The sequence below is a fragment of the Streptomyces sp. NPDC055099 genome (assembly GCF_053607685.1).
In genome coordinates this window covers 288,358-402,486 of the sequence record NZ_JBSGUA010000003.1, presented here as the reverse complement: position 1 = coordinate 402,486, position 114,129 = coordinate 288,358, and the positions used below count along the sequence as shown (strand labels likewise).

At 70.9% G+C, this 114,129-nt stretch carries 97 protein-coding genes and 2 pseudogenes (2 of these 99 cut by a window edge); 60 read left to right on the top strand and 39 right to left on the bottom strand.

Features of this window, described 5'->3' with window-relative positions; all coding sequences use genetic code 11:
- On the top strand, positions 1-2,947 hold the 3' portion of the coding sequence (locus tag ACWFRU_RS09710) for an alpha-mannosidase (RefSeq protein ID WP_453685570.1). 113 nt of this gene lie to the left of the window's left edge; only the last 2,947 of its 3,060 coding nucleotides appear in the window; the start codon falls outside the window, past its left edge; it ends in the stop codon at positions 2,945-2,947.
- Between the two features lie 7 nt (positions 2,948-2,954).
- Here ACWFRU_RS09710 and ACWFRU_RS09705 read toward each other — a convergent pair whose 3' ends face one another.
- Both ACWFRU_RS09705 and ACWFRU_RS09700 read right to left on the bottom strand, forming a co-directional pair.
- A complete protein-coding gene (locus tag ACWFRU_RS09705; RefSeq protein WP_453685569.1) occupies positions 2,955-4,697 on the bottom strand; it encodes a pyruvate dehydrogenase in 1,743 nt (580 codons plus the stop codon).
- Between the two features lie 62 nt (positions 4,698-4,759).
- Positions 4,760-6,292, bottom strand: coding sequence for a protein phosphatase 2C domain-containing protein (locus ACWFRU_RS09700; protein WP_453685568.1), 1,533 nt, complete (start codon positions 6,290-6,292; stop codon positions 4,760-4,762).
- Between the two features lie 594 nt (positions 6,293-6,886).
- On the opposite strand from ACWFRU_RS09700, the gene ACWFRU_RS09695 reads away from it, so the two are divergent.
- The 4 genes from ACWFRU_RS09695 (at position 6,887) to ACWFRU_RS09680 (ending at position 11,349) form a co-directional block, all read left to right on the top strand.
- Positions 6,887-7,870: a helix-turn-helix transcriptional regulator gene (locus tag ACWFRU_RS09695; protein WP_453685567.1), complete on the top strand. Its 984-nt coding sequence runs from the start codon at positions 6,887-6,889 to the stop codon at positions 7,868-7,870.
- Between the two features lie 90 nt (positions 7,871-7,960).
- Complete coding sequence (locus ACWFRU_RS09690; RefSeq protein ID WP_453685566.1) at positions 7,961-8,443, top strand: DUF456 domain-containing protein; 483 nt, start codon at positions 7,961-7,963, stop codon at positions 8,441-8,443.
- 176 nt (positions 8,444-8,619) lie between these two features.
- The gene (locus ACWFRU_RS09685; protein ID WP_453685565.1) at positions 8,620-10,971 is read left to right on the top strand and encodes a glycosyl hydrolase family 95 catalytic domain-containing protein; all 2,352 of its coding nucleotides are present in this window, start codon (positions 8,620-8,622) and stop codon (positions 10,969-10,971) included.
- A gap of 9 nt (positions 10,972-10,980) precedes the next feature.
- Complete coding sequence (locus ACWFRU_RS09680) at positions 10,981-11,349, top strand: PPOX class F420-dependent oxidoreductase (protein WP_397715501.1); 369 nt, start codon at positions 10,981-10,983, stop codon at positions 11,347-11,349.
- Positions 11,350-11,595: 246 nt separating this feature from the next.
- On the opposite strand, the gene ACWFRU_RS09675 is transcribed toward ACWFRU_RS09680, so the two are convergent.
- The 3 genes from ACWFRU_RS09675 to ACWFRU_RS09665 all read right to left on the bottom strand — a co-directional run bounded on the left by ACWFRU_RS09675 (position 11,596) and on the right by ACWFRU_RS09665 (position 16,009).
- Complete coding sequence (locus tag ACWFRU_RS09675; RefSeq protein ID WP_453685871.1) at positions 11,596-12,948, bottom strand: DNA-3-methyladenine glycosylase 2 family protein; 1,353 nt, start codon at positions 12,946-12,948, stop codon at positions 11,596-11,598.
- A gap of 101 nt (positions 12,949-13,049) precedes the next feature.
- Positions 13,050-14,189, bottom strand: coding sequence for a ribosome small subunit-dependent GTPase A (gene rsgA, locus ACWFRU_RS09670; RefSeq protein WP_453685564.1), 1,140 nt, complete (start codon positions 14,187-14,189; stop codon positions 13,050-13,052).
- 218 nt (positions 14,190-14,407) lie between these two features.
- Complete coding sequence (locus tag ACWFRU_RS09665; protein WP_453685563.1) at positions 14,408-16,009, bottom strand: flavin-containing monooxygenase; 1,602 nt, start codon at positions 16,007-16,009, stop codon at positions 14,408-14,410.
- A gap of 69 nt (positions 16,010-16,078) precedes the next feature.
- Between ACWFRU_RS09665 and ACWFRU_RS09660 the strand changes: the two genes are divergently transcribed.
- The 4 genes from ACWFRU_RS09660 (at position 16,079) to ACWFRU_RS09645 (ending at position 20,340) form a co-directional block, all read left to right on the top strand.
- A complete protein-coding gene (locus ACWFRU_RS09660) occupies positions 16,079-17,092 on the top strand; it encodes an AraC family transcriptional regulator (RefSeq protein WP_453685562.1) in 1,014 nt (337 codons plus the stop codon).
- Between the two features lie 32 nt (positions 17,093-17,124).
- Positions 17,125-17,694, top strand: a complete 570-nt coding sequence (locus ACWFRU_RS09655; protein WP_453685561.1) for a hypothetical protein — start codon at positions 17,125-17,127, stop codon at positions 17,692-17,694.
- 131 nt (positions 17,695-17,825) lie between these two features.
- Complete coding sequence (locus ACWFRU_RS09650; protein WP_453685560.1) at positions 17,826-18,596, top strand: S1 family peptidase; 771 nt, start codon at positions 17,826-17,828, stop codon at positions 18,594-18,596.
- Positions 18,597-18,639: 43 nt separating this feature from the next.
- Entirely contained in the window at positions 18,640-20,340 is a 1,701-nt protein-coding gene (locus ACWFRU_RS09645) for a hypothetical protein (RefSeq protein ID WP_453685559.1), read from the top strand.
- Here the strand turns inward: ACWFRU_RS09645 and ACWFRU_RS09640 are convergent.
- From ACWFRU_RS09640 to ACWFRU_RS09630, 3 genes are all read right to left on the bottom strand, one after another.
- On the bottom strand, positions 20,312-20,722 hold the full coding sequence (locus ACWFRU_RS09640; RefSeq protein WP_453685558.1) for a nucleotide triphosphate diphosphatase NUDT15: 411 nt from the start codon (positions 20,720-20,722) through the stop codon (positions 20,312-20,314). The two genes, ACWFRU_RS09645 and ACWFRU_RS09640, sit on opposite strands and share 29 nt — an antisense overlap.
- A gap of 10 nt (positions 20,723-20,732) precedes the next feature.
- A complete protein-coding gene (locus ACWFRU_RS09635; protein ID WP_453685870.1) occupies positions 20,733-21,578 on the bottom strand; it encodes a radical SAM protein in 846 nt (281 codons plus the stop codon).
- A gap of 157 nt (positions 21,579-21,735) precedes the next feature.
- The gene (locus ACWFRU_RS09630; protein ID WP_453685557.1) at positions 21,736-24,285 is read right to left on the bottom strand and encodes a polysaccharide lyase family 8 super-sandwich domain-containing protein; all 2,550 of its coding nucleotides are present in this window, start codon (positions 24,283-24,285) and stop codon (positions 21,736-21,738) included.
- Between the two features lie 143 nt (positions 24,286-24,428).
- On the opposite strand from ACWFRU_RS09630, the gene ACWFRU_RS09625 reads away from it, so the two are divergent.
- The 5 genes from ACWFRU_RS09625 to ACWFRU_RS09605 all read left to right on the top strand — a co-directional run bounded on the left by ACWFRU_RS09625 (position 24,429) and on the right by ACWFRU_RS09605 (position 30,573).
- Positions 24,429-25,028, top strand: a complete 600-nt coding sequence (locus ACWFRU_RS09625; protein WP_453685556.1) for a chemotaxis protein CheB — start codon at positions 24,429-24,431, stop codon at positions 25,026-25,028.
- Positions 25,028-27,046, top strand: coding sequence for a CheR family methyltransferase (locus ACWFRU_RS09620; protein WP_453685555.1), 2,019 nt, complete (start codon positions 25,028-25,030; stop codon positions 27,044-27,046). Before ACWFRU_RS09625 ends, ACWFRU_RS09620 begins: the two co-directional genes overlap by 1 nt.
- Before the next feature lie 25 nt (positions 27,047-27,071).
- Positions 27,072-27,956, top strand: coding sequence for a GAF domain-containing protein (locus ACWFRU_RS09615; protein WP_453685554.1), 885 nt, complete (start codon positions 27,072-27,074; stop codon positions 27,954-27,956).
- A gap of 86 nt (positions 27,957-28,042) precedes the next feature.
- Positions 28,043-29,275, top strand: coding sequence for a hypothetical protein (locus ACWFRU_RS09610; protein WP_453685553.1), 1,233 nt, complete (start codon positions 28,043-28,045; stop codon positions 29,273-29,275).
- Positions 29,263-30,573: a hypothetical protein gene (locus tag ACWFRU_RS09605; RefSeq protein WP_453685552.1), complete on the top strand. Its 1,311-nt coding sequence runs from the start codon at positions 29,263-29,265 to the stop codon at positions 30,571-30,573. The genes ACWFRU_RS09610 and ACWFRU_RS09605 overlap by 13 nt, the downstream gene beginning before the upstream one ends.
- A gap of 6 nt (positions 30,574-30,579) precedes the next feature.
- Here ACWFRU_RS09605 and ACWFRU_RS09600 read toward each other — a convergent pair.
- Positions 30,580-30,991: pseudogene (locus ACWFRU_RS09600) on the bottom strand (pyridoxamine 5'-phosphate oxidase family protein).
- A gap of 141 nt (positions 30,992-31,132) precedes the next feature.
- Between ACWFRU_RS09600 and ACWFRU_RS09595 the strand changes: the two are divergent.
- Positions 31,133-34,018, top strand: coding sequence for a glycoside hydrolase family 2 TIM barrel-domain containing protein (locus ACWFRU_RS09595; protein WP_453685551.1), 2,886 nt, complete (start codon positions 31,133-31,135; stop codon positions 34,016-34,018).
- A gap of 15 nt (positions 34,019-34,033) precedes the next feature.
- On the opposite strand, the gene ACWFRU_RS09590 is transcribed toward ACWFRU_RS09595, so the two are convergent.
- Complete coding sequence (locus ACWFRU_RS09590; protein ID WP_453685550.1) at positions 34,034-34,702, bottom strand: DUF4389 domain-containing protein; 669 nt, start codon at positions 34,700-34,702, stop codon at positions 34,034-34,036.
- 145 nt (positions 34,703-34,847) lie between these two features.
- Between ACWFRU_RS09590 and ACWFRU_RS09585 the strand changes: the two genes are divergently transcribed.
- Entirely contained in the window at positions 34,848-35,264 is a 417-nt protein-coding gene (locus ACWFRU_RS09585; RefSeq protein WP_453685869.1) for a VOC family protein, read from the top strand.
- Here the strand turns inward: ACWFRU_RS09585 and ACWFRU_RS09580 are convergent.
- Together ACWFRU_RS09580 and ACWFRU_RS09575 are read right to left on the bottom strand one after the other, a co-directional pair.
- Positions 35,236-35,964: a DUF6597 domain-containing transcriptional factor gene (locus ACWFRU_RS09580; protein WP_453685549.1), complete on the bottom strand. Its 729-nt coding sequence runs from the start codon at positions 35,962-35,964 to the stop codon at positions 35,236-35,238. The two genes, ACWFRU_RS09585 and ACWFRU_RS09580, sit on opposite strands and share 29 nt — an antisense overlap.
- 24 nt (positions 35,965-35,988) lie before the next feature.
- The gene (locus tag ACWFRU_RS09575; protein ID WP_453685548.1) at positions 35,989-36,924 is read right to left on the bottom strand and encodes an AraC family transcriptional regulator; all 936 of its coding nucleotides are present in this window, start codon (positions 36,922-36,924) and stop codon (positions 35,989-35,991) included.
- 80 nt (positions 36,925-37,004) lie between these two features.
- Here ACWFRU_RS09575 and ACWFRU_RS09570 point away from each other — a divergent pair, with 80 nt between their 5' ends.
- Positions 37,005-37,871 carry an NmrA family NAD(P)-binding protein gene (locus ACWFRU_RS09570; protein WP_453685547.1) on the top strand — a complete coding sequence of 289 codons (867 nt, stop codon included), beginning with the start codon at positions 37,005-37,007 and terminating at the stop codon, positions 37,869-37,871.
- A 117-nt stretch (positions 37,872-37,988) separates the two neighbouring features.
- Here ACWFRU_RS09570 and ACWFRU_RS09565 read toward each other — a convergent pair whose 3' ends face one another.
- Positions 37,989-39,131, bottom strand: a complete 1,143-nt coding sequence (locus ACWFRU_RS09565; protein ID WP_453685546.1) for a YihY/virulence factor BrkB family protein — start codon at positions 39,129-39,131, stop codon at positions 37,989-37,991.
- A gap of 17 nt (positions 39,132-39,148) precedes the next feature.
- Here ACWFRU_RS09565 and ACWFRU_RS09560 point away from each other — a divergent pair, with 17 nt between their 5' ends.
- Positions 39,149-40,786 carry an acyl-CoA dehydrogenase family protein gene (locus ACWFRU_RS09560; RefSeq protein ID WP_453685545.1) on the top strand — a complete coding sequence of 546 codons (1,638 nt, stop codon included), beginning with the start codon at positions 39,149-39,151 and terminating at the stop codon, positions 40,784-40,786.
- Positions 40,787-41,054: 268 nt separating this feature from the next.
- Positions 41,055-42,347, top strand: a complete 1,293-nt coding sequence (locus ACWFRU_RS09555; RefSeq protein WP_453685544.1) for a GAF domain-containing protein — start codon at positions 41,055-41,057, stop codon at positions 42,345-42,347.
- 66 nt (positions 42,348-42,413) lie between these two features.
- Here ACWFRU_RS09555 and ACWFRU_RS09550 read toward each other — a convergent pair whose 3' ends face one another.
- Positions 42,414-43,439: a M36 family metallopeptidase gene (locus ACWFRU_RS09550; RefSeq protein ID WP_453685543.1), complete on the bottom strand. Its 1,026-nt coding sequence runs from the start codon at positions 43,437-43,439 to the stop codon at positions 42,414-42,416.
- 109 nt (positions 43,440-43,548) lie between these two features.
- Between ACWFRU_RS09550 and ACWFRU_RS09545 the strand changes: the two genes are divergently transcribed.
- The 14 genes from ACWFRU_RS09545 to ACWFRU_RS09480 all read left to right on the top strand — a co-directional run bounded on the left by ACWFRU_RS09545 (position 43,549) and on the right by ACWFRU_RS09480 (position 55,178).
- Entirely contained in the window at positions 43,549-44,121 is a 573-nt protein-coding gene (locus tag ACWFRU_RS09545; protein WP_453685542.1) for a GNAT family N-acetyltransferase, read from the top strand.
- A gap of 113 nt (positions 44,122-44,234) precedes the next feature.
- Complete coding sequence (locus tag ACWFRU_RS09540; RefSeq protein WP_323178717.1) at positions 44,235-44,318, top strand: putative leader peptide; 84 nt, start codon at positions 44,235-44,237, stop codon at positions 44,316-44,318.
- Between the two features lie 116 nt (positions 44,319-44,434).
- Positions 44,435-46,132 (top strand): nitrite/sulfite reductase, encoded by a 1,698-nt coding sequence (locus ACWFRU_RS09535; protein WP_453685541.1) that lies wholly within the window; start codon positions 44,435-44,437, stop codon positions 46,130-46,132.
- Positions 46,129-46,308 (top strand): hypothetical protein, encoded by a 180-nt coding sequence (locus tag ACWFRU_RS09530; protein WP_453685540.1) that lies wholly within the window; start codon positions 46,129-46,131, stop codon positions 46,306-46,308. The genes ACWFRU_RS09535 and ACWFRU_RS09530 overlap by 4 nt, the downstream gene beginning before the upstream one ends.
- Entirely contained in the window at positions 46,305-47,018 is a 714-nt protein-coding gene (locus ACWFRU_RS09525) for a phosphoadenylyl-sulfate reductase (RefSeq protein ID WP_453685539.1), read from the top strand. The genes ACWFRU_RS09530 and ACWFRU_RS09525 overlap by 4 nt, the downstream gene beginning before the upstream one ends.
- Positions 47,018-47,587 (top strand): adenylyl-sulfate kinase, encoded by a 570-nt coding sequence (gene cysC / locus ACWFRU_RS09520; RefSeq protein ID WP_453451620.1) that lies wholly within the window; start codon positions 47,018-47,020, stop codon positions 47,585-47,587. Before ACWFRU_RS09525 ends, cysC begins: the two co-directional genes overlap by 1 nt.
- A complete protein-coding gene (gene cysD, locus ACWFRU_RS09515) occupies positions 47,584-48,522 on the top strand; it encodes a sulfate adenylyltransferase subunit CysD (protein WP_453685538.1) in 939 nt (312 codons plus the stop codon). The genes cysC and cysD overlap by 4 nt, the downstream gene beginning before the upstream one ends.
- Positions 48,523-48,524: 2 nt before the next feature.
- Complete coding sequence (locus ACWFRU_RS09510) at positions 48,525-49,898, top strand: sulfate adenylyltransferase subunit 1 (protein ID WP_453685537.1); 1,374 nt, start codon at positions 48,525-48,527, stop codon at positions 49,896-49,898.
- 230 nt (positions 49,899-50,128) lie between these two features.
- On the top strand, positions 50,129-51,259 hold the full coding sequence (locus ACWFRU_RS09505) for an aliphatic sulfonate ABC transporter substrate-binding protein (RefSeq protein ID WP_453685536.1): 1,131 nt from the start codon (positions 50,129-50,131) through the stop codon (positions 51,257-51,259).
- Between the two features lie 36 nt (positions 51,260-51,295).
- Positions 51,296-52,087: an ABC transporter ATP-binding protein gene (locus tag ACWFRU_RS09500; protein WP_453685535.1), complete on the top strand. Its 792-nt coding sequence runs from the start codon at positions 51,296-51,298 to the stop codon at positions 52,085-52,087.
- Positions 52,074-52,976, top strand: coding sequence for an ABC transporter permease (locus ACWFRU_RS09495; RefSeq protein WP_453685534.1), 903 nt, complete (start codon positions 52,074-52,076; stop codon positions 52,974-52,976). The genes ACWFRU_RS09500 and ACWFRU_RS09495 overlap by 14 nt, the downstream gene beginning before the upstream one ends.
- Before the next feature lie 6 nt (positions 52,977-52,982).
- A complete protein-coding gene (locus ACWFRU_RS09490) occupies positions 52,983-53,753 on the top strand; it encodes a sirohydrochlorin chelatase (RefSeq protein WP_453685533.1) in 771 nt (256 codons plus the stop codon).
- 11 nt (positions 53,754-53,764) lie between these two features.
- Positions 53,765-54,622, top strand: a complete 858-nt coding sequence (locus tag ACWFRU_RS09485) for an SCO6745 family protein (protein ID WP_453685532.1) — start codon at positions 53,765-53,767, stop codon at positions 54,620-54,622.
- Positions 54,623-54,668: 46 nt separating this feature from the next.
- Positions 54,669-55,178, top strand: a complete 510-nt coding sequence (locus ACWFRU_RS09480) for a GNAT family N-acetyltransferase (RefSeq protein WP_453685531.1) — start codon at positions 54,669-54,671, stop codon at positions 55,176-55,178.
- On the opposite strand, the gene ACWFRU_RS09475 is transcribed toward ACWFRU_RS09480, so the two are convergent.
- The 7 genes and pseudogenes from ACWFRU_RS09475 to ACWFRU_RS09445 all read right to left on the bottom strand — a co-directional run bounded on the left by ACWFRU_RS09475 (position 55,171) and on the right by ACWFRU_RS09445 (position 61,745).
- Positions 55,171-56,214, bottom strand: coding sequence for a ketopantoate reductase family protein (locus ACWFRU_RS09475; protein WP_453685530.1), 1,044 nt, complete (start codon positions 56,212-56,214; stop codon positions 55,171-55,173). The two genes, ACWFRU_RS09480 and ACWFRU_RS09475, sit on opposite strands and share 8 nt — an antisense overlap.
- Positions 56,215-56,263: 49 nt before the next feature.
- Entirely contained in the window at positions 56,264-56,647 is a 384-nt protein-coding gene (locus tag ACWFRU_RS09470; RefSeq protein ID WP_453685529.1) for a nuclear transport factor 2 family protein, read from the bottom strand.
- Positions 56,640-57,203, bottom strand: a complete 564-nt coding sequence (locus ACWFRU_RS09465) for a DUF1697 domain-containing protein (RefSeq protein WP_453685528.1) — start codon at positions 57,201-57,203, stop codon at positions 56,640-56,642. The genes ACWFRU_RS09470 and ACWFRU_RS09465 overlap by 8 nt, the downstream gene beginning before the upstream one ends.
- 82 nt (positions 57,204-57,285) lie before the next feature.
- Complete coding sequence (locus ACWFRU_RS09460; protein ID WP_453685527.1) at positions 57,286-58,494, bottom strand: S8 family serine peptidase; 1,209 nt, start codon at positions 58,492-58,494, stop codon at positions 57,286-57,288.
- Positions 58,495-58,862: 368 nt separating this feature from the next.
- Entirely contained in the window at positions 58,863-59,831 is a 969-nt protein-coding gene (locus ACWFRU_RS09455; RefSeq protein WP_453685526.1) for a CDP-alcohol phosphatidyltransferase family protein, read from the bottom strand.
- A 225-nt stretch (positions 59,832-60,056) separates the two neighbouring features.
- Positions 60,057-61,309 (bottom strand): annotated as a pseudogene (gene mgt / locus ACWFRU_RS09450) (macrolide-inactivating glycosyltransferase).
- A 31-nt stretch (positions 61,310-61,340) separates the two neighbouring features.
- Positions 61,341-61,745, bottom strand: coding sequence for a MarR family winged helix-turn-helix transcriptional regulator (locus ACWFRU_RS09445; RefSeq protein WP_453685868.1), 405 nt, complete (start codon positions 61,743-61,745; stop codon positions 61,341-61,343).
- Positions 61,746-61,883: 138 nt separating this feature from the next.
- On the opposite strand from ACWFRU_RS09445, the gene ACWFRU_RS09440 reads away from it, so the two are divergent.
- Positions 61,884-62,978 carry a hypothetical protein gene (locus tag ACWFRU_RS09440; protein WP_453685525.1) on the top strand — a complete coding sequence of 365 codons (1,095 nt, stop codon included), beginning with the start codon at positions 61,884-61,886 and terminating at the stop codon, positions 62,976-62,978.
- 35 nt (positions 62,979-63,013) lie between these two features.
- Here the strand turns inward: ACWFRU_RS09440 and ACWFRU_RS09435 are convergent, their stop codons facing one another.
- A complete protein-coding gene (locus ACWFRU_RS09435) occupies positions 63,014-65,293 on the bottom strand; it encodes an MMPL family transporter (RefSeq protein WP_453685524.1) in 2,280 nt (759 codons plus the stop codon).
- A 216-nt stretch (positions 65,294-65,509) separates the two neighbouring features.
- On the opposite strand from ACWFRU_RS09435, the gene ACWFRU_RS09430 reads away from it, so the two are divergent.
- Both ACWFRU_RS09430 and ACWFRU_RS09425 read left to right on the top strand, forming a co-directional pair.
- Positions 65,510-66,727: a sensor histidine kinase gene (locus ACWFRU_RS09430; RefSeq protein ID WP_453685523.1), complete on the top strand. Its 1,218-nt coding sequence runs from the start codon at positions 65,510-65,512 to the stop codon at positions 66,725-66,727.
- Entirely contained in the window at positions 66,711-67,451 is a 741-nt protein-coding gene (locus ACWFRU_RS09425) for a response regulator (RefSeq protein ID WP_453685522.1), read from the top strand. Before ACWFRU_RS09430 ends, ACWFRU_RS09425 begins: the two co-directional genes overlap by 17 nt.
- A 20-nt stretch (positions 67,452-67,471) precedes the next feature.
- Here ACWFRU_RS09425 and ACWFRU_RS09420 read toward each other — a convergent pair whose 3' ends face one another.
- The 3 genes from ACWFRU_RS09420 to ACWFRU_RS09410 are packed head-to-tail and all read right to left on the bottom strand — an operon-like array spanning position 67,472 to position 70,520.
- Positions 67,472-68,764: an ABC transporter substrate-binding protein gene (locus tag ACWFRU_RS09420; protein ID WP_453685521.1), complete on the bottom strand. Its 1,293-nt coding sequence runs from the start codon at positions 68,762-68,764 to the stop codon at positions 67,472-67,474.
- Positions 68,764-69,600 (bottom strand): carbohydrate ABC transporter permease, encoded by an 837-nt coding sequence (locus tag ACWFRU_RS09415; RefSeq protein ID WP_453685520.1) that lies wholly within the window; start codon positions 69,598-69,600, stop codon positions 68,764-68,766. The genes ACWFRU_RS09420 and ACWFRU_RS09415 overlap by 1 nt, the downstream gene beginning before the upstream one ends.
- Positions 69,597-70,520 (bottom strand): carbohydrate ABC transporter permease, encoded by a 924-nt coding sequence (locus tag ACWFRU_RS09410; protein ID WP_453685519.1) that lies wholly within the window; start codon positions 70,518-70,520, stop codon positions 69,597-69,599. The genes ACWFRU_RS09415 and ACWFRU_RS09410 overlap by 4 nt, the downstream gene beginning before the upstream one ends.
- Before the next feature lie 180 nt (positions 70,521-70,700).
- Here ACWFRU_RS09410 and ACWFRU_RS09405 point away from each other — a divergent pair, with 180 nt between their 5' ends.
- Positions 70,701-71,555 (top strand): phosphotransferase, encoded by an 855-nt coding sequence (locus ACWFRU_RS09405; RefSeq protein ID WP_453685518.1) that lies wholly within the window; start codon positions 70,701-70,703, stop codon positions 71,553-71,555.
- A 40-nt stretch (positions 71,556-71,595) separates the two neighbouring features.
- On the opposite strand, the gene ACWFRU_RS09400 is transcribed toward ACWFRU_RS09405, so the two are convergent.
- The 4 genes from ACWFRU_RS09400 to ACWFRU_RS09385 form a co-directional block, all read right to left on the bottom strand.
- Positions 71,596-72,321, bottom strand: a complete 726-nt coding sequence (locus ACWFRU_RS09400) for an exonuclease domain-containing protein (protein ID WP_453685867.1) — start codon at positions 72,319-72,321, stop codon at positions 71,596-71,598.
- 103 nt (positions 72,322-72,424) lie between these two features.
- Positions 72,425-73,696 (bottom strand): SAV2148 family HEPN domain-containing protein, encoded by a 1,272-nt coding sequence (locus ACWFRU_RS09395; protein ID WP_453685866.1) that lies wholly within the window; start codon positions 73,694-73,696, stop codon positions 72,425-72,427.
- 73 nt (positions 73,697-73,769) lie between these two features.
- Positions 73,770-75,086: a copper amine oxidase gene (locus tag ACWFRU_RS09390; RefSeq protein WP_453685517.1), complete on the bottom strand. Its 1,317-nt coding sequence runs from the start codon at positions 75,084-75,086 to the stop codon at positions 73,770-73,772.
- 68 nt (positions 75,087-75,154) lie between these two features.
- Positions 75,155-75,940 carry a Tat pathway signal sequence domain protein gene (locus ACWFRU_RS09385; RefSeq protein ID WP_453685516.1) on the bottom strand — a complete coding sequence of 262 codons (786 nt, stop codon included), beginning with the start codon at positions 75,938-75,940 and terminating at the stop codon, positions 75,155-75,157.
- 157 nt (positions 75,941-76,097) lie between these two features.
- Here ACWFRU_RS09385 and glgX point away from each other — a divergent pair, with 157 nt between their 5' ends.
- Positions 76,098-78,206, top strand: a complete 2,109-nt coding sequence (glgX, locus tag ACWFRU_RS09380; RefSeq protein ID WP_453685515.1) for a glycogen debranching protein GlgX — start codon at positions 76,098-76,100, stop codon at positions 78,204-78,206.
- On the opposite strand, the gene ACWFRU_RS09375 is transcribed toward glgX, so the two are convergent.
- Positions 78,181-79,476, bottom strand: a complete 1,296-nt coding sequence (locus ACWFRU_RS09375; protein ID WP_453685514.1) for an MFS transporter — start codon at positions 79,474-79,476, stop codon at positions 78,181-78,183. The genes glgX and ACWFRU_RS09375 overlap by 26 nt on opposite strands.
- Before the next feature lie 81 nt (positions 79,477-79,557).
- Between ACWFRU_RS09375 and treY the strand changes: the two genes are divergently transcribed.
- Positions 79,558-82,029, top strand: a complete 2,472-nt coding sequence (gene treY, locus ACWFRU_RS09370) for a malto-oligosyltrehalose synthase (RefSeq protein ID WP_453685513.1) — start codon at positions 79,558-79,560, stop codon at positions 82,027-82,029.
- Here treY and ACWFRU_RS09365 read toward each other — a convergent pair.
- Positions 82,009-83,142, bottom strand: coding sequence for a cytochrome P450 (locus ACWFRU_RS09365; RefSeq protein ID WP_453685512.1), 1,134 nt, complete (start codon positions 83,140-83,142; stop codon positions 82,009-82,011). The two genes, treY and ACWFRU_RS09365, sit on opposite strands and share 21 nt — an antisense overlap.
- A 216-nt stretch (positions 83,143-83,358) precedes the next feature.
- Here ACWFRU_RS09365 and ACWFRU_RS09360 point away from each other — a divergent pair, with 216 nt between their 5' ends.
- A complete protein-coding gene (locus ACWFRU_RS09360) occupies positions 83,359-84,609 on the top strand; it encodes a M14 family zinc carboxypeptidase (protein ID WP_453685511.1) in 1,251 nt (416 codons plus the stop codon).
- 36 nt (positions 84,610-84,645) lie between these two features.
- Here ACWFRU_RS09360 and ACWFRU_RS09355 read toward each other — a convergent pair whose 3' ends face one another.
- Positions 84,646-85,197: an FHA domain-containing protein gene (locus ACWFRU_RS09355; protein WP_453685510.1), complete on the bottom strand. Its 552-nt coding sequence runs from the start codon at positions 85,195-85,197 to the stop codon at positions 84,646-84,648.
- A gap of 167 nt (positions 85,198-85,364) precedes the next feature.
- Here ACWFRU_RS09355 and treZ point away from each other — a divergent pair, with 167 nt between their 5' ends.
- The gene (treZ, locus tag ACWFRU_RS09350) at positions 85,365-87,110 is read left to right on the top strand and encodes a malto-oligosyltrehalose trehalohydrolase (protein ID WP_453685865.1); all 1,746 of its coding nucleotides are present in this window, start codon (positions 85,365-85,367) and stop codon (positions 87,108-87,110) included.
- A gap of 33 nt (positions 87,111-87,143) precedes the next feature.
- Here the strand turns inward: treZ and ACWFRU_RS09345 are convergent, their stop codons facing one another.
- Together ACWFRU_RS09345 and ACWFRU_RS09340 are read right to left on the bottom strand one after the other, a co-directional pair.
- Positions 87,144-88,268, bottom strand: coding sequence for an aminopeptidase P family protein (locus tag ACWFRU_RS09345; protein WP_453685509.1), 1,125 nt, complete (start codon positions 88,266-88,268; stop codon positions 87,144-87,146).
- A 139-nt stretch (positions 88,269-88,407) separates the two neighbouring features.
- A complete protein-coding gene (locus tag ACWFRU_RS09340; RefSeq protein WP_453685508.1) occupies positions 88,408-89,217 on the bottom strand; it encodes a PDZ domain-containing protein in 810 nt (269 codons plus the stop codon).
- A 111-nt stretch (positions 89,218-89,328) separates the two neighbouring features.
- On the opposite strand from ACWFRU_RS09340, the gene ACWFRU_RS09335 reads away from it, so the two are divergent.
- Positions 89,329-89,682: a hypothetical protein gene (locus ACWFRU_RS09335; RefSeq protein ID WP_453685507.1), complete on the top strand. Its 354-nt coding sequence runs from the start codon at positions 89,329-89,331 to the stop codon at positions 89,680-89,682.
- Here ACWFRU_RS09335 and phsA read toward each other — a convergent pair.
- Entirely contained in the window at positions 89,670-91,616 is a 1,947-nt protein-coding gene (phsA, locus tag ACWFRU_RS09330) for an O-aminophenol oxidase PhsA (RefSeq protein ID WP_453685506.1), read from the bottom strand. The two genes, ACWFRU_RS09335 and phsA, sit on opposite strands and share 13 nt — an antisense overlap.
- Positions 91,617-91,850: 234 nt before the next feature.
- Between phsA and ACWFRU_RS09325 the strand changes: the two genes are divergently transcribed.
- The 9 genes from ACWFRU_RS09325 to rbsD all read left to right on the top strand — a co-directional run bounded on the left by ACWFRU_RS09325 (position 91,851) and on the right by rbsD (position 102,838).
- A complete protein-coding gene (locus tag ACWFRU_RS09325) occupies positions 91,851-93,071 on the top strand; it encodes a hypothetical protein (RefSeq protein WP_453685505.1) in 1,221 nt (406 codons plus the stop codon).
- 138 nt (positions 93,072-93,209) lie between these two features.
- Positions 93,210-94,022 (top strand): alpha/beta fold hydrolase, encoded by an 813-nt coding sequence (locus tag ACWFRU_RS09320; RefSeq protein WP_453685504.1) that lies wholly within the window; start codon positions 93,210-93,212, stop codon positions 94,020-94,022.
- A 17-nt stretch (positions 94,023-94,039) separates the two neighbouring features.
- Positions 94,040-95,389, top strand: coding sequence for a cytochrome P450 (locus ACWFRU_RS09315; RefSeq protein ID WP_453685503.1), 1,350 nt, complete (start codon positions 94,040-94,042; stop codon positions 95,387-95,389).
- A 75-nt stretch (positions 95,390-95,464) separates the two neighbouring features.
- A complete protein-coding gene (locus ACWFRU_RS09310) occupies positions 95,465-96,742 on the top strand; it encodes a DUF1266 domain-containing protein (protein WP_453685502.1) in 1,278 nt (425 codons plus the stop codon).
- A 168-nt stretch (positions 96,743-96,910) separates the two neighbouring features.
- A complete protein-coding gene (locus ACWFRU_RS09305) occupies positions 96,911-97,927 on the top strand; it encodes a LacI family DNA-binding transcriptional regulator (RefSeq protein WP_453685501.1) in 1,017 nt (338 codons plus the stop codon).
- The gene (locus tag ACWFRU_RS09300; protein ID WP_453685500.1) at positions 97,924-99,513 is read left to right on the top strand and encodes a sugar ABC transporter ATP-binding protein; all 1,590 of its coding nucleotides are present in this window, start codon (positions 97,924-97,926) and stop codon (positions 99,511-99,513) included. Before ACWFRU_RS09305 ends, ACWFRU_RS09300 begins: the two co-directional genes overlap by 4 nt.
- Positions 99,503-101,452, top strand: coding sequence for an ABC transporter permease/substrate-binding protein (locus ACWFRU_RS09295; protein ID WP_453685499.1), 1,950 nt, complete (start codon positions 99,503-99,505; stop codon positions 101,450-101,452). Before ACWFRU_RS09300 ends, ACWFRU_RS09295 begins: the two co-directional genes overlap by 11 nt.
- Positions 101,453-101,516: 64 nt before the next feature.
- Positions 101,517-102,452: a ribokinase gene (locus tag ACWFRU_RS09290; protein ID WP_453685498.1), complete on the top strand. Its 936-nt coding sequence runs from the start codon at positions 101,517-101,519 to the stop codon at positions 102,450-102,452.
- Positions 102,449-102,838 carry a D-ribose pyranase gene (gene rbsD, locus ACWFRU_RS09285; protein WP_453685497.1) on the top strand — a complete coding sequence of 130 codons (390 nt, stop codon included), beginning with the start codon at positions 102,449-102,451 and terminating at the stop codon, positions 102,836-102,838. The genes ACWFRU_RS09290 and rbsD overlap by 4 nt, the downstream gene beginning before the upstream one ends.
- Here the strand turns inward: rbsD and ACWFRU_RS09280 are convergent.
- Entirely contained in the window at positions 102,835-103,809 is a 975-nt protein-coding gene (locus ACWFRU_RS09280) for a GHMP family kinase ATP-binding protein (RefSeq protein ID WP_453685864.1), read from the bottom strand. The two genes, rbsD and ACWFRU_RS09280, sit on opposite strands and share 4 nt — an antisense overlap.
- A 185-nt stretch (positions 103,810-103,994) precedes the next feature.
- Between ACWFRU_RS09280 and ACWFRU_RS09275 the strand changes: the two genes are divergently transcribed.
- The 6 genes from ACWFRU_RS09275 (at position 103,995) to ACWFRU_RS09250 (ending at position 110,327) form a co-directional block, all read left to right on the top strand.
- Positions 103,995-104,984 carry a pyridoxal-phosphate dependent enzyme gene (locus tag ACWFRU_RS09275; RefSeq protein WP_453685496.1) on the top strand — a complete coding sequence of 330 codons (990 nt, stop codon included), beginning with the start codon at positions 103,995-103,997 and terminating at the stop codon, positions 104,982-104,984.
- Between the two features lie 104 nt (positions 104,985-105,088).
- The gene (locus ACWFRU_RS09270; RefSeq protein ID WP_453685495.1) at positions 105,089-105,916 is read left to right on the top strand and encodes a Rossmann-like domain-containing protein; all 828 of its coding nucleotides are present in this window, start codon (positions 105,089-105,091) and stop codon (positions 105,914-105,916) included.
- A 65-nt stretch (positions 105,917-105,981) separates the two neighbouring features.
- Positions 105,982-107,232, top strand: a complete 1,251-nt coding sequence (locus tag ACWFRU_RS09265) for an MFS transporter (protein ID WP_453685494.1) — start codon at positions 105,982-105,984, stop codon at positions 107,230-107,232.
- 101 nt (positions 107,233-107,333) lie between these two features.
- Positions 107,334-108,512 (top strand): FecCD family ABC transporter permease, encoded by a 1,179-nt coding sequence (locus ACWFRU_RS09260; protein WP_453685493.1) that lies wholly within the window; start codon positions 107,334-107,336, stop codon positions 108,510-108,512.
- Position 108,513: 1 nt separating this feature from the next.
- Entirely contained in the window at positions 108,514-109,293 is a 780-nt protein-coding gene (locus tag ACWFRU_RS09255) for an ABC transporter ATP-binding protein (RefSeq protein ID WP_453685492.1), read from the top strand.
- 23 nt (positions 109,294-109,316) lie between these two features.
- Complete coding sequence (locus tag ACWFRU_RS09250; protein WP_453685491.1) at positions 109,317-110,327, top strand: ABC transporter substrate-binding protein; 1,011 nt, start codon at positions 109,317-109,319, stop codon at positions 110,325-110,327.
- Between the two features lie 13 nt (positions 110,328-110,340).
- Here ACWFRU_RS09250 and ACWFRU_RS09245 read toward each other — a convergent pair whose 3' ends face one another.
- Entirely contained in the window at positions 110,341-110,841 is a 501-nt protein-coding gene (locus ACWFRU_RS09245) for a MarR family winged helix-turn-helix transcriptional regulator (protein WP_453685490.1), read from the bottom strand.
- 134 nt (positions 110,842-110,975) lie between these two features.
- Here ACWFRU_RS09245 and ACWFRU_RS09240 point away from each other — a divergent pair, with 134 nt between their 5' ends.
- The 3 genes from ACWFRU_RS09240 to ACWFRU_RS09230 all read left to right on the top strand — a co-directional run bounded on the left by ACWFRU_RS09240 (position 110,976) and on the right by ACWFRU_RS09230 (position 113,491).
- Positions 110,976-111,386: an organic hydroperoxide resistance protein gene (locus ACWFRU_RS09240; RefSeq protein ID WP_351158413.1), complete on the top strand. Its 411-nt coding sequence runs from the start codon at positions 110,976-110,978 to the stop codon at positions 111,384-111,386.
- A gap of 91 nt (positions 111,387-111,477) precedes the next feature.
- Positions 111,478-111,939 carry a hypothetical protein gene (locus tag ACWFRU_RS09235; protein ID WP_453685489.1) on the top strand — a complete coding sequence of 154 codons (462 nt, stop codon included), beginning with the start codon at positions 111,478-111,480 and terminating at the stop codon, positions 111,937-111,939.
- A 223-nt stretch (positions 111,940-112,162) separates the two neighbouring features.
- A complete protein-coding gene (locus ACWFRU_RS09230) occupies positions 112,163-113,491 on the top strand; it encodes a M28 family metallopeptidase (protein WP_453685488.1) in 1,329 nt (442 codons plus the stop codon).
- 89 nt (positions 113,492-113,580) lie between these two features.
- Here the strand turns inward: ACWFRU_RS09230 and msrB are convergent, their stop codons facing one another.
- Positions 113,581-113,988 (bottom strand): peptide-methionine (R)-S-oxide reductase MsrB, encoded by a 408-nt coding sequence (gene msrB / locus ACWFRU_RS09225; RefSeq protein ID WP_453685487.1) that lies wholly within the window; start codon positions 113,986-113,988, stop codon positions 113,581-113,583.
- Positions 113,989-114,001: 13 nt separating this feature from the next.
- On the bottom strand, positions 114,002-114,129 hold the 3' portion of the coding sequence (gene murC, locus ACWFRU_RS09220; RefSeq protein ID WP_453685486.1) for a UDP-N-acetylmuramate--L-alanine ligase. 1,267 nt of this gene lie beyond the right edge of the window; the window shows 128 of its 1,395 coding nt (coding positions 1,268-1,395); the start codon falls outside the window, past its right edge; the stop codon is at positions 114,002-114,004.

Genomic DNA, 114,129 nt, shown 5'->3' with positions numbered 1-114,129 from the left:
GCCGGGCGAACCCGTGCCCGTCGCCGAGGCCCTCGACGCCGCGTACGAGCCGTTCGAGACGGGCACGGCCTGGGGAAAACCCTGGTCAACCAGTTGGTTCCGGCTGCGCGGTCAGGTGCCCGACCACTGGCGCGGGCGTCACGTCGAGGTGGTCGTCGATCCCGGCTTCACCGGGGAGGGCCCCGGCTTCCAGGCGGAGGGTCTGGTGTACGACGCCTCGGGCGTCCCCATCAAAGGCATTCACCCGCGCAACCGGCACATTCCCGTGGCAGCTTCCGCTCGGGGCGGTGAGCCGGTGCACCTCCTCCTGGAGGCGGCGGCCAACCCCGCGATCCTGCACGACTTCGAACCGACACCCCTGGGCGACGTACTGACCGCGGGTGATGGCCTCATCTACCGATTCGCGTCTGCCGACCTCGCCGTACTGGACGAGGACGTATGGCGGTTGACGCTGGACATCGAGGTCCTCTCCGAGCTGATGTACGAACTGGACGCGGCCCGTCCGCGGCGTCACGAGATCCTGCGCGCCCTGGAGCGGGCGCTCGACGCACTCGATCTGCACGACGTGTCGGGCACGGCCGCGGCGGCACGGGCCGAGCTGACGGAGGTCCTCGCAAGCCCCGCCCACGCCAGCGCGCACCGAGTCTCGGCCACCGGGCACGCCCACATTGACTCGGCTTGGCTGTGGCCGCTGCGCGAGACGGTACGCAAGGCGTCGCGCACCTTTGCCAATGTGACGGCGCTCGCGAAGGACTATCCGGAGCTGGTCTTCGCCTGTTCACAGGCCCAGCAGTACGCCTGGGTCAAGGAGCACCAGCCGCACATCTGGGAGCGCATCAAGAAGGCCGTCGCGGACGGCAACTGGGCCCCGGTGGGCTCCATGTGGGTCGAGTCGGACGCCAACATGCCGGGCGGCGAGGCGCTGGCCCGGCAGATCACGCACGGGATGCGGTTCTTCCGCGAGGAACTGGGCGTGGAGACGGAGGAGATCTGGCTGCCGGACTCCTTCGGCTACACGGCGGCGTTCCCGCAGTTGGCGAAGCTCGCGGGCGTCCGCTGGTTCCTCACCCAGAAACTGAGCTGGAACCAGTCCAACAAGATGCCGCACCACACCTTCTGGTGGGAGGGCATCGACGGCACCCGCGTCTTCACGCACTTCCCGCCGGTCGACACCTACAACTCGCAGATCCATGGCGCCGAACTCGCGCACGCGGAGCGGAACTTCACCGAGAAGGGCCGCGCATCGCGCTCCCTGGTGCCGTTCGGCTGGGGTGACGGCGGCGGCGGCCCGACCCGCGAGATGCTGGAGAAGGCACGGCGGCTGCGCTCGCTGGAGGGGTCGCCGCGCGTCGAGATCGAGAAGCCGTCGACGTTCTTCGCCGCCGCCGAGGAGGAGTACGGGGCGGGGGCGCCGGTCTGGTCCGGCGAGCTCTATCTGGAGCTGCACCGCGCCACGTACACCACGCAGGCGGCCACCAAGCGCGGCAACCGCCGCGCCGAACACGCCCTGCGCGAGGCCGAGTTGTGGTGCACGGCCGCCGCGGTCCGCGACCCCGCGTACGTCTACCCCTACAGCACCCTCGACCGGCTGTGGAAGACGGTGCTCCTGCACCAGTTCCACGACATCCTGCCGGGCTCGTCGATCGCCTGGGTGCACCGGGAGGCGCGGGACACCTACGCGCGCGTGCTCGCCGAGCTGGACGAGATCACCGCGGCGGCGGTCCGCTCCCTCGGCGCCGGCGGACCCGTCGCGCTCAACGCGTCGCCGTACGCCCGCAGCGAGGTCGTCACGGCCGACGACGGCTCCCTGGTGCACGTGAACGTCCCGGCCCTGGGGAGCAAGAGCCTCGAAGAGGCAGCGTCCTACACGCGGGAGACCGGGGCGACCGCTCTGCTCGCCGACGGCGAGATCCAGTTGCTGAACGAGCACCTGCGCGTCGCCGTCGACGCGGACGGCCTGCTGACCTCCATGCACGACATCGACGCGCACCGCGAGGTGCTGTCCCCCGGCTCGCGCGGCAACCTCCTCCAGCTGCACCCCGACCACCCCACGCACTACGACGCCTGGGACCTGGACAAGCACTACCGCAACACGCACACCGACCTCACCGAGGCCGAGTCCGTGGAGCTGGTCGAGGACGGGCCGCTGCGGGTCGCCGTCCGCGTGGTGCGGTCCTTCGGGAAGTCGCGGATCACCCAGGAGATCCGCCTCGCGGCGGGCAGCCGACGCGTCGACGTCGTCACGGAGGTCGACTGGCAGGAGTCGGAGAAGGTGCTCAAGGCCGCCTTCCCGCTGGACGTGCACGCCGAACGGTCCGCCGCCGAGATCCAGTTCGGGCACGTGCACCGCTCCACGCACGCCAACACCGGCTGGGACGCGGCCCGTTTCGAGATCTGCGCGCACCGCTGGCTGCGGGTCGCCGAGGACGCGTACGGCGTGGCGGTGCTCAACGATTCGACGTACGGCCATGACGTGACGCGCACCCCGCACGGCGAAGGGCTCGGCACCACCGTGCGGCTCACCCTGCTGCGCGCCCCGCACAGCCCGGACCCGGAGACGGACCTGGGCGTGCACCGCTTCACGTACGCCCTGCTGCCCGGCGCGACGACGGGTGACGCGGTCGCGGAGGGGCTCGCGCTCAATCTGCCGCTGCGGGTGGCCGACGCGCCCGTGCTGCCCTCCCTGGTGAGCGTCGACAATCCGGCGGTGACCGTGGAGTCGGTGAAGCTCGCGGACGACGGGAGCGGCGATGTCGTGGTGCGGCTCTACGAGTCGCGGGGCGGACGCGCGGCGGCCACGCTCACCACGTCGTTCGCGGTGGGCGCGGCCGAGGTGACCGACCTCCTGGAGCATCCGCTCGAACCGGCCCACACCGATGACGCGGGGCTCGTGCTCGCGCTGCGTCCGTTCCAGATCGTGACGCTGCGGCTGCGGCCAGTTCGCTGACCGCCGGTCAGGGGCGGGGCACGTTCCGCAGGTTGGAGCGTGCCATCTGGACCATGCGGCCCACCCCGCCGTCCAGGACGATCTTGCTGGCGGAGAGCGCGAAGCCGGTCACCATCTCGGAGCTGATCTTGGGCGGGATGGAGAGGGCGTTGGGGTCCGTGACGATGTCGACGAGAGCGGGTCCCTTGTGCGCGAAGGCGTCCTTCAGGGCGCCCGCGAGCTGCTTGGGCTTCTCCACCCGTACGCCGTAGGCACCTGCGGCGCGGGCGACGGCAGCGAAGTCGGGGTTGTGGTTGGCCGTGCCGAACGAAGGGAGCCCGGCCACCAGCATCTCCAGCTCGACCATGCCGAGCGAGGAGTTGTTGAACAGGACGATCTTCACCGGCAGGTCGTACTGGACGAGGGTGAGGAAGTCGCCCATCAGCATGGAGAATCCGCCGTCGCCCGACAGGGAGACGACCTGCCGCTTGCGGTCGGTGAACTGGGCGCCGATCGCCTGCGGCAGGGCGTTGGCCATCGAGCCGTGACTGAAGGAGCCGATGATGCGGCGCTTGCCGTTCGGGGTGAGATAGCGGGCCGCCCAGACGTTGCACATGCCCGTGTCGACGGTGAACACCGCGTCGTCGGCGGCCAGTTCGTCGACGACGGACGCGACGTACTCGGGGTGGATCGGGATGTGCTTGTCGACCTTGCGCGTGTAGGCCTTGATGACGCCTTCCAGGGCGTCCGCGTGCTTCTTCAGCATCTTGTCGAGGAACTTGCGGTTGCTCTTGGGCGTGACGCGCGGGGTGAGACAGCGCAGGGTCTCGCGTACGTCGCCCCAGACGGCGAGGTCCAGCTTGGAGCGGCGGCCGAGCCGCTCGGGCCGTACGTCGACCTGGGCGATCTTGACGTCGTCGGGCAGGAAGGCGTTGTACGGGAAGTCGGTGCCGAGCAGGATCAGCAGGTCGCACTCGTGGGTGGCCTCGTACGCGGCGCCGTAGCCGAGCAGCCCGCTCATGCCCACGTCGAAGGGGTTGTCGTACTGAATGAATTCCTTGCCGCGCAGGGCGTGGCCCACCGGGGACTTGATCTTCTCGGCGAACTCCATGACCTCGGCGTGCGCGCCGGCCGTGCCGCTGCCGCAGAAGAGGGTGACCTTGTCCGCCTTGTCGATCATCGCGGCGAGCTTGTCGATCTCCGTGTCGCCGGGGCGCACGGTGGGGCGCGAGGTGACGAGGGCGCTCTCGGCGGACTTGTCCGGCGCGGGCTCGTCGGCGATGTCTCCGGGCAGGGTGACGACGCTGACGCCGGACTGCCCGATCGCGTGCTGGATGGCGGTCTGCAGCAGCCGCGGCATCTGCTTCGGGCTGGAGATCATCTCGCTGTAGTGGCTGCAGTCCTGGAAGAGCCGGTCGGGGTGGGTCTCCTGGAAGAAGGAGAGCCCGATCTCGCTGGAGGGGATGTGCGACGCGAGGGCGAGGACGGGCGCCATGGAGCGGTGGGCGTCGTAGAGGCCGTTGATCAGGTGGAGGTTGCCGGGGCCGCAGGAACCGGCGCAGACGGCGAGGTTCCCGGTGATCTGGGCCTCGGCGCCGGCCGCGAAGGCGGCGGTCTCCTCGTGCCTGACCTGCACCCACTCGATGCCCTTGGTGCGCCTGATCGCGTCCACGACCGGGTTGAGGCTGTCGCCCACGACGCCGTACATACGGCGCACACCGGCGCGGTGGAGGATGTCGACGAACTGTTCGGCGACGTTCTGCTTGGCCATGGCTTCACGAACCCTTCAGTCCCCTTGACTCTCTTGGGTCCATGAATTCACAGGGCGGGCGCTCACGCCTCCCAAACGGCGGCCGCCGTCCGGTCGTCCGCGTACCCCTTGACCCTGACCTGGATGTCCGTGAGGAAGGTCGCCAGGCCCGGGGGGCCGCCCTTCGCCCACCGCTGGGTGAGGTGGGCGGCCAGCTCGGGTTCGCCGCGCAAGGGCTCGGCGAGGCCGCCGCTGCAGAGCATCAGGGCGTCACCCGGGCGGGCTACGGAGGCCCGGAAGCGGAAGGGTTCGCGGGGTGGGGGCTCGGGCGCGGGCTCGTACGGACTCGGGGGCGTGACGATCCCCATGTCCATGGTGAGCCGGTCGCCGTCGGGGGTTTCCGGCGGCACCGACCCGAACCCGACCACGGGCGGACCCGGGTCCACGGCGGCATCGCTGACCTGGGGCTCGATGTCCTGCCACGCGCCGTCCCTGAGCCGGAAGAGCCCGCCGCCGCCGACGCCGAAGAAGACGCGCGTGCGGCATTCGGGGTCGGCCGTCAGAAGGAGGCAGCGCAGGGACGCCGCGTACTCCTCGGGTTCGATGCCGAGGTCGGCCGCGTGCGCGCGGAGCTTGCCGAGGCTGCGGTCCGTGAGGCGGTGCAGGCCGCTCTTGAGGTCCCCGCGCCGGGCGGCCCTGATGTCCTCGGACAGCCGCTGATGGCTGCGGCCCACGGCCCGCCCGATCCAGGCGCACGCCTCGGCGGCGGCGCGGTGGGCGCCGGGCGTGGCCCGTGCCCCGGTGGCCATGGCGACCAGGACGAGGGCGCTCTCCCCGGTGCCGAAGCGCGCGGTGAGCAGCGAGTCGCGGCGCGGCTCGCCCCGAAAGCGCGCGGAGTCCCCGCGCACGGAGACGGCGCGCAGGGTGGAGGTGCCGTACCGCGCGCCGTCGAGCACGGTGTCGGCGACCAGGTCGCCCAGGTCGTCGGGGTCGGCGGCCGGCAGGACGGTGGGCTCGGCGTCGTAGGTGGGCGGCCCGTCGCCGACGTACGGGACGGCGGCCACGGATTCCGCCGTTACGGACGGCTCCGGTGCGACCGGTGCGGGCGGCGCGGGTGGTGCGGGTGGTGCGGGTGGCCGCGGGTCCGGGACCGCGGAGGCCTCGGGCGCGCGGGGCGTGGGGACGGCGGTGGTGCGGCTCGGGTCGTCGGACGGCTTCGCCGGTCCCCCAGGGAAGGTGACGGGCCACGGGGGCGCGGCGGGCGGCTCCCAGGGAGCGGTACCCGAGCGGACACGGGTGGCGGCCGGTGGTTCGGCCGAGGGTTCGGCCGGGGGTTCGTACGACGGTGCCGGCCGGGGCGGCGCCGACGGTTCGTGTGGCGGGAACGGTTCGCCTGGTGCGGGTCCGGCGCGGTCCTGGAGACCCGGGGGCGGCGGCTCCGGATCGGGGTCGGCCACGCTCTCGCCCGCCGCCGCGGAAGCCGAGGCGAACCTGTCGTCGAGGGTGTCGGCCGCCTCGGCCGGCCCCGTGTCATGAGCGGAGTCGTCGTAGAGCTGACCCCACCAGTCGTCCTCCCGGCCGGAAGCTCCGTCGTGCCTCTCCCCCTGCTGGCTCATGCCCCTATTGTCCACCGCGGAGGCCGTACGAAAACGGTGCATCCGGAAAATCCGGCCACCGGAAGAGTGATGAGGGCCGCCGGGCGGGCCCACCCCCCACGGGAGGTCCGCCCGGCGGTGTCTGTGTGTTTATCGCACGTCGTAGGCGCGGGCCACTGTCTGAGTGGCGGAACTTCCGTTCGTATCCGTCAGTTCGGTCCTGTGCCGGACGTGCTTGCCCGAGGCGCCCGCGTGGTTGACGGTGGCGGTCCATCTGCCGCCGGAAGCGGACGTCTTGGCCTCGGTCCAGGTCTTGCCTCCGTCGTACGAGTAGGACAGGGCCGCCGACTTGAGCGCGCCGGGTTCGTGGCCCGAGTGCCCTGTCGCCGTGATCCCAATCGTGGTTCGGCCACGGACGGGACGGCCGTGGTGACGGCGACGGCGGACGCCGCCCCAAGGCCGTGCGCGATACCGCGGCTGCCGTTGGTGCTGCGGTGGCGTCACCTTGGCAGAGAGGCGGGGGGTACGGGGATGATGTCCTGGGGCGGGTTTACGCCGTGGCTGTTTCCCGCCAGGGCGCCGTCGGAACGGATCGCTGGGGAGGGACGTCGCCGCATGCTGGCTGCGATAGGTCTGGACGAGCTGCACGAATCGGCGTACCGCGCGCTGGTCGCGGTGGGCGCCGCCGACGTGCCCGATCTCGCGCGGCGGCTCGCGCTCGGCGAGCCGGAGACGGTCCGCGCGCTGCGCCGCCTCGAACTGCACGGCCTCGCGGCGCAGGCGTCCGGCAAGGCGGGCCGGTGGGTGGCGGCCCCGCCCGGCGTCGCGCTCGGCGCGCTGTTGACCCAGCAGCGGCACGAACTGGAGAAGGCGGAGCTCGCGGCGAAGCTGCTCGCCGAGGAGTACCGCGCGCAGGCCGCCGAGCCCACGGTGCACGACCTGGTCGAGGTGGTCACCGGCGCGGGCGCGGTCTCGCAGCGCTTCCTCCAGCTCCAGCTGGGCGCGAGCCACGAGGTGTGCGCCCTGGTCACCGGCAACCCGGTGGCGATCACCGGCATGGAGAACGACGCGGAGGAGCAGGCCGCGGGCCGTGGAGTGACCTACCGCGTGGTGGTCGAGCGCTCCGTCCTCGCCCTGCCCACCGGCCTGATCGAACTGTCGGCGGCGATCGGCCGCAACGAACAGGTGCGTGTGGTGGACCGCGTCCCGACGAAGCTGGTGATCGCCGACGGTTCCCTCGCGATGGTGCCGCTGACCGCGCGCAGGGCGGAGCCCGCCGCGCTCGTGGTGCACGCGAGCGGCCTGCTCGAATCCCTGACGGGCCTCTTCGAGGCGGTGTGGCGGGACGCGCTGCCGCTGCGGCTCGGCGAGACCGGGCAGTCGGTCACCGAGGACGCCCCCGAGGGCCCGGACGGCGCGGATCTGGAGATCCTCTCGCTGCTGCTCGCGGGTCTGACCGACGCGAGCGTGGCCAAGCAGCTCGACCTGGGCCTTCGGACGGTGCAGCGCAGGGTCAAGCGCCTGATGGAGCTGACGGGCGTGACGACGCGGCTGCAGTTGGGCTGGCACGCGTACGAGCGGGGCTGGGTGGCGCGCTAGGACCGGGCCCTGGGGGCTTCCGGGAGGGTGCGCGAGCTGCGGCGGCTTGCGCGACCTGCGGTTTTCTCCCGCTTCCGGCACGCTTGACAGATGGGAGCCTGGGAACTCCTGCTGGTCGGAGTCGTGCTGCTGCTCGGGATCGGCGGAGTGCTTGTGCCCGGCGTGCCGGGGCCGTGGCTGGTGTGGGCCGCGGTGCTGTGGTGGGCGCTGAAGGACCCGGAGCCGGTCACCTGGTGGGTCCTGGTCGGCGCGTCCGTCGTGCTCCTCGTCGCGCAGGGCGTCCGCTGGCTGCTGCCGCCGCGGCGCTTCCGGCAGAGCGGAGCCACGCGCCGGACCGCCGTGTACGCGGGGGCCGGGGCTCTGGTCGGGTTCTGTGTGGTGCCGGTGATCGGGTCACTGCCGGGGTTCATCGGAGGCATCTACGTGAGTGAGCGCCTGCGGCTCGGCGGCCACGGGCAGGCGGTGACGGCGACGCGGACGGCCATGCGGGCGGGCGGCTGGAGCGTGCTGACCGAGCTGTTCGCGTGCCTGCTCATCGCGGGGGCGTGGCTGGGGGCCGTGATCTGGGGCTGAGCCTCAGACCAGGTCATGTCCGTACGCGATGTCGGCTTGCATCGACGCTTCTGTTCACGTACATGTACGGCCATCGGATCTATCCCGACTCATTGACGGGCCGCCTCCCCTTCTCTAGCTTTCAGCGAGGCAAAGCTCCGATGACTCGATGACGTGGTACTGACTCGGGAGACGCGATGGCCGGACCGTCCAGAAGAACCGTGCTCGCCACCGGATCGGCGGTCGGCGGCGCGCTGATGGCCGCCGGCCTGCCCACCCAGGCCACCGCCGCGCCGGCCGTACCCGCCGCATCCCGGGAGGCGGCGGACGTGCGTGTTCCGGGCGACCCCTGGCGCACCGTCCTCGACGACGCCGACCTGGTCTGGGAGAAGCTGCCGAAGACCTGGTACGAGGGCCCCTACCTCGGCAACGGTTTCCTGGGCTCGGGCATCTACGCGGAACCGAGCCCACAGCCAGGCGGCGCGACCACGGCCCTGCGCTTCAACGTCCAGCACTCCGAGGTACAGGACCACCGCCCGGAGTTCGGCTCCCTCTTCGGCCTCGCCCGCCTGCCCATCGGCCACTTCACCCTTGAACCCGTCGGCAAAATCACCGGCATCGACTGGCGCCTGCGGCTGCGCGACGCCGAGCTGACCGGCACCCTCACCACGGACAAGGGGACCCTGAAGCTCCGCGCGCAGGTGCACACCACGCGCTCCGTCCTCGCCGTCGAGGTCACCCCGAGCGCGGGCGAGCGCGGCTTCCGCTGGGTGTTCCACCCCGCGGAGGCGATCAGCCCGCGCGCCGCGTTCAAGCCGCTTCCGGAGGGATACGCGGGCAACCCTCCTGCCGAGATCAAGGAGTACGACGGCGTCACGGCCGCCGTGCAGCCCCTGCTGGCGGGCGGGCAGCACGTCACCGCCTGGCGGGAGCGGACGCGGGGCGGCGCCCGCACGCTGTACGTGAACGTGGCGCACTCACACCCGGGGACGACCGCACGCGACCGGGCGGTCCGCGCGGTGCGGAGTGCGGCGGCCCTCTCGTACGACGGGCTCGCGGCATCGCACCGGGCCTGGTGGCACGCGTACTACCGCAAGAGCTTCCTGTCGCTGCCCGACGCCAGGATGCAGCGCTTCTACTGGATCCAGCTCTACAAGACGGCGGCCGCCGCCCGCCGTGACGCCCCGGTGATGGCCACCTGCGGCCCCTGGCTGGAGCCCACGCCGTGGCCCAACACCTGGTGGAACCTGAACGTGCAGCTGGAGTACTGGCTGATCCACGGCTCCAACCACCTCGAACTCGACGCCGTGACACGTGCGTTGAGCGAATTCCGGTCCAACCTCACCCAGGAAATGGCGGCCCCCTACCGCGGCGACTCCCTCGGCATCCCCCGCACCACGGACCCGTCCCTGGTGAACGGAGCCTCGGTGACGGACGGCGGATACGGAGTGGGCATCCCCGGCCAGGACCCGCCAACTCCCGAGGTCGGCAACCTCACTTGGGCACTGCACAACGTCTGGCTGAGCTACCGCCACACCATGGACGAGTCGATCCTGCGCGACGTCCTCTTCCCGCTCCTGCGCAAGGCCGTCAACTACTACCTGCACTTCCTGGAGCCCGGCACGGACGGCAAGCTGCACCTCCCCGCGACCTACTCCCCCGAATACGGCGGCAACTCGCGCGACTGCAACTACGACCTGATGCTGCTGAAGTGGGGCTGCCGCACTCTCCTCGAAGCAGCCGAACTCCTGCGTATGGACGACAAGTTGGCGCCGCGCTGGCGCGAGGTGGCGGGCAGGCTGACCGCGTACCCGACCGACGCGAACGGCTACATGATCGGCGCGGACATCCCCTTCGCGAAGTCTCACCGCCACTACTCCCACCTGCTCGCGGTGTACCCGCTGTACGAGGTGACGGGCCGCACGGCGGAGGAACGCGCCCTGATCGAGCGGTCGTTGGCGCACTGGGTCGGCTTCGAGGGAGCGCTGCAGGGCTACACGTTCACGGGAGCCGCGTCGATGTCCGCGCTGCTCGGCAAGGGCGAGGACGCGCTGAAGTACCTGGGGCAGCTGATGGCGCGCTTCATCCAGCCCAACACCATGTACAAGGAGTCGGGTCCGGTCATCGAAACCCCGCTCTCGGCCGCGCAGTCCCTGCACGACATGATCTGCCAGTCCTGGGGCGACACCATCCGTGTCTTCCCCGCACTGCCGTCGGCGTGGGCGGACCTGACGGTGCACGACTTCCGTACGCAGGGGGCGTTCCTGCTCAGCGCCGTGCGCGAGGGCGGGGCGACCCGGTGGGTGCGGCTCGTGAGCGAGGCGGGGGCGCCGTGCGTCGTACGGCATGGGATCGCGGGGGCGATCGAGGTGCGGGACGGGCGGGGGCGTCCTCTGTCGTACGAGGAGGTGGGCGACGGCGCCGTGCGGATCGCCCTGCGGCGGGGCGAGTCGGCGCTGCTCACCGCCGAGGGAGACCGGCCGGATCTGCGGATCGCTCCGGTCGAACCGAACGAGGAGGCTCCGCGCTGGGGCCTGCCCGCGGCTTAGGCTCGCGCCATGACCGAATTCAGCGAGGCCGAGCGGGCGTACCTCAAGTCGCAACGTCTGGGCCGGATGGCCAGCGTGGACGCGACGGGGCAGCCGCAGGCCAATCCTGTCGGGTTCTTCCCGCAGGACGACGGGACGATCCTGATCGGCGGGTACGCGCTGGGGTCCACCAAGAAGTGGCGGAACCTCCAGAAGAATCCGAAGGTGTCGCTGGTCGTGGACGATGTCGTGAGTGAGCGGCCGTGGAAGGTGCGGGGGGTCGACATCCGGGGGGAGGCGGAACTCCTCACGGGGCCGCATGAGTTGGGCCCTCACTTCAGCGAGGAGCTGATCCGGATTCATCCTCGGCGGATCCATAGCTGGGGGCTTGAGCAGTAAATTTTCCCCAACCCCGCCCCTTCCCGGCTGTGACATTTGCGGCTCCGCCGCGTGGCATGCCTGCACCCCGGACCTACCTGGGGCTCCGCCCCAGACCCCCAAAGATGGCCTCAAACGCCGGCCGGGCTGGTGGTTTCAGCCCGTCCGGCGTTTGAGGACGAACTCGGCGGAGCCGGTGATCAACAGCGCCCAAGGCCCCCGCGCCAGAGCGGGTTCGCGGGAAGGGGCGGGGTTGGGGACCAATCCCTAACCCGCCGCCAGCACATGCCGCACCCCATACGACCGCCAAGGCCGCCACCCCTCCCCCACAGACACCCCCGGCAGCCCCACGTCCGGATCACCGAGAGCCCGCATCCGAATCAAGGCCACCGCCCCCGCATCCACCCCGCCCAAGGCCGCAAGGCCAGCTTCCGCATCGTCCCTATCCGCACCCGCGTCAAGCCGGACCCGCCCGTCGGCGAGGGCAGTCGCCAGTTCGCCCAAGGGCCCCGGCTCCCCGGCAAGCGCACCCGGCTCCGGGAAGACATGGGTCAGCGTCCCGCACGGCGCGTCCAGCGCCTTCCCGTACCGCTCGACCAGGAGCGAGGCACCCTCGCGCCCCACAAGCGCCCGCACCGCGAACTCATCGGGATCGGCCGCGCCCGGCGACCGGAGGCCCGGCCGCGCCGCGACCAGCGGAGCTAGGCGGGGATCGGCGCCGAGCCGCTCGTCGACGGCGTACGGGTCCGCGTCGAGGTCGAAGAGCCGGCGCAACCGCTGCACGGCGGTCGTCAGGTCCCGCAGGTCGGTCAGATGGAGCCGCGCGTCCAGCCATCCGCCGACCCCATGGTCACTCTCCTCGACGGCCACGATCCCCGTGCCGTACGGCAGCCGCAACGTACGCCGGTACGTCCGCCCGCCCGGCGCCCCGCTGACCTGCTCGATTCCGGCGACGGCCTCCTCGGCGAGCAGGTCGAAGACGGCGCCCGCCTGATAGGCACCCCGGTAGGCAAGCCGCAGCGGCACCCCGGCCGCCGGAGTCGCCTTTCCGGCGCCCCCTCCTCGCGGCGCGGCGGCCCGCAGCGCGGTGGGCGTCAGGGCGTACACCACGCGGATCGTGTCGTTGAACTGCCGGACGCTCGCGAACCCTGCGGCGAACGCGATCTCCGTGATCGGCAGGCCCGTGGTCTGGAGCAACACCCGTGCGGTGTGCGCCCGTTGGGCCCGCGCGAGGGCCACGGGCCCGGCCCCCAGCTCGGCGGTGAGCTGCCGCTGCACCTGCCGGGAGCTGTAGCCGAGCCGCACGGCGAGACCGGAGACGCCCTCGCGGTCGACGACGCCGTCACCGATCATGCGCATGGCGCGCCCTACGACGTCCGCGCGTACGTTCCACTCCGCGGACCCCGGCACGGCGTCCGGGCGGCAGCGTCGGCAGGCCCGGAATCCGGAGCCCTGGGCGGCGGCCGCGGTGGTGTAATAGCGGACGTTCTTGCGCTTCGGGGTGACGGCGGGGCAGCTGGGGCGGCAGTAGATGCCGGTGGTCTCGACGGCGAAGAAGAACTCTCCGTCGAAGCGCGCGTCGCGGCTGCGCACCGCCTCGTACCTGGTCTCTTCATCGATCACGTGGTCCAGTGTGCGGGGTGGACGGCGCTTCGGCTGGCGGAATTCGGACACCGCGTTGCGGGGGCGCGCGTAGACACGCCCCCGCGACGCGGCCGCCCTCAGCGGATACGGCCCCGCTTGGCCTCCATGGCCGCCTTGCCCTCCGCGCCCCGCAGCTTCCACATGCGCCGCATGTCCGCCCGGAGCTTCGCGTCCGTCTTGGCGACGATGCGCTGGTTCTCGCGGATCAGCTTGCGGTAACTGTCGAGGCGGCGGTCGGGGAGCGAGCCGTCCTCCACGGCCGCGAGCACCGCACAGCCGGGCTCGGCGGTGTGGGCGCAGTCGTGGAAGCGGCAGTCGGCCGCGAGCTCCTCGATCTCGGAGAAGACCTGGCCGACGCCCGACCCGGCATCGAAGAGGCCAACACCTCGCAGGCCCGGCGTGTCGATGAGGACACCGCCCGCCGGGAGCACGAGCAAATTGCGGGTCGTCGTGGTGTGGCGGCCCTTGCCGTCCACGTCACGGGCGGCGTTGACGCGCATGACGTCCTCGCCGATCAGTGCGTTGGCCAGCGTCGACTTGCCCGCTCCGGACTGGCCGAGCAGGACCGACGTACCACCGGCGACGACGGCGCACAGGATGTCGACGCCTTCCCCGGTGGTGGCGCTGACCGGGAGCACCTGGACGCCGGGGGCCGATGTCTCGACGTCCTCGACGAGGTAGGACAGGCCGGTGGCGTCCGGGACGAGGTCGGCCTTGGTGAGGACGACCAGGGGCTGGGCCCCGGACTCCCAGGCCAGGGCCAGGAACCGTTCGATCCGGCCGAGGTCGAGCTCGACGGCGAGCGACACGGCGATGATCGCGTGGTCGACGTTGGCCGCGAGGATCTGCCCCTCGGACCGCTTCGACGAGGTGGAGCGGACGAAGGCGGTCCGGCGCGGCAGCAGCGTACGGACGTACCGCGGATCGCCGCCTTCGGGGTCGAGCGCGACCCAGTCCCCCGTGCACACGACCTTCATCGGGTCGCGGGGCACGACGAACTCGGTGTCCGCGCGCACCGTGCCGTCCGGAGTGACGACGTCGCACTGGCCGCGGTCGACACGCAGGACACGGCCGGGCAGCAGACCCTGCGCCGCGTACGGGGCGAACTCGGCCTCCCAGTGCTCGTCCCAGCCGTAGGGCGCGAGCGGGTCCGAGGACGGGAGAGAAGCCTGCGGTGAAGAAGATGAAGCGGATGAAGCGGAAAGAGAGGAAGACAAGGGGTGACCCTTCACAGGGTGGCCCCGGCGCACGCGCTCACTGGCGCGTGGAGGAAAGGCAGGTCAGCCGGTGGCCACGGAGGTGGAATGGACGGACTTCTCGATGCGGGCAGCGCCCATCTCAACGACAGCCATCGGTCACACCTCCTGGATCACACTCAACCGGCACCGGCGGTCGACAGACCGCCGGACGAACGAGGCCAACCCTAGCCCCGCCCTCAGGCGGAGCGCCAACCTTTTTCGCTTCCGGCGGCGACGGGCTGCTCGGCCGCCGCCGTCCCGCTGTCCGCCGTACGGGCCCGGCGCACGGCGGACAGCGGTGTGGGGGCGAGCGTCTTGCGCAGGTTGGTGCGCATCGTCGACGCGGCGTCGAGCACGTAGTTCTGCCGGACCTTCCAGGGGCCGCGGTCGCCCTGGCGGGGGAAGGCGTCGATGGAGCGCTGGACGTATCCCGACGCCAGGTCGAGCAGCGGGCGTTCGGTGAGGCTGCTCGTGGGCCTCGGTTCCACCGCCGCGTAGGCGTTGTCGCGCATGTGGTTGAGCACCTTGCAGACGAGGCGGGAGGTGAGGTCGGCGCGCAGCGTCCAGGAGGCGTTGGTGTAGCCGATGCACACGGCGAAGTTCGGGACGCCCGTCATCATCGCGCCGCGCCACACGAACTGCTTGTTCAGCTCGACCGGCCGTCCGTCTACGCGCGGGGCGATGCCGCCGAAGGCGAGCAGTCGCAGACCCGTGGCGGTCACGACGACGTCGGCCTCCAGGACACGGCCGGACTTGAGCCGGATGCCCTCGGGGACGAAGCGGTCGATGTGGTCGGTGACGATCTCGGCCTCGCCCGTCTTCAGGACCTCGAAGAGATCGGCGTCCGGAACCGCGCACAGCCGCTGGTCCCAGGGGTCGTACGACGGCGTGAGGTGGTCGGCGATCAGTCGGTCGTCCTTGACGATGCGCTTGTTGAGGCCGGTGAGCAGGCGTCGCGCGGCCTTCGGGCTGCGGCGGCAGAACTGGTAGAAGCCGATGGTGAAGAGGATGTTCTTCGTCCGCACGACCCGGTGCGCCAGGCCCGCGGGCAGTACGGCGCGGACGCCGTCGGCCAGCCTGTCCCGTGAGGGGAGCGAGCCGATCCAGGTGGGGCTGCGCTGCAGCATGGTGACGTGTTCCGCGGACCGTGCCATCGCGGGGACGAGGGTGACCGCGGTGGCGCCGCTGCCTATGACGACCACGCGCTTGCCCGCGTGGTCCAGGTCCTCGGGCCAGAACTGCGGGTGCACGACCGTGCCGGTGAAGGAGTCGGCTCCCTCGAACTCGGGGGCGTGGCCCTGGTCGTAGTCGTAGTAACCGGCGCAGGAGTACAGGAAGTCGCAGATCACGGTGGACAGGGTGCGGCCGCCGTCCTCGTCGGTGCGCTCCAGGGTCACCGTCCAGCGTGCCGTCGCGGTGGACCAGTCGGCGCCGACGACCTTGGTCCCATAGCGGATCTTGCGGTCGATGCCGAACTCCGCTGCCGTCTCCTTGATGTAGCTCAGGATGGACCGGCCGTCGGCGAGCACCTTCGAGTCGCGCCAGGGCTTGAAGGCGTAGCCGAGGGTGAACATGTCGGAGTCCGAGCGCACCCCCGGGTAGCGGAACAGGTCCCAGGTCCCGCCCATGGACTGCCGCGCCTCGATGATCGCGTACGAACGCTCCGGGCATTCGGTCTGCAGCCGGTAGGCGGCGCCGACACCGGAAAGACCGGCGCCCACGATCACGACGTCGATGTGTTCGACCGGGGCGGCGGTGTCGTCGGCGGCGGTCCGTGAGTGGTGTGCGGAGTGCGTCATTCCTCCAGTGTCCGGAAGCACACCCGGCAGGAATTGACCCGGGACGACAGATCTTTGACCCTAGACGACATGTCCGTGATCAGATCGGCGGGGCTGCGGGGTTTCCGCGCCACGGTGGCGGAGCTCGGGGGCGACGCCGAGGCGTACGCCCGGCAGGCGGGCTGTCCCGCGGCAGCGCTGGACGCGGACGACGTCCTGGTGCCGGAGGAGGCGATGGCCACCGTACTCGAGCTGGCCGCCGCGGACCTCGGCTGCCCCGATCTCGGCCTGCGGATCGCGGCCCGGCAGGACCTGGGCATGCTCGGCGCGCTCGCGCTGGCCATCCAGAACTCCGAGACGCTCGGGGACGCCCTGGAGTGCACCACGCGCTATCTGTTCGTCCACGCGCGCTCGCTGAGCCTGAGCCTGGAGCCCGATCCGTACGGCACCCCGGGGGTGGCCGCCCTGCGCTACGGCGTGCGCGAGGGGTTCGAGGCGCCGCCGCAGGGCATCGACCTCTCCCTGGGTTTCATGCACCGCGCGATCGTCTACCTGGTCGGTCCGTACGGCCTCGGCTCGGTCGAACTCCCCCACCCGCTGCTCGCACCGCTCTCGGTGTACGAGGACTTCTTCGGCGTACCGGTGAAGGCGGACCGCCCCGCGGCGCTGCTGCGGGTCCCCTTGAGCCTGGCCGACCGGCCGCTCGGCGGCGGCAACGCGCACTTGCGGCGCCTGGCGCTCGCGTACCTGGACGAGCAACTCCTGAAGGAGCGTGCGGATGTCGTGGGCAGTGTGCGTGCGGTCGTGGCCAGGTCGCTCGGCACCACGCCGCCCGAGATCGGCACGGTGGCCCGCCTGCTCAACGTCCACCCCCGGACGCTCCAGCGCAGGCTGCGGGACGAGGGCACGACGTTCGCCCGCATCGTCGACGAGGAACGCCGCGGGGCCGCCCACCGCTACCTCACCACCACCGAACTCCCGCTGGGCCAGGTGGCCTTGCTCCTCGGCCTCTCCGAACAGTCGGCCCTGAACCGCTGCTGCAAGCGGTGGTGGGGGGCGACTCCGCGGGATGTGCGGAGCACGTCTTGTGAGGCAGGCGCGTAGGCGCGGCGTCGCCGACCCCTCATGCTGGCGGGGTGGGACTCAATCCGGCCGAAGCGGCGATCACCGGCATGACCCTGGGCGCCGTGGCCTCCTTCTCCGGCGCCTGGCTCACCCAGCACGCGACGGACAGGCGTGAGCGCGAGAACCGCGTGTGGTCACGGTGCATGGACGTCTACGAAGAGGCCATGATCGCCGTGCACCGGGTCGGCGCCCTGCGCGCGCAGTTGTCGGACACTGGCGACTGGCCGGACGGCACCGGTGCGGCGGTGAGCGACGTCCATGTCCTCGCGGCCCGGCTGGAGATCTACGCCACGACCCCGGTCCTCGACGCGCACTGGGCCGCCTTCCAGGCGATGCGCGCGTGGATCGGCGCGTGGCACGAGTGGGACAACCAGGAGGGGACCAATCCCCGGGTGAGCCAGACGGACCCGCTGTGGCGCGAATTCACCGAGCGTGTAAAGGAATCAGAGGATTCCGACCATCTGCTCCTGGGCATCCTGCGCGAAGAGGTGCACGGGACGAGGAAACGAAGAAGATCGTGGTGGAAGTGGCGCCTATTTCGGCACACCGATACGGAGGGATCACCTCGCCCCGGGGCCTGAGAACGTTTCTTGTGCGGTAACTCCCGGTGGGGAACCGTTCATGGCTACCATTGCATATTCACAGCGCACGAGCAGCGTGCCCCCGCACAGGGCAGTTGCTCACTCCTGGGATCGGACGGGGGGACGAACCCATGACGCATCAAGAGCCGCGCCATAAACACTTGATCCAGATATTCCGGAACAACGATCGCATCGGTTCCGGTGTTCGCCTCACCAGGCACTTCGCCCTAACCGCGGCGCACTGCCTGGGAGATGACAAAGAGAAACGCATGCGCCCGGTCCTCCTCCGTCTTCCGGACGGCAGGCGCCTGGGGGGCGAGGTCCAGCAATTCGATCTCCTTTCCGACATGGCTCTGGTAAAGATCCTTTTCCAGAAAGGCGAAAAGGTACCGCTCCCCGGAATCCACTTCGATGTCGCGCGCGAAGGAGAGGCGTGGACCGCGGGCCGCAGGCCCTCGGGCAATGGCAGGCTGCGGGGAACCGTGAGCCACGTATCGGTCATCTACCAGAGCACGGGCGAGCAGGCCGTCAGCTGCCACCGGCTGCGGCACGACGGCTCCTGCGACGACGTGCGGAAGTTCGCCGGCAGCCCCGTCGACCGCGGTACACCCGATCCCGACCGCCCCACGGTCGTCCTCGGGCTCATCGTCGCGCGGCCCTCCGCCACGGACGCCGAGGAGGGCACGCTGTTCGCCGGCACGATCGACGAGGCGGTGCGCCGGTTCGACACCTTCAAGTTCCGCCCCGAACCACGACAGCCGCTGTCCGACTCCGAGCGCGTCTACGAGGTGCGTCAGGACCACGAGGCGGAAGCACTGGCCCGCAAGGACCGCACGGTGCCGGCCGGACTGGCCGCCGTGACCAGCTATGTGAACCTGCGCTGGCACCGGCCCCGGCCGTGACGAGCATGCCGCACACCAAGGCGGCCCGTCTCCTGGAGGGGACATGACGACGATCGCGAACGTCAGCGAGGCGCTGGCGACTGCGGAGGACGCCCTTGAGGCGCACGGAACGGCCCGGTCCGACCTGAGGGAGTCACTGGCGGGTTACGTGGACCGCCGCACCGACCCGGAAGCGCCCTACGCCCGCCTCCGCCCCCACGCCCGCCAGCACATCAACCTCGCCCAACTGCTCCTCGAACTCGACATGCGAGAACGCTCGCACGCGCTCGCCGCGGTGACCCTGCGCCACATGGAGCTGGCGGAAGCGGACCAGGAACAGTTCCAGGCCGACACCTGGAACGAACTGGGCGCGCTGCTCGCGGAGCACGACGACCTCGACCGGGCCCGCATGGTCCTGAACTACGCCCTCAACCGCGCACAGCGCGCCGCCGCACCCGAACTGGCCCGCATCCTGGCCAACTTGAGCGCCGTGAGCTTACGGGCCGGGCATCTGGAGGACGCCAAGGTCTGGGCACACAAGGCCGTCGCCGTCCTCGGCAAGTACTACGGAGGCGATCCGGAGGCACGGCTGACCGCGGACTGGGTGCGGGTCGAAGTCGCGTCGATCCGGCGGGACACGGCAGAACTCACGCGCGCCCTGGGTGACTTCACCGCGTCGGTCGACTGGTTCACGAGTTTCAAGGACGACGACGACCCCAAGGCCGTCGCGGCCCGCTCGGCCCTGGCCCAGGCGAGGTTCCAGGCCGCCAAGGCGGTCCAGGACGAGGCGCGGATCGAGGCGGAACTGGGCGAGCTGGAGATCGCGCACCTCCGTGCGTCCGCGCTCCTCGGGGCCGATCACCAGGAGACGCTGGTCGCCCAGGCGGCGCTGGCCACCGCGGAGTTCGACGCGGCCGACGGCACGGCGTGCTGCGCGTCGCGCAGGCAGCAGGCCGTGGCCCTGCTGGATTCGGCGACCGCGAGGGCCGCGCGGACCCTGGGCCGCGACCATTCCCAGACACTCGCCCTGCGCGCGGCGCTCGCGGACATGCGGGGCGCCACGGCGCCGTCGGACGAACTCCCTTATCTCATCGAGCATGTGTACACACCCCAGGAGAACAACGCGCGTAACAAGGCGAAGGGCGACGCCCTGCGCCAGGAGCGCAATGTGATCAGGCTGGTCGCGCACGCGGGCGCGTCGTTCTTCCTGAAGGACCTGAAGCTCTTCCACCCGCAGGTGATCCACGCCCTGAATCAGGGCAGTTACTTCTACGCCATCATCAGCAGCCCTTGGAACAACCTCGCCATCTTCACCAAGCACGACGCGACGGCACAGCGTCCCAACTCCCACAACATCGTGGACATCATCGCCGCGAGTGACTACTACTCGAAGACCTTCCTGCACGTCATAGACGCCTACCGCACGCTTCGCGAGACGTACCACGACCGCATCGAGTTACGACTCACCCATATCGACATCCCCGGCTCGACCCTGCTCACCACGGACCGCGGTTTCTTCGAGCCCTACATCACCTCCAACCCGGAACGCAGGACCCGCCGCAAGCTCAATGTCCTTGAGGTGGAGTTCCACAAGGACAGCAGGTACTACTCCGACAGCCGGGCGGAGTTCGACATCCAGTGGGAACTCGCCAGCACCCTCGACCAGTTCGAGGCGAGCGAGGAACAGCACAAGACGGCGCTGCGGGACGCGGTGCGCGCCCAGTCGGACGACCGGTTCAAGGGAGATGGAGAGCCCCGCCCCTGACGCTGCGCAGCACCCCCGCCGATCCCACGAACAGCGCGTCGGGCAGCTCGTCCAGGTGCCAGAACTCCCAGCGCAGGCACCGCTCGGGCTCCAGGACCCGCGGCTCCCCGGTGAAGTCGAGGATCTCCACGCCGACCTGCATGTGGTGATTGGCCGCCGGGTCGGGATCGGTGACGCAGGCGACGCGCGTACCGATCGCGCGCAGGCCCGTCTCCTCGGCCAGCTCCCGGCAGGCGGCGCCGGCCAGGGACTCGCCCACTTCGAGATGCCCGCCGGGCAGCCCCCAGGTGCCGTGGCCGAAGGTGTTGGCCCGCAGCCCGAGCAGCACGCGCCCGCCCGCGCGAACGATCGCCTGGACCCCTACACGTACCTGTGTCGTCACCGCGAGCTCCTCACGCGTCCGGGTAAGTGCCGGTGAAGTTCTCGGTGTTCCGCGTTCCCTCGACCGGCGGGGGCAGCTCGCCGAAGCTCTGCGCGAGCCTCTCGAAGAAGTTCCCGATCCTGCGCTCCCCACCCTCGTCGACGACGACGACCTCGCAGTCCGGGTCGATGAAGAAGTAACTGCCCGTGCGGGTCCTGTTCCGGTAGACCCGCAGCGTGACGCCGCGCGCCTTGGCCGCGGCCTCGCACCGCCCCACCACGTCCTCGAACTCTTCGTCCCCGATGGCGAGCCAATCCCGGTTGTCCGCGCCGTAGTTGGTCTCCGACATCTGGTAGACCTTCCACACGTCCGGCAGGAAGGCGTCGTCCTCGATGAGGTTCAGCACGTCGGGAGCCCCCCGGACGTTCAACCGTGTGACGACCGTGCCGAGCTTCACCTTGACGTGCTCGTGGTTCTTGCGCACCTCTTCGAGCAGCGCGAGCATCTTGTCTCGGTGTGGTGCGACGCCCGTGCGCAGTGCCCGGTGCTCGTCCGCGTCGGCGGACTCCAGGGGCAGTGCGATCCAGGAGAGGCTGGGCAGGACGCGTTCCATCGTGCGCAGCGGGGCAAGACCGTTGGTGCTCAGCACGACTCGTGGTGCGCTGCCGTCCTCGCCTGGCTCCCGCAAAGCGGCCGCGAGTTCGTCGAGATAGGAGAGCAGGGTCGGCTCACCGCCGGAGATGACGACGCCGCGCACGCCCCCGTCCCTCAGCGCTGCCGCGACCTTGAGCGCGACGCCCCGGGACATGGAGGGAACCTCGTGCCTCGGACCGAAACAGAAGGGGCAGCTGAGGTTGCACCTCCCGATGGGCCGCATGTCGACGAAGGCGGGGATGAGCATGGGGGGAACGTAGCGAAAAACTGAGGTTCAGGGTCGCCTTTCGGCCACCCATGGCTCATCGAATTTGTTTCGGGGCGTTTACGGGGCGCGCGCTGGGGCGGAGGGATCGGTTCCGGCCAGGTCCAGGCAGCCCTCAGCCGCGCAACGTGACCGTGAAGCTTCGGCCGTACGCGTGGTGGGTGTTCACGTCGATTCGGGTGCCGCCCTGGGTTCGGCTCACGCGGACCCCCTCGTCGGCCTTCAGTTGCCGCAAGGAGCGGCCCCGGAGCAGCACGCTGATCCTGTCTCGGTCCATCGTCGGATCGGACACCGCCACCGTGGTCGTGCCGCGCCGCTCGCGCTGGACGAGCACCGAGGCCGGGCCGTCGATCCGCAGCCCGGCGGCCTCGTGGCGCCCCGCGGTGAAGCTGTTCGCGGCGGTCAGGCCGAGGCCCGCGTGGCTGACGGCCTGCAGCCGCACCGTGTTCGCGAGGATCTTGAGAGGCTGCCCCGAGCGGTAGGAGCGCAGCCCGGCCTCGCCTGCGTTCGGCACCAGCGCGTAGGCCAGCGAGGCGGGCCCGGCGCCGGCGGCTCCGTCCACCGTCACGCCGAGGACCGTGCGCGTCACGGCGGTGTCCGGGTTGGCGGTGCGGACGACCCGGCGGCTCCGGGTGACGTCGTCCAGGGTGACGCGCACCTTCGGGGTGTCCAGGAAGAGGTAGCCGACGGAGGTGCGCCGCGTGGCGTTGGCGTACCGCAGCCACCGGAGGTCGCCCGTGCCCGCCCCGGTCCACGCGCTGCCGTCACGGAGCTGTCCCGTCACGGAGATCTCGTCGTCCGGCAGCGCGGTCCTGGCGTCGACCGTGGTCGTCACGGCCCGCCCCGCGCGGTCGCCCACCCCGGCCGCGAGCATCACGATCTCCTCGTCGAGCAGGAACCACGACTTCGTCGCGGAGGCGTTGCGGTACTCGACGAAGTCGTCCGGCAGCAACTCCCGGTCCTGAAAAGCGACATCACTCGACTGCACCGCCCCCGCCGCGCCGTACGTCCCGAGCACGGCGCCCCCGGAGTGCTGGTTGGTGCCGCGCGGGAAGTAGACGTACTTGTTCTGCGACTCGGAGGACGAGGTGAAGTTCAGGGGGTGGCCCGGGTTGTCGTAGAACGGCTTTCCGTAGAGCTCGGGGACGGTGCGGCGCTGCTCGACGGGCGCGGTGACCCCCGCGAGGCCGTACGGAGAGACCGTCGTGAAGTAGTCGACGCCGTACGCCTGCGTCTGGTCCTGCCCGGAGAGGTAGAGGTAGTACGCGCCGTCGCCCTGGAACCACGGCATGAGGTTCTCGCCGCTCATGTACTCGTACTTGCTGATCCGGTCCGAGCTGCGGGCCAGCGCGAACGCGTAACCCGGTCTGCGGTGGACGTTCTTGTCCATGGCGTTGAAGGCGACGCTGCGGGAGGCGGGGTTGAGGTCCGCGGCGGGCAGCGTGGTGTCGCCGATGATGTCGGCGAAGCGCACGATGCTCAGGGGTGAGACGAATCCCGCCGGGTTGAGCACGGCGCGCGAGGTGGCCCGGATGTGCTTCACATAGCTCTTCAGGGCGGTGGCGTCGGCGCCGGTCGAGAGGGAGGAGAGGTCGACGACGGCCTCCACGACCACCGCGACGTCCACGTAGCCGCCGTCCGGCCGCGACACGGCGCGCCCCTTCACGATCTCCATCATCCAGCCCTCGAAGATGAGCGGCGCGAAACCGTCGCGCACCCATCTGCGCACGGTCGGCACCAGTTCCTCACCGTGCGCGAACCCCGTGCCGTCGAGGATCTTGAGGGTCTGCACGACCCGCGTGAGCAAGGCCTTCCCGTACGAGCCCGTGTACGCGACGGAGGCGTGCTGAATGAACGAACCGTCGGCGTAGTGGCCGTCCGTCACCCCGTGGACGAGGTGGTAGGGGTCGACGGTGACGAAGACCGTGAGCTGGTCGACGAGGGCCTTGCGGATGCGGGCCTCACCGCTCGCGCCGAGGAGCGCGCCCTGCAGGATGCGGTTGGTGGTGATGTCGGCGAGGTTGGCGCCGGTGTGGAACCGCGAGTCGAGGTTCACGTCGCCGTCGGTGCCGTTGCGCAGGTAGGCGTCCATCGAGGCGACGTAGGTGCCGATGAGCTCGGGCCGGTAGGTCCGCACCTCGTCGGCGAGGAGTACGAGGGTCTTGCTGACGTGCTGGGAGATGCCGATCTCCCAGTTGAACCAGTTGCCGTAGTACCCCTTGGCCTGGTCCCCGTAGTGGCGCTCGTGCAGCCACACGAGGCCGTCGATGACGCGGCGCTGCACGGTGGTGTCGCCGTAGAGGTCCGAGGGGGCGGTGGGGTTCGGCGCGCGGGTGGCGAGGGCGATCTCGTACAGACGCTTGTAGGCCGTGTTGAGATTGGCGTCATCGGTGCCGAGTGCCAGACCGGCGAAGAGCTCTCCCTCGGCCGCGTCGTCCATCGCCTTCAGGTTCGTCCGCGCGGTCTTGTCGATCGCGGTGAGCTTGGCGGCGGTCTCGGGGCGCGCGTTGGACTCGGCTGTCCCGGCGAAGACGTCCACGGTGTTGGCCAGCAGTCGGGCGCTGTCCGCCGCTGCCTCGGCGGCGCTCGCCGGAAGCATGGGGACCACCGCCAGGAGACCGGCGGCCGAGAGGGCGGACAGCAGGCGTCTGCGGGTGATCTCCATGGCGTCCTCCGCCGGTACGTTGGCGTGCTGGGGGGATCTGGCGTGCTGGCGGGCGGAGTCAAGCAGATGACCGGACCGGCGACAAGGGTGTTGCCGCTCCGCGCCACTACGCCGTGTGACCGCTCACCGGATAGGCTCAGTACATGCCGTTCGAGCAGCGCGCCCCAGAGGACTACGCCGTCGTCGCCATCGCGTCGTCGGCCGGTGGCGTCCAGGCTCTCACCAGCCTTCTCGCGGAGTTCGACGCCGACCTCCCGGTGCCGCTGCTCGTGGTCCAGCACCTCGACCCCCGGCACCGGACGGTCCTGCCGGAAGTGCTCGCCCGGCGTACGGAGCTCGCGATCAGGCTCGCGGAGGACCAGGACCGCATCGAGCCCGGGACCGTCTATCTGGCGCCGCCCGGGCGGCACCTCCTGGTGAAGCCGAGCGGCACGATCACCCTGTCGGACAGCGAGGTCGTGCACTTCGTCCGCCCCTCCGCCGATCTCCTCTTCGAGTCGGTGGCCGAGACCTACGGCCCGCGGGCGATCGCGTGCGTCCTCACCGGCACCGGTGTGGACGGCGCGAGAGGGGTGGCCGCGATCAAGGCCCACGGCGGCGTCGTGCTGGTCGAGGACCCGAAGACGGCCCAGTTCACGGGCATGCCCACAGCGGCGGTGGAGTCGGGGGCCGCCGACCAGGTGCTCCGCCTGGAAGAAATCGCCGCGGCCCTCCGCGGACTCGTCGAGAGCAAGAGGCAGTGATGAACGAGCCGTCCGGTCCCGTGGACGGGACCGAGAAGAGCACCGGGAAAGACCGGTCGCCGGAGCCCACAACGGAACAAGGGCCGGGGGCCCCGGCGGAGACGAAGCCCGGGGCCACGGCGGATCAGACGCCCGAGCAGGCACCGGCGAAGAGGACCGGACGCGGGAGCGAGACGGTCGACCAAAGCCTTGAGGACCTGCTCAGTTTCATCCGCGACGCCCGCGGCTTCGACTTCACCGGCTACAAGCGGTCCACCCTCGGCCGCCGCATCCGCAAGCGCATGAGCGACGTCGGCGTGCAGAGCTACGAGGACTACCGAGACCTCCTGGAGACCGACACCGTCGAGTTCCGCGCCCTGTTCAACACGATCCTGATCAACGTCACCTCCGTCTTCCGCGACCCCGACGCCTGGGACCTCGTCCAGCGCGAGGTACTGCCCCAACTGCTCACGGACGCGGAGCCCGAGGGCGAGATCCGGGTGTGGAGCGCGGGCTGCTCCAGCGGTGAGGAGGCGTACTCGCTGGCGATCATGTTCGCGGAGGCCCTCGGTGTCGAGGAGAGCCTGAACCGCGTGAAGATCTACGCGACGGACGTCGACGAGGAGGCGCTGCGCGAGGCCCGCGCCGGCCGCTACCCCGCGAAGAACCTCGAGGCGCTCTCCGCCGAGCTGCGCGACAAGTACTTCGAGCGGCACGACACCCACTACGTCTTCCGCCCCGATCTGCGCCGCCGGGTGATCTTCGGCCGGCACGACATCACGCGTGACGCCCCGATCTCCCGTCTCGACCTGCTCGTCTGCCGCAACACGCTGATGTACTTCAACGTCGAGGCGCAGACCCAGATCATCGACCGCTTCCACTTCGCGCTGCGCGAGGGCGGCTATCTCTTCCTCGGCAAGGCCGAGATGCTCCTGAGCGACAGCGACCGCTTCGAGGCGATCAACATCCGCCAGCGGGTGTTCCGTCGCCAGCCCGGCAACACCATCCCGCCCTACCCCTCCGTACCCCTGAAGATGAGGCCGAGTGTCGGCACCGAGGCGCAGGCACTCACCCGGAACCGTCATCTGCGGGACCTGATCCTCGACGCCTCGCAGGGCGCCTCCGTCGCCCTGGACCAGGACGGCCTCGTGGTGATGATCAACAACGAGGCGCGCGCCCAGTTCGGGCTCTCGGTCCACGACGTGGGCCGCCCCTTCCAGGATCTGGAGATCTCCTACCGGCCCACCGAACTGCGCTCGCTGATCGACCAGTCCAACTACGAGCGCAGGCCGCTGCGGGTGAACGCCGCCGAGCGGCGTGTGGGCAACGAGGTGCAGTACTTCGACATCGTCGTCCAGCCGATCTCCAGCAGCCACGGCGTGCCGGTCGCCACCAACGTCATGTTCACCGACGTCACGGTGGCCACGCAGCTCAAGGCCGAAGTCAAGCGCGTGCGGGAGGACTTGGAGACGGCCTATGAGGAACTCCAGTCCACCAACGAGGAACTGGAGACCACCAACGAGGAACTCCAGTCGAGCATCGAGGAACTGGAGACCACCAACGAAGAACTCCAGTCCACCAACGAGGAACTGGAGACCACGAACGAGGAACTCCAGTCGGGCAACGAAGAGCTCGAGACCATGAACGACGAGCTGCGGCTGCGTTCCACGGACCTGGACGAGGCCCGGGCCTTCCTGGAAGGCGTGGTGAGCAGTATCGCGGCGGGCGTGGTGGTCCTCTCCGCCGACATGCGCACCCGGAGCTGGAACCGCGGCGCGGTCGAGCTGTGGGGGCTGCGCGCGGACGAGGTGCTCGGCAAGAACTTCTTCGCCCTCGACTTCGGGCTGCCCACCGACAAGCTGCGTGAACTCATCCCCGAGTGCGTCGCGTCGGGAACGCGGTCGGGCCCCGTGGTGATTCCCGCCGTGAACCGCATCGGCCGGCACATCGACTGTTCCGTCATCTGCTCGCCGTTTGACGCGCACAGCGGAGGTGTCGTCCTTCTGATGGAAGACCTCAAGGCAGTACGGGGCAACTGACCGCGCGAGTCGTATTCTGTTGGACATGAGCGCCATGGAAGGCAGTTCGCGAGAAGCGGGCGACCAGGGCGACATCGCCTGGGGCCGTGCCGTCCGGGCGAGGGAACGCGCGGCCCGGGAATTGTCGACAGCCGAGCAGTACGACCGTCTGTACGAGGAGAGCGGCCTCGCGTTCCACGCGGAGGTGGCGCAGCGGCACCACACGACGGTCGAGCGGCACCTCACCACCGCCCGGCTCCAGGAGAGTTACGCACGCAAGATGTGGGCCTGGGCGGCGAAACGGCCGTCGCCCAGGCCTCCGCCCGCGGACGAGCACCGCCCCTTGTTCATGGCCGGGGTGGCCGAGGCGTGCGGGACGCGCAGCGCCGCGCTCACCCTCGTCGGGGAGGACCTGGGTCAGCTCGCCGTCGCCGCGTCCGACGGCCGCGCACGCCGCGCCCAGGATCTGGAGTTCGTCCTGAACTCGGGGCCCGGGCTCGACGCCGCCGGGAGCCGCCGCACGGTGTTCGCGTCGGGCGATGTCCTTGAGCGGCGCTGGCCCGGGTACGGTGCGGGCCTCGCCGACCTCGGCCTGAGTACGGTCGCCGCACTGCCGCTGAAGGCCTCCGACAACTGCGTCGGGGCGCTCATCCTCTTCGACCCCGGGACGCCGCTGGCCCAGTCGGACACCTTCCACACCGTCGCCCGCGCCCTCCTGAACGGCGTACTGCTCGGCCCCGACGGAGACCTCGATCTGTACGGCGGCGCCGACATCCGGGCGGTGGTCCATCAGGCCGCGGGCAGGCTGTCCGCGCAGGCGGGCAGATCGCTCGGCGATTCCCTCGCACTCATCAAGGCCCGCGCGTTCGCGTACGGCGAGGCCCCCGAAGTGATCGCCCGGCAATTCCTGTCCGGGACGATGGAGCTCTAACGGCCCACGGCCGCCATCCGTGGTCCGGGGTCCGGGGTCCGGGGTCCGGTTGATAGCGTCTCCTCTCCGATCTTGGAAGGGGGGCCATGCCAGGGATGCGTGACGTCCGCAGGCGTACGTGGCTCGTGGCCACCGGGGTGGCCGTCCTGGCTCTGGTCGCGGCGGGCACCGGGATCGCCGTCTGGCGGTCCCAGGAACGCGACGACCGTCTCGCGGCCAACCAGGACCAGTTGACCCACGCCTGCGCGGGCCTGCTGCCCGGGGAGCTGCGTTCCTTCGTGCCGGACGACGCGGCGGGCGTACTGGACGAGTACGGCACGCTCCTCGCGCCGAGGCAGCAGAGCCGGGCGCTGCTCGACTGCACGCTCACGTGGGGCGGCGGCGAGGAGCGCTGGGAGCCGGACGCGCGGGTGCGGGTGCGGGCCCAGGCCGTGCTCGGCCGGACCGAGGCACCGGGCGGTGGCTTCGAACTGCCGCTGCCGAGCACCGCGTTGGGCGGGGTGTCGACCGAGGACCGGCTGCACGGCAGCCAGGTGTCGGCCACGCTGCTCACGGAGTGCCCCAAGGGGCTGAGCGGGCGGGTCAGGCCGTCGAAGGATCTGCTCGTCTCCGTGGATCTGCCCTCACGCGCCGACAGCGAGTACGACGTCCCCAAGGCCGACCGGCTCCTGGCGTCCCGCACGGCGGTCCGGGTCGCGGACTGGGTGAGCCGCGAACAGAACTGCGCCGGACGGCCGTTGGCCGACGTGACAGAGCCGAAGAGGACCGGCTCGCTCTGCGACTGGCTGTCCCCCGAGGCGCTGGAGTTCGCGGCCGGTCGCTGGAAGTTCGACGCGAACGACACCACGTACAACAAGCGCGCCGGTACCTGCGGAGGGCAGTGGGACGACACGGCGGGGCAGGCGGCCGAGGCGAGGACCAAGGCCGCGAGCGCGGAGAGCTGGTCGGGCGTTCTCGCGCGCGGCGCGTACGAGAGGTTCGGCGGCAGCGGTGACGTCCCCGGGAGCGGGCAGAGCCGCCACAAGCGAGGCCCTGAAGGCCAGTTGACCTTCGGTCGGTCGGGCGATGATCCGCTGCTCGCGCTCTGGGCGCGGTCGGTGTGCGACGGCGGGCCGGCGTTCCACCGCGTCACGGTGACACCCGCGCTCGACTTCCGGCACCAGGACGAGGTCGTCCTGGACAAGAAGGAGTGGCGGCGGGTCTCGGCGGACGCCCGGGCTGTGCTCGATCGCTATCTGGCGGCGGACGACGGCTGGCCGCGACGCGCGCACTGCCGGGACACCGAGATCATGGGAGAGGTGGAGGAGTGGCAGGGCTGACCTGGCGTTCCGGTGCCGGACGGGGGCTCGCCACGGCTGCCGGGGCGGTGCTCGCCCTCGCGCTGGTGGCGGGCGGGTACTTCTGGTTCGGCGGTGGCTACGACCGGTGGGTGGTGCAGCGCCTGGTCAGCGGGGCCTGCGACGGGGTGCTTCCGGCCGCCGAGGTGCGTGACGTGCTGGGTGACGGGCCCTTCAAGGACGAGACGCGCGACCGGGTGGACGGCGAGCTGGGCGATGCCTCTCTGCGTGTGGACTGCACGATCACCCGTGACGCCGGGGGCAGGTCGGCACGCGACGGCTCGGTGACGGTGAACGTGCGGGCGGTGCCGGAGCGCGCCGCGAAGGACGACGGGGGCCCGGAGGCCCGGGGGTGGCGTCGGGACGCCTTCAGCGGCGAGTACGACGGGGCCTATCCGGACGTGCGCTCGGCGCTGCCGCCGGTGGCGGTCGGGTCGGGCTGGAACGGCGTGTTCACGGCGAGCGGTTCGAGTGGTTCGAGCGGTTCGAGCGGTGGGGACGTGTCGGCCGATGTGTCGGCCACCACCGCGGTCCTCCTCGACTGCGCGCGGGGCCGTGGCGGGCTCCTGGTCACGGTGGACACCGAGGGCGAGGGCGCGACCGTGGACGACCCCCGGCAGCGCACCGCGTTCGCCCGGATCGCCACCGCCACGGCGGCGAACGCCTCCGACCGCTGGAACTGCGACGCCGACCTGGGGAAGCCGCCGCGCACGGTGCCGCTGCCCGTGGACACGGACGAGTCCGTGCCGCTCGCCGATGCCGCCGCGTCCTGCCGGGGCGTGCCCGGACGTGGCTCCGAGGTCGCACACGCGTGGGAAGGCGGGCGGCGCGGGACGCCGGTCGAGGTGTGCGTGCTGGGTCCCGGCACCGTGACACGGGACGGGCTGCCGGTGGCCAGGTCGTCCGAGGACGTGGGCGGGCGCTATCGGCTGACCGCGCACTACGGCCCGTACGCGCAGGACGAGCGCTACCGCTACCAGGACCGCTACGACTACCTGGGCAGGAACCGCATCCCCGGCGTGCGGCCGTCGGGCCGGCTGCCGGACGGCGGCTACTGGGTCAGCGCGGCGTGCGAGAAGGGCGGCGAGCGCGCCCTGTTCACCGTCGAGCCACCTGGGTCGGGTGACGCGTCGTACGAACAGGGCGGTAAGGCCGGGAAGGGTGAGAAGGGCGGGCCCACGTCTGACGATCGCGCCTACCAGCGCGCCGCGCTCAAAGCGTTCGCGCAGGGTTCGGCGAAGGCGCACGGCTGCGGGACACCGCCCACGGCGAAGCCCTGACCCGCCTCAGCCCTGCCGCGTCCCGCCCCGCGCGGCGATGTGGGGCGGGGCTGGTATGCCCGGCGGGAGCAGCGGGTCGGCGACCGGAGCACCCCAACTGGCCGTCAGGGGAAGGTTTCCGGCCCAGCTCGAAGACCGAGCGGGCCAGGACCAGGCCGTCCACGTGGGTGACGGTCACGCAGATCTCGGCGGCCGGGTCGGCCGCCAGGCTGCGGCTCGCGACCGAGCCGTGCAGATACAGCCGGTTCTCGTCGCGTCCGTAGACGGTGGGGACCACCATCGGGTGGCCGTCGGCCACGACGCCCAGGTGACAGACGAACCCGGCGTCGAGTATCGCCTCCAGGCCGGCGCGGTCCAGGCTACTGGTGGTCACACCTCCGCAAGCTACCGATTTCGCGACTGGAATGCCATGGCTCAACGAATAATGGTTGGCCTATCGACATAACGCGACGAAATCCGCAACCCATGCGCCTTTTGTCCAACTCGGGCTCCGAGAATCCAACAACCTCCGCCGCGTGACGGTTGTGACGTCTCGCCTCCCCGCTGTCTGATGGAGGTCATGGAGCTCCCCTACCTTGAGGACGTATCCCCCGGCACCGGCAGCCTCCCGCCCCGCGCGTGGTATGCGCAGTCGGACGCCATCTCCCTCTCGCTGAACGGCAGTTGGAACTTCCGGCTCTCCCCGGCCGCTGACACCGCCGACGACTCCTTCGCCTCGGAGGGCCACGACGCCCGGGCCTGGGACACCGTGACCGTGCCCGGCCACTGGGTGCTGCAGGGCCACGGCGCGCCCATCTACACGAACATGGTCTATCCCTTCCCGGTCGATCCGCCCCGCGTGCCCACCGAGAACCCGACCGGTGACCACCTGCGCACCTTCGACCTGCCGGACGGCTGGCCGGAGACCGGCGGCGGCACACTCCGCTTCGACGGCGTCGAGTCCTGCGCCCGCGTCTGGCTGAACGGCACGGAGTTGGGTGAGTTCAAGGGCTCCCGGCTCCCACACGAGTTCGCGGTCGGCCACCTCCTGAAGCCGTCGGGCAACGTCCTCGCGGTCCGCGTTCACCAGTGGTCGTCCGGTTCCTACCTGGAGGACCAGGACCAGTGGTGGCTGCCGGGCATCTTCCGGGACGTGACGCTGCTGCACCGCCCCGAGGGATGCGCGCTCGACTTCTTCACGCACGCCTCGTACGACCATCGCGCGGGGACGGGGACGCTGCGGGTCGAATCGGACGTCGACGGCCGGGTCACCGTGCCCGAGCTGGGGCTCGATGTCGCCACGGGCGAGTCCGTGACGGTGACCGTCGAGCCCTGGACCGCCGAGACGCCACGCCTGTACGACGGGGTCCTTGCCACGCCGGGCGAGCGCGTCCCGCTGCGGATCGGCTTCCGCCGGGTCGCCGTCGAGGACGGCGTCATCAAGGTCAACGGGCGGCGGATCCTGTTCCGGGGCGTGAACCGGCACGAGTTCCACCCGGACACGGGCCGCGCCCTCGACCTCGACACGATGCGCACCGACGTGCTCCTGATGAAGCAGCACAACATCAACGCGGTCCGCACCAGCCACTACCCGCCGCACCCCGCCTTCCTCGACCTCTGCGACGAGCTGGGCCTGTGGGTCATCGACGAGTGCGACCTGGAGACGCACGGCTTCACCGAGCAGGGATGGCGCGGCAACCCCGTCGACGACGATCGCTGGACGCCCGCCCTCCTGGACCGCGCGGCCCGCATGGTCGAGCGCGACAAGAACCGCCCCTCGGTGATCATCTGGTCCCTCGGCAACGAGTGCGGGACGGGCCGCGGCCTGACCGCCATGGCCCGCTGGATCCGCGGGCGGGACGCGGGGCGCCTGATCCACTACGAGGGCGACCCCACGTGCGCGGACACCGACATGTATTCGCGCATGTACGCCGAGCACGCCGAGGTCGAGCGCATCGGCCACCGCGCGGACACCGGGGGACCCGAGGCGCGGCGCCAACTCCCCTTCATCCTCTGCGAGTACGGGCACGCGATGGGCAACGGCCCCGGCGGCCTGAGCGAGTACCAGGAGCTCTTCTACGCGCACGAGCGCAATCAGGGCGGCTTCGTCTGGGAGTGGATCGACCACGGCCTCACGCACCCGGAGTTCGGCTACGCCTACGGCGGCGACTTCGGCGAGGAACTGCACGACGGGAACTTCGTCTGCGACGGCCTGGTCTTCCCCGACCGGCTGCCGTCACCCGGACTCGACGCGTACAAGCGGGTCATCCAGCCCGTGCGTTTCGCGTACGACGACGATGCGGGGACCGTCACGGTCACCAATCTGCACGACTTCGCGGACCTGTCCCATCTGTCCTTTGAGTGGCAGTACATCAGCGACGACGAGGATGCCCCCTTCGCAGCGGGGGAGCTGGCGGTGCCCCCGGAGCTCGGGCCCGGCGAATCCGTCGAGCTGAAACTGCCGGACGCGCCACCCGCGAGCCGTGACGCCGAGACCTTCCTGCATCTCACGGCCATGGTGGGCGTCGAGACGAACTGGACGAAGCTGGACCACGGCGTCGCGGGGGCCGAGTTCGCGGTCGCACCCCGTCCCGCGGTCCACCCCGCCACCGGTGAGCGCCCGGTGCGCGAGGGCGACCTCATCACGCTCGGCCCCGGCACCTTCGACGCCCGCAGCGGCGAGCTGCTCACCCTGAACGGCCTTCCGCTGAACAGCGCCCCCCGCCTGGACATCTGGCGCGCCCCCACCGACAACGACAACGGGGCGTCCTGGCAGGGCGGGCAGCGCAACGGCCTCGTATGGCGCGAACTCGGCCTCCACCGGATGCAACACCGCCTCGACGGAGTCGAGTTGACGGACGGCGCGCTCACCGTCCGCACCCGCGTGGCGCCCGCCGCACGCGACATCGGGCTGCGCGCCGTCTACCGCTGGACGTCCGACGGCGCCCGCCTGCGCCTCACGGTGTCCGTGGTGCCCGAGGGCGAGTGGACGGTACCGCTGCCCCGGCTCGGCATCCGGCTCGGCCTGCCCGCCGCGTACGGGTACGCGCACTGGTTCGGCGGCACCGGCGAGGCGTATCCGGACACAGCGGCGGCGTCCGTCATCGGTCGCCGCTTCATGCCGGTCGACCGCATGCAGACCCCGTATGTGCGCCCGCAGGAGAACGGCGCCCGCGCGGACGTCCGTTGGGCCGAGCTGCGGACGGACTTCGCGGGCGACGCACTACGGGTGGTCGGTGAGCCCGCCTTCTGGTTCACGGCCCGCCGCTGGACCACCGAGCAGCTCGACGCGGCCACGCACCGCACGGATCTCGTCGCCGGCGACACCGTGTGGGTGCACCTCGATCACGGGCAGCACGGCATCGGCTCGCAGTCGTGCGGTCCCGGGGTCCTGCCGCGGTACGAACTCCACGCCGCCCCGGCGGAGTTCGCGTTCACCTTCTCCCGTCAGGCAGGCACGTCGTAGGACGTCGCCGGACAGTCAGTCGAAGGGTTCCCGGTCTCCCTGGTCGAGCCGGTAGGGCGGGTAGACGTCCGTAAACAGCAGGGCGTAGACGAGGACGCGTGCGGCCCAGCGGTGCAGGCCGATGTTGAGGTCGTGCATGCCGCGGGGGTAGTGGCCCGTGAAGAGCAGGGTCACGCCCGCGTAGAAGGTGATGAGACCGATGAGGCCGATGTTGAGGCGGTAGCCGCCCGTGAACAGGCCGACCACCAGGAGCTGCGGCAGGATCAGCAGCCAGCTCTTGACCAGGACGAGTCCCCTGGAGAGCTGCTCGGGGTAGGCGACGTCCAGGTGGGCCGGATAGTCGGCGACGTCCTGCAGCGAGAAGGGCGGATAGCGGTCGGTGGCGAGTGAACCGTACGCGTAGTACTCGACGCGCCAGGTCCAGCGCAGCACGCCGACCGTGAAGTCGAACAGCGCCCGTGGATAACGGCCGGTGATCAGGACCGCGAAGAACGCGACGAAGGTGACGAGCAGCAGGCCGACCCACAGGAAGGCGAGCACGATGTAGTGCGGGACGACGAGCAGCCACTTCACCAGCCAGAGCCAGCGGGAGAGCGCCGGGTCGTACTCCGTCTCCAGGCGGACCGGACCGGCCCGGTGCTTGCCCGGCACGGTCACCGTGGGCGTTGCGGACATGGCGGACATGGCGGTCAACTCCCCTTGTCACCGTGCTTGCGCTTCTGCCCACATGTACGACCGGGCGCGGGAGGCGGCAAGGAGTGGCGCGTCGTCCGTTTTCTTCAAGACGGGCGGATGGCTGCTGCCTACGCTGCGAGGCATGAACACGAACATCACACCCCGCTTCGACCTGATCGGCATCGTCGTCTCCGACATGGCCGCCACGCTCGCCTTCTACCGCCGCCTCGGCCTGGAGTTTCCCGCGGGTTCCGAGGAGCAGCCGCACGTCGAGGCCACGCTCCCCGGAGGGCTGCGCCTCGCGTTCGACACGGAGGAGACCATCCGTTCCTTCACCGAGAACTGGGAGCCGCCGCAGAGTTCGGGGCGCATCGGGCTCGCGTTCCACTGCGAGACCCCCGAGGGCGTCGACGCGGCGTACGCGGAGCTGGTGAACGCCGGGTACCACGGCGAGCTCAAGCCGTGGGACGCCTTCTGGGGCCAGCGGTACGCCTCTGTCCTCGACCCGGACGGCAACGGCGTCGACCTGTTCGCGCCGCTGCCTACGCCGCCCGGTCCGGCCGCGGGCTGAGCAGCTCGCTCAGCGGCATGCCCGCCAACTCCTTGACGTCACGCGCCAGATGGGCCTGGTCGGCGAAGCCCGCGACGACCGCGGTCTCCGCGTACGCCAGGCCTCCCCTGGCCAGGGCGAGCGCGCGCTGCAGGCGCAGGACCCGGGCCAGCGTCTTGGGGCCGTAGCCGAACGCGGTGAGTGAACGCCGGTGCAGCAGGCGGGCGTTGATGCCCGCCTCCTCGGCGGTGGACGCGATGGAACGCCCCGAGTCGAGGGACGTGACGACGTGCGTGAGCAGCGGGTCCGGCGGCCCCGCCACGTCCGCCCGTGCCAGGGCGGCGGACTCCAGGACGGCGGCAGGATCGCGGGCCGCGTCCATGCGCTCCATCAGCCGGCGCGCCTCGGCGGAGGGCCACAGGTCGGCGAGGTCGACGCGCCGGTCCCGCAGTTCGTGCGCGGGCACGCCGAGGAAGGCGGGAGCGGTGCCGGGATAGAAGCGGATGCCCACATACCGTGCGGCACCGTTCGACTCGGGGCGGTACGCGCGGGTGTCGGGGCCCGCGACCAGGAGTCTGCCGCCGGTCCACAGCAGGTCCATGCAGCCGTCGGGCAGGACGGGGTAGACGGGGCCGGTCCTGGCGCCCCCGGCACGGGTCCACAGGACCGCGCCGGCGACCCGGGACGGCCGCTCCGCGTACTGCACAGGCGCGAACGACACGCCTCAAGGCTACGCCGTCCGGGGTCACGCGGCCCGTGAGCGGTGCTCCTGCGGGCTGACCCCGTACACCCGCTTGAAGGCGCTGGACAGCGCGAACGCGCTGCCGTACCCGACGCGGCGGGCGATCGCGGCGATCGTCTGCTCGCCGTCCCGCAGCAGGTCGGCGGCGAGCGCGAGCCGCCAGCCCGTCAGGTACGCCATCGGCGGCTCGCCCACGAGTTCGGTGAACCGCCGGGCGAGCGCGGCCCGCGAGACGCCCGCCTTCGCGGCGAGTCCGGCGATCGTCCACGGGTGCGCGGGGTCGTCCTGGAGCAGCCGGATCGCCTGCCCGACGACCGGGTCCCCCATCGCCCGGTACCAGGCGGGGGCCTCCGCCTCCGGCCTGGAGAACCAGGCCCGCAGCGTCGCGATCATCAGCAGGTCGAGCAGCCGGTCGAGCACGACGTCCTGCCCGGGCTCGTCCTTGGTGATCTCGTCGGCGAGCAGCGGGGTGAGCGGGCAGTCCCACACCTCGGTGGGCAGGACCAGGAGCGGGGGCAGCGCGTCGAGCAGCCGCCCGGTGATCTCACCGCGCGCCTGGTAGGTGCCGATCAGCATCTCGGCGGCGCCGTCGGGCGATTGGCCCCAGGTGCGCGGACCGAGGTCGCGGTACTTGTCGGCCGGAGTGTCGCCCAGGGGCACGCAGCGTTCGCCGGGCCGGATCTCGACGTGGGGCGCGGCCGCCCGCTCGTCGGCGACGGTGTAGTGGTCGGGGCCGCGGGCGACCGCGACGTCACCGGGGCGGACCAGCTGGGGTTCGCCGTCGTCGGGCACGATCCAGGCGGTGCCCCGCACCATGATCATGACCGACAGGGGTGCCTCGTCCGCGATACGGACGGACCAGGGCGGGTCGAAGCACGCGCGGATCATGAAGGCTCCTCGCGCGCGGGGGCCTTCCAGCAAGCCTGCGAGTACGTCCATGCGGGAAGCGTAGACGTACGCGTATGGGGGCGAGTTCCTGGCGGATGGTTCCTTGTGGCGGGGGCCAGTTCACTGGAGTCATGACAGAGACCGCAGTGAACACGCAGCACACTCAGCACACGCCGAAGATGACGGTGCTGGTCACAGGGGCCACCGGCAGGACAGGGCGCCGGGTCGCGGAGGCCGCGCGGGCCGCGGGCCACACGGTGCGGGCCGCGTCGCGGTCGGGTGCCGTGCGGTTCGACTGGTACGACCCCTCGACGTGGGAGGACGCCCTGAAGGGCGCGGACGCCGCCTACCTCGCCTACATGCCGGACGTCGGCGCGCCCGGCGCGGGCGAGACGGTGGGCGCGCTGGCCCGGCAGGCGGTGGCGCTCGGTGTGCGTCGGCTCGTGCTGCTCTCGGCGCGGGGCGAGGACCAGGCGGAGCCGGCGGAACGGGCGGTGCGGGAGTCCGGGGCCGAGTGGACGGTCGTACGGGCGAGTTGGTTCGCCCAGAACCTCAGCGAGGGGCCGCTGCTCGACGGGATGCGCGCCGGGGAGCTGGTGTTCCCCGCCGACGACGTGCTCGAACCGTTCATCGACGCGCGGGACATCGCCGATGTGGTGGTGGCGGTCCTGCGCCCCGACTCGGGCTACGCGGGACGGGTGGTGGAGATATCGGGTCCGCGCCTGCTGTCGTTCCGCGACGCCGTGGCCGAGGTGTCGGCGGCTGCCGGGCGGGAGATCCGGTATGTCGCGGTCTCGGCGCGGGAGTACGGGAGCGCGCTCGCGGAGTTCGGGGTGCCGGCGGAGGAGACGGAGTTCCTGGTCGAGCTCTTCGAGACGCAGTTGGACGGCCGTAACGCGTATCTCTCCGAGGGGGTGCGGGAGGTACTGGGGCGGGCGCCGCGGGACTTCGCCGATTTTGCTCGGGAGCAGGCGGAGGCGGGCGTCTGGAAGGGGTGAAATTTCCAAAATCCCGCCCCTTCCCGAAAACCCGCTCGGCGCGGGGCCCTCCTCAAACGCCGGAGGGGCTGAAAAATCAGCCCCTCCGGATCGGGGAGAGCCCCGCAGGGACCGCCCTTACTCCGGCGGCTTCTCCCCGTTCCCCCCGGGCTTCTTCGCATGCGTCCGCAGGCGTGAGGAGACGTCGTCCGGCGGCAGGAAACGGGACCACCGCTCCGGGAACTCCGACGGCATGTCCGGGTCGTCCGGATCCGCGGAAGCCTCCCGCGCGGCAGCCGCACGCGCCACCATCTCCACCGCCCGCGCCTCCCGGATCCGATCGTTGGCCGCACGCGCGGCCGCCGTGGCGACGGAGGGCCAGACCCGGTCGATCGCGGCGTTCACCGCCGCTCCCACAAGGACCGCGAACGCCGACACACCGATCCACAGAAGCACCGCCACCGGCGCCGCCAACGAGCCGTAGATCGTGGGCCCTTCGACCGTGCTCGTGAGGTAGATCCGGAGCAGGAAGCTGCCGAGCACCCACATCCCCAGGGCGATCAGCGCGCCCGGCATGTCCTCCACCCAGGGCGAGCGCACCGGCACCGACACGTGGTACAGCGTCGTCAGGAACACCACCGACAGCAGCGTCACCACCGGCCAGTACAGGATCTGCACGACCGTCGTGGAGCCGGGCACCAGCTTCACCACCGCGTCGGGGCCCGCCACCATCAGCGGCAGCGCCACCGAACCGATCAGCAGCGCCACGATGAACAGGCCGAACGCCAACAGGCGGGTCTTGACGATGCCGCGCGCGCCGTCCAGGCCGTACATCACCGTGATCGTGTCGATGAAGACGTTCACGGCGCGCGAGCCCGACCACAGGGCGAAGACGAAACCGATCGAGATGACGTCGGGCCTGCCGACCCGCATGACGTCCTCCAGTATCGGCTGCGCGATCTGGCTGACGCCCCTGTCGGAGAGGACCGTGCGGGAGGCCTCGAGGATGTTGTTCTCGACGCTGGCGATCGTGTTCGCGCCGGTCCAGCGGTCCACGTACGCGAGCAGCCCGATCAGGCTCAGGAGCAGCGGCGGCACCGAGAGCAGCGTGAAGAAGGCCGCCTCGGCGGCAAGCCCCAGGATGCGGTACTCCACGCACGAGTTGACCGTGTCCTTGAGCAGCAGCCAGGCAGTCCTGCGCTTGGAGACGTTGCTGTAAAGAGCGCGGGCCCGGTTCCAGCGGCCCGACGGCCTCCCGGGTGTTTCATTTGCCTGGTGCACCTCCTTACCGTAGCGGCATGGCAGCCACCACCCACACAGTGACCAACCAGGCTCCGCCCCTGGTGGGATATGACGTCTTTACGTCTGACCGCGCGCTCACGGAAGGGGTCGAACGGCATCTCGACCCCTCGCTCCTCGACACCGCCCGCGAGCAACTCTCCGAACTCGGGCGCACCGCGGGATCGGAGCAGGCGCGCGAATGGGGGTTCCTCGCCAACGAGAATCCGCCCGTTCTGCACACGCATGACCGCTATGGGAATCGCATCGACGAGGTCGCCTTCCACCCCGCGTGGCACCGGCTGCTCGGCAAGGCGGTGTCGTCGGGTCTGACCACCGCCTGGTCACGTCCGGGCGGGCATCTGCGGCGCGCCGCCGGGTTCCTGGTGTGGTCGCAGGTCGAGGCGGGGCACGGCTGCCCGGTCTCGATGACGCACGCCGCCGTCCCCGCGCTGCGGGCCGATCCCGCGCTCGCCGCGGTGTGGGAGCCCCGGCTCACCTCCCTCGTCTACGACGAAGGTCTGCGGCCCGCCTCGCAGAAGGCCGGAGCGCTCTTCGGGATGGGCATGACGGAGAAACAGGGCGGCAGCGACGTACGCGCGAACACCACGCGTGCGCGTGCCCTCGCGGAGGAGGGTGCCTATGAACTCACAGGACACAAGTGGTTCTGCTCCGCACCCATGTCCGACGGTTTCCTCGTGCTCGGGCAGACGGACGCGGGGCTCACGTGCTTCCTCGTGCCGCGGGTCCTTGAGGACGGCACGCGCAACGCCTTCGCCATCCAGCGGCTGAAGGACAAACTGGGCAACAAGTCGAACGCGTCGAGCGAGGTCGAGTTCGACGGGACGTGGGCGCGCCGGGTCGGGGACGAGGGGCGCGGGGTGCGCACCATCATCGAGATGGTGGCGGCCACGCGGCTCGACTGCGTCATCGGCTCCGCCTCGCTCATGCGGCAGGCCGTCGCGCAGGCCGTGCACCACGCCACGTACCGCGAGGCGTTCGGCGGCAAGCTCATCGACAAGCCGCTCATGCGCAACGTGCTGGCGGATCTCGCCCTGGAGTCGGAGGCCGCCACGACCCTCGCGCTGCGCCTGGCTGCCGCGTACGACGACGGGAGCGAGCAGGAGCGGGCGTTCCTGCGCATCGCCGTGCCGGCCGCCAAGTACTGGGTGACCAAACGCTGCACGCCGCTCGTGGTGGAGGCCCTGGAGGTGCTCGGCGGCAACGGCTACGTCGAGGAGTCGGGGATGCCGCGGCTCCTTCGCGAGTCGCCGCTCAACTCCATCTGGGAGGGCTCGGGGAACGTACAGGCGCTCGACGTGCTGCGTGCCTTGCAGCGGGAGCCGCAGGCCCTGAACGCCTTCCTCCAGGAGGTGGGCAGCGCGCGCGGCGCCGATCACCGCCTGGACGGCGCGATCAAGGGGCTGCTCACCGAACTGGCCGACCTGGACGGCGTGGAGGCGCGGGCGCGCCGCCTCGTGGAGCGGATGGCCCTGGTGCTCCAGGGTTCGCTGCTCGTGCGGTACGCGCCCCCGGAGGTGGCCGACGCGTTCTGTGCCTCGCGGCTCGGCGGGGACTGGGGCTCGGCGTTCGGGACGCTGCCGCACACCCTCGATCTGGGCTCCGTGGTGGAACGGGCTGCTCCGCGCGAGGCCTAGGCGAGCGTCGACGTCTACCGTCGACCGGAGATGCGCGGGGGTGGTGCTGCGCCGACACGGCACCACCCCCGCTCCCGAGCCCCGTTGAGGAGCGTCGACGCCGCAAAGGCGTTGGACATCAGCTTTGATCTCCGTATGGCCGTTCGCGAGAGTTGCAGACGGTTGCAAGCCAACAGTTCATTACTGAACCAATACCCTTGCGGACGCTCAGGGGGCACGATGAGTGCACGCCCCCCGACGCACTGGCTCCGCTCGGGAAGGACCGGTCATGAACGTGACTTCGACGATCGACCTCGCGAGGATCTCCGCCATGGACTGTGCTCAGGCCGCACGACTGCTCGCGGGTGTCCGCCAGGCGTCGCTCGCGGGGCAGCGGCCTCGCATGCTGCCGCGCCCCGTGATCGAGGAGTCGTGGGAGCGCATGAAGCTCGTCGGGGTCGACCCCGACCGCGACGTCCGCTCGCGGCTGCTGAGCGTCGAGGAGCTCCAGGAGCGCAGGCGTGCCTCGCCGCTGGCGGAGATCATGCCGGTGCTGCGGGACGCGCTGGTCACGGTGGCGGACGCGGCGCACCACATCATGGTCGTCTGTGACGCGGACGGCCGGGTGCTGTGGCGCGAGGGCTACTCCCCGGTGCTGCGCAAGGCGGACTCGCTCGGCTTCGAACCGGGCGCCGACTGGAACGAGGCCGTGGTCGGCACCAACGGCATAGGGACACCGCTCGTCGTCCGCCGTCCCGTGCAGGTGTTCTCCGCCGAGCACTTCGTGGAGACGCATCACGCGTGGACGTGCACGGGCGCGCCCATCACCGATCCCCGGGACGGCCGCCTCCTCGGCGTGGTCGACATCAGCGGTCCGCTGAACACGATGCATCCGGCGACGCTCGCCCTGGTCGACTCGGTGGCCAAGCTCGCCGAGGCGCGGCTGCGGGAGACCCACGGGGCGGCGCTCGACCGGCTGCGCTCGGTGGCGGCGCCGGTCCTGGCCCGCCTCGGCGGGCGCGCCGTGGCGGTGGACCTCCACGGGTGGACGGCGGCGGTCACGGGGATGCCGCCCACGGACCGGCTCTCCTTGCCCAAGGCCATGGCCGCGGGCCACACATGGCTGCCCTCGCTCGGCACCTGCGCGGTGGAGCCACTGCCCGGTGGCTGGCTGCTGCGCGTCGAGGAGGACCCGCAGCCGCTGGCCGCGACGCGCGTCGTCCTGGACGTGCGGGGGCCGCGCCGCTGGTCGGTCACCGTGGAGGGCGGCGGGGCGGGCGGCTGGACGCGTGAACTGAGCCCGCGGCACGCGGAGTTGCTGTTCCTCCTGTGCACCGACCGCGAGGGCCGCAGCGCTTCGGGCCTGGCCGAGGACATGTTCGGCGACCCGGCGCGCACGGTCACGGTCCGCGCCGAGATCTCCCGCGTCCGGCGCTACCTGGGCGGGCTCCTGGCCCACCGCCCCTACCGCTTCCCGGAGGACGTGGACGTCCAGGTGCTCATGCCCGAGCACCCGGCGCACCTGCTGCCGCACTCGACGGCTCCGGCGGTCCGGGAGGCACGCCGGGCGCCGGAGCCTTGAGTGCTGTCACATCACCGCTGCGGCCGCCGGCGAGTGCCGGGGCACACGCCGGGTGGCCTGGCGAGCTCACACGCCGGGTATCTCCCGCGCCCGGAACGCCGCGCGCACCTCGTCGGCCGCGCCCTTGCCGTACATCTTCTGGGCGGTCGCGATCGTCGTCAGGGCCGCGTCCTCGAAGCTGGTGTCCGGTGCGAAGCCGAACTGGGCGTTGACGATGATCCGGTCCGCGGTACGGGCGCCGAGCGAGCCACGGATGTCGAAGAGCGCGCGGGACCAGATCTCGCCGTCCGCGTGCACCTCCCCTTCCCTGTCCGCGTACGTCTTGTCGCTGTCGACGCGGCGCAGGCAGTGCGGGGCGTCCGAGTACGGGACGGAGTCCCAGTCGGCGACGCAGGCGAGGTCGGCCTTGGCGGGCCAGCCGTACTTGGCGTCCGCGTACGCGCCGACCGACACCGCCAGGTAGTCGCCCCAGGCCTCGCCGATCGAGCCCGCCTCCACGGACGTGCCAAAGCCGGGCACTTGGGCGTGGTGGACGGCGTGCCCGTACTCGTGGACGACGACCTCCGCGTCCTCGGCGTCGTCGACGCCGCCCTTGCCGAAGCGGATCTCCGCCTTCTTGTCGGTGAAGTACGAGTTGTCCGCGCCCCACTGGTTGATGCGGACGGGCTGGGCCCGGTCGTTCGCCCCCGGCAGTTCGGTCCCGAAGCCGAGGCTCTGCAGATACTCCTGCGCCTCGTTGACCCAGAAATACGCCATGACCTGCTCGAACCGGTCGTCGTCGCGGGCATAGCTCCCCGCGTCCGCGACCTTGGCGGAGGCGCCGGTGTCGGATCTGACGTACGCCCACTTCCCGGAGAGGCCGCCACTGGAGTCGAGGTTGCGCAGGGCGGCGGTGGCGTAGGCGGACGCGGGGACCGAGGAGGCGGAATCCTTGGCGTCGACGAGGGTCTGGTCCCCCGACGACTGGACGGGGTTGACCATGAAGACGCGGGCCTGCGGGTCCGCGGAGGCCGAGGCGGGGGCGGCGAGCGTCGCGAGGGCCACGGTGACGGTGGCCGCGGCGAGCAGGCCGCGGGGTGTGCGGCGGGCCATGGGACATCCTCCAGGTAGAAGAATGCGGGGGGTGGCGGAGCGCTGCGGGATCTTCCCGCATCCCGGACCCCTTTGGCCAGGGTGCGCGGCACATGATTCGCTGACCGGCATGAGCCCCACCAGCCTCACCGTCACCACCTGGTCGCTGGAGCAGACCGCTCCCACCGACCTGCTGCCCGCCGCCGCGCCCGAGGGCGACGACGTACGAATCGTCCGGGCCGAGATCCCCTCCCCCGAGTTCAGCCGCTTCCTCTACGCCTCCGTGGGCGGCGACATCCGCTGGACGGACCGCCTCTCCCTCTCTTACGCCCAGTGGCAGGAGGAGCTCGGGAAGCCGGGCGTCGAGACCTGGGTGGCGTACGAGAAGGGGACGCCCGCGGGGTACGTGGAACTCGCGGCGCGGGAGGAGGGCGTGGTCGAGATCGTCTACTTCGGCCTGATCCCCGCCTTCCGGGGCCGCCGCATCGGCGGCCATCTGCTCTCCCAGGGCGTCCGCCGCGCCTGGGACCTGGCCGAACGCTGGCCGGGCCTCATCCCGACGCAGCGGGTCTGGCTGCACACGTGCTCCAAGGACGGCGAGCACGCGATGGACAATTACCTCCGGCGCGGCTTCAAGCTCTTCGACACGAAGGTGGAGCAGGAACCGGACGTGGCTTCGCCCGGGCCGTGGCCGGGGGCGTGACACCTCACTCACATGGAGTGACCCACGTCACCATGTCTCATCAGATGGGACAACAACGTCCACACTCCGGACAGTGGTGGACTGGGCCGAAAGTCCCGTGACACGCTTCCGTCATGGATCGCACTGGAATTGCCTTGGTGAGTCGGCGTCACGTCGATCTCTGCCGCATGTCCAGCGCCATGTGTCCGGCGAGCTGACAGCACCAGCGCCGACGACTCCCACTGTTTGACCGCCTTTCTGCGCACCGCCGCGCCTTCTGCGCGAAGTGCGCAGGTCAACGTTGCCCTCAGCCCGCCTTGAAGGACGTATAGCCATGGCTGCCACCCCCGAAAAGCCCACGACTGCCGCGCCTCGGCGCAAGGTGAGCCGTCACCGTGGTGAGGGCCAGTGGGCCGTGGGCCACTTCACGCCGCTCAACGGGAACGAACAGTTCAAGAAGGACGACGACGGTCTCAATGTGCGGACACGCATTGAGACGATCTACTCCAAGCGCGGATTCGACTCGATCGACCCGAACGATCTTCGTGGGCGTATGCGCTGGTGGGGGCTCTACACCCAGCGCCGACAGGGCATCGACGGCGGCAAGACCGCGATCCTGGAGCCGGAGGAGCTGGACGACGAGTACTTCATGCTGCGCGTCCGGATCGACGGCGGGCGGCTGACCACCGAGCAGCTGCGGGTCATCGGCGAGATCTCGCAGGAGTTCGCGCGCGGCACCGCCGACCTCACCGACCGGCAGAACGTGCAGTACCACTGGATTCGCATCGAGGACGTCCCCACGATCTGGGAGCGGCTCGAGGCCGTGGGGCTCTCGACCACCGAGGCCTGCGGTGACACGCCCCGCGTGATCCTCGGCTCGCCCGTCGCCGGTGTCGCCGCGAACGAGATCATCGACGGCTCGCCCGCCATCGACGAGATCCAGCGCCGCTTCATCGGCAGCCCCGAGTTCTCGAACCTGCCCCGCAAGTTCAAGACGGCCATCTCGGGGTCGCCTCAGCTCGATGTCGCGCATGAGATCAACGACGTCGCCTTTGTGGGTGTCAACCATCCCGAGCACGGGCCCGGCTTCGACCTCTGGGTCGGCGGCGGGCTCTCCACCAACCCCAAGCTGGGGGTGCGGCTCGGCGCCTGGGTGCCGCTCGACGAGGTGCCGGAGGTGTGGACCGGCGTCATCGGCATCTTCCGCGACTACGGCTACCGGCGGCTGCGCAACCGCGCCCGCCTGAAGTTCCTCGTCGCCGACTGGGGCCCCGAGAAGTTCCGGCAGGTCCTGGAGGACGAGTACCTGAAGCGGAGTCTCGTCGACGGGCCCGCGCCCGAGCAGCCGGCCGGGACCTGGCGCGACCACCTCGGCGTGCACCAGCAGAAGGACGGCCGCTTCTACGTCGGGTTCGCCCCCCGCGTGGGCCGCGTGGACGGCACGACGCTCACGAAGATCGCCGATGTGGCCGCCGCCCACGGCTCGGGGCGGCTGCGCACCACCGCCGAGCAGAAGATGATCGTGCTCGACGTGGAAGAGGCGCAGGTCGAGTCCCTCGTTGCCGGACTCGAAGCACTTGACCTGCGGGTCAACCCCTCTCCCTTCCGGCGCGGCACCATGGCCTGCACCGGCATCGAGTTCTGCAAGCTGGCGATCGTCGAGACCAAGGCGCGCGGCTCCCAGCTCATCGACGAACTGGAGCGCCGCATCCCGGAGTTCGACCAGCCGATCACCATCAACATCAACGGCTGCCCGAACGCCTGCGCCCGTATCCAGGTCGCCGACATCGGCCTGAAGGGGCAGTTGGTCCTCGACAGCGAGGGCAACCAGGTCGAGGGCTTCCAGGTGCACCTGGGCGGCGCGCTCGGCCTGGAGGCCGGGTTCGGCCGCAAGGTCCGTGGCCTGAAGGTCACTTCGGCCGAGCTGCCCGACTACGTCGAGCGGGTCCTCAAGCGCTTCGAGAAGGAGCGCGCGGACGACGAGCGCTTCGCCACCTGGGTGGCCCGTGCCTCCGAGGAGGCACTGTCATGAGCGAGCGCGCCGCCCCCTTCCACTGCCCCTACTGCGGTGACGAGGACCTGCGCCCGAACGAGACCGGTCACGGCGCCTGGGAATGCGCCGCGTGCAATCGAGCCTTCCAGTTGAAGTTCCTCGGGCTGCTCGCCCAGGGAGTTCAGCGCAACAACGGTGGAGGGGAAGAGATATGACGACCGCTCAGGAGCAAGGCCAGCGTACGGACGAGGAACTGAAGGCGCTCGCCGAGCAGGCCGGGCGCGACCTGGAGGACGCCTCCGCCCTGGAGATCCTCCGGTGGGCCATCGACACCTTCGGCGAGCGCTTCTGCGTGACCTCCTCCATGGAGGACGCCGTCGTCGCCCACCTCGCCTCGCGCGCCCGCCCCGGCGTGGACGTCGTGTTCCTCGACACCGGCTACCACTTCCCGGAGACCATCGGCACCCGTGACGCCGTCGCCGCCGTGATGGACGTCAACGTCATCACGCTCACACCGAAGCAGACGGTGGCCGAGCAGGACGCCGAGTTCGGCCCGAAGCTGCACGACCGCGACCCCGACCTGTGCTGCGCCATGCGGAAGGTCAAGCCCCTTGAGGAGGGCCTGACCTCGTACGCCGCGTGGGCGACGGGGCTGCGCCGCGACGAGTCCCCCACCCGCGCGAACACCCCGGTCGTCGGCTGGGACGAGAAGCGCCGCAAGGTCAAGGTCTCCCCGATCGCCCGCTGGACGCAGGACGACGTGGACGCCTATGTCAACGAGCACGGCGTCCTCACCAACCCCCTCCTCATGGACGGCTACGGCTCCGTGGGCTGCGCGCCCTGCACCCGCCGCCTCCTGGAGGGCGAGGACGCCCGCGCCGGGCGCTGGTCGGGCAACGCCAAGACCGAGTGCGGGATCCACTGATGACCGAGCCTCGACACGAATCGGAGAAGCACGTGACCACCGGAGCCACCATCTGGCTCACCGGCCTGCCCAGCGCGGGCAAGACCACCATCGCCTATGAACTCGCGGGCAAGCTGGGCGAGGACGGCCACCGGGTCGAGGTGCTCGACGGCGACGAGATCCGCGAGTTCCTCTCGGCGGGCCTCGGCTTCAGCCGCGAGGACCGGCACACGAACGTGCAGCGCATCGGCTTCGTCGCCGAACTGCTCGCCCGTAACGGCGTGAAGGTCCTGGTGCCGGTGATCGCGCCCTTCGCGGACAGCCGTGAGGCGGTGCGCAAGCGCCACCAGACGGGCGGCACGCCCTACCTGGAGGTCCACGTGGCCACTCCGGTGGAGGTCTGCTCCGTACGCGACGTGAAGGGTCTGTACGCCAAGCAGGCGGCCGGTGAGATCTCCGGGCTCACGGGGGTCGACGACCCGTACGAGGCACCCGAGTCACCCGATCTGCGCATCGAGTCCCAGGACCAGACCGTGCAGGAGTCCGCGGCGGCCGTGCGCGCGCTGCTCATCGAAAGGGGTCTGGCATGACGACCACCGTGGCCACAGTGTCCGAGGAGACGGACAGCCCGTACGCGCTGTCCCACCTGGACGCCCTGGAGTCCGAGGCGGTGCACATCTTCCGCGAGGTGGCGGGCGAGTTCGAGCGGCCGGTGATCCTCTTCTCCGGCGGCAAGGACTCGATCGTCATGCTGCACCTCGCGCTGAAGGCGTTCGCCCCCGCGGCGATCCCCTTCTCGCTCCTTCACGTCGACACCGGGCACAACTTCCCCGAGGTGCTCGAGTACCGCGACCGCGTCGTCGCCGAGCACGGGCTTCGGCTGCACGTCGCCTCCGTGCAGGAGTACATCGACGCGGGCAAGCTGCGCGAGCGCCCCGACGGGACGCGCAATCCGCTTCAGACCCTGCCGCTCACGGAGAAGATCCAGAGCGAGAAGTTCGACGCGGTCTTCGGCGGCGGACGCCGTGACGAGGAGAAGGCCCGCGCCAAGGAGCGGGTGTTCTCGCTGCGGGACGAGTTCTCGCAGTGGGACCCGCGCCGACAGCGCCCCGAGCTGTGGCAGCTCTACAACGGCCGGCACGCCCCCGGCGAGCACGTCCGCGTGTTCCCGCTGTCCAACTGGACCGAGCTGGACGTGTGGCAGTACATCGCCCGCGAGGGCATCGAGCTGCCGCAGATCTACTTCGCGCACGAGCGGGACGTGTTCCGCCGCTCGGGCATGTGGCTGACCGCCGGCGAGTGGGGCGGCCCCAAGGACGACGAGACGGTCGAGAAGCGGCTCGTCCGCTACCGCACCGTCGGCGACATGTCCTGCACCGGAGCCGTCGACTCCGACGCCACCACGCTGGACGCCGTCATCACCGAGATCGCCGCGTCCCGGCTCACCGAGCGTGGCGCCACCCGCGCCGACGACAAGATGTCCGAGGCCGCGATGGAAGACCGCAAGCGCGAGGGGTACTTCTAGACATGACCAGCACCACCGAACCCGACAAGGCGCAGCCGCTCTCCGCCGAGCAGCTGTCGGCCACCACCCTGCTGCGGTTCGCCACCGCGGGCTCCGTCGACGACGGCAAGTCCACCCTCGTGGGACGTCTTCTGCACGACTCCAAGTCGGTCCTCACCGACCAGCTGGAGGCCGTGGAGCGTGTGTCGCTGGGCCGTGGCCAGGAGGCGCCCGACCTGGCGCTGCTCACCGACGGCCTGCGGGCCGAGCGCGAGCAGGGCATCACCATCGACGTCGCCTACCGCTACTTCGCCACCCCGCAGCGCCGGTTCATCCTCGCCGACACCCCCGGGCACGTGCAGTACACCCGCAACATGGTCACCGGCGCCTCGACGGCCGACCTCGCGGTGGTCCTCGTCGACGCCCGCAACGGCGTCATCGAGCAGACCCGCAGGCATGCCGCCGTCGCCGCGCTGCTGCGCGTCCCGCACGTGGTGCTCGCCGTGAACAAGATGGACCTCGTCGACTTCGAGGAGACCGTCTTCGCGAAGATCGCCGAGGAATTCACCGCGTACGCAAGCGAGTTGGGCGTCCCGGAGATCACCGCGATCCCCATCTCGGCGCTCGCCGGTGACAACGTGGTGGAGCCGTCCTCCAACATGGACTGGTACGGCGGCCCGACCGTCCTGGAGCACCTGGAGACGGTCCCGGTCAGCCACGACCTGACCTCCTGCCACGCGCGCCTGCCCGTGCAGTACGTGATCCGCCCGCAGACCGCGGAGCACCCCGACTACCGGGGCTACGCGGGACAGATCGCGGCGGGGACCTTCCGGGTCGGCGAGTCCGTGACCGTACTTCCCTCGGGCAAGAGGTCGAAGATCGCGGGCATCGACCTCCTCGGCACCCCGGTGGACGTGGCCTGGACGCCGCAGTCCGTGACGCTGCTCCTGGAGAACGACATCGACATCGCGCGCGGCGACCTGATCGTGCCGAGCGGTGACCAGCCCCAGACCTCGCAGGACCTCACGGCGACGGTCTGCCACGTCGCGGACACCGCGCTGACCGTCGGTCAGCGGGTGCTGCTCAAGCACACCACCCGCACGGTCAAGGCGATCGTCAAGGAGATCCCCTCGCGGCTCACCCTGGACGACCTCTCCCAGCACCCGGAGCCGGGGCAGCTGGTCGCCAACGACATCGGCCGCGTCGTGATCCGCACCGCCGAGCCGATCGCCGTCGACTCGTACGCCGCCTCGCGCCGCACCGGTTCGTTCCTCCTGATCGACCCGGCCGACGGCACGACGCTCGCGGCCGGCATGGCGGGCGACGCGTTCGCCGAGACCGTCGAGACGGTCGAAGAGGCCAAGAAGGCGGCGGACGACGAGGGCTGGGACTTCTGACCATGGCCACGATCGACTATTTCTCGACCTTCGCGAAGGAGGGCGGCCGCGTCGGCAGCGGCGCCCTCGGCGCGGGGCAGGGCGGAGTCGGGCGATGTGCGTAGTGACGTACGCGCACCGCTTGCGCGCCCACACCCCCCGCGAGTTCCACCTGCGAAGACGAAAACCCGCCGATTTCCCGGCCGCGCCCTGAGGGCGTAGGGGCCGGGCCGACGAGAGGACCACCTCCCGTGTCTGCCAGCTTCCGCACTCCACGCACCACCGGGGGCCGACGTGCCCTGGCCGCCGTCGCCGCCCTGCCGCTGCTCGCCGTGGTGCTCACCTCCTGCGGATATGGTTCCGCGTCGGACGACAAGGACGACAAGGCCGAGGTGGCCGCGGGTGCGAAGAAGATCGAGGGCCTCGACGAGGTGAAGATCGGGTACTTCCCGAACCTCACGCACGCCACCGCTCTCGTCGGTGACCAAGAGGGCCTGTTCCAGAAGGAACTGGGCGCGACGAAAGCCAAGTACACACAGTTCAACGCGGGCCCCTCGGAGATCGAGGCGCTGAACTCGAAGTCGATCGACATCGGCTGGATCGGCCCGTCGCCCGCCATCAACGGCTACACCAAGGCCCAGGGCAAGAACCTGCGCATCATCGGCGGCTCGGCGTCCGGTGGCGTGAAGCTGGTGGTCGACCCGGACAAGATCAAGACCCTGGACGACGTCAAGGGCAAGAAGATCGCGACGCCTCAGCTCGGCAACACCCAGGACGTGGCCTTCCTGAACTGGATCAAGGAAAAGGGCTGGAAGGTCGACGCGGAGAGCGGCAAGGGCGACGTCTCGGTGGTCCGCACCGACAACAAGATCACCCCTGACGCCTACAAGTCCGGTTCCATCGACGGCGCCTGGGTGCCCGAGCCGACCGCGTCGAAGCTGGTGGCCGAGGGCGGCAAGGCCATCCTCGACGAGGCCGACCTGTGGCCGGACAAGAAGTTCGTGATCACGAACATCATCGTGTCGCAGGAGTTCCTCAAGGAGCACCCGAAGGTCGTCGAGGCCGTCCTGCGCGGTTCGGTGAAGACCAACCAGTGGATCAAGGACAACCCGGAGAAGGCCAAGGCCTCCGCCAACGCCGCCCTCAAGGAGGCGTCCGGCAAGGAGCTGCCCGCCGAGGTCATCGACCCGGCATGGAAGTCCATCCAGACCACCGACGACCCGCTGGCGGCCACGCTCGACTCCGAGGCCGAGCACGCGGTCAAGGCGGGTCTCCTCGACAAGCCGAACCTCAAGGGCATCTACGACCTGAGGCCGCTGAACAAGGTCCTCAAGGGCGAGGGCAAGTCCGCTGTCGACGACGCCGGTCTCGGCGTCAAGTAACCCCGGAATCGGATCAGTTCCCAGGAGGTGACGACCATGGCGACGACCACCCTCGCCAAGGCGGCGGAAGACATCACGGCCGCCCCGCACGCAGCCCGGATCGAGCATGTCTCGAAGTCCTTCGCCACACCCGCCGGGCAGCAGCTCGTCCTGGACGACATCACGCTCGATGTCGCTCCGGGCGAGTTCGTCACCCTCCTGGGAGCCTCGGGCTGCGGCAAGTCGACGCTGCTCAATCTGGTGGCCGGGCTCGACAAGCCGTCGGCGGGCGACATCGCCACCGACGGCCGCCCGGCCCTGATGTTCCAGGAGCACGCGCTGTTCCCGTGGCTGACCGCGGGCAAGAACATCGAACTGGCCCTGAAGCTGCGCGGCGTCGCGAAGGCCGAGCGACGCGAGCGGGCCGAGGAACTCCTGGGTCTCGTACGCCTCCAGGGGGCGTACGGCAAGCGGGTGCACGAGCTGTCCGGCGGCATGCGCCAGCGGGTGGCCCTTGCCCGCGCGCTCGCGCAGGACGCCAAGATCCTGCTGATGGACGAGCCGTTCGCGGCGCTCGACGCGATCACGCGGGACGTCCTGCACGACGAGCTGACCCGCATCTGGCGCGAGACGAACGTCTCCGTCCTGTTCGTCACGCACAACGTGCGCGAGGCCGTGCGCCTCGCCGAGCGCGTCGTGCTCCTCTCGTCGCGTCCCGGCCGGGTGGCGCACGAGTGGCGTGTCGACATCCCCCACCCGCGCCGCATCGAGGACTCCGCCGTCGCGGAACTGTCCGTCGAGATCACCGAACAACTGCGTGGGGAGATCCGCCGACATGGCCAGCACTGAAACCCCGGTCGACAAGGCCGAGAGGGACAGCAGCCAGGACCTGGCCGGTCTGGAGGCGGGCCTGGACGCGCTGGACGCGGTCCAGACCCGCCGCGTTCCCTTCCGCCAGACCTTCGTCCAGAAGATCCTGCCGCCGGTCACCGCCATCGTGCTGGTGCTCGTGGTGTGGCAGATCCTGGTGTGGGCGAAGGTCACCGACTCCTACAAGCTGCCCGCGCCCTCCGCCGTCTGGGACGAGGTCCAGGAAGCCTGGCTCCAGGGCACGCTCCTGGAGTACGTCTGGACGTCCGTGTCGCGGGGCCTGCTCGGCTTCCTGATGGCGCTCGCCATCGGTACGCCGCTCGGTCTGATCGTGGCCCGGGTGCGGTTCATCAGGGCGGCCATCGGTCCCATCCTGTCGGGCCTGCAGTCGCTTCCGTCGGTGGCCTGGGTGCCGCCGGCCGTGATCTGGCTCGGCCTCAACGACCAGATGATGTACGCGGTGATCCTGCTCGGCGCGGTCCCCTCGATCGCCAACGGCCTGGTCGCGGGCGTCGATCAGGTGCCCCCGCTGTTCCTGCGGGCCGGCCGCACGCTGGGCGCGACGGGGCTGCGTCACACCTGGCACATCGTCATGCCCGCCGCGCTGCCCGGCTATCTGGCGGGCCTGAAGCAGGGCTGGGCGTTCTCCTGGCGCTCGCTGATGGCCGCGGAGATCATCGCGCAGTCACCCGACCTGGGCATGGGACTCGGCCAGCTCCTTGAAGCGGGCCGTACGAACAGCAGCATGTCGCAGGTGTTCTTCGCGATCCTCCTCATCCTGATCGTCGGCATCGCCATCGACCTGCTGATCTTCAGCCCCCTTGAGCGGCGCGTGCTGCGCAGCCGCGGACTCCTCGTGAGGAGCTGACCCGCCATGTTCGCCCGTCCCTCCCGTCCCGTCCTGTTCGTCGTCGCCCACGGCAGCCGCGACCCGCGGCATGCCGCGACGGTGCGCGCCCTGGTGCGCCGGGTGCGGGAACAGCGGCCGGGGCTGCGGGTGGAGACGGGCTTCCTCGACTTCAACTCGCCCTCGGTCCCCGAGGTCCTGGAGTCCCTGGACGCCGAGGGAGTGCGCGACGTGATCGCTCTCCCGCTGCTCCTGACGCGGGCGTTCCACGCGAAGTCGGACATCCCGGCGGTCCTGAGTCAGGCACCGACCCGCCTGCGCATCCGGCAGGCGGCGGTGCTCGGCCCCTCTCCCCTGCTCCTGACCGCCCTGGACCAGCGGTTGTACGAGGCGGGTCTCACCCCCGCCGACAAGTCCTCGACCGGGGTCGTACTGGCCTCGGCGGGGTCCTCCGACCCGGAGGCGATCGCAGTGATCGCTGAAATCGCGCGGGAGTGGCGGCACACCGGTTGGTGCGCCGTGCGGCCTGCGTTCGCCTCCGCATCTCTGCCCCGCACGGAGGACGCCGTGCGGGAGCTGCGCGCTCTCGGGGTGCGCAGAGTGGCCGTGGCTCCCTATGTCATCGCGCCAGGTTTCCTTCCGGACCGCATCGAGCGCGGCGCCGCCGAAGCCGACGTCCTTGCCCAAGTCCTCGGCCCCTCGGCGGGGTTGGCGCGGCTGCTCGTACGGCGTTACGACGAGGCATGTGCCGAGAACGGTGTGGTCGGGCGGGTGGCGCGGGTTCCCGTGCTGGCCTAGCTTGTGGGTTCATGACCCTCTCCAGATCCCGCACGCTCTGGCTGCGGACCGAGCCCCTGCACGCCGTGATCTACTTCGAGGAGCGCTGCCGCGACCTGGGCAGGGCGCTGGGCCTCAAGGGCTTCTGGATGGGCTACTTCGCGGCCCGTACGGCTCCCATGGGCCCGGTCGAGTCGGGTCCGGCGACGGCCGCGCTCGGTGTGTTCGCCCCGGGCATGGTGGAGCGGGCCCTCCCGTCGGCCTGGCAGTACGTGTCGCCCGGCCGGATAGTGGAGGAGCGCGCCGCCTACACCGCGCGGGCCCTGCGCGCACTGGTCCCCGGCATCGACGACCAGGCCCTCGCCCTCTGTCCGCCGCTCGCCGCCATGGTCGAGGACGCCCCGTCCCTCGCCCGGCCGCTGTTCGCGGCCAACCGTGACGTGAGCGAGCGGACCGACCCGGTACAGCGCCTGTGGCAACTGGTCACCTGCGTACGGGAGTTCCGTGGCGACGCGCATGTCGCCGCGCTCGCCGACCATGGGCTCGACGCCTGCGAGGCACTGGTGCTCGCCGCCGCCACGGGCCGCGTGGACCACGACACCATCCGGCACGACCGGGGGTGGGAGGAGCAGGAGTGGGAGCAGGCGGTGGACCGGCTGCGCGGGCGCGGCCTGGTGGACGGTGACGGGCACATCACCGAACACGGCCGCACCGAGCGCGAGTTGATCGAGGACGCCACGGACCGCCTGTCGGCGCGGCTGCTGCGCCCGCTGGCCGCACGCGACGCGGACACGCTCCTGGCGGCACTGGAACGGCCGGCGCGGCAGGTGCTGGCGACGGAGGTCATCCCCTTCCCCAACCCGATCGGACTGCCGCGGCCCACGAGTTAGTCAATCGGGTTGCTGAAATGCCGCTCGTGCGCCTACCGTCACGCCGATGACCCCCGTACTCCGTTCCGAGCGCCTGAGTCTGTCCCCCTATGTCGCCGCCGACGAGGAACAGTTCGTCGCGCTCCTCCAGGACGAGGCCGTGGGCCGGTGGTTCGGGGACGGGACGCAGAGCGTGGAGCAGACCCACGCGCTGTTCCGCCGGATCTTCGGCCTCATATACGCCGAGAACCAGTTCCCGGTGTGGGCGGTGCGGCACGAGGGGCGCTACATCGGCCACGCGGAGATCAAGCCGTCGCCCGAGCCCTGGCTCGACGGCCACGAGATCGTCTACGGCCTCTTCCGGGGCAGCTGGGGCATGGGCCTGGGCACGGAGCTCGCCCGTCTGCTCACCGCGTACGGCCACCAGACGCTGGCCCTGAGCGAGGTGCACGCGACGGTGGACGCGGAGAACATCGCCTCCCTCACCGTCCTCAAGCGCCTCGGCTTCACCCAGGGCCGCTCGGTGGCGGAGGACAACGGCCGCACCACGCTCCTGATGACCTCGGTGCTCAGCTGACCCGCTCTTGCCGCTCCTGCCGCTCCTGCCGCTCCTCCGCGCGAGCCACCAGCCCCAGGAGTTCACTCACCGGCATCGATCCCGCCGCGCGCCGCTCCCGCGCGAACGCGTTCGCCACCGCCTGGAGGGTGTCGTTCACCGGCGTCGGCACTCCGTGCAGCCGGCCCAGCAGGGCGATCTCGCCGTTGAGGTAGTCCGCCTCGATGGTGCCCGTGCCCCGGCTCAGGCTCTGCCAGGACGAGCCGCCGCCGCGTTCCGAGCCGTCGAAGGGCTCGAAGCGGATGCGGTCGCCGCGGGCCTCCTTCTGCTCCTGCTCGCCGACCGCCTCGATCCCGGCGGCGGCGAGCACCGCCTCGCCCTCCGCGCGGGCCCTGCGGTAGAGCGCGACGGCCTCGGTGCCGGAGAGCACGCCCGTGACCGCCTCGACGGCGTTGGCCAGGTTCGCGAGGAGCTTGCCGTACTTCCAGCGCATCACGTCCGCCACGACCGGCGCGAGCAGCTTCGACTTCTCCAGGTCGGCGGAGATGAGCCGGGCGGTGTCATCCGTGCCGCGGGGGTAGCGGCCGATGTGCAGCATGCCCGTGTAAGGGGCACCTGCCGCCGAGACCGAACCCGGCTCCACATGGGTCGCGGGCAGCCAGACGCACATGCCGTACACCCGACGGAAGCGGCGCAGGGCGATGCGCTCGCTCTCCACGCCGTTCTGCGCGCAGACCAGCGGAAGAAGCTCGCCGGCCGTTCCGCCGCCGGCCACGGGACGCCCGCCCCAGGTGTCGAGGGCGTCCGCGCAGTGCTGTGTCTTCACGGCGAGGAACAGCACGTCATCCGCCCGCAACTCACCGAGTTCGGCGGGGTCCTTGATGACGGGAAGCCGGTGCGTCAGCTCCCCTTCGGACGTCCTGACCCGGAGGCCGCCCTCCCGCACCGCCTCGTAATGCGCACCGCGCGCGACGAGGACCACGTCGTGTCCGCTCTCGGCGAGGCGTCCGCCCACGGTGCCGCCGATCGCCCCTGCCCCGATGATGATGTAGCGCATGGAGCCGAGCCTCGCACATCGCGCCGGAAAGATCAGGCTTCCGGCGGCCTCAGGCTCCGGGCGGCCCGTCCACCGTGAACGGCGTCCCCTGGTGGAACCAGAGCAGCCACTCGCCGTCGCACAGCCGCCACAGCGAACTGCGGTGCGCGAGGCGGCCGTTGCTCTCGGTGTCGAAGGTGAGGTGCACGAGGTCGTCGGCGAGCTGGGTGCCGCGCATCCGGGAGGTCATGATCGGGCGCCCGGTCCTGTTCGCGCTCTCGGTCAGGGCCTTGATGATCGACGCGCGGTCCCAGTGCGTGCCGGAAGTGCCGAACTCGGTGAACTCCGGGTGCAGCAGCTGCCCGAGCAGCTCGGGCGATGCGCGCACCTCGGGGGCGAGCAGGCGCAGTTCGGCCTCGATGGCCGCGTCGACGGCGGGGGTGCGGTCAGCCACGGTCCAACTCCTGGGTCAGCTCGACCAGTTTGGTGACGGTGTTCCAGTTGCGGCTGGTGGCGATGACGCCCTTGAACAGGGCGGGGCGCGAGAGGACCTCGCCGAGCTTGGAGCGGCCGAGGCCGTCCGGCGCGTAAAGGTAGAGCGCGCGGTCGCCGAGCCGGAACTCCTCGGGCAGGAACGCCGTCTGGTCGATCGAGTCGAGCCGGGCCGTGTCGACCGGCTCGGAGAAGTACGTGACGTGCAGTTGCTTGCCTTCGAGTGAGGCGGCGGGGAAGGGGCAGGCGTCGGCGACCGCCTTCAGGTAGGCGCCGTCCCGCACCAGGACACTCACGTCGAAGCCGAAGTGCCCCTGGATGGCCTCGCCCACCCGCGCGGCCAGGGCGTCCTCGTCCGAGTCCTCGCTGGTGAAGACCGCGTTGCCGCTCTGCAGATGGGTGCGTACGTCGCCGAATCCGAGACCGGTGAGCAGCGTGCGCAGCTCCGCCATCGGCAGCTTTCTGCTGCCGCCCACGTTGATGCCGCGCAGGAGCGCCGCGTATGCCTTGACCGTCATCCGCACACCATAAGACGGCCGTCGCACCCCGTGGGGGTGGGCGCGACGGCCGTCGGTCCTATGGGTGTTGCCCGACCAGTGGTTACTCGACGACCTTGAGCAGCTTGTTCGGCGTGCCCTCGCTCGGGTTCGAGATCTTGTCCGCGGTCGCGCCGTCGGACAGCGCCTTGGCGACGGCGTCCGGCTTGGCGTCCGGGTGGGCCGCGACGTAGACGGCGGCGGCGCCCACGACGTGCGGGGTCGCCATCGACGTACCGGAGATCGTGTTGGTGGCGTTGTCGTCCGTGTTCCAGGCGGACGTGATGTCCGAGCCCGGGGCGTAGATGTCCACGACCGAGCCGAAGTTGGAGAAGTCCGACTGCTCGTCGTCCTTGGTGGAGGAGGCGACCGTGATGGCCTCCTTCACGCGGGACGGGGAGCCCTGACCGGCGTCCGAGGACTCGTTGCCGGCCGCGACCGCGAAGGTGACGCCGGAAGCGATGGCCTTCTGGACCGCCGCGTCGAGCGCCTCGTCGGCGCCGCCGCCCAGGCTCATGTTGGCGACCGAGGGGCCCTGGTGGTTCTTGGTGACCCAGTCGATGCCCGCGACGACCTGCTCGGTGGTGCCGGAGCCCTGGTCGTCCAGGACGCGGACCGCGACGATCTTCGCCTTCTTGGCGACACCGTGCGCCTCACCGGCGATGGTGCCCGCGACGTGCGTGCCGTGGCCGTTGCCGTCGTCCGCGTTGTCGTCGTTGTCGACGGCATCGAAGCCGGACGTGGCGCGGCCGCCGAAGTCCTTGTGGCTGACGCGGACACCGGTGTCGATGACGTACGCCGTGGCGCCCTCACCGGCCGCGTCCGGGTACGTGAACTTCTTGTCGCCCGCGGTGTCCGCCTGGTCGATGCGGTCCAGGCCCCACGACGGCGGGTTGTCCTGGGTGGCGTCGATGGAGAACTTCTTGGACTGGACGACCTTGCCGACGGCCGGGTCGGCGGCCAGGCGCCTGGCCTCTTCCTCGGTGAGGCTCTTCGCCGAGAAGCCGTTGATCGCGGACGAGTAGTTCCGCTTGAGCTCGCCGCCGTACTCCTCGGCCAGGTCGGTCTTGGCGCCCTTGTCGGCCTTCTCGTCGAGCATGACGATGTAGCTGCCGGAGACGGCGCCCTTGGCGTTCGCTCCGTAGACCTTGCCCTCGGCGGGGGTTGCCGCACCGGCGAACGAGGTGGCGAAGACGGTGACGCCGACCGCGGTGGCCGCCGTGGCTATCGCCGCGACGAGCTTCACCGAGCGGACACGCTTGTGAGTTGCCATGAAGAGGGGTCTCCTCGTGGTGATGTGGGGGGATGTGGGGGGTTTCAAAACTTCGCTGCAACGGCCCCCGAGATCCGGAAGATCTCCGGGCGTTGGGACGAAACCATGTCTGATTGACGCGCGCAGATCAATACCTACATGCACCTGTGACTTGTTCAACAAGGTTCTGTAATAACAAAACGGGCCCCCGTCGGCAGATCGGACACCTCGTGGCCGGATCCCTCAAGTCGTCATAGATGTAAGGGGCTTGTGACGGCCGGACTCCTTCTTGACGAGGAGGCCTCCCAGTCAGGATGCGAACGCCGGCCGGGCTGGAGGTTCCCAGCCCGGCCGGCGTTTGAGGACGAACTCGGCGAATCCGGTGATTCCTACGCCGCGGCCAGAACCTTGCGCTCCTCGAAGGAATCGATCGTCCGCGTGAAGTCCCGCGTCGAAAGCAGCAGCTTGTAGATGATCGCCAGCTCGAAGACGAGGAGCAGGGCGCCGGAGACGATCGTCGCCGGCAGCACCACGTCGAACAGCGGGCCGATCATGAAGACGCCCATCTGGAACTCGATGCCGCTGACCAGGTGCGTACGGATGCGGTGGCGCAGCAGGAAGGAGCGCGCCCGCAGATACGCGGGGAACTTGCCGCGGAACTCCTGGTGCAGGTCGATGACCTGGCGCTTGGGCGCGGGCGCGGGGGCCGCCGGGGCCTCCTGAATACCCTGCTCAGACTGCGCCTTCTGCATGTCCTGCTCGATGTCCGCCTCGGGGTTGTCGCGGAGCAGGTCCTCCATGAACGCCAGCTCGGCCTGGTTCTCGGCCCGGCGGGCTGCCCGCATGCGGATCTTGATCTGCTTGCGCATGGTGTGCCGGATCTTGAAGATCTCGAGGCCGTTGATGTAACGCAGGGTGTCGAGGGCGACCACGGCGACCGCGGCCCAGATGTAGAAGGCGTCCCCGGTGCGGTGGAACTGGCCGCCCATCAGGGCGACCGCGCACGCCATGACGCGGATGCGGTCGAAGACGAAGTCGAGCCACGCGCCGAACACCGAGCCGGTGCCGGTGAGCCGGGCGACCTTGCCGTCCATGCAGTCGAGGATGAAGCTGAAGTGATAGACGATCGCACCGACGACGAGCCACTGCCAGTCGCCCATGGCGAAGAACGCGGCCGAGACAAGACCCAGCAAGAACGCGCCCCAGGTGATCTGGTTGGGCGTGATCCTGGTCCGCATCGCCGTCCACCGCACGAGCGGCGTGGCGACCGGATCGACCAGAATCACGGTCCACCACGCGTCGCGCTTCTTCTGGGTGATGCGGCGCACCTCGTCGAGGGGCGGTATGTCTCGTCGCATGTGGGGTCAACTTCCTGGCGTTCGCGGAACGTTCACCACACGCTAAGAAGGTATTGGTTCAAGGAACAAGAACCTGGCTGTGCAACCTTTGGCCGGGGGTAACGGTCAACCTTTCAGGACGAGTCAATACCCATGCCAGAACCACCCTGCGTTACCTGAGCGTTATCGAGCGACAGGTATGTAACAGAAACACCCCGTGGAGCAACGGAATTGCCTCACGGAGAGTCACACCCCGGCCGCCTTCGCGAGCTCCTCCTCGATCAGGTCCGCCGCCATCTTCGTGCCGCCCTCCCCCGCCATCGAGGCCCGCACCGCGGCGAGGCGGCGCGCCACCTCCGGGTCATCGACCAGGCCGAGCACGGCCTCCCGCAGCGTCCGCGCGTCGGCCTCCTCCATCGATACGTGCCGGGCCACCCCGAGGGCCTGGAGCATGTCCGCGTTGCCGAACTGGTCGACGGCCTGCGGCACTGCGACCATGGGCGTGCCGGTGGCGAGCCCCTCCTGGCTGCCGCCCGCGCCGGCGTGCGTGATGAAGGCGTCGGCCTGCTTGAGCACCGCGAGCTGCGGCACCCACGGGTGGACCTCCACGTTCGCGGGGATCTCCCCCAGCTCGCCCGCCTCGACGTGCTTGCCGACCTGGAGCACCACATGCCATCCGGGCAGATCCCCGAAGGCGTCAATGCACGCGCGGTAGAAGCCGGGCTGCTTGGTGAAGGACGAGCCGAGCGAGACGAGCAGCACCTTTTCCGCACCGTCGGGCCGCTGCCAGTCACCCTGCGCCGAGCGGTCGCCCTGGCAGGCACCGACGAATGTGTGAATCGTCTCGTCGACGCGGTCGGCGTTCGGCTGCAACGCCTTGGGGATGAGGACGAGCGAGCGCGGCGGGCGGCCGACGAAGGGGTCGCAGTGCTGGGTGATCCCGTTCTCCTCCAGCCAGGCGTGGAAGCGCGCGTAGTAGGCCTTGCCGCGCTCGGTCTCCTTCAGCTCCGCGTACATCGGCTCGGCGACCTCCTCCTCGTACCCCTCCCAGGCGACCAGGTTCGGCGAGAGGGAGATCTCGGGGACGCCCCAGCGACGGGCGAGCACGCGTGCGGGATAGGAGGTGATGTCGTGCAGGACGAGGTCGGGTTCGTCACCTTCGTACGCCGCCGCGAGCTGCGGCAGCGTCTCGATCCCCTCGGTGAGGAACGGCTCGATGTTGTCGATCAGCTCGGTCCCCCAGGCCTCGGGGTCGTCGTCGGGGCCCGGCAGCGTCGTCTCGAAGAGGACGGGCTCGGCGCCGGTCTCGGCGACCTTCTCGGCGAAGAGGTGCGGGATGGCGTACGTGACGCGGTGGCCGCGGGCGACGAGCTCGCGGATCACTTCGAGGCTCGGGTTGACGTGCCCGTGCGCGGCGATCGAGAACATGGCGATATGGGCACGCTGGCGTGAGGTCATGCGCCGACCTAAGCGAGACGAGACGTCTCGTGCAACCTCATGGGCCGTCTTTTCCCCACGGCTTCCCGCGCCCTACTCGACGTCCGAGTCACCCCGCGACGCGGCGTCGTTGTAACGGAGCAAGCACTCGGCGAACTTCTCCAGGTCCGGCTCGCTCCACCCGGTCAGGCGTTCGCGGAACGCGACCCGGCGCGCGTCGGTGACCTGCGCGAGCACCTCGACGCCCCGGTCGGTGAGGTGCAGCACGTGCACCCGGTGATCGGTCGGATCGAGCCGCCGCTCCACGAGACCGGCCTTCTCCAGTGCGCCCACCTGCCTGCTGATCGTCGACTTGTCCAACGTGTAGTGCGCCGCGAGATCCGTGGCCCGGCAGCCGCCCTGGTACTCCAGGTGACCGAGGAGCGTGTACGAGACGAGCGACAGCTCGGGGTGCATGCGCGCGGCGGTGGCGCGGGCCCGCCGGGCGAACGCCGTCATCTCCCGCTGAATGATCTCGATGGACCCGTCCCTGCCGGATCCGTCCCTGTCAGCCACGATTTCTCCCTCTCCCCGAATGGTTGTACAGTACAACACCGAGATTGAGTGTATAAGCCAACTATTGCGAGAGGTCTCCCGATGACCGCCACCTCGGCGCCCGCCCACAAGGCATCAGCCGGCCCGGCAACCGCCTCCGGACCACTCCGCCACGTCCTGCTGCATCTGGTCACGCCGCTGCTGATGTGCCTCGGCATGGGTCTCGCCTACATGGGCGCGTTCGTCACCCCGGAGCCGCACGACCTGCCCATCGCCGTCGTCGGATCGGGCGAGCAGACGCAGGCCCTCGCGCAGACCGTCAAGGACAAGGCGGGCGACGCCCTCGACGTACGGACCGTGGCCTCGCGCGCGCAGGCGGTCGACGAGCTCAAGTCGATGGAGATATCGGGGGCCTACGTCCCCGACGCCAAGTCGCCCGAGGTGATCGTCGCCACCGCGGGCTCCGACATGAGCGCCATGGCGGTCGAGAAGATCTTCACGCCGGTCGCGGCGGAGCGGGGCGTACCGCTGAAGGTCTCCGATGTGGCGCCGACGGTGGACGACGACCCCACCGGGCAGGGACTGTTCTTCCTGCTCGTCGCGGTGAGCATCGGCTCGTACGCGTCGGTGGCCGCGCTGGGGGCCGCGGGCGCCGGGATGCGGATGCGGGCCCGTGCCGGGCTCGTCGTCGGCGTCTCCTTCGCCGTGAGCCTGATCGGCGCCGCGCTCGCCGGTCCCGTCTTCCATCTGGCGCACCAGGGCCTGTGGGGCGTGTGGGCCATGGCGTGGCTGTACGCCGCAGGCATCCTCTTCATCGGCGTCGGGCTGCACACGTTCCTGAGGCGCTGGACGACGCTGGCGATGATGGTCCTCTTCGTGATGCTCAACTTCACGTCGTCCGGCGGCCTGTTCAGGCCGGAACTGCAGAACGGCTTCTTCGGCTCGCTGCACGCCTTCTGGAACGGTGCCGGATTCGTCGAGGGCATCCGCAGCCACCTCTACTTCGGCGGGCACGCACTCGGCGGGCACGTGTGGACGCTGGCCGCGTGGCTGCTGCTCGGCCTGGTGATCACCGGCATCGCGGCGCTCTGGGAGCGGCGTGCGCGTCCGGCGGTGGACGCGCCCGTGCCCGGCCGCGAGGCCGGGCACGGACAGCGGGAGCAGGAGGAGGAGATGGAGGAGTCGGTGGCCGTGTGACGGCGACGGCCACCGACTCCGTGACGGCGGCGCTCCTACCGGCGGTCGGAGTACTCCGAGGCTGAGTGCTCCGGAGCCGCGTATCCCGAAGCCGCGTATCCCGAAGCCGAGTACTCGGGAGCTGACGCGTACGGCCGGTACTGCTCGGGAGCGGGCGTCGGCCCCTCCGGTGCGTGCTGGTGGCCCGCGGTCCGGGCGGCCCTGCGCGGCCACCACAGCCCGCGGCCCAACAACGCGGCGAGCGCGGGCACCAGGACGAGGGAGAGAACGAGCGAGGACAGGAGAATCCCCAGGCCGGTGGCGAAGCCGATCTCCTGCGTCGCCGGGCTCGCGGCGAGACTGGCGAAGGAACCGGCGAGCACGATGCCGGCCGTGGCGACGGCGGGCGCCGTGTGCCGGACCGCCTCGGCCACCGCGTGCCGCGCCGGGACCGGCTTCTGCATCTCCTCCCTGATCCGGTCGGTGATCAGGATGTTGTAGTCGGTGCCGAGGGCGACGACGAACAGGAAGAGCACCAGGGGCAGCGTGAAGGAGACCCCGGGCCGGTCGAGTCCGTGCTGGAAGAGCAGCGTGCTCGCACCGAGGGTGGCCACGAACCCGAGCCCCACGGCGATCATCAGCACGACCGGTGCGAGCAGGGAACGCAGCAGCAGGAAGAGGATCACCGCGATCAGCAGGGCGGCGACCGGGAACACCAGCCGCAGGTCCTTCTCCACGGCCGTGGAGATGTCGGCGAAGACGGCGGCCGTGCCCGTGACGTACGCCTTGGTGCCCTGCGGGGCGGTCCGCGCGGCCGTGTCCCTGATGGGCCCGGAGACCAGGTCGCGCGCCTGCTGCGTACTCGACTTGACGCTCAGGAACAGGTCGACCCGCGCCGCCGTGCGGTCCTTGCTGAGCACCGGCTTGCCCACCTCGCCGACGCCCTCCGCCTTGGCGAGGGCGCGGGTCATGCCGTTGAGCGCGGCTTCCTTGATGTCACCGCTGCCGGTGCTCTGTACGTAGACGCTGTGCGGATCGGAGACACCCGCGGGCAGGCTCCGGGAGATCTGCTCCGCTGTCCTGACCGCCGCGGTCTTGTGCAGGCCCTGCTGGTCGTAGCTCATCTTCATGCCGACCGCTCCGGCGCCGAGGGCGCCGAGCAGCACCAGGCTGCCCAGTGCGCAGCGCACCGGCCGCGCGCTCACCGCGTGGCCCAGGCGTGCGCTGATGCCGCCGGTGCGCTCCTTCTTCCAGGCGCGGGCGGGCCAGAACATGCCGCGGCCGAGCAGGGCGAGAAGGGCGGGCATGAGCGTGAGGCTGGCGAGGAGCATCACCAGCACGGAGATCGCGATGGCGGGGCCGAGGACCCGGAACTGCCCGAAGCTCGCCAGGCCCAGCGTCGCGAACGCCGCCACGATCGTCAGGGCCGCGGACGTGATCGCGCTGCCCACGCGCCCGGTCGTCTCGGCCGCGGCCGTACGGGCGTCCTGCTCGGGATGGTTCCGCAGGTGTTCCCTGAACCGAAACATCAGGAAGAGGAAGTAGTCGATGCCGATTCCCAGGAGTACGACACCGATCAGCGAGGGAGTGGACGGGTCGAGGTCGATGCCGAAGAGCTTCGCCGCGCCGACCACCGCTCCCGACGCGACACCGCCGATCAGCGCCACCGCGATCAGCGGCACGAACGCGGCCGCGATGCTGCGGAAGACCAGCACGTTCAGCAGGACGATGAGGCCCATCGTCAGGTTGGCGACGACTTTCCCCGTGGGCTCCTCCGCGTCCGTGTCGTCGACCGTGGAGGCTATTCCGCCGGTGAATCCCACCCGCAGGCCGTCGGCGGCGAACTCGTCCTTCGCGCCGTCCCGGAATTCCTTGTAGACGTCCTGCAGGCCCGGGTCGCTCGGGTTTCCGGAGAGGGACACCGTCAGGAGCCGGAACGACTTGTCCGGGGCCACGGCTCCCGGCGACACTCGCGGGGTCTGGGAGTGGTCCTTCATGAGCGGCTCGGGCTTCGGCGCGGTGATCCGCTCCCGGCCCAGGCCGGCCGCGGTGGCGGCGATGTGCCGCTGGTCGGACGGCGTGAGCTTCTTGCCGTCGTCCCTGCCGACCAGCACGGTCAGGGCGTTGGGGTCGGGCTTGTGGCCGAACTCGTCCTCCGCGATGCGCAGCGCCACGGCCGAGTCGTACTTCTTGGGCAGGAAATCCCCGGCCTGGGAGTCGGTGACGTCGTACATCATCGTGTTCCCCACGAACGACAGGGCCGCTCCGAGGATGGTCCAGACGACAATCGTCAGCCATCGGTGCCGGGTGGAGAAGGAGGTCAGCTTGCGGATCATGCCAACAGGTCATCACGCGGGGCCCCTTGAGGTCGTCGGCCGCCGGAAGGGGACGCACCCCTGACCTCGGTCCGGTGTCTCGTCGCACCCAGTACTCCGGTACTGGGTGCGAGAACCGCCCCCACGCCGATTCCCCGCAGCTCGCGCCGGGATGTAATGGACTGGAAAGACGGGCACATCAGAGCCCCCCGCACCGCTCCACCAGGAGGCGCCCGGATGGGCCGCGACTTCTTCCCTCCGGCCGCGCCCACGGGCGGGCCACGGCCGACCCCGGGTGACATGGCGATCGCCGCCGTCGCGGTGGGACTCGACGTACTGGCCTACCTCGCCCCGGGTGAGGAGGGGCCGGGCGCGCCCGTCACCGTGCTCGGAGTGCTGCTGGTCGTCGTCTCCTTCGTGCCGTTGCTCTTCAGGCGCCATCACCCCGTGCCGGTGCTCGGCGCGGTCCTCGTCGTGCAGCTTGCCGTGAACCTGGGTCTCGCCGTCGACCCGGGCGCTCCGATGTCGAACAGCTACGGCGGCGCCGTCGCGGTGGCGCTCTTCACCGTGGCCCGGTTCTGCGGGCGGCGGACGGTCGTCCTGAGCATCGTGGCCACCGCTCCCGTGCAGCTCGCGCGGTACCTGTACAACGACGTGCCCTTCCTGGGGGTGGGCCTCACCGACGTGGTGGTCACGCCCTGCCTCATCGTCGCCGTGAGCCTGGCCGTGCGGCAGTGGAAACACCAGCTGGACATCAACCGCAAGCTCCTGGCCGACCGCGCGGTGACCGAGGAACGGCGCCGCATCGCGCGGGAGCTGCACGACATCGTGGCCCACCACATCACCACCATGTACCTGATGTCCGGCGGCGCCCGCTCGACCCTGGACCGCGACCCCGACACGGCCCGCGAGGCGCTGGTGACCCTGGAGGAGTCCGGCCGCACCGCGCTGCACGAGATGCGGCAACTCCTCGGGGTGCTGCGCAGCACCGACACCCCGGAGGAGACGCCGTCGGAGCCCCAGCCGGGGGTGGACGGCATCGAGCGGCTCGTCGCCGATTCGACCGCCGCGGGCCTGCCGGCCGAACTCCACGTCACCGGGCGGCCCGTGGCGCTGCCGATGCCGGTCGGCCTCACCCTCTACCGGATCGTCCAGGAGGCGCTGACCAACGCCCGCAAACACGCGGGGCCCGCCAGCGCCACGGTGCGGCTCGCCTATCTCCCGGGCCGCGTCACCGTCGAAGTGGCCGACGACGGCGCCGGTGACGGCAGGGCGCCCGGCGGGAAGGGCGAGGGCGGTGGGTACGGTCTGCTGGGCATGCGCGAGCGCGTCGCCCTGCACGACGGCTCCTTGCGGGCCGGTAATCGCGAGGAGGGCGGGTTCGCGGTGATCGCGAGTGTGCCGCTGTCCACCGACACGTACGAGAAGGACAGATCCCATGACATCCGCAGCTGAATCCGGAGCCGGAGCCGAACCCGGAGCCGGGACCGAGCCCGGGGCCGACGGCATCACCGTGCTCATCGCGGACGATCAGCCGCTGGTGCGCAGGGGCCTGTCGCTGATCCTGCTCTCGGACCCCTCCATCCGGGTCGTCGGCGAGGTGGGTGACGGCGAGCAGGCCGTCGCGGCGGCGCACGAACTGCGCCCCGACGTGGTCCTGATGGACATCCGCATGCCCGTGCTCGACGGCGTGCGGGCCACCGAGCGCCTGAGCGCCGAGCTCCCCGGCTGCCGGGTCCTCGCGCTCAGCACCTTCGACATGGACGAGCACGTGGTCGGTGCCCTGCGGGCGGGGGCCTCGGGGTTCCTGCCCAAGGACGTCTCCCCCGAGGAACTGGTGGCCGCGCTGCGCACCGTCCACCGCGGCGAGGCCGTCGTCGCCCCGCGGCTCCTGACCCGGCTGCTCGCCACCTTCGTGACCCCGGCCCCGGCCTCACATCCGCCGTCGGCGGACCTCGCCGGGCTCACCCCGCGTGAGGTCGACGTACTGCGCCTGATCGCCGCGGGACTCGACAACACCGAGATCGCACAGCGCATGGAGATCGGCGTCCAGACCGTGAAGAACCACGCCACCGGCATCTTCGCCAAGCTGGGCGTCCGTGACCGCGCGCAGGCGGTCATCGCCGCGTACGAGTCGGGGCTCGTGCGGGCGGGGCAGGGGAATGGGCCCTCCCGCTGACCCGTGGCCCTGGTGACGGCCTAGCGCTGGTACCTCTTGAGCACCAGGTTCCCGTCCGTCACCAGGCGTTTGCGCAGCTCCTCCAGGCCGATCGCCCCGCTGTAGTACTCCTGGAGCGCCGGTGTCGCCACCTTGTCCTTCCACTCCGGGTAGCCCCGCACCGACTGGGCCGGGGCCGAGCGGAGGTCCTTGGCCAGGGCCGTGCCCGTCGCCCAGTCGTTCTTCTCGGTGCGCAGGGCCGGATCCTTCAACGCCTCCGTACCGGTGGGGAGCATCCAGTCGCCCTGCGCGAGGCGCACCATGTTCTTCGGCTGGAGGAGGAAGTCGATGAACTCGACCGCCTCCTTCTTGTGCTCGGTGTCCTCGGACACCGAGAGCGTCTGCGGGCTGACGCCCTGGGCGAGGCCCTCCGCCCCGGCCGGTGCGGGCAGTACCTGCCAGTCGAAGCCCTTGGGCGCCTGCTGGACGATCTGCTGGCGGTAGGAGAAGCCGAGCGGCACCATCGCGTACTTGCCGCCGAAGAACCCCGGCAGCGTGTCGGAGCCGCCCATGCCGAGGGTGGTGCCCGACGCGCTCTTGTCGACGTTGACCTGGTCGTGCACTGTGCGCGGCATGGTCTCGTCGGCCTTGCCGAAGCGGATGTCGACCTTGCCGTCTTCGCCTCGGTGGAAGACCGTGCCGCCGGTGGAGAGCGAGAGGTTGAGCGTCGCGGAGACCGGTTCCTTGAGCGGCCAGGCCACGCCGTACTTGCCCTTGCCGTCGCTCAGGTCCTTGGTGACCGCCCGGAACTCCGCCCAGGACCAGGGCTTCTCGGGGGTCGGAATCCGTACGCCGGACTCCTTCAGCCACTTCGCGTTGGCGATCAGGACGCGGGGTTCCTGGAGGAACGGCACGCCATACACACCGTCCCCGAACCTCGTCGTCCGCCAACTCCGCTCGGGGATGTCGGACTTGAGCCGTTCGGGGAGCAGCTCGTCGAGGTCCGCGAGATAGCCGCCGTACGCGAAGTCGGCGAGGTCGTCCGACGCGTCGTGGATGATGTCCGGCGCCTCGCCGCCCTCGAAGGAGGTGAGGAGCTGGTCGTGGACGCTGTCCCAACTGCCCTGGACGTATTCGACCTTGACGTCGGGGTGGGTGGCGTTCCACTCCTTGACGAGCGCCTTGTTGACGTCGACGGACTCCGCCTGCCAGGCCAGGGACTGGAACTGGAGGGTGATCTTCCCGTCGTCGTCACCCGAGTCGCCGCTGCAGCCGGAGAGCAGCAGCGCGAGAACCGCGGTGGCGGCGGTCATGAGCCGTGGTGCCGCGCGCATCAGGCCTTCACCGCCCCGGCCATCATGCCGCCCGTGATCCGCTTCTGGATGATCGCGAAGATGACGAGCGAGGGGATGGTCGCGAGGAACGCCGCCGCGGCGAGCGGCCCGAGGTCCGCGACGCCCTCGGAGCCGATGAAGCGGTTGAGGATGACCGGCAAGGTCTGCTTCTCCGGGGTCTTGAGCAGGACGAGAGCGAAGAAGAACTCGTTCCATGCGGTGATGAAGGCGAACATCGCCGTGGCGACGATGCCGGGGGCGAGCAGGGGCGCGACGACCGAGACGAACGTACGCACCTTGCTCGCGCCGTCGACCGCGGCCGCCTCCTCCAGCTCGGTGGGCACGGCACGGACGTACCCGACGAGCATCCACAGCGCGAAGGGCAGCGACCACACGACGTACACCATGACCAGCCCGACCAGTGAGTTGATCAGGTGCAGGTTCTTCAGGATCAGGAACAGCGGGATGATGATCAGGACGAAGGGGAACGCCTGGCTGATCACCACCCAGCCCGTCGCGGCCTTCGAGACGCGATTGCGGTGCCGCGCCATGACGTACGCCATGGGGGTCGCGATGACGACCGCGATCAGGGAGGCGCTGAGCGCCGCGATCAGGGAGTTCCCGGCGGCCTGGAGCAGCGGCTGCTCGTCGAAGGCCTGCCGGAAGTTCTCCAGCGTCGGGTTCTTCGGAATCCAGGTGGGGTTCAGGCTGCCCAGTTCCCGTGCGGGCTTGAAGGCCGTGGAGATCAGCCAGAGGAACGGGAAGGCGAGGAAGACGAGATAGGCGGCGAGCGCCACGTACTGCGCGGTGCGCGTGGACTTCTTCGTGCGCATCATGACTCGTCGGCTCCCTTCAGGCGGCCGACGAGGTAGAAGGCGAGGATCACGGAGATCACCGCGACCATCACGCAGCCCATGGCCGCGGCGTAGCCGAACTGGCCGTAGCGGAAGGCTTCTTCGTAGGCGAAGAGCATGGGCAGGCGGGTGCGGCCGCCGGGGCCGCCCTGGGTGAGGACGTAGACCAGGGCGAAGGAGTTGAAGTTCCAGATGAAGTTGAGCGCCGTGATGGCGAGGGCGATCGGTTTGATCGCGGGCCAGGTGACGGTGCGGAAGCGGCGCCAGGCTCCGGCGCCGTCCATCGCGGCGGCCTCGTGCAGTTCGCGCGGGGTGTTCTGCAGTCCGGCGAGCAGCGCGACGGTGGTCTGCGGCATGCCGGCCCAGATGCCGACGACGATGACGGCGAGGAGCGCGGTGGCCGTCCCGGTCAGCCAGTCCTTGCCCTCCCCCAGGCCGAAGTTGGAGAGCGTCTCGTTCAGCACGCCCGCGTCGGGGTGGTAGACGAGCCGCCACATGATGCCGACGACCACCTCGGGCATCGCCCACGGGATGATCGCGAGCGCCCGCGCCAGCCAGCGCATCCGCAGCGGCTGGTTGAGCAGGAGGGCGAGGCCGAGGGCGAGGAAGAACTGCGGAACGGTGACGCCGAACGCCCAGAGCAGGCCGATGCGGAACGAGTCCCAGAACAGGGTGTCGTGCAGCAGGTCCTGGAAGTTCAGGAGGCCGATCCACTCGGTGGGCTCGGTGCGGCCCGACTGGGAGTCGGTGAACGCGAGCGCGATGCCGTAGAGGAGCGGTCCCACGCTCAGGACGAGGATCGGGATCAGCGCGGGCAGCACCAGGAACCAGGCGCCGTGGTCCGGGCCTCTGCGGGCGGACGCGCCGTTCGCTGACCGCTTTGTCGCGGTCGCCAATGTCACGGAATCGGCTCCTTTGGGCGGCTCATCGGGGTTTGGCCGCCCAGGCGGCCCCCGTCATCGTGCTGATGGGATCTTGATACGTCAAGCAGCTACGCAGGCCTCGCAGCCGCTTGGCCTGTGCGAATGGGAGACTGTGCCGGGCCGCGTGGCGAACGCGGCAAGCGGTGCGGGAGGCAATGGATGGACGAGGCGCGGGCACGGGACGTACTGGGCGCCGCGGGTCTCGACCGGGACGCGACGCTGCTCGCGCTCGGCGAGAACGCGGTGTTCGGCGGTGGCGGGACGGTGGTCAAGGTCGGGCGAGCGGCGCCCGAGCTTCTCGACCGCGCGCGCCGGGAGTTGCGGATCGCGCACTGGCTGGAGGAGTCGGGCGTGCCCGCGGTGCGGGCAGCCGAGGGCGAACCCCGGCTGGTGGACGGGCATCCGGTGACGGTGTGGCACCGGCTGCCGGAGGCCGTGCGCCCCGCCGAGCCGCGCGACCTGGCCGCCCTCCTCCGGCTCGTGCACGCGCTTCCCGCGCCGGACTTCGAGCTGCCCCGGCGTGAGTTGCTCGGCGGGGTCGAGCGGTGGCTGCGGCTCGCGGGCGACACGATCGACGCCGAGGACGCGGACTACCTGCGAGAGCGCAGGGACGGGTTCGAGGCCGCGGCATCGGCGCTCACCCCGCGGCTCGCTCCCGGCCCCATCCACGGCGACGCGCTGCCCCGCAACGTCCTCGTGGGCGCGGACGGTCCGGTTCTCGTGGATCTTGAGACGTTCTCCTCCGATCTGCGCGAGCACGACCTGGTCGTCCTGGCGCTCTCCCGGGACCGCTACGGGCTCCCCGCCGACGCGTACGAAGGGTTCGTCGCGGAGTACGGCTGGGACGTGCGGGAGTGGGAGGGGTGCGCGGTGCTCCGGGGCGCCCGGGAGACGGCAAGCTGTGCGTGGGTCGCGCAGCACGCCCCCAGCAACCCGAAGGCCCTGGCCGAGTTCCGCCGCCGGGTCGCGTCACTGCGGGACGGGGACCCGAATGTGCGGTGGTACCCCTTCTGAGGGCAGCGGTCTCCGGAGAGAGGGCAGCCTCTGGCGGGAGTCAGACGCCTGACGCGCTGAACTCCTCCTTGAGCGGCCACACACCGTCCACCACCGCGTCCGTCTCGCCCTTCTTCCGCAGGAACTTCTGGAAGTCCGCGGCCCACTGCGCGTACCAGTCGATCTGACGGCGATGCAGCTCCGCCGGGCCGAACGCGGCCAGCTTGGGGTGCCGCTCGGCTATGGCGGTGGCCAGACGGGCCGCGGCCAGGGCGTCCGACATCGCGTCGTGCGCCGACTCGAGGAGCACGCCGTACTCGGTGCAGACCGCTTCCAGGTTCCGCTTGCCCTTGCGGTAGCGCTCGACCGAGCGGTCGATGGTGTACGGGTCGATGACCGGCGCCGGCTCCGCGCCGCCCAGGCGCTCCCGCAAGGACGGCAGGCCGTACCTGTGCAACTCGGCGGAGAGCAGGGTCAGGTCGAAGGTGGCGTTGTAGGCGACGACCGGGACGCCCGCCTGCCAGTACGACACGAGCACCGCCGCTATCGCGTCGGCGACCTCGGCGGCGGGTCTGCCGTGCGTGGCCACCCGTTCGTTCGAGATGCCGTGCACCGCCACGGCCTCCGCGGGGATCTCGACCCCCGGGTCGGCGAGCCACTCCTTGCGGCCCAGCGTCTCGCCGGCCCTGACCTCGACGACCGCCGCCGTGACGATGCGCGCCTCGCGCGGGTCCGTCCCGGTCGTCTCCAGGTCGAAACCGATCAGCAGCTCCCGGTGCCAGCCCATGGCCGCCCCCTTCTCTGTGGTGCTTTCCCCCATTGACCACCACGATCCCACGCGCCACTGACAATCCGAGGGGCGCGTTCCGCTTGGTCGGGAGACCGCTCGCTCAGGAGACCGGCCGCGAGTCCGCCCAGGCCAGCTCGAACTCCTCCCGGTACGTCTCGAAGAGTCCGCTCTCGTCCGGCTCGTCCGCCTTCACCACCCGGCGGCCGCCGCGCAGCACGAGCACCGGCGCCTCCATCCCACGCGTCCGGCGCAGATACGACTGGACGACCGCGATGCCGTCCGCGCCGTCCCCGTCGACCAGATACGCGGTGAAGCGCGGCGTCTCGTCGAAGACCTGGATCTCGAAGGCACCCGGGTCCCGCAGCCGGGCCCGTACCCGGCGCATGTGCAGGATGTTCATCTCGACGCTGCGGCTCAGCTCGCCCCGCTTCAGGCCCAGTTCACGCTCCCTGCGCTTGACGGCGCTGCTGGCCGGGTTGAGGAAGAGCAGGCGGACCCGGCAGCCGGACTCGGCCAGGCGCACCAGGCGGCGTCCGGAGAAGTTCTGGACCAGGAGGTTCAGGCCTATCCCGATCGCGTCCAGGCGCCGCGCCCCGCCGAAGATGTCCTCGGCCGGGAACTGCCGAAGCAGCCGCACCCGGTCCGAGTGGACGCCCACCACGTCGGCGTACCGGTCGCCGACCAGGGACTCGACGGCGTCGACGGGCAGCCGGCGCGCGGAGGGCGTGTCGGTGCCCGCGCCGAGGATGTCCAGGAGCTTGGCCGAGGCGCGCTCGGCCTGGGCGAGCACGGCGGTGGACAGGGCGCGGTTGCGGGAGACGACGTTCCGGGTGACCTCCAGCTCGTCCAGGGCCAGTTCGACGTCCCTGCGGTCGTCGAAGTACGGCTCGAAGCACGGCCAGTGCTGCACCATCAGCTCCCGCAGCTGGGGCAGCGTGAGGAAGCTGAGGACGTTGTCGTCGGCAGGGTCCAGCAAGTACCCCTTGCGGCGGCTCACTTCGCGTACGGCGACGGCCCGCTGCACCCACTCCTGCCCAGCGGGCCCGGCGGCGGCGACCACCCAGTCGTCGGCGTGGACCGGTTCGTAGATGGGGCGCAGGACAGCGGCCACGACCGCGCGCAGCCGCTGCTCCACGAGATTCAGCCAGATGTAGGCCCGCCCGGCGCGCTGGGCGCGTGTGCGCACCTCGCGCCAGGCGTCGGCGCCCCAGTCCAGTTCGGGTCCGATCTGAGATCCCATCTCCATCGGCCGCGCCAGGGACACCGCTCCGGGCGGGCCGTCCGCGGAACTCCCCTCGTGACCCTCGTCACCAGGGGGCAGTTCCCGCCCTCCCGAGCTCACCCGACACACCCCTTCCGCTCCCCCGAGCACTCCCCCGTTCAACGATCAAGGAAGGGTACTCCGGGAGCGGCGGCCGGTGCAGCCGGATGGGGAGGGTGGATTCTCAACCACCCAGCGGCGGCTGGCCGTTCTGGTCGGCGAGGTCCTGCGGAGTGAGCGGGCTCATAGCGGTCACGTCGCGCGCGGCCAGCGAGAAGCCCTGCCAGTGGACCGGCATCGGCTGCTGGTCCTCGTCACGGGCGATGTGGTGGAAGCCGACGTGCACCCAGGTGATCGGGTGGGTGAGGGACTGACCGTTCACCCACTTGTCGACGCTGTCCGGCGCACCATTGGCGCATCCCGGGTTGTTGCTCGCGTACTGCTCGCACTTCTTGTACTCGGTGAAGTACACGTCGTGCTTGGTGTAGGGGCGTCCGGCGTGCTTGGTGCTGGCCCCGGGCACGATCTCGTACGAACGGGGGTGGCCGTCCTTGTTCTTGCCCGCCCCGCTGACCACGCGCCACCAGCGCATGTCCTTGCGGTCACCGGCGAGTTCCTTGGTGACCTTGGTGCGGGTGGTCTTCGTGGTGGGGCTGCCCTGGCCGGTGGGCGGGGTGACCTTGGAGTCGTACTGCTCGACCTTGGCCTTCGGGGAGCCGTCCAGGCCGAAGTTGAGGCGCCAGAAGACGTTGTGGGCGTGGCTCTCGGCCTTGGCCTGGTCGCCCTTGCCGATGGGCCAGCCGCGGCTGTCGCCGCCGTCGTAGTCGTAGGGCGAGAGGCTGCCGGTCGCGCCGACCTGGGAGGTGATGGTGCCGTCCGAGGAGAACCGCCACTCGGTGATGTACTCGTACCAGGAGGCCTTGTTCACGGTGTAGACGAGCAGGTCCTTGCCCTGGCCGGTGTAGACCTTGCCGGTGCCGCCGGTGCTCTCGTCGTCGTTGAGGCGGTACGCGTGCCCACGCGCGCGCGTGGTGGTGCACAGGCCCTTCACGTCGCCGCGCTGCGGGACCTTCACGGTCTTGATGGTGCCGCCGGGGCACTCGCCGGGGTTCAGGTTCTGCAGGGCCTGGCCGAAGTCGGTGCCGGTGACGTCGTCGTACTCGGCCTCGCCGTCGTCGTAGGGGACGTGGACCTGCGCGAGGCGGGCGCTGGTCAGGACGGGTATCGGCTTCGCCTCGTCCTTGGGCTGGTAGCTGATCTTGTCGAGGATCAGGCCGGACAGCGTGTTGTAGTGCCAGCACATGCGCCAGGTCGTGCCGCCGTCGACGGTCTGCTCGATCTTGTAGGCGTCACTGCAGTCGGCGGCCGCCGCGGGGGCGCTGGGCGCCTGCGGGGCTGCCGATGCGGGCGAGGCGACGGTGACGACGCCGCCGATCAGCGCGGAGACCGCGAGGGCCGTGCCGGCCCTCTTGCGGGCGCGCGAAAGTCTGTTGACGTGCATGGTGGTGAGAACTCCCTCGTACGAGGAGAAGCAGAAATGTGGGGTCGTGCGTGCGGGACCGGCCAGAATCAGCCGAGGCGGCCCACGGTGCGGGTGCTCAGGTCGACGACGAGGGCCCGGGTGTCGATCCACGGGCCGTTCTTGACCTTGGTGACGACCTGGAGGCACCGGTGCTTGCCGCACTCGGCGAGGCCCGACGGCACGCGCTCGACGGTCTCCTTGCGGAAGACCATGCCGCTCAGCTGAAGCTGTCCGGGGCCGGTCAGCGCCTTGCCCGTGGCGTGCTTGAAGTCCTGCTTCAGGCCCTTGCCGAGCGGGTCGGCGATCAGCAGCTGGGCGCCCTCGGCGAGCTCTTCCTGGCTGGGCGGCGGCTGGGCGTTGCTCCTGGTGCTCGTGTTCTCCACCTTGCCGGTCTCCACGTTGACCGTCTTGGTGATGACCACGTCCTTCTTGTAGTCGTAGTAGACGACCTCCGCGCGGCGCGGGGCCGCGGCGCCCACCGCGTCGGGGTCCGGCTCGCTGAGGTTCGTCGACAGGAGCTGCGGGCCGCGGTCGCCCTCGACGTCCCTGGCGCTGGAGCGCAGGGCGCCCGACACCGACGCCTTCTCTGCCCGCTCCATCTCCGCGTCGGTCAGCGGGTCGCTGCCTATGCCCTTCTCGCCCTCCTCGGGCGCGGCCTCGACGACGCCGTCCTTCGCGATCGCGTTCTGCTGCGCGTCCGCCGCGTTGGCCCGGCCGCCCCCCGGCTCGCCCGCCCCCGGCAGTGTGACGCCCACCAGCACCGCGGTGGCGGCCACGGCGACCGCCGTGCCCCCCACCACCTTCCCCAGGTGGCGTCTGACTAGCTCTCTCACTTACTCCCCTTTTCCCCCACGAGCCCCTAGAAGGGGCATACCGAGTAGTGGTCGGTCGGTTAGACGGGTTCAACTCCCGCGTGGTTGCCCCACTTTCGGGGAGACTCTGACCAAAGTGACCCCGAGCCGAGGGGGCGGTAGTGGAAGAGTCGTATGCATGCAGGTGTGGCCAGGGCAGGCGTATCCACTCGGTGCCACGTACGACGGCGCCGGCACGAACTTCGCGGTCTTCTCCGAGGCCGCCGACCGCATAGAGCTCTGTTTGTTGCACGACGACGGCTCGGAGACAGCCGTCGAGCTGCGTGAGTCCGACGCGTTCGTGCTGCACGCGTACCTGCCCGGCGTGATGCCGGGCCAGCGGTACGGCTTCCGTGTGCACGGCCCGTACGACCCCGCGCAGGGGCACCGCTGCAACTCGGCGAAGCTGCTGCTCGATCCGTACGCCCGCGCGGTCAGCGGCAAGGTCGACTGGGGCGAGGAGGTGTACGGCTACCGCTTCGGCGCCCCGGACAAGCGCAACGACATGGACTCGGCGCCGCACATGATGACCTCCGTGGTGGTCAATCCGTACTTCGACTGGGGTGACGACCGGCCACCCCGCACCCCGTACAACGAGACGGTGCTCTACGAAGCACACGTCAAGGGCCTGACCATGCTCCACCCCGACCTGCCGGACGAGCTGCGCGGGTCGTACGCGGCGCTCGCGCATCCGGCGGTCATCGATCACCTCGTGCAGCTGGGGGTGACGGCCCTGGAGCTGATGCCGGTGCACCAGTTCGTGAACGACCACCGCCTGGTGGACATGGGCCTGAACAACTACTGGGGCTACAACACGATCGGCTTCTTCGCGCCCCACAACGCGTACGCCTCATGGGGCGACCGGGGCGAGCAGGTCCTGGAGTTCAAGCAGGCCGTGAAGGCGCTGCACGAGGCGAACATCGAGGTGATCCTCGACGTCGTCTACAACCACACGGCCGAGGGCAACCACCTGGGTCCGACGCTCTCCTTCAAGGGTCTGGACAACGCCTCGTACTACCGTCTGACGGACGATCCCCGCTACTACATGGACACCACGGGGACCGGCAACTCGCTCCTGATGCGGTCGCCGCACGTCCTCCAAATGATCATGGATTCGCTGCGGCACTGGGTCACCGACATGCATGTGGACGGCTTCCGCTTCGACCTCGCGGCGACGCTCGCCCGCCAGTTCCACGAGGTGGACCGGCTGTCGTCGTTCTTCGACCTCGTGCAGCAGGACCCGATCGTGAGCCAGGTGAAGCTGATCGCCGAACCCTGGGACGTCGGCGAGGGCGGCTATCAGGTGGGCAACTTCCCGCCCCTGTGGACCGAGTGGAACGGCATGTACCGCGACACCGTGCGCGACCTGTGGCGGGGCGAACCGCGCACCCTCGCGGAGTTCGCCTCCCGGCTCACCGGCTCGTCCGACCTCTACCAGGACGACGGGCGGCGCCCTCTGGCGTCGATCAACTTCACCACCTGCCACGACGGTTTCACCCTGCACGACCTCGTCTCGTACAACGAGAAGCACAACGAGGACAACGGCGAGGGCAACCAGGACGGCGAGAGCCACAACCGCTCCTGGAACTGCGGCGCCGAGGGCGAGACCGAGGACCCGGACGTCCTGGAGCTGCGCGCGCGGCAGATGCGCAACTTCATCGCGACGCTGATGCTCTCGCAGGGCGTCCCGATGCTCAGCCACGGCGACGAGTTCGCCCGCACGCAGGGAGGCAACAACAACGCCTACTGCCAGGACAACGAGATCGCGTGGGTGCGCTGGCCGGAGGGCGAGAGCGCCCAGCTGGAGTTCACGCGCGCGATGGCGTGGCTGCGGCGCGACCATCCCGTCTTCCGCAGGAGGCGCTTCTTCCACGGCCGTCCGGTGGAGGGCACGCACGACGAGCTCTCCGACATCGCCTGGTTCACGCCCGAGGGCGAGGAGATGACGCAGGAGGACTGGGACGCGTCGCACGCGCGGGCGCTGACGGTGTTCCTGAACGGCAACGCGATCTCCGAGCCGGGCCCCCGCGGCGAGCGGATCTCCGACGACTCGTTCCTGATGATGTTCAACGCCTCTCCGGAGCCGCTGGACTTCGTGATCCCGGTCAATCACGGCCAGCAGTGGCAGGTGGTCGTGGACACCTCGCGGGCGGAGGGCGTGCCGCCGGACTCGGGCCCGAAGGCGGGGGCCGGTGAGCGCCTGACGCTCACCGACCGGAGCCTCACCGTCCTGCGGCGCCCGGCGTGACCTGAGGCCTGCCCTCCGCCGGGGGGCGGGCCACCAGCGCGACGAGGAACGCGACGGCGGCGGCCGCGCTGCCGAGCGCGAACGCCGCTCCGGGGCCGTGCGACTCGGCCAGGAGGCCCGCCACCGCGAGCGTGACCGCCTGGCCCCCGACGAAGGCACTGGCGGCGAACGTCATGCCCTCGGCGAGGCGCTCCGGCGGGCAGGAGCGCTCGGTGAGGGCGAAGCCGGTGATCAGGTTCGGGGCGTAGACGGCGCCGAAGACGGTCACCACGAGATACAGGGCCGTCATGCTGTCCGTCCACACCAGTGGCAGCGAGAGCAGCGCGGCGGCGGCCGTCGCCACACGCCAGCGCGCGTACAGGCCGAACCGCTCGGGCAGCGCGGCCATGGAGAGCCCCACGACGGCGCTCATGACGCCCATGGCGGCGTAGACGAGGCCCGCCTGCCCCGGCTGCCCCAACTCCTCGGTGAGGGCCGTGATGCCCGCTCCGCAGGCGCCGAGCAGGACACCCAGGAAGACGAGCCCGACGCGTACGACGACGACTTGGCGCGGGAGGCGTGGCCGGTCGCCACGCGCGCGTGGCGCCTGCCCCGTCACGAGGGTGGTCCGGCCCGTGGGGTGCAGCGCGAAGCCGGAGCCGCAGACGGCGACCAGGAGCGCGGCCGCGCCGAAGGCGTACGCCGGGTGGCCCGCCACCGCGGCCAGGCCCACGAAGGCGGGGCCGAGCACGAAGGACAGCTCGTCCATGGTGCTCTCCAGGGAGAGCACGGTGTTGACCAGGCGGTCGTCACCGCCCGCCTCGCGGACCAGGGGGACGGCGCGTGCGCGGGCCAGCGGGCCGATCCCCGGGATGCTCGCGCCGGCGAGCACGGCCAGGGCGACGAGCGCGGGCGTGGGCAGTGCGAGCAGGGCGCCGAGCGTGTAGACCGCGATGGTCACGGCGTTGAGCAGCGAGAACCCGAGGACGACGGGGCGCTGACCACGGCGGTCGGCGAGGCGGCCGACGAACGGGCCCATGGTCACCTGGCCGAGCGCGAGCGCGCAGGCGACGACGCCGCCCGTGGCGAGCGATCCGCTGGTCTCGGTGACCAGCAGGACACTGCCGAACTGGATCATGGCGACAGGGAGCCTGCCGAGGAACGAGATCACCGGCAGGAGGGCTCCGGTGTGCCCGATCACTTCCCGGTAGGTGTCCAGGAGTCCGGGTGCGTCCCGGTCCTCCGTCCGCCCGCCCCGCGCGTCCTGCGCGACCTGTGCTTTTGCAGCCATCGTCCGAAGCTAGTCACACCATGACGCCCAGAAGCATGAGTCGATGGCACGAAAGCCCGCCAGGCGGGTACGTACGTTCGCATGACGCCTGAGCGCCCAGAGCCCGCGGTCCCGCCGCCGCCCACCGCCACCTACCGGCTGCAGCTTCAGCCGGAGTTCCCGTTCGACGCCGCCGAGGCGGCCGTCCCGTACCTGGCTTCGCTGGGGGTGTCGCACCTGCATCTGTCGCCGGTCCTGGAGGCCGTCCCGGGGTCCACGCACGGCTATGACGTCGTGGACCACGCGCGCGTGCGGGGCGAGCTGGGCGGTGAGGAAGGGCTGCGGTCCCTCTCGCGCACCGCGCGGGCGCACGGGCTCGGCCTGGTCGTGGACATCGTGCCGAACCACATGGCGGCGGTGCCGCGCCACAACCACGCCCTCTGGGAGGTGCTGCGGGAGGGCCCCGATTCGCCGTACGCGCGGTGGTTCGACATCGACTGGGACGCGGGCGACGGGCGCGTGCTGCTTCCGGTGCTCGGGCGCGGGGTCGGGGACGAGCTGGCGAGCCTGCGGGTGGACGGCGACGTACTGCGTTACCACGAACACGCGTTCCCCTTGCGGGAAGGCACCGCCGAGCTGCCGCTGCCCCGGCTCCTGGACGCCCAGTGGTACCGGCTCGCGTGGTGGCGCCTTGCCCGTACCGAGCTCAACTACCGGCGCTTCTTTACCATCTCGGACCTCATCGGGGTGCGCGTCGAGGACCCCGAGGTGTTCGAGGCGACCCACGCCAAGATCCTCGGCCTGCTGCGGGAAGGGGTCGTGGAGGGACTGCGGATCGACCACCCCGACGGGCTCGCGGACCCGGGGGCCTACCTCCAGCGGCTCCAGGAGGCCACGCACGGGCGCTGGACGGTCGTGGAGAAGATCCTCGCCGACGGGGAGCAGCTGCCCGCCGCGTGGCCCGTCGCGGGCACCACCGGGTACGACGCGCTGCGCCACCTCGACGGTCTCTTCACGGACCCGGCGGGGGCGGGTGAGCTGCTCGGCCAGTACCGGCGGTTCACGGCCCCCGCGGTGGACCGGGGCGGCGACTGGGACGCGACGGTGCGGCGCGCGGCGTACAAGGTGCTCACCCATGAGCTGGCCGCCGAGACCGACCGCCTCACGCGCGAGGCGGCCGCCCTCTGCGCCGCGGACCCCGCCCTGCGCGACCACGCGCCGTGGGCCCTGCGCACCGCGCTCCTGGAACTGCTCGTGCGGCTTCCTGTCTACCGGCCCTACGTCTCCGGGGGCGCCGAACCGGCTTCGGTGCTCACGGTGGGGGCTGCAGAGGAGGCCAAGGCCGCCTTCGCGGTGCGCGAGGAGGCCGAGGCGGTCGACGTCGTACGGGACCTGGTCCTCGGGCGACTCGGTTCGGGGCCCGCGGTCGACGGCTTCCGCGCGCGGTTCGCGCAGGTCTCGTCTGCGCTGCGGGCCAAGGCCGTCGAGGACACGGCGTTCTACCGGCACGCGCCGCTCCTCTCGGCCGCCGAGGTGGGCGGCTCCCCCGAGCGACCCGCGGTGTCCCCGGAGGCCTTCCACGCGTACTGCGCGCGCGTGCAGCGCGACTGGCCGTACTCGGGCACGGTGCTCACCACGCACGACACGAAGCGCAGCGCCGACGTGCGGGCGGGCATCTCCGTCCTCACGCAGTGCCCCGAGCAGTGGGCCGACCTCCTGGTCGACGTGACCGAGCAGACCGCACGGATGGGCGGCGCGAGCGCGCCGGACCCCCAACTGGCCTGGGCCGCCTGGCAGACGGCCGTCGGCTTCGGCTTCCCCTACGACGAGCGCCTCCAGAAGGCGCTGCTCAAGCACGTGCGCGAGGCGGGCCTGCACACGAGCTGGACCGAGCCGAACGAGGCGTACGAGAAGGCCGTGACGGCGTTCGTGGAGGCGGGGCCCTGCGGACCGCCGCTCTACACCGTGGCGGAGTTCGCGAAGAGGCTGCGGCCCCATGTGCGGGCGAACGTCCTCGGGACCACACTGCTCCAGCTCACGATGCCCGGGGTGCCCGACCTCTACCAGGGCACGGAGGGCGAGTACCGGGCCCTGGTGGACCCCGACAACCGGCGGCCCGTGCGGTTCCAGCCCCATGTCCTGGAACACCTGGAGCAGCACCGTGACCGCTGGGACCTCTCCGAGGAGAAGCTGGCGCTGACGGCGGCCGCGCTGCGGCTGCGCAGGCGCCGCCCGGAGCTGTTCGGCGGCGCGGCGACGTACGAGCCGCTGGTGGCGCGGGGTCCCGGCGCCACGCACTGCGTGGCGTTCACGCGCTCCGGAGAGGTGACCGCGGCGGTGAGCCGGCTCTCCCTGCGGCTGGCGGAGGCGGGCGGCTGGCGCTCGACGGAACTGGGGCTTCCGCAGGGGCGGTGGGCTGATCTGCTCACCCCGGGGCGGGAGTTCACCGGGCACGCGCGCGTGGAGGAGCTCTTCGGGGAGCTGCCGGTGGTGCTGCTGGAGCGGGTCCCGGCAGGGCAGGGGCAGGGCTCGGACGAGGGCGCGCTTGTGGATTCAGCGAGGGCGGACGAGTAGCCGGCGTGGGGCCCGCGCCATCACGCCCTGGGGCGCGGGCCTGCAGCCGGGTGCCCAGCGCAGGCCCGGCATGGCGTCAAGGAGGGCCCGCAGGCCGCATTCGGCGGTGAGAGCGGCCAGGGCGGCGGCCGGGCAGAAGCGCTCTCCCGCGCCGAACGCCAGGTGGGCCGGGTCCGGACGGAAGATGTCGTAGCGGTCGGGGTCCGCGAAACGGAACGGGTCGCGCCCCGCGGAGCCGACGAGGCAGGCCACCACGGCGCCCGTGGGCAGCGTGATGCCGCCCAGGGATATCGGCGCGAGCGCGCGGCGCAGCACGACGTGGGCCGGCGGGTCACGGCGCAGGGACTCCGCCCAGGCGCCGGGTATCAGCCCTGGGCGGGCACGCACGAGGGCCAACTGGGCGGGATGGTCGAGCAGGTTGGCGAGGAAGGAGGCCAGCGCGAGACCGGTGGCCTCGCCGCCCCCGGTGAGCAGCGTCCCGGCGAGAGCGGTGACCGTCTCGTCGGAGAGCGCCCGCCCGTCCGCCCGGGCGCCGCACAGCACGGAGAGCAGATCGCGGCCGGGGTGGGAGCGCCGCCTCGCCATGTGGGGGCGCAACAGCCCGCCCAACTCCGGATACGGGCCGTCGGCGTGCGCGGACGCCGTACGGCACCACTCCCGCACCCGCGCCGCGTCCTCCCAGGGCAGCCCGAGCGCGGCCACGGCGGCGGCCGCGGGCAGCCAGGCGCTGAACTCGGCGACGAGGTCGACCTCGCGCCGCCCGGCCACCCGCCGCGCGAGGACGAAGGCGGTGCGTTCGGCGGCGGCCCGCAGCGCGGGCTCGACAAGCCCCCGGTCGACCGGGCCGGGCTCGGCCCCCGCCGCTCCGAGCCGTACGTCGACGAGCGCGGCCCGCACGTCCGCGTACCGGCTGAGCAGCCAGGCCCCCAGAAGCTCGTCGCGGACGAGGGGATGACGCTCACGGAGGAGGCGGTAGTGCGGGTAGGGGTCACGCGCCACGTCGGCGGACAGCAGGCTGGGCAGCGGAGCGGCCGGGGCGTCACCGGGCCGTCCCGGACCTGCGGGCGGGGCCGGTGGCAGGAAGTGCCCGTGGGGGGCCGAGCTCGACAACACGGCAGACTCCCCGTTCCTCTTGGGCACCCCCGCCGGAACGGGCGTGGTCGGTGGGTTTCAGAGGATCACCGCGGGACGCCCCACGCAGTCCGCATACACCCATTCGAGTGACGCTGCGGGACAACGCCGACGTGGGCTGACATCCCTTGGGCCGCGCGCTTGACACGTGCCCGGCCCCGTGGCGTACTGCGGATTGCGTCAGCGGACAAGGCGGGGGTGAGTCAACTGGCGGACCAGCGCTATCCCAATGTGGCCGAACTCGTGCTGTCCGCCCGGGAGTTGGCGGCCCACCGCCCCGAGCTCAGCACCTTGCGCCAAGTGGGCGCCTCGCGCGCGGGAAGACCTCTGCACCTGCTGTCCGTCGGCCGCTCCCCGCGTGCCGTCCTGGTCGTCGCCGGCGCGCACGCGAACGAACCCACGGGCGGCTCGACGCTGCTGCACCTCGCGGAGTGGGCCCTGCGGGACGCGGACCTGCGCGCCGACACCTCCTGGCACTTCCTGCTGTGCGCCGACCCGGACGGGGCGAACCTGCACCGCACACCGGCCCCGCGCACCCTGTTCGACTACCACCGGCACTTCTTCCGGCCCGCGGGCCCCGAGCAGCCCGAGTGGTCCCCCTCGGTGCTGCCGCCCGACCAGCTGCCTCCGGAGACCCGCGCCCTGACCGGCGTCATCGACGAACTGCGGCCCTACTTGCAGGTGTCGCTGCACGGAACCGATCTCGGCGGCAGCTGGGTGCAGTTGACGCGGGACATCCCGGGGCTCGCGGAACCGTTCGCCAAGTCCGCGGCCGAGCTGCACATACCGGTGGAGACGGGGGCCTCGGACGCCGCGGGCTGGCCGGTCTCGGGACCGGGGGTGCATGTGCTGCCCGGGCCCGGCTCGGCGGCCGCCTACCCGAGCCTCCCCGAGGACGCCCGGCACACGACCTGGCACCACGCCCACCGGTACGGCGGCCTGACCGCCATCGTCGAGGTCCCCATGTGGGCCAGCGACCTCGTGGACGACGCCGCCGCGCACCCCTCCCCGGTGCGCGCGCTGCGCGGCTTCTCGCGGCGGCTGCGCCACGACGCGGGGCTGGTCGAGGACATCCTCCACGAGGCGCTCCCGCGGCTCCCGGAGGCGCAGGGGCCGCTCCTACGCGCGGCGCGCTGGGCGCTCGACCTGGTGCCCGGCCTCGCCGACGACTGGGCCAGGCTGCCGCCCGCGGGGACGTCGATGGCGTACATCGGGAGCGTCGACGCCTTCGGTCGCCGTCTTCCGCTGCGGGCCGCCGCGATGCTGCTGCGGGTCCTCGTGACGGCGGGCGACCCGGCGGCGCCCCGCCTCGAACGGCTGGTCCTGCGGTGGAGCGACGCGTTCGCCGAGCGGTTCAGGGCGCGCTGGGTGCCGCTGGAGGACCAGGTCGAGCACCAGTCAAGGACGACGGTCGCGGCCGCGCGCCACGCGCGCGTGGGGGCCGGTTAGCCACGCCCACGGCACGCGTCCTCTCCCGGAGGGGCTTCACGAACCGGAGAGGCGGAAGCCCATCTTCCCGAAGCTGACCTGATCGCCGTCCTGGACGACGGCCGCCCCGATCACCCTGCGGCCGTTCACGGACGTGCCGTTGGTCGATCCGAGGTCGCGCAGCACCCACATGCCGCCCTGCCTGCTCAGCTCGGCGTGCACCCGGGAGACCGTCTCGTGGCTGAGCCTGAGTCCGTTCGCGGGGTCACGGCCGATCCGCAGCGGACAGGGGTTCCCCGGAACCGGCAGGAGCAGCTTCGGGAGCTTCTCGGCCTGCCAGGCCCTGCGCAGCCGGACCGTGAACCCGGAGACCGCGCCGACGGTGCCGAACACCGCCCGCGAGAAACGGCCCTCGGTCCGCAGATCGGCGGTGAGCGCGGCGAGTTCGTCCGGCTGGCGGGCCGCGAGCGCCAGCTCCATGCGCCGCACGAACGTGTCGTGCGACAGCTTGCCGAGGGCAGCGCCCTCCCTGAGCACCTGCAGCGCCCTGTCGCGCTCGGCGTCGGTCAGCCGCGCGGGGTACGTGTGGATCTCAAAGGACGACGTCACCCTGGTGATTGTCGGTCAGCTCGGCCGGGGTGTCCAGAAAACGCGTAACGACCGCGAACCGATCACTTCTGCAGCACGATGGACACGACGGAACGGACGTCACCACGGATGACGTACGGATCAGGACGGACGGACGACAGCGGATGGCGGACAAGGGGGAACGGTCGGTGGAGTTCGAGGTGTGGGCACCGGAAGCCGAACGCGTCGCACTGCTGTGCGAGGGCAGCACGCGTGCGATGGCGCGCGCCGACGGCCGGGCCGGATGGTGGACGGTGGAGGCGGAAGCCGCCGACGGGGCGCGGTACGGCTTCTCGCTCGACGACGGCCCCGTGCTGCCCGATCCCCGCTCACGGAGCCAGCCGGACGGCCCCGACGGGCTCAGCGCCGTCGTGGACCACGACCGCTACGCGTGGCGCGCGCCCTGGGCGGGGCGCGGGGTGCGGGACGCGGTCCTGTACGAGCTGCATGTGGGGACGTACACACCGGACGGCACGCTCGACTCGGCGGCGGGGCGGCTCGGCCACCTCGCCGAGCTCGGCGTCACCCATGTGGAGCTGATGCCGCTCTGCCCGTTCCCCGGGCGGCACGGCTGGGGGTACGAGGGCGTCTCCCTGTGGGCCGTGCACGAGCCGTACGGCGGCCCCGAGGCGCTGAAACGATTTGTCGACGCCGCGCACGCGCACGGCATCGGCGTCGTGCTCGACGTGGTCCACAACCACCTCGGCCCGTCCGGCAACCATCTGCCCGCGTTCGGGCCCTACTTCACGGAGACCCACCAGACTCCCTGGGGCGCGGCGGTCAACCTCGACGCCCCGGGCTCGGACGAGGTGCGCGCCTATCTGATCGGCAGCGCGCTCGCCTGGCTGCGCGACTACCGTCTGGACGGCCTGCGCCTGGACGCGGTGCACGCGCTGCGGGACACGCGCGCGTGCCACTTCCTGGAGGAACTGTCGGCGGCCGTGGACGAGCTGTCCGAGGAACTCGGCAGGCCGCTCTCGCTGATCGCCGAGTCCGACCAGGGAGACCCGCGGGTCATCACGCCGCGCGCTCAGGGCGGTCTGGGCCTGCACGCGCAGTGGAACGACGACTTCCACCACGCGCTGCACACCACACTGACCGGGGAAGCACACGGCTACTACGAAGACTTCGCCCGAGCACCCTTCGCCGCGCTCGCCAAGACGCTGACGGGCGGCTTCTTCCACGACGGGACGTACTCGACCTTCCGGGGACGCCGGCACGGCCGCCCCGTGGACCGCGCCCGCACGCCCGCGTACCGCTTCCTCGGCTACACGCAGACCCACGACCAGATCGGCAACCGCGCGCAAGGAGACCGGCTCTCCGCCGCCCTCTCCCCCGGTCTGCTCGCCTGCGCCGCCGCGCTCACCCTCACCGGGCCGTTCACGCCGATGCTCTTCATGGGCGAGGAGTGGGGCGCCACGACGCCCTGGCAGTTCTTCACCGACCACACCGATCCCGAGCTCGCGGAAGCCGTACGCCGGGGCAGGCGGCGGGAGTTCGCGGCGCACGGCTGGGCCGAGGGGGACATCCCCGATCCGCAGGACCCGGCCACCCGGGACCGCTCCTGTCTCGACTGGGCCGAGCCCCTGACCGACCCCCACGCGCGCGTGCTGGCCTGGTACCGCGAACTGATCGCCCTGCGCCGCGCCCGCGGCGACCTCCTCGACCCCGACCTGGCGGCGCTCCGGGTCGCCTACGACGAGGAGAGGCGCTGGTTCGCGGTCCGGCGCGGCGACCTGCGGATCGCGGTGAACATCGGCAAGGAGCCGGCCGACATCCCGTTGGACGGCCGGGGCGCCCGGGTGCTCGCGGCCTGGGAGCCGGTCGCGGCGCCCGGGGCGGACGGGCTGCTGCGGCTGCCCGCCGAGTCGTGCGCGGTGCTCGCCATGCCGTGAGGCCGCGGCGGCTCAGGAGGCTTGCGCGGGCGGTCAGTTGACGACGGCGAGCTCGCGCGGCGTGGTGTTGAGGCGCCGTACGCCGTCCTCGGTGACCGTCACTATGTCCTCGACGCGCACTCCGAAGCGGCCCGGCAGGTAGATGCCGGGCTCCACGGAGAAGCACATGCCGGGCACGAGCGGCAGTTCCTCGCCCTCGATCATGTAGGGCGGCTCATGGGTGGTGACACCGATGCCGTGTCCGGTGCGGTGGATGAAGTTCTCGCCGTACCCGGCATCGGCGATGACCGCCCGTGCCGCCCTGTCGACGTCCTGACAGGCGGCACCGGGCCGTACCGCCGCACAGCCCGCTTCCTGCGCCTCGCGCACGATGTCGTGGACCCGCTGTTCCTCGGTACTGGGCTCGCCCACGTGCACCGTGCGCGAGGTGTCCGAGCCGTAGCCGTGCAGGAGGCCGCCGAAGTCGAGGACGACCATGTCGCCGTCCTCGATGACGCGGGCGCCCGCCTCGTGGTGCGGGTTGGCGCCGTTCGGCCCGGAGCCGACGACGGTGAAGTCGACCTGGGAGTGCCCGAACCGCCGCAGCAGATCGGCGAGATCGGCGGCTATGTCGGTCTCCTTGCGGCCCGCGAAGGGGACCTTCTTGATCTCTTCGTACGCCGAGTCCGCGGCGGCGCCGGCCGCCGCTAGGCGCTCAAGCTCGGCGGCGTCCTTGACGGCGCGCAGCATGGGCAGCGCCTCGGTCAGGGACACGTACGAGGTGTTCGGCAGCTCCTTCTGGAAGCCCAGGAGATGCATGGCCCAGGAGTTGTCGCTGATCCCGAAGCGCCCGTCGACGTCCAGGAGCGGCGCGGTCGCGGCATAGGGGTCCTTGCCGTCGGTCCAGTCCCGCAGGGAGAGCGCCCGCGCGCCCGCGGCCAGTTCCGCGTCCGGTGCCTCCAGGGTGGGCACCACGAGCACCGGCTGCCGGCCCGCGGCGAGCACGAGGACGGTGAGGCGCTCGGTGGCGGCCGTCGGCGCGTACCCCGTGAGCCAGACCATGTCGGGGCCCGGCGCGACGAGCAGTCCGGCGAGCCCCGCGTCCGCCGCGGCTGCCGCGGCGCGGTCCATGCGGGCCTTGTAGTCGTCGGCGGTGAAGGGCGCGGGGGTGCCGGTCATGGGGCCTCCAGGGCTGCTCGCTGCGGCGTGTACGGCGCGGTGCCGGTGCTGCCGATCCTGCCCCTGCCCCAGGGCATGCGCGAGCCGATTTCGGCGGCCCCGTCACGTCACGCCACCTCACTTCTCACCTCCCGGCATGTCATGTCACGAAGCCCGGCGTCACCGACAGGTACTGCCGCCCCCCGTTCGCGTGGCGCACGGTCACGGTGACGTTCCTCCCCGGGGCAGCAGCGGCGACCGCGGCCGCCAGCGCCTTGGCCGACGCAATGCGGGTCTTGCCGAAGGCGAGCAGGACGTCGCCCCGTACGAGCCCCGCGGTGTGGCCGGGGCCCGGGCTGTGCACGCCGACGAGCAGGGCCCCGGCGCCCCCGGGAGCGTCGACGGCCTCCACGCCGAGCGTGGGGCGCGCGGTCCGCTCCCCGGCCCCGCCCGGCTCCTTCCGCGGCGGCTCCGGCGGGGCGACGGGCCCGGCCGCGCCGCCGGGGGCCGCCTGGCCACCGGGAGCGGCCTGCCCACCAGGGGCCGTCTGGCCCTGGCCCCCCGGCCCCTTGGCGCCGCCCTGGGCGGCCTGCGCCTGCTTCTGCATGTCGGCGAGTTTGCTCATGCCGATGACGGTGGCGCTCACGGTGCCGAGCCCCACCCCCGCGAGCACGAGGCCGACCGAGAAGAGCAGTCCGAGGAGCAGGGTGACAAGCCGCCGCCCGCGCCGCCGCGCCGCGTGCGGGCGGTGGCCGGGCGCGGACCTGGGCCCCGTGCCGGGCGGCTGCCCGGCGCGGGCCTTCCGCCCGATGCCCAGCCTTCGCCCGACGCCGAACTTCTGACCGGCACCGAATCCGCCGCCTCTGCCGAGTCCGCCGCCTCTGCCGAACTTGCCGCCTGTACCGAACTTGCCGCCTGAGCCGGGCTCCTGTCCGGGCATCGGCTTGGGACGCAACGCAGTCTGTTCCATGGCTCGCCTCCGGCCACAGCCCTACCCGGCGTGATGCGGCGCGACGATTCACGAACGAGTGACGTCCATGTGTGCGCCCTTCACGGCCGACACGGTGGATACCGTGGCCGCATGACGACAGCCTCCGACCTCGCGGCCCTCTGGGCCCGGACCACCAGAGTCGAGATCACCGGGACGATGGGCCAGCCGGAGCTGGAGCGCGACGTGCGCGACCCCGACGAGCTGCGCGAGCTGTCCCGGCTGCTGGCCGTAGACCTCACCGTCGACGGCTTCTGCTGCATGTGCTGGGGCGATCTGCGGTTCACGCTCAGCGATGCCCGCGGCCGGCACGTCGAACAGCTGACACTGCACCTGAGCGCGTCGGGCGGCGACCTCGACTGCGGCAAGGACGGCCAGTTCCCGCTGGTGGATGCCGACGGCCTGCGGGACTGGCTGTCCGCCCGGGGGCTCTGTCAGCCCGTGTGACCCCCCTCGCCACCGGTCCCTGCGCCGCCATGCCCGCCGTCATGACCGCCGTGCCCCGCCCCGTGGTCGAACTTCAGGGCCTCCTTCGGCATGACCACGAAGGGGCGCATCATGCCCATGTCCTCGTGCTCCAGGAGATGGCAGTGGTACATGAAGCGGCCGTACGCGCCGTCGAACTTGCCCATCACCCGCAGCAGTTGACCGCCGGGGACCAGGAAGACGTCCTTCCAGCCCCGCTCGTTCGGGGCGAGGGGGATCTCCGTCTTCGGGTCGAAGGCGATCGGGGCCAGGGTGCCGCCCACGGTGACGTCGAAGCCTGACACGTCGTACGCGTCGCGGCCCAGGAGCTGGAAGTCGGCCAGGTGGATGTGCATCGGGTGGGTGACCGGCGGGTTCACCGCGAGGTTCAGGAAGCTCCACTGCTCGTGGCTGCCCTCGGCGAGGGTGAAGCCGAGACCGTCGTTGAACGTACGGGCCGTGCGGCGGTAGGTCTTGGTCTTACCGTCCGCGCCCCGCAGCTGGATGATCCCCTCGGTCGGGACCCGGACGTCTCCCGCGTTCTTGACCTCGGTCATCTCCCAGATCTCCGGGTGTCCGCCGCCGCCCTTCGTGGCGGGCGGTGTCAGGACGATCAGACGGTGACCGTGGTCGATGTCGTGGCTCAGCGGGCGGAACGAGCCCGAGAGGACCTCCGGGAGCGAGAAGGGGTCATCGACCTCGGCGTCCCGCACACGGAACTCCATGACCTGCGGATAGCGCACGTCGTTCGCCGGGTCCGGCACTCCGGGTGCCTGGCCGCGGCCCTTGTTCACCAGACGCACCCGCTTGCCCGCCAGCGCGCGGAAGTCGATCAGGAGGTCCATCCGCTCGGCCGGGGCGACGGTGAGCGTGGGCAGCGCGTCGTCGAAGTCGACCGGCACCGGACGCGGCAACAGGCCGCCGTCGCTGCCGATCTGGTGCATGACGCCCCGCACCGGGTTGTTGTCCTCGTCGACGAGGACCAGGTCGTAGATACGGGCGTTCGACGCGTTCACCAGGCGGAAGCGGTGCCAGGCCGCGTCGACGCACGCGTACGGCCAGATGCGTCCGTTCACCGTGCTGTAAGGGCCCGTGAAGGGCAGGGAGACCGGCTTGCCCGTCTCGGGGTTCTTCTCCTGGACGATGACGGTCTTGTGCAGCAGGCGGCCGTTCAGCCGACCGTCCTCGTCCGTGTCCAGATTCCGGTCGGCGAGCAGCAGCGGGATCTCCCGCTCCCCGCAAGGGAGACGGAGCGCGTCCTCTTCGTCGTCCCGCACCAGATACGTGCCGTACAGCCCCGCCTGGACGTTCCAACGGGTGATGTTCATAGCATGATCGTGATACCACCATTGAACCGCCTGGTGGTCGTTCGGATACTCGGACAGCTGGGCGTCGCCGAACCCCACCGCGTTGTCCGCCCAGCCGTCGTTGCCCCCACCCGTCTGCGCGCCGTGCAGATGCGTCACCGACCAGGCGGGCAGCGCGGCCACGTCCTTGTTCGGCTCGACGCCCGCGCGCCCGGGCAGGGTGCCGGGGCTCGGGACGGCCCTGGGGACCTCCACGGCGGTGACGGGATACTCGCTGTCCTTCGGGATGCGGTTCGTCCACGCGATCCGGACGCGCCTGCCGCGGCGCACCTCGATCGTCGGGCCCGGCACGCAGCCGTCGTACCCCCACATCAAGGTCGGCGGCAGCTGCGGGTGCAGCCGGATCCAGGCCGGGCGCAGCGCGATCTCGGTCTCCGCGGGCACATCCGTCTCGTCGCGCATGTCGACGGAGTCCGGGCGCAGGACCGGCGGCACCGGCAACGGCGTGACGAACGGCGTCAACTCCCCCTGCGCCCGCGTCGCGTCCGTGTCCGTGTCGGCCGGAGCGCGTGCCGGTCGGTCCGTTTCACGCTCGATGATGTCGGTCATGATGAACACCCCCGTGTTGATCAATGCAAACGCAATGGCCGCTCTGGCGCGGCCGGTTGAGCGGCCCGGTCAGTGGCCGCCCCCCTCACACATGAAGACTCCCGGCGTCCGGCGCAAGTTCCACGAATCCCCCATTCCGCAGGAAAAGTATCCGAAAGCAGTAGGAGAAGGCACGGGGGAATCGGGGAGTCCTGTGGTGGGTCTGCTGGCAGTGAGCGCTGTTACTTTCGGAGCATGACCGAACGTGCACTCCGTCTGCTGCGTCAGGACCCACGCCTGGCCGAGCTGGCCGCGTTCCCTTTCGCATTCGACCTGTCCCGCGCGGACCACGTCGAAGAGGTCCGCCTGGCGTCGGGCGGACCGCTGGAACCGATCGCGGGGGACGATTCCGGGGGCACGTACTTCGTGTGCGGGGACGGCTCCGTGCTGTATGCCGATTCCGAGGGGTCCGCCGGGACCATCGGGGACAGCGTGGACGAAGCCCTGGAGATCCTCGTCGGCCTGCCCGGCTGGCATGACTACGTGGGCCTGTCGCCGACCGACGGCGAGGCGCGGATACTCGCCGAGATCGCCGCCACGGAGGGCGACTTCCGCGAGGACTGCGTGCCCGATCTCGACGCGCGCCGCACCGAACTGCGGACCGCGCTCGGGCTTCCCGAGCGCTCCCCCTTGCAGCTCGTCGCGCGCCTGCACGCCGCGCTTCTGCGCACCGAACCGGACCACCTCCTTCTCAACGCCGTCGAGCACGTGGCGTACAGGCGCCTCGACCCGCATCCGCGTCCGCCCCTGTGGGAGCAGGTGCTCGCCAGGGGCCGCACCGACCTGGCCCTGCTGCGGACGGGTGACCGCACGGTCTGGGACGCCGTGGCGGGGGACCGCGCCCGCAGGGTGGCGGCGCTGCGGGCCGCGCAGTACGACCGGCGGAACACGGACCGCGCCCTCCTGCGCCACCTCCTCAAGCATGAGGCGGAGGCCCCCATGTCCGACGAACTGCGGCTCGCGGTCGTCCTCGTGGGGCTCTACGGCCTGGCGGAGGACCTGCCGCTGCTGCGCGAGGTCCACGAGACGACGTACGACACGTGGTGCGGTCTTGCCGGGCTTCCGCAGGAGGCCGGTCAGGTGCGCGAGTGGGCGCGCTCGTTCGACGACTCCAACTACGGGACGGACCCGGACGACGAGCCGGAATCCACCTGGCTGGAGCTCGCACGGGCGCAAGGGATGGTGGAGGCGGCCCGCGCCTACCTGATCCGCGAGCTGGACGACACCGGCCCCGATCCTGATCAACTGGCTCTGCTGCGTAATGAGTTGGCGCTGATCGGTGACTACACCCAGGCGATGCGGGCAGCGCGTCTGCACCGGTCGCTCCAGGACACCGACCAGGGCCGGGCGGCAGCCGACGCGCGCCTGGCCGAGCTGGAACGGAAGGCCGTGGACGCCCAGGCCGCGGAATCCTAGAGGGTCACCCACCCGGCTCACGCCCCGACCCGCCCCACCCCTCGGCGGCGCCACGCACCCTTGCGACCTCGGAGGGTTGGGGCCAACGTGGTCCCGGGCCGCCACGAACGGCCCTCCCTCAAGGCGATCGGAGTCGACGTGGCCTCCTCCCCCTTCCAGCTCCCCCATGACCTCCTGGGCGACGGCCCGCACAAGGTGATCGCCGTGCACGGCTGGTTCGCCGACCGGTCGGCGTACGCGCCGGTGCTCGCGGACCTCGACCTCGCCTCGTTCCAGTACGCGGTGGTCGATCTGCGCGGGTACGGGGAGGCGAAGGACGCGGCGGGCGCGTACACGACCTCCGAGGGGGCCGCCGATGTCGTCGACCTCGCGGATCGCCTCGGCTGGGACCGCTTCTCGCTGATCGGCCACTCCATGGGCGGCAGCGTCGCCCAGCGGGTCCTCGCGATCGCGCCGCACCGGGTCCGCAGGCTGGTCGGCGTCTCCCCGGTGCCCGCCTCAGGACTCGCTCTGCCGCCGGAGCAGTGGGAGCTGTTCGCCGAGGCCGACCGGCTGCCGGGAAACCGCCGCGCGATCATCGACATCACCACCGGCGGCGCCCGGCCCGCGGCCTGGCTCGACCGCATGGTGGAGCGCTCGCTCGACGTCAGCGAGGCGAAGGCGTTCCGTGCCTGGCTCGACTCCTGGGCGCGCGAGGACTTCCACGACCGGGTCGAGGGCTCGACCGTCCCGGCCCTCGCGGTGGTCGGGGCGCTGGATCCCGCGCTGGGGGCGGAGCTGATGCGCGCGACCTGGCTGCGCTGGTACGCCCGCGCCGAACTCACCGAACTGGCCGAAGCGGGCCACTACGCGATGGACGAGACGCCGCTCGCCCTCATCCGCGCCGTGGAGGACTTCCTGCGGGCCGACAAGGACGGCGACGAGGGCGACGCCGGCCGCCGCTCGTCGTGAGCACCGGACTCCCTGCCGTGCCTGACGTACCCGATGTGCCTGCCGTGCCCGACGTGCCCGACGTGTTCGACCCCCGGCAGTACGCGGACGGGGTGCCGCACGACCGCTACCGCGTCCTGCGCGATCGCCACCCCGTCGCCTGGCAGGACGAGCCGCGGGTGCTCGACTGGCCCGCGGGACCCGGATTCTGGGCGGTGACCCGGCACGCGGACGTCGTCCGCGTGCTCAGGGACTCCGCCACCTACTCCTCGCATCTGGGCGCCACCCAGATCCGTGACCCCGACCCGGCCGACCTGCCGTTCATCCGCCGCATGATGCTCAATCAGGACCCTTCCCCAAGCTCTCAACTTCGTTCGAGCAGGGGAGACCTCAATGACCACGGCCGGTTGCGCCGCCTGGTGAGCCGCGCCTTCACGCCCCGGCGCGTGGAACGCTTCGAGTCCCTGGCCCGCGACCGGGCCCGCGCCCTGCTCGACGCAGCGGTGACCCGCGCCCGGGACGGCGACGGCAACAGCGACGGCACCTGCGATCTCGTCGCCGACGTCACCGACGACTACGCGCTGCTCAACCTCTCCGATCTCCTCGGCGTACCGGAGAGCGACCGCGGTCTGCTGCTGCACTGGACGCAACGCGTGATCGGCTACCAAGACCCGGACGAGGCGGGCAAGTTGAGGCTCGGCCCGGACGGCAAGCCGCTGAACCCGCGCTCCCCCGCGATGCTGGCCGACATGTTCGCCTACGCGCAGGACCTCGCGGCCCACAAGCGGCGCGCACCCGCCGACGACATCATGACCACCCTCGCGACCGACCCCGAACTCAGGCCCGCCGAGCTGGAGATGTTCTTCTTCCTGCTCACCGTCGCCGGCAACGACACCGTGCGCGGCGCGGCGCCCGGCGGCCTCCACGCGCTCATGGAGCACCCGCGGGAGTACCGCCGCCTGCGCGAGGGCGCCGTCCCCGTCCCCACGGCGGTGGACGAACTGCTGCGCTGGCACCCTCCCGTGTTCACGTTCCGGCGCACGGCCACCCGGGACACGATCCTGGCCGGCCAGGCCGTCCGGGCCGGGGACAAGGTGGTCGTCTTCCACGCGTCGGCCAACCACGACGAACGTGTCTTCACCGACCCGCGCCGCCTGGACCTGTCCCGCTCCCCCAACCCCCATGTCTCCTTCGGCGAGGGCCCGCACGTCTGCCTCGGCGCACATTTCGCGCGGCTCCAACTACGCGTTCTGTACGAGGAGTTCCGCGCCGTGATGGCCGGGCCCTTCGAACCGGCGGGGCCTCCGCGGCGCCTTGTCTCCAACTTCATCAACGGGTTGAAATCGCTGCCGGTCCAGGTGCCGGTCCAGCTGCCGGGGACCCGCTAGCCATCGGATACGGTTCAAGATCTACCGCGAGCCCCGCGCGCGAGCCCCCGCGCCACCGACCACGGAGACCCCCGCATGCACGGCGCAGCCGTCCCCGCAGCCGAGGACGAGTACCACGACGACGTCTTCCCGAGCGCCGACGCACCCGAGGACGGCTCACCCTGGCAGGCGCCCGCCGACCTCGAGGAGCACCTGTACGAACTGTGCGAGGCCGACGACGCGTACACCTACCTGCGAGCGATAGCCGTCACCGGCCTGTACCGCCCGGTCGCGGTGACCGACATCGAGCCGGGCGCGACCGAGCGCCCGGTCCTGACCGTCGACATCCCCGACGGCCGCCGGATCGCCCAGATGTACACCGCCGGACTGCTCCCGCGCCCGCACCCCGAGGTGGTCTACGAGTTCGTCACGCTCGGCACGCTCGCGGACCAACTGCCCGACGACATCGACATCCTGGTGGTCAACGCGGCCACGCCCTGCCAGCAGTTCTATCTGACGACCGAGGAGGAGCGGGACGTCTGGGTGGACCTGCACGCGGACCTCTACGTCGACGGCCGTCTGCACGATCGCGTGGAGACCCGCCGCACCGGCGCCCCGGAGTCCCCCACCCTGCTGCACGGCCTGGCCTGCGGCGCCCACCTCTGCTTCGCCAACGGCGACGCCTGGAACACCCTCGACTGGCATGGCGCGGGCTACAACTCCGAGGTCGAGCGCCTCGCGGAGTGGTGGGACGTGCGCAGCCGCGAGGACTGGCTCGCCACGCAGGAGCGGCTCCTGCGGCGTGAAGTCAGCCCGTGGTACTGGGACTTCGTGCTCGGCGCCCGGACCTCGCTGATCGAGCAGTTCGGGCCGCGCGTCGGCCCCGAGCTGTGGCGCGAGTGCGTGGAGGTGACGATCCGCAACCGCATGGCCGAGTCCGGCGGCCCGGACTCCCCGCACAAGCCGGGCGACGACCCCGACCTGGACGACTTCGTCGCCGCGCTGCGCGGCCTCGTCGGCAAGGTCATCCGGTACGAGTCACGCTTCCGCGCCGACGAGCTCCTGCCGCCCGGCGGCCATGTCCGCTCCGTCGCGGCCTGGGACATCGGGCGCGCGTCGAAGATGGCCCGCTGGGGGCGCGGCGCCCGGTACGCGACCCATGCGGAGCTGGTGGCTGCGGTCGAGCGCACGAGCCAGGCGGCCAGGTCGTCGGCGTACGCCTCGTGGGAGGAATTCTCCGCCGGGTACATCCTGGGCCGCTGCCTGCACTTCGACGAGGAGCAGTTCGGCGACTGGTACACGACGGTGCTCCAGGCCCACCGCGAGCTGGCCTCCGATCCGGACAGCCCGTGGCTGACAGTGCCTTTCCGGTGATCCGGCAGCGGCCCCCCAGGGGCGCCCACGGCCGCTTCTGACCACTCCGCTCACCTGAGCACCTCGCATCACAATCTGGTCTCGCTGACCCCTCAGGGTCTTGCCACCCGTCCGTGTAATCGATTCCAATCCTCCGTGTAATCGATTCCACAAGGAGGTGGACCGGCGATGGCGAGCATCAAGGACGTCGCGGCCGAGGCAGGCGTATCCGTCGCCACGGTCTCGCGCGTCCTGAACAGTCACCCCTCGGTCAGCCCGGCCGCCCGCGCCCGCGTCATCGCCGCGGTGGAGAGCCTCGGCTACCGCCCGAACGCCGTCGCCCGCTCGCTGCGCACCGACCAGACCCGCACCCTCGGCCTGGTCATCAGCGACGTGCTGAACCCGTACTTCACGGCCCTGGCCCGTTCCGTCGAGGAGGCGGCCCGCGCGCTCGGCTACAGCGTGATCATCGGCAACGCCGACGAACGGCCCGAGCTGCAGGACCACCATGTGCGCACGCTCCTGGACCGCAGGATCGACGGACTCCTGGTCTCCCCCACCGACGGCGGCTCCCCGCTGATGCTCGACACCGCGCGCTCCAGCACCCCGATGGTCTTCGTGGACCGCTGGATCCCGGGCGTGGACGTCCCCGTCGTCCGCGCCGACGGCCGCGAGGCCGTCCGTGACCTGGTCGCCCATCTGCACGCCGTCGGCCACCGCAGGCTCGCGATCATCGCCGGGCCCGCCGCCACCACCACCGGCAGCGAGCGCGTCGAGGCCTTCCGCGAGGCGCTCGGCGCGTACGGGCTCCCGCTGCCCGACGACCACATCGGGCAGGGCGACTTCCAGGCCGACAGCGGGCGCCGGGCCACCGAGCGGTTCCTCGCGCTGCCCGAGCCGCCCGAGGTCATCTTCGCCGCGGACAACCTGATGGCGCTCGGCGCGCTCGACGCGATCCGCGCCCACGGTCTTCGCGTGCCGCACGACATCGCGCTCGCCGCCTTCGACGACATCCCGTGGTTCGTGCACACCGATCCGCCGATCACCGCCATCGCCCAGCCGACCGGAGAGCTGGGCCGGGCGGCCGTGCAAGCCCTGGTCGACCGGATCGAGGGCAGGCGCCCGCAGTCGGTGACCCTGCCCGCCCGTCTCGTCGTACGCCGCTCCTGCGGCGCGTCCCCCACCGAGCTGAGGAGCAACACGTGAGCGCCACGGACGAGTTGCCGCGCCGCGCCGACGGCGACCCCGACGAGTTGCTGCGGATCGAGGGGATACGCAAGACCTTCCCCGGCGTCGTCGCGCTCGACTCGGTCGACTTCGACCTGCGCCGCGGCGAGGTGCACGTCCTGCTCGGCGAGAACGGCGCGGGCAAGAGCACCCTCATCAAGATGCTCTCCGGCGCCTACCGCCCCGACAGCGGCCGCATCCTCGTGGACGGCGAAGAAGCCCGTATCCACGGGGCGCAGGACGCCGAGCGGCTCGGCATCGCCACGATCTACCAGGAGTTCAACCTCGTACCCGACCTCACCGTCGCCGAGAACATCTTCCTGGGCCGCCAGCCGCGCCGCTTCGGGATGATCGACCGGAAGGCGATGGAGTCGGCCGCCGAGAAACTCCTGAAGCGGGTCGGCGTCCCGGTCTCGCCGCGCGCCAAGGTGCGGGAACTGGGCATCGCCCGGCTCCAGATGGTCGAGATCGCCAAGGCGCTCAGCCTGGAGGCCCGCGTCCTGATCATGGACGAGCCGACGGCCGTCCTGACCAGCGAGGAGGTCGACAAACTCTTCGCGATCGTGCGGCAGTTGCGCGCGGACGGCGTCGGCGTCGTCTTCATCACCCACCACCTGGAGGAGATCGCGGCGCTCGGCGACCGCGTGACCGTCCTGCGCGACGGCCGCAGCGTCGACCAGGTGCCCGCCTCGACCCCCGAGGACGAGCTCGTGCGCCTGATGGTGGGCCGCAGCATCGAGCAGCAGTATCCGCGTGAACGCCCGGACGCCGGGGGCGCGTTGCTCTCGGTCAAGGGCCTCACCCGCGACGGCGTCTTCCACGACGTCAGCTTCGAGGTGCGGGCCGGCGAGGTCGTCGGCCTCGCGGGGCTCGTCGGCGCGGGACGGACCGAGGTGGCGCGGGCCGTCTTCGGCGCCGATCCGTACGACGCGGGCTCCGTCGACGTACGCGGCGAACGGCTGCCCCGGCATGACGTGAACGCCGCGATGGGCGCGGGCATCGGGCTCGTACCGGAGGACCGCAAGGGCCAGGGGCTGCTGCTCGACGCCTCCGTGCAGGAGAACCTCGGCCTGGTGACGCTGCGTTCGGCGACGCGCTCCGGGCTCGTGGACCTCAAGGGCCAGCGCGTCGCGGCGGCCCGGATCGCCGAGCAGCTCGGCGTGCGGATGGCCGGGCTCGGCCAGCACGTGCGCACGCTGTCCGGCGGCAACCAGCAGAAGGTCGTCATCGGCAAGTGGCTGCTGGCCGACACCAAGGTCCTGATCCTCGACGAGCCGACCCGCGGCATCGACGTGGGCGCAAAGGTCGAGATCTACCAGCTCATCAACGAACTGACGGCCTCCGGGCACGCGGTCCTGATGATCTCCAGCGATCTGCCCGAGGTCCTCGGCATGAGCGACCGCGTGCTCGTCATGGCGCAGGGCCGCATCGCGGGCGAACTCGCGGCGGACGACGCGACGCAGGACGCGGTGATGGCGCTCGCCGTCAGCACCACGGAATCCCATGACAGCACAGCAGTCCAGAACGACGAAGCAACCGAAGGGAAGGCCTCCCGTGGCCACTGAAACGCTGAAGAGCAACGCGGGTGGCGCCACCGGTCTGCGCCGCGTGCTGCTCGACAACGGCGCGCTGAGCGCCCTGGTGGTCCTCCTGGTGGCGATGTCGCTGCTGTCCGGGGACTTCCTCACCACCCAGAACCTGCTCAACGTGGGCGTGCAGGCCGCCGTCACCGCGATCCTCGCGTTCGGCGTCACCTTCGTGATCGTCTCGGCGGGCATCGACCTGTCGGTCGGTTCGGTGGCCGCGCTCTCCGCGACGGTCCTCGCCTGGTCGGCGACGTCCGAGGGCCTGCCGGTCTGGCTCGCGGTCATACTCGCCGTCGGCACGGGCATGGCGTGCGGGTTCGTGAACGGCCTGCTCGTCTCGTACGGCAAACTCCCGCCGTTCATCGCCACGTTGGCCATGCTCTCGGTGGCCCGCGGTCTCTCCCTGGTCATCTCGCAGGGCAGCCCGATCCCGTTCCCGGACTCGGTCTCCAACCTGGGTGACACCATCGGCGGCTGGCTGCCGGTCCCGGTCATCGTGATGATCGCGATGGGTCTGGTCACCGCGCTCATCCTGGGCCGTACGTACATCGGCCGTTCCATGTACGCGATCGGCGGCAACGAGGAAGCGGCCCGCCTCTCCGGGCTTCGCGTGAAGCGGCAGAAGCTCGTCATCTACGGCCTGTCCGGCCTCTTCGCCGCCGTCGCGGGCATCGTCCTCGCCTCGCGTCTGGTCTCGGCGCAGCCGCAGGCCGCGCAGGGTTACGAGCTGGACGCGATCGCCGCGGTCGTCATCGGCGGCGCGAGCCTGGCGGGCGGCGTCGGCAAGGCGTCCGGCACCCTGATCGGCGCGCTGATCCTGGCGGTCCTGCGCAACGGCCTCAACCTCCTTTCCGTGTCCGCCTTCTGGCAGCAGGTCGTGATCGGCGTCGTCATCGCCCTCGCGGTTCTGCTCGACACCCTGCGCCGCAAGGCCGGGGCGACCCCGGGCGCGTCCACGGGCGCGGCGGCCGGTGGCGGGAAGAAGGGGCCGCAGGTCCTGAAGATGGGGCTCGCGGCCGTACTGGTGGCGGCCGTCATCGGCGGCATCTCCTTCTTCAACAAGGACTCCTCCTCCGGCACGACGACGAAGGTCGGCATGTCGCTCTCCACCCTCAACAACCCCTTCTTCGTCCAGATGAAGGAGGGCGCGCAGGCCGAGGCCAAGAAGGCGGGCATCGACCTGACCGTGACCGACGCGCAGAACGACGCCTCGCAGCAGACCAACCAGCTGCAGAACTTCACCGGCGAGGGCATGAAGTCGATCATCGTCAACCCGGTCGACTCGGACGCGGTGGGCCCGGCGGTGCGCGGCGCCAACAAGTCGGACATCCCGGTGATCGCCGCCGACCGCGGCGTGAACAAGGCGAAGGCCGCGGCGCTCGTCGCCTCGGACAACGTCGCGGGCGGCAAGCTCGCCGCCAGGACCCTCGCGGAGAAGCTGGGCGGCAAGGGCAAGATCGTCACGCTCCAGGGCGTCGCGGGCACGTCGGCGAGCCGCGAGCGCGGCAAGGGCTTCGCCGAGGGCATCAAGGAGTACCCCGGCATCAAGGTCGTCGCCTCGCAGCCCGCGGACTTCGACCGCACCAAGGGCCTGGACGTCATGACGAACCTCATGCAGTCCAACCCCGGCATCGACGGCGTCTTCGCCGAGAACGACGAGATGGCACTCGGCGCCGCGAAGGCGCTCGGCGGCAAGGCCGGCAAGTCGGTCTCGGTGGTCGGCTTCGACGGAACCCCCGACGGTCTCAAGGCCGTCGAGGCGGGCACGCTGTACGCGTCCGTGGCGCAGCAGCCGAAGGAGCTGGGCAGGATCGCCGTGCGCAACGCGGTGAAGGCGGTACGCGGCAAGGACGTCGAGTCGATGGTGAAGGTGCCGGTGAAGGTGGTCACGAAGAAGAACGTGGCCGACTTCTCCTGACCCGCCCCGGGTCACGTGACCCCACCCTCACCGTCACCCCGTAGAGCAGGAGCTGGATCAACCGATGAACGACCACGATGACGTCACGTACGACCTCCTGGTCGTCGGGTCGGCCAACGCCGACCTGGTGATCGGCGTCGAGCGCCGCCCCGCCCCCGGCGAGACGGTCCTCGGCTCCGACCTCGCCACACATCCCGGTGGCAAGGGGGCGAACCAGTCGGTCGCGGCGGCCCGCCTCGGCGCCCGCACCGCCCTGCTCGCACGGGTCGGCGACGACGCGCACGGCAGGCTGCTGCTCGACTCGCAGCGCGCGGCGGGCGCGGATACGGTCGGCGTCCTGGTCGGCGGGGCGCCCACGGGCGTCGCGCTGATCACCGTCGACCCGTCCGGCGACAACAGCATCGTGGTCTCGCCGGGCGCCAACGCCCGGCTGACGCCCGAGGACATCCGCGCGGCGGGCAGCCTGCTCGCCGCGTCGCGGGTGGTCTCGACGCAGTTGGAGATCCCCGTCGAGTCGGTGACGGAGCTGGTGCGCACGCTGCCGGACGCCGCGCGCTTCGTCCTGAACCCCTCGCCGCCCGCCCCGCTGCCGCCCGAAGTCCTCGCGGCGTGCGATCCGTTGGTGGTGAACGAGCACGAGGCGCGTTACATCCTGGGCGGGACGTCCTCGGACCGCCCCGAGGACTGGGCGCGCGAGCTCCTCGCCCTCGGCCCGCGCTCCGTGGTGATCACCCTGGGCGCGGACGGAGCCCTGACGGCGGACGGCGGCGGCGCCCCCGTCGCGGTGCCGAGCCCGAAGGTGGACGCGGTGGACACGACCGGCGCGGGCGACGCGTTCACGGCGGCGCTGGCCTGGCGCCTGGGCCTCGGCGAGGATCTCCCGACGGCGGCGGCGTACGCGGCGCGCGTGGGGGCCGCTTCGGTCACCCGGCGCGGCGCGCAGGAGTCGTACCCGACGGCGGACGAGGTCGCGCCCCGGGAAGAGAGCGCCTCCGCATGAAGAAGACCGGCATACTCAACCGCCATCTCTCCGGCGCCCTGGCCGAGTTGGGCCACGGCGACACGGTCCTGGTCTGCGACGCGGGCATGCCCATCCCGCCGGGTCCCCGGGTCGTCGACCTGGCCTTCCGGGCGGGCGTCCCGTCCTTCGCCGAGGTGCTGGACGGGCTGCTCGCCGAACTGGTGACGGAGGGCGGTACGGCGGCGACGGAGGTCCAGGAGGCGAACCCGGCGACGGCCCGCCTCCTCTCCGCCCGCGTCGCACCCCTCACCCTGATCCCCCACGAGGAACTCAAGCGCCGCACGGCGACGGCCCGCCTGGTGGTACGCACCGGAGAGGCCACACCGTACGCGAACGTACTGCTGCGGTGCGGGGTGTTCTTCTAGCCCTGCACCGCCACTGACGCGGCCACGGCCCCCGCCCCCGTCCCGCCGGGAAAGCTCAGCGTCCGGTACACCGTCACCCCGCCCGTCAGCTCCCCGCAGGCCTGTGCCGCCGCGCTGACGCGCTGGGTGTACGAGGGGTCCGCGGTGTCGAGGAGGATGCCGAGGGTCGTGCCGCTGTGGGCGACGGCGACACCCAGGCCGCCGACCTCCCGGCAGATCTCCCGCATTGGCTCCAACGACCACTTGTGGCGCAGGAGTTGGTTCATCTGCGCGCTGCGGGTCGCGACCCTGCCGACCTCCGCCAAGTCCCGTCGGCGGACGGCGCACGCGAGCCGGTCGAGGAGGCGCGCGTACTCGTGACGGTCGGCCAGGGTGAACGGCTTGGGGATGCGGTTGAAGTCGACGGTGTCGACCGAGCCGCCCTCGTCGATCCCCACCACGGCCATGACCGGGAGCGATCCGAGGATGCCGCGCAGGCGCACGGTGCGGTGGTGGAAGGCGACGATCGCCGGGTAGAGCACGCCGTCCGTGGGCTCGATGTCCGCGAGCAGCCGCTCGATCCGCGCCGGCGGCATCTCGACGCCCAGCGCCTGCCCGACCGCCCGCGCGGTCGCGACGAGGTCGGCCGATGAGCTGGCCAGACCCTTGCCCTCGGGGATGACGCTGTTGACGTGCAGGGTCCCCCCGCTCGGCACACCCGTCCGCCGCTCCGCCAACTCGCCGATCGTACGGGCCAGTCGGAGCGCCTTGGTCTTGCCGCCCGGACGGACCACCACATCCCCGAAGCCGGGCTCCGGCCGGAAGGTGGCCATCGTCCACCGGGCGACGGGCAGCGTCACCAGGAAGTCACCGTCCTCCTCCGGCAGCACGCCCTGAAGCAGCTCGCCGAAGGTCCCGAAGGCGGTGCCCACACCGATTCCGGCCGATCCGGCACCCGCCGCGCGGGGCCTTGGCCCGGCCTCCTGGGACAGCTTCACAGGTCTCCTCCCGACATCCCGGCGCCTCCATCCCGACGCCTCCAGCGCCCACAGGCTGCCACAACCCAAAGCGTCTTGACAATCATTTTCATCTAGTGTGATGCTCTCGGCTCGCGACCGGCTCGGCGACCGGCACAGGAACGCCGGAACACAGGAACACCGGAACACAGGGGGCAGACGTGCACGACCACATAGCCGAAGCAGTGAAGAAACCCGATCTCATAGCCCTTGAGCCGGACTTGGTCTGCCTCCGGTTCGAGACGATGAAGATCTATTCGGCTCTGGGAGCGGTCCGTCACCTTCTCGACACCGGCGCCGTGAAACCCGGCGACACCCTCATCGACAGCTCCAGCGGCATCTACGCACATGCCCTCGCGCTCGCCTGCCACCGCTACGGAATGAAATGCCACATCGTGGGTTCCACGACCGTGGACCACACCTTGCGTGTCCAGCTCGACATTCTCGGCGCCACGCTGGAACAGGTACGGCCCTCGAAGAATCTCCGGCTCGACCAGGAGCTGAGAGTGCGGCGCATCGCCGAGATCCTCGAAGAGAATCCCTCGTACCACTGGATGCGGCAATACCACGACGGCATTCATTACCTCGGCTACCGCGACGTGGCCGAGACGATCGACGCCGAGGTGCCCGCGGGGCCGCTTGCCCTGGTGGGCGGGGTCGGCTCGGGAGCCTCCACCGGCGCCATCGCCGGTTATCTGCGGGACGCGGGACGCGATGTGTCACTCGTCGGCGTGCAGCCTTTCGGCAGCGTCACCTTCGGCTCGGAGCACGTGGCGGACCCCGACATGATCATCGCCGGGATCGGCAGCGCCATCGAATTCAAGAACGTCCGGCACGAGGCGTACGACCGCGTGCACTGGGTGAATTTCGACTGCGCGGTGTCCGGCGCGGTGTCGCTTCTCAGGAACAGCGGAATCTTCGCCGGTCTGTCCACCGGTGCCGCTTATCTGACGACCCTCTGGGAACAGCGCCGCGACGATTCCCGTACGTACGTCTTCATCGCCGCCGACACGGGTCACCGCTATGTCGAGAGCGCCTACGCGAAACACGCGCAGGCACCGGACATCGACACCTTGAAGCCGCACGAGATCACCTCGCTCGACGAGCTGAGGCACCCCTGGTCGACCACTTCCTGGCCCGACCTGCCCTGAACCAGGGCACCTCACCTCCCCTGAACCGCGGCTCCTCACCTCCCCGAACCGCGGCACCTCACCCCCACTTACCGCGTCCATCCACCACACGGAGAGAACTCCCCATGTCACACCCCGATCCGCGCACCCCGCACAACGTCGCGGAACTCATCGACGCCGTCCTGGCGGGCGAATACGGCCCCCACCCCAAGGACCTCTCCGTCACCAGCGCCTTCTGGCTCTACAACACCACCCGCCTCGCGGGCAGCCAAGTGACGTACCACAACCACTACTTGCTGCTCCGGGTCGGCACGGCGTTCGGCGCCTGCTCCTTCGAGGCCGGTGAACTCGCCCCGGACTTCTGCGAGAACGCGTCGGGCCACACCCTGGACAAGCTGCTGCGCGCCGAGTCCACGCCCGTCCGCGTCGCCGCGCTCGACGCCTATCTCGCACAGGTGAACCCGCACCGGGACGCCGCCGACGCCGAGCGGGTCATGCTGCCCACCGGCACCCCGGAGGTCCGGGCGAAGGCCCGCGACGCGGCCATCGCCGGGCTCCTCGACATCGAGCCGGGCGCGAAGGTGGCGCTCATCGGCGTGGTCAATCCGCTGGTCGCGGCGATACGCGAGCGGGGCGGCGTCTGCCTGCCCTGCGATCTCAACCTCCGTACGACCCAGTGGGGCGACCGGATCACCGACGACATGACGGAGGTGCTCAAGGAGGCCGACGCCGTGGTCGCCACCGGCATGACGCTGAGCAACGGCACCTTCGACCTGATCCTCGCGCACTGCCGCGAGCACGGCGTGCCGCTGGTGGTGTACGCGCAGAGCGGCAGCGCCGTGGCCCGCGCGTTCCTGCCCGCCGGGGTCACCGGGCTCTCCGCCGAGCCCTTCGCGTTCTCGCAGTTCAGCGCCGACGAGACGCCGCTCTACCGCTACAAGGAGGCGGCGTGAGCGTCGACTCCAGGTCCACGGGTTCTGATGCGACTTCCGACGTGACTTCCGGCGTGGCTGACGGCGTGACTTCCGACGTGTCCTACCCCTCCCCCGCCGCCGAGGAGGCGCTGCCGAGCGATCTGCGGATGGCCCGCACGCTGTGGCCCGTCCTGGTCGCGTCCGCGGTCGGCCTGCTGCCGTTCACCGTCTTCAGCACGTATCTGGTGCCGATGGCCGAGGACGCCGACAGCAGCGTCGCCACGCTGGGCGGGCTGCGCGGACTCGGCGGCCTCGCGGCCCTGCTGGTGGGCACCGCGCTCGCCCCGCTGATCGACCGGGTCCGCAAGGAGTGGGCGGCGGCGGGCGGCCTCGCCGCGCTCGGCGTGTCCGCGGCCCTCGGCGCGAGCGGGGACTTCATCCTGCTCGCCGTGTTCTGCCTGCTGGTCGGCGCCAGTACGTCGGTACTGAACCCGGCGCTGACCGCGGCCGCCGCCGACCGCTTCGGTTCCGGGAAGGCGGCCGGGCGCGCGGCGACGCTCGTGACGGCGACCCAGTCGATGACCGCGATGCTGGCGGCACCGGTCATCGCGCTGCCCGCGCTGTTCTGGGGCTGGCAGGGCGATCTGTTCGCGGTGACAGGCGTGTCGCTGCTGCTCGCCGCGATCTTCTTCGTGCGCGGCAAGAACAACCCGGTGGAGGAGCGGGACGAGACGCAACGCCTCGGCTACATCGCCTCGTTCAAGGCGCTAGGGGCCATCCCCGGGGTCGGTCCGCTGCTGCTCATCGCCCTGCTGCGCACCGCCGTCTTCATGGGCTACCTGTCCTACCTGGCGGCCTACTACGACGACCGGTTCCAGCTCGACCCCGCGCTCTTCGCGTTCGTGTGGACGCTCAGCGGCGCGTCGTTCTTCGTGAGCAACCTCCTCACGGGGCGGATCACGAACTCCGAGGAGCCGCGGATCGGCACCGAGCGGATGCTGGCCGTCGGTCTGGTCGCCGCGCTCGTCTCGGTCGTGGGCTTCTACTTCACGCACTGGCTGCCGCTCGCGCTCGCCATGACGTCCCTGCACGCCGCGAGCCACGCCGTCGTGGCCGCCTGCGTGGTCAGCCTCCTCGTCCGCCGCTGCGGCACGCAACGCGGCGCGGCCCTGAGCGTGAACGCCGCGGGGATGAGCCTCGGCGTCTTCGTGGGCGCGGGCCTCGGCGGTCTCGGCCTGGGTCTGGCCGGTTACCCGGGCATCGCCGCGGCCTTCGGCGCGCTGGTGGTCGTGGCGCTGGTGGCCGCGGGGCTCGTGCTGAGGGCCGGACCGGCTGAAGAGGAGCCCGCCTCCTAACCCGCCCCTAGCCCAGGGCCGGCCCCTCTCCGTCCACCGCTGCTCGGGCGCCCGACACCCCACCGCCCCGCCGCCGCACCCACCAGAAAGGCCCGACCGTCATGCCCCCGCCCGCGCTCTCCCCCACGGCAGGCAATGCCTCGGCAGCCACTGCCACGGCGTCCGACGCGCCCCCTCCGGATTCGCCGGATGCTCCGGATGCTCCGGATTCCCCGGCGAACGGCGCGCGGAAGCGGCTCGCCTCCCGCGCGGGTCTGGCGGCGACCTGCGCCGTGCTCCTGCTCGTCCTCCTCGTCTCCGTCGTCGTGGCCATCGGCCTCGGCTCCGCCGTCGTCACGCCGGGCGACACCGCCCGACTGCTGTGGGCGGCACTGAGCGGCGGAAGCATCGACGCGGACGAGGTGACGACGTATCAGATCATCTGGCAGATCCGCACACCGCGCGTGCTCCTGGCGGCACTTGTGGGGGCAGGCCTCAGCGCGGTCGGCGTCGCCATCCAGGCGCTGGTGCGCAACGCGCTCGCCGATCCGTTCGTCCTGGGCGTCTCCTCGGGCGCCTCGGTCGGCGCGGTCGCCGTCACGGTCACCGGCGGGCTCGCGGCGCTCGGCATCTACGCGGTGTCGGCGGGCGCGTTCATCGGAGCGCTCGCCGCCTCCGTCCTCGTGTACGTCGCCTCGGCGAGCCGCGGTGGCGGGCTCTCGCCGCTGCGGCTCGTCCTGACGGGCGTCGCCATGGCGCTCGGCTTCCAGGCCGTGATGAGCGTGATCATCTACTTCGCGCCGGACAGCGAGGCGACCAGCATGGTCCTCTACTGGACGATGGGCAGCTTCGGCGCCGCGAGCTGGGGCACCCTGCCCGTCGTGGCCGCCTGTGTCCTGCTCGGCACGGCTGTGCTCCACCGGTACAGCAGGGCGCTGGACGTCCTGGCGCTCGGCGACGAGACCGCGACGAGCCTGGGCGTCAGCCCCGACCGGCACCGCAAGGGTTTGCTCCTGCTCGCCTCGCTGATCACCGGGGTGATGGTCGCCGTCAGCGGCGCGATCAGCTTCGTCGGCCTGGTGATGCCCCATCTCGTACGCATGGTCGTCGGCGCCGCCCACGCACGGGTGCTCGCCGTCGCACCGCTGGTCGGAGCGGTGTTCATGGTCTGGGTCGACCTGGTCTCACGCACCCTGGTGGCGCCGCGCGAGCTGCCGCTCGGGGTCATCACGGCACTGGTCGGAGTACCGGTGTTCGTCGCTCTGATGCGGCGCAAGGGCTATATGTTCGGGGGCCGTTGAGATGGAGCTCGTACTCGACGGCCTGTCCGTGAGGATCGACGGCAAGCTCCTCGTCCGGGACCTGTCCCTGGAGGTGGGCGGCGGCCAGATCGTGGGCCTGGTCGGCCCGAACGGCAGCGGCAAGTCCACCGCGCTGAAGTGCGTCTACCGCGCGCTGCGCCCAACCTCCGGCGTGGTCCGGGTGGGCGACGACGACCTCTCCCGTCTCTCGCCGCGCCAGAGCGCCCGGGTCGTCGCCGCCATGGCCCAGGACGGCGCGGTGGACCTCGACTTCACGGTGGAGGAGGTCGTCGCCCTGGGCCGCGCGCCCCATCTGCGCGGCAACCAGGCGCTCGGCGAGCGTGAACGCGAGCTGTGCGCGCGGACCATGGCCCGGCTCGACCTCACCCGCCTCGCCGACCGCGGCGTACTGACCCTGTCGGGCGGCGAACGCCAACGCGTACTGCTGGCGCGGGCGTTGGTGCAGGAACCGCGCATCCTGGTCCTCGACGAGCCGACCAACCACCTCGACGTGCGCCACCAGATCGAGCTCCTCTCGCTCCTGAAGGGCTCGGGCCTGACCGTCCTCGTGGTCCTGCACGACCTCAACCTCGCGGCGGCCGCGTGCGACCGCATCGGCGTGCTGTCGCAGGGCGCGCTGGTGGCCGCCGGTACACCGGAAGAGGTCCTCACCACGGGCCTCGTCGACGAGGTGTTCGGCGTCAAGGCCAGCGTGATCAGCCACCCCCTGACCGGCGACCCCCAGCTTCTCTACGCACTGAGCCCGTCCACTCCCCTCTGACACCCGAAAGGCACCACCAAGCCATGCTCAGAACACGCACCACCATCGGATCGGCGCTCGCGGCGGCCTTGCTGCTCGGCGGCTGCGGCGCCGAGGTCGATTCGGACTCCGGCTCCAAGGCAGCGGGCGAGTCCGAGAAGGTCACCGTCAAGCGCTGCGGTGAGCCGGTCACGTACAGGACTCCGCAGCGTGCGGTGGTCTACGAGGGCGGCAGCGCCGACAAGATGTTCAGCCTCGGCCTGACGAAGCACGTCCACGGCTATGTCATGCCGCCGGCCAACCCGCCGGTGAGCGAGTCCCCTTGGGCGTCGGAGTACGCCAAGGTGAAGATGCTCAGCGACGACCTGCTCAACAAGGAGCTCGTCGTGGAGGCCAAGTCGGACTTCGTCGTCGCGGGCTGGAACTCGGGCTTCAGCGACCAGCGCGGCATCACCCCGAAGATCCTGGACAAGCTCGGCATCCAGAGCTTCATGCACACGGAGAGCTGCTTCAACTACCCCAAGTACCCGCAGAAAGTCACCCCGTTCAAGGCGCTGTACTCGGACCTGGACCGCCTCGGCAAGATCTTCAAGGTCAAGAAGAAGGCGGACGAGGTCGTGGGCGACCTCAAGAAGCGCGTGGCCGCCGTCGAGGCGAAGGCCCCCAAGTCCCTCAAGAGCGACCCGCTCCCCGTCTTCCTCTACGACTCCGGCACGGACCAGCCCTTCACCGCGGGCAGCCAGGTCCCGCCCAACGACATCATCAAGTCGGCCGGCGCGAAGAACATCTTCGACGGGCTCGACGAGCGCTGGACCCAGGTGAACTGGGAGGCCGTCGCCAAGGCGGAGCCCGAGGTCATCATCATCTTCGACTACGGCGACATGCCCGCCAAGAAGAAGATCGACTTCCTGAAGAAGTCCCCGCACACCAAGGAACTGCCCGCCGTGAAGAAGAACAACTTCTTCGTCCTCGACTACAACGAGGGCATCAGCGGGCCGCGCAACATCGACGGCCTGGAGAAGTTCGGGAAGTACGTGCGGGAACTGAAGCGCTGACCCCTCGGGGGTCTCAGTGTGCGGCCCGGTCGAGCGCGCCGGTCAGGCGGCCGAGGAGTCCTTGCAGGGCACGGGCCTCCTCGACCGTCAGGCCGCTTGCCTCCATGATCCGGCGCGGGACGCACACAGCCTGCTCCCGCAGCTCCGCTCCCGCGTCGGTCAGCTGGACGGTGACGGAGCGCTCGTCGGCGGTGCTGCGCTCACGCCGTACGAGACCGGCCGTCTCAAGCCGCTTGAGGAGCGGCGAGAGCGTGCCGGAGTCGAGTCGCAGGCGCTCACCGATGGCCTTGACCGGCTGCGGGCCGTCTTCCCAGAGCACGAGCATGACCAGGTACTGGGGATAGGTGAGCCCCAGGTCCTTGAGGGCATCGCGGTAGACGCCGCCGAAGGCGCGCGAGGCGGCGTGCAGCGAGAAGCAGACCTGGTGATCGAGGCGGAGGAGCTCGGCGTCGGGCACACCGGGCAGCTCGGCATCGACCGGGGGCGGTACGGGGGCGGTCGGCGATGACGTCATGGGTCAAGGGTACCTCGCGCACGCCATTCAGTTGTACACAACTAAATCGTGTGCAATCATATGGGCAGAGCGAACGACCCCGTTCCTCTCGATCCGTTGTTCGATCATTCGTTCGATCAGGGAAGAGGCACCCCATGAACGCGCTGTACACCGCCGTCGCCACCGCGAATGGCCGCGAGGGCCGCGCCGTCAGCTCCGACGGCCAGATCGACCTCGCGCTCGCCATGCCCCCGGCTCTCGGCGGCAACGGACAGGGCACCAACCCCGAGCAGCTCTTCGCCGCCGGGTACGCGGCCTGTTTCGCCAGCGCCATGGGCGCGGTCGCCCGTGAGATGAAGGTCGACACGAAGGACGTCTCGGTGACCGCCGAGGTCTCCATCGGCAAGGACGACACCGGCTTCGGGCTCGCGGTCGTGATGCGCGTCGAGCTGCCGGACTCCCTGGCGGGCGAGACCGGGCAGCAGCTGGTCGAGGCCACGCACGCGTACTGCCCGTACTCCAAGGCCACCCGCGGCAACATCGAGGTCGAGCTCGTCATCGAGTAGGCGTTCCAGGGCGGTGCCCGGCGGCAGGTACCGTAGGAGGACCGATCTCATGGGCCTCCTGGTGGGCTGCGTGAACCCCAGGAGGCCCAGCATGACGACGAACCGCGGACGCAAGGACGTGATCCGGAACCGGATGACGTCGACCGGCGAGTCGTACAACGTCGCCGCCCGCAACCTCAAGGCCATGAAGGACATGGGTGCCACCCGCGAGGCCGTCGTCACGCAGCGCTGGCAGCCCGCCGAGACCCTGGACGTGCCGTGCCCCTGCGGCGGCACCTGCGAGCCGGGCGAGAAGTGCGACCGCTGCCACGCCCGCCACCGCCACGTGGCCCGCTACCCCGGCAGCCGCACCGAGGTCGAGACCTGGGCCGACCGCTACGACTGCATGGGCTGCGCCTCCTCGTACACCATCCTCGTCACCCTGCCGGGCCGCCCCTGGGGCATCGCCGAGACGGTGGTCCAGGGCGCGGACGCCGAGCCGGTGATCAAGGCCCGGGTGTTCCCGGGAGTGAAGCACCCACTGCTGCGTCCGGAGACACCGGAAGAGGACTGAGCCCGTCCCCTACGCGACCCATGGCAGGGCGTCCGATATCCGAAACTGGCTGACCGGCATCTGACCGGTTTCCTCTCTTGACGGTGGGTCGTACCAGCTTCAATATCAGGCAACGCACACGCCCCACCCCTCTGCTCAGTACAGCTCCAGCGCCCTGCGGCATCCGCGTCGCAGGGCGTCAGTACGTTCCGTCCCCCTCGCTGTTCGGAATTCGGAGCCCCACATGAGAATCTCCAGACCCGCCATACCCCGCACCCTGAGACGGGCCACCGCGGGCATCGCCACGCTCGCCGCCGCCGGACTGATCGCGGCCACCGCGCCCGCGGCCATGGCAGCCCCGTCCCCGACGCTCGCGGCCCCCGACATCCCGCTCGCCAACGTCAAGGCGCACCTCTCCCAGTTCCAGTCCATCGCCACGGCCAACGGCGGCAACCGCGCCCACGGACGCCCCGGGTACAAGGCCTCCATCGACTACGCGAAGGCCAAGCTCGACGCGGCCGGATTCACCACCACCGTGCAGCAGTTCACGTCCTCCGGCGCCACCGGCTACAACCTCATCGCGGACTGGCCGGGCGGCGACCCGAACAAGGTCCTGATGGCGGGCGCCCACCTCGACAGCGTCTCCTCGGGCGCCGGCATCAACGACAACGGCTCGGGATCGGCAGGCGTCCTGGAGACCGCACTGGCGGTCTCACGCGCCCAGTTGCAGCCGACGAAGCACCTGCGGTTCGCCTGGTGGGGCGCGGAGGAACTGGGCCTGGTCGGCTCGAAGCACTACGTCAACAACCTTCCCGGCACCGAGCGTTCGAAGGTCTCCGGCTATCTGAACTTCGACATGATCGGCTCCCCGAACCCGGGCTACTTCGTCTACGACGACGACCCCACCATCGAGAAGACCTTCAAGGACTTCTACGCGGGCCTGAACGTCCCCACGGAGATAGAGACCGAGGGCGACGGCCGCTCCGACCACGCCAGCTTCAAGAACGTGGGCATCCCGGTCGGCGGCCTGTTCACCGGCGCGAGCCGCACGAAGACCAGCGCCCAGGCCCAGAAGTGGGGCGGCACGGCGGGCCAGGCCTTCGACCGCTGCTACCACTCGTCGTGCGACACCACGTCGAACATCAACGACACCGCCCTGGACCGCAACAGCGACGCCATCGCCCACGCGATCTGGACGCTCGGCACCGAGACCACGACCCCGCCCGGCGACTCGTACGAGAACACCGCTGACGTCGCCATCCCGGACAACGGCGCGGCCGTGACCTCCACGGTGAACGTGACCGGCCGCACGGGCAACGCCCCCGCCACCCTCAAGGTGGACGTCGACATCCGGCACACCTGGCGCGGCGACGTGGTCGTCGACCTGCTCGCCCCCGACGGCACGGCGTACCGCCTGAAGAACTCCAGCGGCAACGACTCGGCGGACAACGTCATCGCCACGTACACGGTCAACGCGTCGAGCGAACCGGCCAACGGCGCCTGGAAGCTGCGCGCCCAGGACGTGGCAGCCCAGGACACGGGCTACATCAACAGCTGGAAGCTGACGTTCTGAGGCGTTCCCGCTGAGGCGTTCCTGACCGGACACGCGTCGGGCCCGGCAGTGTTCTTCCGCTGCCGGGCCCCGATGTCGTGAACCGCCGCTCAGCCCTCCGCAGGCGCCAGCGTCAGTGAGATCGAGTTGATGCAGTACCGCTGGTCGGTCGGCGTCGGGTAGCCCTCGCCCTCGAATACGTGGCCGAGGTGCGAGCCGCAGCGGGCGCAGCGGACCTCCGTGCGGACCATGCCGTGCGAGGTGTCCTGGAGGAGTTCGACCGCGTCCGTGTCCTTGGGGTCGAAGAAGCTCGGCCAGCCGCAGTGCGACTCGAACTTCTCCTCCGAGGTGAACAGCTCCGCGCCGCAGGCGCGACAGGAGTAGACGCCCTTGGTCTTGGTGTCGGTGTACTCACCCACGAACGCGGGCTCGGTGCCGGCCTGGCGCAGCACCGCGTACTCCGAGGGGCTGAGCTCCGCGCGCCACTGCTCGTCCGGCTTCTCGACGTCGTACGACATGAGACTGAACCCCTTACTTCGAAAGCTCTGCCAAGATCTGCGGGCCGAGGTCCGTGACGTCGCCCGCTCCCATGGTGAGAACGAGATCGCCGGGCCTCGTCATTCCCGCGACGGCCGCCACGGCTTCGGTCTTGTCGTGCG

What these genes read in the sequence shown, in the direction of transcription:
- ACWFRU_RS09705 (WP_453685569.1), bottom strand. Translation starts at nt 4,697, where the DNA reads ATGGCCAAGCAGAACGTCGCCGAACAGTTCGTCGACATCCTCCACCGC.
- ACWFRU_RS09700 (WP_453685568.1), bottom strand. Translation starts at nt 6,292, where the DNA reads ATGAGCCAGCAGGGGGAGAGGCACGACGGAGCTTCCGGCCGGGAGGAC.
- ACWFRU_RS09695 (WP_453685567.1), top strand. Translation starts at nt 6,887, where the DNA reads ATGCTGGCTGCGATAGGTCTGGACGAGCTGCACGAATCGGCGTACCGC.
- ACWFRU_RS09690 (WP_453685566.1), top strand. Translation starts at nt 7,961, where the DNA reads ATGGGAGCCTGGGAACTCCTGCTGGTCGGAGTCGTGCTGCTGCTCGGG.
- ACWFRU_RS09685 (WP_453685565.1), top strand. Translation starts at nt 8,620, where the DNA reads ATGGCCGGACCGTCCAGAAGAACCGTGCTCGCCACCGGATCGGCGGTC.
- ACWFRU_RS09680 (WP_397715501.1), top strand. Translation starts at nt 10,981, where the DNA reads ATGACCGAATTCAGCGAGGCCGAGCGGGCGTACCTCAAGTCGCAACGT.
- ACWFRU_RS09665 (WP_453685563.1), bottom strand. Translation starts at nt 16,009, where the DNA reads ATGACGCACTCCGCACACCACTCACGGACCGCCGCCGACGACACCGCC.
- ACWFRU_RS09660 (WP_453685562.1), top strand. Translation starts at nt 16,079, where the DNA reads ATGTCCGTGATCAGATCGGCGGGGCTGCGGGGTTTCCGCGCCACGGTG.
- ACWFRU_RS09650 (WP_453685560.1), top strand. Translation starts at nt 17,826, where the DNA reads ATGACGCATCAAGAGCCGCGCCATAAACACTTGATCCAGATATTCCGG.
- ACWFRU_RS09645 (WP_453685559.1), top strand. Translation starts at nt 18,640, where the DNA reads ATGACGACGATCGCGAACGTCAGCGAGGCGCTGGCGACTGCGGAGGAC.
- ACWFRU_RS09635 (WP_453685870.1), bottom strand. Translation starts at nt 21,578, where the DNA reads ATGCGGCCCATCGGGAGGTGCAACCTCAGCTGCCCCTTCTGTTTCGGT.
- ACWFRU_RS09630 (WP_453685557.1), bottom strand. Translation starts at nt 24,285, where the DNA reads ATGGAGATCACCCGCAGACGCCTGCTGTCCGCCCTCTCGGCCGCCGGT.
- ACWFRU_RS09625 (WP_453685556.1), top strand. Translation starts at nt 24,429, where the DNA reads ATGCCGTTCGAGCAGCGCGCCCCAGAGGACTACGCCGTCGTCGCCATC.
- ACWFRU_RS09620 (WP_453685555.1), top strand. Translation starts at nt 25,028, where the DNA reads ATGAACGAGCCGTCCGGTCCCGTGGACGGGACCGAGAAGAGCACCGGG.
- ACWFRU_RS09615 (WP_453685554.1), top strand. Translation starts at nt 27,072, where the DNA reads ATGAGCGCCATGGAAGGCAGTTCGCGAGAAGCGGGCGACCAGGGCGAC.
- ACWFRU_RS09610 (WP_453685553.1), top strand. Translation starts at nt 28,043, where the DNA reads ATGCCAGGGATGCGTGACGTCCGCAGGCGTACGTGGCTCGTGGCCACC.
- ACWFRU_RS09595 (WP_453685551.1), top strand. Translation starts at nt 31,133, where the DNA reads ATGGAGCTCCCCTACCTTGAGGACGTATCCCCCGGCACCGGCAGCCTC.
- ACWFRU_RS09590 (WP_453685550.1), bottom strand. Translation starts at nt 34,702, where the DNA reads ATGTCCGCCATGTCCGCAACGCCCACGGTGACCGTGCCGGGCAAGCAC.
- ACWFRU_RS09575 (WP_453685548.1), bottom strand. Translation starts at nt 36,924, where the DNA reads ATGGACGTACTCGCAGGCTTGCTGGAAGGCCCCCGCGCGCGAGGAGCC.
- ACWFRU_RS09570 (WP_453685547.1), top strand. Translation starts at nt 37,005, where the DNA reads ATGACAGAGACCGCAGTGAACACGCAGCACACTCAGCACACGCCGAAG.
- ACWFRU_RS09560 (WP_453685545.1), top strand. Translation starts at nt 39,149, where the DNA reads ATGGCAGCCACCACCCACACAGTGACCAACCAGGCTCCGCCCCTGGTG.
- ACWFRU_RS09555 (WP_453685544.1), top strand. Translation starts at nt 41,055, where the DNA reads ATGAACGTGACTTCGACGATCGACCTCGCGAGGATCTCCGCCATGGAC.
- ACWFRU_RS09550 (WP_453685543.1), bottom strand. Translation starts at nt 43,439, where the DNA reads ATGGCCCGCCGCACACCCCGCGGCCTGCTCGCCGCGGCCACCGTCACC.
- ACWFRU_RS09545 (WP_453685542.1), top strand. Translation starts at nt 43,549, where the DNA reads ATGAGCCCCACCAGCCTCACCGTCACCACCTGGTCGCTGGAGCAGACC.
- ACWFRU_RS09540 (WP_323178717.1), top strand. Translation starts at nt 44,235, where the DNA reads ATGGATCGCACTGGAATTGCCTTGGTGAGTCGGCGTCACGTCGATCTC.
- ACWFRU_RS09535 (WP_453685541.1), top strand. Translation starts at nt 44,435, where the DNA reads ATGGCTGCCACCCCCGAAAAGCCCACGACTGCCGCGCCTCGGCGCAAG.
- ACWFRU_RS09530 (WP_453685540.1), top strand. Translation starts at nt 46,129, where the DNA reads ATGAGCGAGCGCGCCGCCCCCTTCCACTGCCCCTACTGCGGTGACGAG.
- ACWFRU_RS09525 (WP_453685539.1), top strand. Translation starts at nt 46,305, where the DNA reads ATGACGACCGCTCAGGAGCAAGGCCAGCGTACGGACGAGGAACTGAAG.
- cysC (WP_453451620.1), top strand. Translation starts at nt 47,018, where the DNA reads ATGACCGAGCCTCGACACGAATCGGAGAAGCACGTGACCACCGGAGCC.
- cysD (WP_453685538.1), top strand. Translation starts at nt 47,584, where the DNA reads ATGACGACCACCGTGGCCACAGTGTCCGAGGAGACGGACAGCCCGTAC.
- ACWFRU_RS09510 (WP_453685537.1), top strand. Translation starts at nt 48,525, where the DNA reads ATGACCAGCACCACCGAACCCGACAAGGCGCAGCCGCTCTCCGCCGAG.
- ACWFRU_RS09500 (WP_453685535.1), top strand. Translation starts at nt 51,296, where the DNA reads ATGGCGACGACCACCCTCGCCAAGGCGGCGGAAGACATCACGGCCGCC.
- ACWFRU_RS09495 (WP_453685534.1), top strand. Translation starts at nt 52,074, where the DNA reads ATGGCCAGCACTGAAACCCCGGTCGACAAGGCCGAGAGGGACAGCAGC.
- ACWFRU_RS09490 (WP_453685533.1), top strand. Translation starts at nt 52,983, where the DNA reads ATGTTCGCCCGTCCCTCCCGTCCCGTCCTGTTCGTCGTCGCCCACGGC.
- ACWFRU_RS09485 (WP_453685532.1), top strand. Translation starts at nt 53,765, where the DNA reads ATGACCCTCTCCAGATCCCGCACGCTCTGGCTGCGGACCGAGCCCCTG.
- ACWFRU_RS09480 (WP_453685531.1), top strand. Translation starts at nt 54,669, where the DNA reads ATGACCCCCGTACTCCGTTCCGAGCGCCTGAGTCTGTCCCCCTATGTC.
- ACWFRU_RS09475 (WP_453685530.1), bottom strand. Translation starts at nt 56,214, where the DNA reads ATGCGCTACATCATCATCGGGGCAGGGGCGATCGGCGGCACCGTGGGC.
- ACWFRU_RS09465 (WP_453685528.1), bottom strand. Translation starts at nt 57,203, where the DNA reads ATGACGGTCAAGGCATACGCGGCGCTCCTGCGCGGCATCAACGTGGGC.
- ACWFRU_RS09460 (WP_453685527.1), bottom strand. Translation starts at nt 58,494, where the DNA reads ATGGCAACTCACAAGCGTGTCCGCTCGGTGAAGCTCGTCGCGGCGATA.
- ACWFRU_RS09455 (WP_453685526.1), bottom strand. Translation starts at nt 59,831, where the DNA reads ATGCGACGAGACATACCGCCCCTCGACGAGGTGCGCCGCATCACCCAG.
- ACWFRU_RS09445 (WP_453685868.1), bottom strand. Translation starts at nt 61,745, where the DNA reads ATGACGGCGTTCGCCCGGCGGGCCCGCGCCACCGCCGCGCGCATGCAC.
- ACWFRU_RS09440 (WP_453685525.1), top strand. Translation starts at nt 61,884, where the DNA reads ATGACCGCCACCTCGGCGCCCGCCCACAAGGCATCAGCCGGCCCGGCA.
- ACWFRU_RS09435 (WP_453685524.1), bottom strand. Translation starts at nt 65,293, where the DNA reads ATGATCCGCAAGCTGACCTCCTTCTCCACCCGGCACCGATGGCTGACG.
- ACWFRU_RS09430 (WP_453685523.1), top strand. Translation starts at nt 65,510, where the DNA reads ATGGGCCGCGACTTCTTCCCTCCGGCCGCGCCCACGGGCGGGCCACGG.
- ACWFRU_RS09425 (WP_453685522.1), top strand. Translation starts at nt 66,711, where the DNA reads ATGACATCCGCAGCTGAATCCGGAGCCGGAGCCGAACCCGGAGCCGGG.
- ACWFRU_RS09420 (WP_453685521.1), bottom strand. Translation starts at nt 68,764, where the DNA reads ATGCGCGCGGCACCACGGCTCATGACCGCCGCCACCGCGGTTCTCGCG.
- ACWFRU_RS09415 (WP_453685520.1), bottom strand. Translation starts at nt 69,600, where the DNA reads ATGATGCGCACGAAGAAGTCCACGCGCACCGCGCAGTACGTGGCGCTC.
- ACWFRU_RS09405 (WP_453685518.1), top strand. Translation starts at nt 70,701, where the DNA reads ATGGACGAGGCGCGGGCACGGGACGTACTGGGCGCCGCGGGTCTCGAC.
- ACWFRU_RS09400 (WP_453685867.1), bottom strand. Translation starts at nt 72,321, where the DNA reads ATGGGCTGGCACCGGGAGCTGCTGATCGGTTTCGACCTGGAGACGACC.
- ACWFRU_RS09390 (WP_453685517.1), bottom strand. Translation starts at nt 75,086, where the DNA reads ATGCACGTCAACAGACTTTCGCGCGCCCGCAAGAGGGCCGGCACGGCC.
- glgX (WP_453685515.1), top strand. Translation starts at nt 76,098, where the DNA reads ATGCAGGTGTGGCCAGGGCAGGCGTATCCACTCGGTGCCACGTACGAC.
- ACWFRU_RS09375 (WP_453685514.1), bottom strand. Translation starts at nt 79,476, where the DNA reads ATGGCTGCAAAAGCACAGGTCGCGCAGGACGCGCGGGGCGGGCGGACG.
- treY (WP_453685513.1), top strand. Translation starts at nt 79,558, where the DNA reads ATGACGCCTGAGCGCCCAGAGCCCGCGGTCCCGCCGCCGCCCACCGCC.
- ACWFRU_RS09345 (WP_453685509.1), bottom strand. Translation starts at nt 88,268, where the DNA reads ATGACCGGCACCCCCGCGCCCTTCACCGCCGACGACTACAAGGCCCGC.
- ACWFRU_RS09340 (WP_453685508.1), bottom strand. Translation starts at nt 89,217, where the DNA reads ATGGAACAGACTGCGTTGCGTCCCAAGCCGATGCCCGGACAGGAGCCC.
- ACWFRU_RS09335 (WP_453685507.1), top strand. Translation starts at nt 89,329, where the DNA reads ATGACGACAGCCTCCGACCTCGCGGCCCTCTGGGCCCGGACCACCAGA.
- phsA (WP_453685506.1), bottom strand. Translation starts at nt 91,616, where the DNA reads ATGACCGACATCATCGAGCGTGAAACGGACCGACCGGCACGCGCTCCG.
- ACWFRU_RS09325 (WP_453685505.1), top strand. Translation starts at nt 91,851, where the DNA reads ATGACCGAACGTGCACTCCGTCTGCTGCGTCAGGACCCACGCCTGGCC.
- ACWFRU_RS09310 (WP_453685502.1), top strand. Translation starts at nt 95,465, where the DNA reads ATGCACGGCGCAGCCGTCCCCGCAGCCGAGGACGAGTACCACGACGAC.
- ACWFRU_RS09305 (WP_453685501.1), top strand. Translation starts at nt 96,911, where the DNA reads ATGGCGAGCATCAAGGACGTCGCGGCCGAGGCAGGCGTATCCGTCGCC.
- ACWFRU_RS09290 (WP_453685498.1), top strand. Translation starts at nt 101,517, where the DNA reads ATGAACGACCACGATGACGTCACGTACGACCTCCTGGTCGTCGGGTCG.
- rbsD (WP_453685497.1), top strand. Translation starts at nt 102,449, where the DNA reads ATGAAGAAGACCGGCATACTCAACCGCCATCTCTCCGGCGCCCTGGCC.
- ACWFRU_RS09270 (WP_453685495.1), top strand. Translation starts at nt 105,089, where the DNA reads ATGTCACACCCCGATCCGCGCACCCCGCACAACGTCGCGGAACTCATC.
- ACWFRU_RS09260 (WP_453685493.1), top strand. Translation starts at nt 107,334, where the DNA reads ATGCCCCCGCCCGCGCTCTCCCCCACGGCAGGCAATGCCTCGGCAGCC.
- ACWFRU_RS09255 (WP_453685492.1), top strand. Translation starts at nt 108,514, where the DNA reads ATGGAGCTCGTACTCGACGGCCTGTCCGTGAGGATCGACGGCAAGCTC.
- ACWFRU_RS09250 (WP_453685491.1), top strand. Translation starts at nt 109,317, where the DNA reads ATGCTCAGAACACGCACCACCATCGGATCGGCGCTCGCGGCGGCCTTG.
- ACWFRU_RS09245 (WP_453685490.1), bottom strand. Translation starts at nt 110,841, where the DNA reads ATGACGTCATCGCCGACCGCCCCCGTACCGCCCCCGGTCGATGCCGAG.
- ACWFRU_RS09240 (WP_351158413.1), top strand. Translation starts at nt 110,976, where the DNA reads ATGAACGCGCTGTACACCGCCGTCGCCACCGCGAATGGCCGCGAGGGC.
- ACWFRU_RS09235 (WP_453685489.1), top strand. Translation starts at nt 111,478, where the DNA reads ATGACGACGAACCGCGGACGCAAGGACGTGATCCGGAACCGGATGACG.
- ACWFRU_RS09230 (WP_453685488.1), top strand. Translation starts at nt 112,163, where the DNA reads ATGAGAATCTCCAGACCCGCCATACCCCGCACCCTGAGACGGGCCACC.
- msrB (WP_453685487.1), bottom strand. Translation starts at nt 113,988, where the DNA reads ATGTCGTACGACGTCGAGAAGCCGGACGAGCAGTGGCGCGCGGAGCTC.